Annotated in this window: 100 protein-coding genes and 1 pseudogene (2 of these 101 running past the window's edge); 77 read left to right on the top strand and 24 right to left on the bottom strand. The window is 42.1% G+C overall.

Features of this window, described 5'->3' with window-relative positions; genetic code table 11:
- The 3 genes in view from DXX92_RS05415 to DXX92_RS05425 are tightly spaced (each overlapping or abutting the next) and all read left to right on the top strand, a layout consistent with a single transcriptional unit that may run on beyond the window.
- A protein-coding gene (locus DXX92_RS05415; RefSeq protein WP_115999519.1) for a pseudaminic acid biosynthesis protein PseG crosses the window boundary here: on the top strand, positions 1-1,231 show its 3' portion. Its footprint begins 458 nt before the window's first position; only the last 1,231 of its 1,689 coding nucleotides appear in the window; its start codon lies off the left edge, out of view; the stop codon is at positions 1,229-1,231.
- Positions 1,228-2,754 (top strand): class I adenylate-forming enzyme family protein, encoded by a 1,527-nt coding sequence (locus DXX92_RS05420; protein ID WP_115999520.1) that lies wholly within the window; start codon positions 1,228-1,230, stop codon positions 2,752-2,754. The genes DXX92_RS05415 and DXX92_RS05420 overlap by 4 nt, the downstream gene beginning before the upstream one ends.
- Positions 2,755-3,876, top strand: coding sequence for an FkbM family methyltransferase (locus tag DXX92_RS05425; RefSeq protein ID WP_115999521.1), 1,122 nt, complete (start codon positions 2,755-2,757; stop codon positions 3,874-3,876).
- A 98-nt stretch (positions 3,877-3,974) separates the two neighbouring features.
- On the opposite strand, the gene DXX92_RS05430 is transcribed toward DXX92_RS05425, so the two are convergent.
- From DXX92_RS05430 to pseB, 3 genes are all read right to left on the bottom strand, one after another.
- Positions 3,975-5,132: a Gfo/Idh/MocA family protein gene (locus tag DXX92_RS05430; protein WP_115999522.1), complete on the bottom strand. Its 1,158-nt coding sequence runs from the start codon at positions 5,130-5,132 to the stop codon at positions 3,975-3,977.
- Between the two features lie 153 nt (positions 5,133-5,285).
- The gene (gene pseC, locus DXX92_RS05435; RefSeq protein ID WP_115999523.1) at positions 5,286-6,443 is read right to left on the bottom strand and encodes a UDP-4-amino-4,6-dideoxy-N-acetyl-beta-L-altrosamine transaminase; all 1,158 of its coding nucleotides are present in this window, start codon (positions 6,441-6,443) and stop codon (positions 5,286-5,288) included.
- On the bottom strand, positions 6,440-7,441 hold the full coding sequence (gene pseB / locus DXX92_RS05440) for a UDP-N-acetylglucosamine 4,6-dehydratase (inverting) (RefSeq protein ID WP_115999524.1): 1,002 nt from the start codon (positions 7,439-7,441) through the stop codon (positions 6,440-6,442). The genes pseC and pseB overlap by 4 nt, the downstream gene beginning before the upstream one ends.
- 246 nt (positions 7,442-7,687) lie before the next feature.
- Between pseB and DXX92_RS05445 the strand changes: the two genes are divergently transcribed.
- The gene (locus DXX92_RS05445; RefSeq protein ID WP_115999525.1) at positions 7,688-9,178 is read left to right on the top strand and encodes a sigma-54 dependent transcriptional regulator; all 1,491 of its coding nucleotides are present in this window, start codon (positions 7,688-7,690) and stop codon (positions 9,176-9,178) included.
- A gap of 116 nt (positions 9,179-9,294) precedes the next feature.
- Here DXX92_RS05445 and DXX92_RS05450 read toward each other — a convergent pair whose 3' ends face one another.
- Positions 9,295-9,585: a hypothetical protein gene (locus DXX92_RS05450; RefSeq protein WP_115999526.1), complete on the bottom strand. Its 291-nt coding sequence runs from the start codon at positions 9,583-9,585 to the stop codon at positions 9,295-9,297.
- Between the two features lie 474 nt (positions 9,586-10,059).
- On the opposite strand from DXX92_RS05450, the gene DXX92_RS05455 reads away from it, so the two are divergent.
- The 49 genes and pseudogenes from DXX92_RS05455 to DXX92_RS05695 all read left to right on the top strand — a co-directional run bounded on the left by DXX92_RS05455 (position 10,060) and on the right by DXX92_RS05695 (position 61,924).
- Positions 10,060-11,262 (top strand): sensor histidine kinase, encoded by a 1,203-nt coding sequence (locus tag DXX92_RS05455; protein WP_115999527.1) that lies wholly within the window; start codon positions 10,060-10,062, stop codon positions 11,260-11,262.
- Complete coding sequence (locus tag DXX92_RS05460; protein WP_115999528.1) at positions 11,255-12,595, top strand: sigma-54-dependent transcriptional regulator; 1,341 nt, start codon at positions 11,255-11,257, stop codon at positions 12,593-12,595. Before DXX92_RS05455 ends, DXX92_RS05460 begins: the two co-directional genes overlap by 8 nt.
- Positions 12,596-12,896: 301 nt before the next feature.
- Positions 12,897-13,229, top strand: coding sequence for a flagellar hook-basal body complex protein FliE (gene fliE / locus DXX92_RS05465; RefSeq protein ID WP_115999529.1), 333 nt, complete (start codon positions 12,897-12,899; stop codon positions 13,227-13,229).
- Between the two features lie 52 nt (positions 13,230-13,281).
- The gene (fliF, locus tag DXX92_RS05470) at positions 13,282-14,994 is read left to right on the top strand and encodes a flagellar basal-body MS-ring/collar protein FliF (RefSeq protein WP_374188828.1); all 1,713 of its coding nucleotides are present in this window, start codon (positions 13,282-13,284) and stop codon (positions 14,992-14,994) included.
- Positions 14,987-16,045: a flagellar motor switch protein FliG gene (gene fliG, locus DXX92_RS05475; protein WP_115999531.1), complete on the top strand. Its 1,059-nt coding sequence runs from the start codon at positions 14,987-14,989 to the stop codon at positions 16,043-16,045. The genes fliF and fliG overlap by 8 nt, the downstream gene beginning before the upstream one ends.
- Positions 16,046-16,095: 50 nt before the next feature.
- On the top strand, positions 16,096-16,893 hold the full coding sequence (gene fliH / locus DXX92_RS05480; protein ID WP_115999532.1) for a flagellar assembly protein FliH: 798 nt from the start codon (positions 16,096-16,098) through the stop codon (positions 16,891-16,893).
- Between the two features lie 20 nt (positions 16,894-16,913).
- Positions 16,914-18,293, top strand: coding sequence for a flagellar protein export ATPase FliI (fliI, locus tag DXX92_RS05485; RefSeq protein WP_115999533.1), 1,380 nt, complete (start codon positions 16,914-16,916; stop codon positions 18,291-18,293).
- A 73-nt stretch (positions 18,294-18,366) separates the two neighbouring features.
- A complete protein-coding gene (gene fliJ, locus DXX92_RS05490) occupies positions 18,367-18,807 on the top strand; it encodes a flagellar export protein FliJ (protein WP_115999534.1) in 441 nt (146 codons plus the stop codon).
- A gap of 396 nt (positions 18,808-19,203) precedes the next feature.
- The gene (locus DXX92_RS05495) at positions 19,204-21,225 is read left to right on the top strand and encodes a flagellar hook-length control protein FliK (RefSeq protein ID WP_115999535.1); all 2,022 of its coding nucleotides are present in this window, start codon (positions 19,204-19,206) and stop codon (positions 21,223-21,225) included.
- A gap of 82 nt (positions 21,226-21,307) precedes the next feature.
- Positions 21,308-21,850 (top strand): flagellar basal body-associated protein FliL, encoded by a 543-nt coding sequence (fliL, locus tag DXX92_RS05500; RefSeq protein ID WP_115999536.1) that lies wholly within the window; start codon positions 21,308-21,310, stop codon positions 21,848-21,850.
- 52 nt (positions 21,851-21,902) lie between these two features.
- Positions 21,903-22,970: a flagellar motor switch protein FliM gene (gene fliM / locus DXX92_RS05505; protein ID WP_115999537.1), complete on the top strand. Its 1,068-nt coding sequence runs from the start codon at positions 21,903-21,905 to the stop codon at positions 22,968-22,970.
- Positions 22,971-22,982: 12 nt separating this feature from the next.
- The gene (fliN, locus tag DXX92_RS05510; RefSeq protein WP_115999538.1) at positions 22,983-23,384 is read left to right on the top strand and encodes a flagellar motor switch protein FliN; all 402 of its coding nucleotides are present in this window, start codon (positions 22,983-22,985) and stop codon (positions 23,382-23,384) included.
- A 4-nt stretch (positions 23,385-23,388) separates the two neighbouring features.
- A complete protein-coding gene (gene fliO, locus DXX92_RS19185) occupies positions 23,389-24,075 on the top strand; it encodes a flagellar biosynthetic protein FliO (RefSeq protein ID WP_245961400.1) in 687 nt (228 codons plus the stop codon).
- Positions 24,076-24,193: 118 nt separating this feature from the next.
- Positions 24,194-24,928 (top strand): flagellar type III secretion system pore protein FliP, encoded by a 735-nt coding sequence (gene fliP / locus DXX92_RS05520; RefSeq protein WP_374188845.1) that lies wholly within the window; start codon positions 24,194-24,196, stop codon positions 24,926-24,928.
- Between the two features lie 2 nt (positions 24,929-24,930).
- The gene (gene fliQ / locus DXX92_RS05525) at positions 24,931-25,200 is read left to right on the top strand and encodes a flagellar biosynthesis protein FliQ (RefSeq protein WP_115999540.1); all 270 of its coding nucleotides are present in this window, start codon (positions 24,931-24,933) and stop codon (positions 25,198-25,200) included.
- On the top strand, positions 25,200-25,982 hold the full coding sequence (fliR, locus tag DXX92_RS05530) for a flagellar biosynthetic protein FliR (protein ID WP_115999541.1): 783 nt from the start codon (positions 25,200-25,202) through the stop codon (positions 25,980-25,982). The genes fliQ and fliR overlap by 1 nt, the downstream gene beginning before the upstream one ends.
- 40 nt (positions 25,983-26,022) lie before the next feature.
- Positions 26,023-26,337 carry an EscU/YscU/HrcU family type III secretion system export apparatus switch protein gene (locus DXX92_RS05535; RefSeq protein ID WP_115999542.1) on the top strand — a complete coding sequence of 105 codons (315 nt, stop codon included), beginning with the start codon at positions 26,023-26,025 and terminating at the stop codon, positions 26,335-26,337.
- A gap of 257 nt (positions 26,338-26,594) precedes the next feature.
- Positions 26,595-27,410, top strand: a pseudogene (flhB, locus tag DXX92_RS05540) (flagellar type III secretion system protein FlhB); the annotation flags it as partial.
- Positions 27,411-27,575: 165 nt separating this feature from the next.
- Positions 27,576-29,678, top strand: coding sequence for a flagellar biosynthesis protein FlhA (gene flhA / locus DXX92_RS05545; protein WP_115999544.1), 2,103 nt, complete (start codon positions 27,576-27,578; stop codon positions 29,676-29,678).
- Between the two features lie 56 nt (positions 29,679-29,734).
- The gene (flhF, locus tag DXX92_RS05550) at positions 29,735-31,330 is read left to right on the top strand and encodes a flagellar biosynthesis protein FlhF (RefSeq protein ID WP_115999545.1); all 1,596 of its coding nucleotides are present in this window, start codon (positions 29,735-29,737) and stop codon (positions 31,328-31,330) included.
- Between the two features lie 17 nt (positions 31,331-31,347).
- Positions 31,348-32,190 (top strand): MinD/ParA family protein, encoded by an 843-nt coding sequence (locus tag DXX92_RS05555; protein WP_115999546.1) that lies wholly within the window; start codon positions 31,348-31,350, stop codon positions 32,188-32,190.
- Between the two features lie 19 nt (positions 32,191-32,209).
- A complete protein-coding gene (locus DXX92_RS05560; protein WP_115999547.1) occupies positions 32,210-32,929 on the top strand; it encodes an RNA polymerase sigma factor FliA in 720 nt (239 codons plus the stop codon).
- A 45-nt stretch (positions 32,930-32,974) separates the two neighbouring features.
- Complete coding sequence (gene cheY / locus DXX92_RS05565; RefSeq protein ID WP_115999548.1) at positions 32,975-33,358, top strand: chemotaxis response regulator CheY; 384 nt, start codon at positions 32,975-32,977, stop codon at positions 33,356-33,358.
- A gap of 24 nt (positions 33,359-33,382) precedes the next feature.
- On the top strand, positions 33,383-34,126 hold the full coding sequence (locus DXX92_RS05570) for a protein phosphatase CheZ (protein ID WP_115999549.1): 744 nt from the start codon (positions 33,383-33,385) through the stop codon (positions 34,124-34,126).
- Positions 34,127-34,140: 14 nt separating this feature from the next.
- Positions 34,141-36,267 carry a chemotaxis protein CheA gene (locus DXX92_RS05575; protein ID WP_115999550.1) on the top strand — a complete coding sequence of 709 codons (2,127 nt, stop codon included), beginning with the start codon at positions 34,141-34,143 and terminating at the stop codon, positions 36,265-36,267.
- 41 nt (positions 36,268-36,308) lie between these two features.
- The gene (locus DXX92_RS05580; RefSeq protein ID WP_115999551.1) at positions 36,309-37,496 is read left to right on the top strand and encodes a protein-glutamate methylesterase/protein-glutamine glutaminase; all 1,188 of its coding nucleotides are present in this window, start codon (positions 36,309-36,311) and stop codon (positions 37,494-37,496) included.
- The gene (locus DXX92_RS05585; RefSeq protein ID WP_115999552.1) at positions 37,489-38,235 is read left to right on the top strand and encodes a flagellar motor protein; all 747 of its coding nucleotides are present in this window, start codon (positions 37,489-37,491) and stop codon (positions 38,233-38,235) included. Before DXX92_RS05580 ends, DXX92_RS05585 begins: the two co-directional genes overlap by 8 nt.
- Complete coding sequence (locus DXX92_RS05590) at positions 38,232-39,203, top strand: flagellar motor protein MotB (RefSeq protein ID WP_115999553.1); 972 nt, start codon at positions 38,232-38,234, stop codon at positions 39,201-39,203. The genes DXX92_RS05585 and DXX92_RS05590 overlap by 4 nt, the downstream gene beginning before the upstream one ends.
- An 8-nt stretch (positions 39,204-39,211) precedes the next feature.
- The gene (locus DXX92_RS05595; protein WP_115999554.1) at positions 39,212-39,988 is read left to right on the top strand and encodes a ParA family protein; all 777 of its coding nucleotides are present in this window, start codon (positions 39,212-39,214) and stop codon (positions 39,986-39,988) included.
- Positions 39,989-39,996: 8 nt separating this feature from the next.
- Positions 39,997-40,869, top strand: a complete 873-nt coding sequence (locus DXX92_RS05600) for a chemotaxis protein CheW (protein ID WP_245961401.1) — start codon at positions 39,997-39,999, stop codon at positions 40,867-40,869.
- 69 nt (positions 40,870-40,938) lie between these two features.
- Positions 40,939-41,433 (top strand): chemotaxis protein CheW, encoded by a 495-nt coding sequence (locus tag DXX92_RS05605; protein ID WP_115999555.1) that lies wholly within the window; start codon positions 40,939-40,941, stop codon positions 41,431-41,433.
- A 160-nt stretch (positions 41,434-41,593) separates the two neighbouring features.
- A complete protein-coding gene (locus DXX92_RS05610; protein WP_181901697.1) occupies positions 41,594-41,950 on the top strand; it encodes a DUF2802 domain-containing protein in 357 nt (118 codons plus the stop codon).
- A gap of 113 nt (positions 41,951-42,063) precedes the next feature.
- Complete coding sequence (locus tag DXX92_RS05615; RefSeq protein ID WP_245961402.1) at positions 42,064-42,855, top strand: MlaA family lipoprotein; 792 nt, start codon at positions 42,064-42,066, stop codon at positions 42,853-42,855.
- 118 nt (positions 42,856-42,973) lie between these two features.
- Complete coding sequence (locus DXX92_RS05620; protein WP_115999557.1) at positions 42,974-45,709, top strand: SLBB domain-containing protein; 2,736 nt, start codon at positions 42,974-42,976, stop codon at positions 45,707-45,709.
- A 145-nt stretch (positions 45,710-45,854) separates the two neighbouring features.
- Positions 45,855-46,895: a UDP-N-acetylglucosamine--undecaprenyl-phosphate N-acetylglucosaminephosphotransferase gene (gene wecA / locus DXX92_RS05625; protein ID WP_115999558.1), complete on the top strand. Its 1,041-nt coding sequence runs from the start codon at positions 45,855-45,857 to the stop codon at positions 46,893-46,895.
- Positions 46,896-47,001: 106 nt separating this feature from the next.
- Complete coding sequence (gene gspG / locus DXX92_RS05630) at positions 47,002-47,397, top strand: type II secretion system major pseudopilin GspG (RefSeq protein ID WP_115999559.1); 396 nt, start codon at positions 47,002-47,004, stop codon at positions 47,395-47,397.
- Entirely contained in the window at positions 47,397-49,055 is a 1,659-nt protein-coding gene (locus DXX92_RS05635) for a GspE/PulE family protein (protein WP_116002309.1), read from the top strand. Before gspG ends, DXX92_RS05635 begins: the two co-directional genes overlap by 1 nt.
- Positions 49,056-49,057: 2 nt before the next feature.
- Positions 49,058-50,260 carry a type II secretion system F family protein gene (locus DXX92_RS05640; RefSeq protein ID WP_115999560.1) on the top strand — a complete coding sequence of 401 codons (1,203 nt, stop codon included), beginning with the start codon at positions 49,058-49,060 and terminating at the stop codon, positions 50,258-50,260.
- Positions 50,250-50,684 carry a pilus assembly FimT family protein gene (locus tag DXX92_RS05645; RefSeq protein WP_147301934.1) on the top strand — a complete coding sequence of 145 codons (435 nt, stop codon included), beginning with the start codon at positions 50,250-50,252 and terminating at the stop codon, positions 50,682-50,684. Before DXX92_RS05640 ends, DXX92_RS05645 begins: the two co-directional genes overlap by 11 nt.
- A complete protein-coding gene (locus DXX92_RS05650) occupies positions 50,674-51,090 on the top strand; it encodes a type IV pilus modification PilV family protein (RefSeq protein WP_115999562.1) in 417 nt (138 codons plus the stop codon). The genes DXX92_RS05645 and DXX92_RS05650 overlap by 11 nt, the downstream gene beginning before the upstream one ends.
- Complete coding sequence (locus DXX92_RS05655; protein ID WP_115999563.1) at positions 51,075-51,773, top strand: PilW family protein; 699 nt, start codon at positions 51,075-51,077, stop codon at positions 51,771-51,773. Before DXX92_RS05650 ends, DXX92_RS05655 begins: the two co-directional genes overlap by 16 nt.
- A complete protein-coding gene (locus DXX92_RS05660; RefSeq protein ID WP_181901698.1) occupies positions 51,763-52,653 on the top strand; it encodes a type II secretion system protein GspK in 891 nt (296 codons plus the stop codon). The genes DXX92_RS05655 and DXX92_RS05660 overlap by 11 nt, the downstream gene beginning before the upstream one ends.
- A 105-nt stretch (positions 52,654-52,758) precedes the next feature.
- Entirely contained in the window at positions 52,759-53,811 is a 1,053-nt protein-coding gene (locus tag DXX92_RS05665; RefSeq protein ID WP_115999565.1) for a hypothetical protein, read from the top strand.
- Positions 53,804-54,355, top strand: coding sequence for a hypothetical protein (locus DXX92_RS05670; RefSeq protein ID WP_115999566.1), 552 nt, complete (start codon positions 53,804-53,806; stop codon positions 54,353-54,355). The genes DXX92_RS05665 and DXX92_RS05670 overlap by 8 nt, the downstream gene beginning before the upstream one ends.
- Positions 54,356-54,374: 19 nt before the next feature.
- On the top strand, positions 54,375-54,884 hold the full coding sequence (locus DXX92_RS05675) for a hypothetical protein (RefSeq protein WP_147301935.1): 510 nt from the start codon (positions 54,375-54,377) through the stop codon (positions 54,882-54,884).
- The gene (locus DXX92_RS05680) at positions 54,874-56,973 is read left to right on the top strand and encodes a secretin N-terminal domain-containing protein (protein WP_115999568.1); all 2,100 of its coding nucleotides are present in this window, start codon (positions 54,874-54,876) and stop codon (positions 56,971-56,973) included. The genes DXX92_RS05675 and DXX92_RS05680 overlap by 11 nt, the downstream gene beginning before the upstream one ends.
- A gap of 331 nt (positions 56,974-57,304) precedes the next feature.
- The gene (locus DXX92_RS05685) at positions 57,305-58,834 is read left to right on the top strand and encodes a hypothetical protein (RefSeq protein WP_115999569.1); all 1,530 of its coding nucleotides are present in this window, start codon (positions 57,305-57,307) and stop codon (positions 58,832-58,834) included.
- A 200-nt stretch (positions 58,835-59,034) separates the two neighbouring features.
- Positions 59,035-60,627 carry a hypothetical protein gene (locus tag DXX92_RS05690; protein WP_147301936.1) on the top strand — a complete coding sequence of 531 codons (1,593 nt, stop codon included), beginning with the start codon at positions 59,035-59,037 and terminating at the stop codon, positions 60,625-60,627.
- Between the two features lie 49 nt (positions 60,628-60,676).
- Entirely contained in the window at positions 60,677-61,924 is a 1,248-nt protein-coding gene (locus tag DXX92_RS05695; protein ID WP_115999571.1) for a hypothetical protein, read from the top strand.
- Positions 61,925-62,063: 139 nt separating this feature from the next.
- On the opposite strand, the gene DXX92_RS05700 is transcribed toward DXX92_RS05695, so the two are convergent.
- Positions 62,064-65,888 (bottom strand): FG-GAP-like repeat-containing protein, encoded by a 3,825-nt coding sequence (locus DXX92_RS05700; RefSeq protein WP_115999572.1) that lies wholly within the window; start codon positions 65,886-65,888, stop codon positions 62,064-62,066.
- Positions 65,889-66,250: 362 nt separating this feature from the next.
- Positions 66,251-67,456, bottom strand: a complete 1,206-nt coding sequence (locus tag DXX92_RS05705) for a glycoside hydrolase family 88 protein (protein WP_181901699.1) — start codon at positions 67,454-67,456, stop codon at positions 66,251-66,253.
- A gap of 80 nt (positions 67,457-67,536) precedes the next feature.
- On the opposite strand from DXX92_RS05705, the gene DXX92_RS05710 reads away from it, so the two are divergent.
- The 10 genes from DXX92_RS05710 to DXX92_RS05755 all read left to right on the top strand — a co-directional run bounded on the left by DXX92_RS05710 (position 67,537) and on the right by DXX92_RS05755 (position 77,814).
- Complete coding sequence (locus tag DXX92_RS05710; protein ID WP_115999574.1) at positions 67,537-68,865, top strand: flippase; 1,329 nt, start codon at positions 67,537-67,539, stop codon at positions 68,863-68,865.
- Positions 68,866-69,231: 366 nt separating this feature from the next.
- The gene (locus DXX92_RS05715) at positions 69,232-70,029 is read left to right on the top strand and encodes a nitroreductase family protein (RefSeq protein WP_245961403.1); all 798 of its coding nucleotides are present in this window, start codon (positions 69,232-69,234) and stop codon (positions 70,027-70,029) included.
- Positions 70,029-71,177: a polysaccharide pyruvyl transferase family protein gene (locus tag DXX92_RS05720; protein WP_115999576.1), complete on the top strand. Its 1,149-nt coding sequence runs from the start codon at positions 70,029-70,031 to the stop codon at positions 71,175-71,177. Before DXX92_RS05715 ends, DXX92_RS05720 begins: the two co-directional genes overlap by 1 nt.
- A 27-nt stretch (positions 71,178-71,204) precedes the next feature.
- Positions 71,205-72,119, top strand: coding sequence for a Wzz/FepE/Etk N-terminal domain-containing protein (locus tag DXX92_RS05725; protein WP_181901700.1), 915 nt, complete (start codon positions 71,205-71,207; stop codon positions 72,117-72,119).
- A 6-nt stretch (positions 72,120-72,125) separates the two neighbouring features.
- Positions 72,126-73,238, top strand: a complete 1,113-nt coding sequence (locus DXX92_RS05730) for a glycosyltransferase (protein ID WP_115999578.1) — start codon at positions 72,126-72,128, stop codon at positions 73,236-73,238.
- On the top strand, positions 73,222-74,457 hold the full coding sequence (locus DXX92_RS05735) for a hypothetical protein (protein ID WP_181901701.1): 1,236 nt from the start codon (positions 73,222-73,224) through the stop codon (positions 74,455-74,457). The genes DXX92_RS05730 and DXX92_RS05735 overlap by 17 nt, the downstream gene beginning before the upstream one ends.
- Positions 74,447-75,334, top strand: coding sequence for a glycosyltransferase (locus DXX92_RS05740; RefSeq protein WP_181901702.1), 888 nt, complete (start codon positions 74,447-74,449; stop codon positions 75,332-75,334). Before DXX92_RS05735 ends, DXX92_RS05740 begins: the two co-directional genes overlap by 11 nt.
- Entirely contained in the window at positions 75,334-76,296 is a 963-nt protein-coding gene (locus DXX92_RS05745; protein ID WP_115999581.1) for a glycosyltransferase family 4 protein, read from the top strand. Before DXX92_RS05740 ends, DXX92_RS05745 begins: the two co-directional genes overlap by 1 nt.
- 44 nt (positions 76,297-76,340) lie before the next feature.
- A protein-coding gene (locus tag DXX92_RS05750; RefSeq protein ID WP_115999378.1) for an IS3 family transposase occupies positions 76,341-77,518 on the top strand; the annotation gives its coding sequence in 2 pieces (ribosomal slippage) (positions 76,341-76,608 and positions 76,608-77,518; 1,179 coding nt in all).
- Positions 77,515-77,814 (top strand): hypothetical protein, encoded by a 300-nt coding sequence (locus DXX92_RS05755; protein WP_115999582.1) that lies wholly within the window; start codon positions 77,515-77,517, stop codon positions 77,812-77,814. The genes DXX92_RS05750 and DXX92_RS05755 overlap by 4 nt, the downstream gene beginning before the upstream one ends.
- Positions 77,815-78,147: 333 nt before the next feature.
- Here the strand turns inward: DXX92_RS05755 and DXX92_RS05765 are convergent, their stop codons facing one another.
- Both DXX92_RS05765 and DXX92_RS19400 read right to left on the bottom strand, forming a co-directional pair.
- Positions 78,148-79,044 (bottom strand): hypothetical protein, encoded by an 897-nt coding sequence (locus DXX92_RS05765; protein WP_115999584.1) that lies wholly within the window; start codon positions 79,042-79,044, stop codon positions 78,148-78,150.
- A gap of 285 nt (positions 79,045-79,329) precedes the next feature.
- On the bottom strand, positions 79,330-79,602 hold the full coding sequence (locus DXX92_RS19400) for a DUF6170 family protein (RefSeq protein WP_115999585.1): 273 nt from the start codon (positions 79,600-79,602) through the stop codon (positions 79,330-79,332).
- 159 nt (positions 79,603-79,761) lie between these two features.
- Here DXX92_RS19400 and ribH point away from each other — a divergent pair, with 159 nt between their 5' ends.
- The 4 genes from ribH to DXX92_RS05790 all read left to right on the top strand — a co-directional run bounded on the left by ribH (position 79,762) and on the right by DXX92_RS05790 (position 82,246).
- Positions 79,762-80,226 (top strand): 6,7-dimethyl-8-ribityllumazine synthase, encoded by a 465-nt coding sequence (ribH, locus tag DXX92_RS05775; protein WP_115999586.1) that lies wholly within the window; start codon positions 79,762-79,764, stop codon positions 80,224-80,226.
- 66 nt (positions 80,227-80,292) lie between these two features.
- Positions 80,293-80,709, top strand: coding sequence for a transcription antitermination factor NusB (nusB, locus tag DXX92_RS05780; protein ID WP_115999587.1), 417 nt, complete (start codon positions 80,293-80,295; stop codon positions 80,707-80,709).
- 17 nt (positions 80,710-80,726) lie between these two features.
- The gene (gene thiL, locus DXX92_RS05785; protein ID WP_115999588.1) at positions 80,727-81,692 is read left to right on the top strand and encodes a thiamine-phosphate kinase; all 966 of its coding nucleotides are present in this window, start codon (positions 80,727-80,729) and stop codon (positions 81,690-81,692) included.
- 68 nt (positions 81,693-81,760) lie between these two features.
- A complete protein-coding gene (locus DXX92_RS05790) occupies positions 81,761-82,246 on the top strand; it encodes a phosphatidylglycerophosphatase A family protein (RefSeq protein ID WP_115999589.1) in 486 nt (161 codons plus the stop codon).
- A gap of 98 nt (positions 82,247-82,344) precedes the next feature.
- On the opposite strand, the gene serA is transcribed toward DXX92_RS05790, so the two are convergent.
- The 4 genes from serA to DXX92_RS05810 form a co-directional block, all read right to left on the bottom strand.
- Complete coding sequence (serA, locus tag DXX92_RS05795) at positions 82,345-83,574, bottom strand: phosphoglycerate dehydrogenase (protein ID WP_115999590.1); 1,230 nt, start codon at positions 83,572-83,574, stop codon at positions 82,345-82,347.
- A 95-nt stretch (positions 83,575-83,669) separates the two neighbouring features.
- The gene (gene rpiA / locus DXX92_RS05800; RefSeq protein ID WP_115999591.1) at positions 83,670-84,332 is read right to left on the bottom strand and encodes a ribose-5-phosphate isomerase RpiA; all 663 of its coding nucleotides are present in this window, start codon (positions 84,330-84,332) and stop codon (positions 83,670-83,672) included.
- 56 nt (positions 84,333-84,388) lie between these two features.
- Positions 84,389-85,132, bottom strand: coding sequence for a 5-formyltetrahydrofolate cyclo-ligase (locus DXX92_RS19190; protein WP_245961404.1), 744 nt, complete (start codon positions 85,130-85,132; stop codon positions 84,389-84,391).
- A 200-nt stretch (positions 85,133-85,332) separates the two neighbouring features.
- Positions 85,333-86,859 carry a peptide MFS transporter gene (locus DXX92_RS05810; RefSeq protein ID WP_115999592.1) on the bottom strand — a complete coding sequence of 509 codons (1,527 nt, stop codon included), beginning with the start codon at positions 86,857-86,859 and terminating at the stop codon, positions 85,333-85,335.
- A gap of 348 nt (positions 86,860-87,207) precedes the next feature.
- Here DXX92_RS05810 and DXX92_RS05815 point away from each other — a divergent pair, with 348 nt between their 5' ends.
- From DXX92_RS05815 to galE, 8 genes are all read left to right on the top strand, one after another.
- A complete protein-coding gene (locus DXX92_RS05815) occupies positions 87,208-88,551 on the top strand; it encodes a UDP-glucose dehydrogenase family protein (protein WP_115999593.1) in 1,344 nt (447 codons plus the stop codon).
- A gap of 134 nt (positions 88,552-88,685) precedes the next feature.
- Entirely contained in the window at positions 88,686-89,579 is an 894-nt protein-coding gene (galU, locus tag DXX92_RS05820) for a UTP--glucose-1-phosphate uridylyltransferase GalU (protein WP_115999594.1), read from the top strand.
- 372 nt (positions 89,580-89,951) lie between these two features.
- Positions 89,952-90,851 (top strand): sulfate adenylyltransferase subunit CysD, encoded by a 900-nt coding sequence (cysD, locus tag DXX92_RS05825; RefSeq protein ID WP_115999595.1) that lies wholly within the window; start codon positions 89,952-89,954, stop codon positions 90,849-90,851.
- Between the two features lie 71 nt (positions 90,852-90,922).
- The gene (gene cysN, locus DXX92_RS05830; protein WP_115999596.1) at positions 90,923-92,335 is read left to right on the top strand and encodes a sulfate adenylyltransferase subunit CysN; all 1,413 of its coding nucleotides are present in this window, start codon (positions 90,923-90,925) and stop codon (positions 92,333-92,335) included.
- 100 nt (positions 92,336-92,435) lie between these two features.
- Positions 92,436-94,166 (top strand): SLC13 family permease, encoded by a 1,731-nt coding sequence (locus DXX92_RS05835; RefSeq protein ID WP_115999597.1) that lies wholly within the window; start codon positions 92,436-92,438, stop codon positions 94,164-94,166.
- Between the two features lie 17 nt (positions 94,167-94,183).
- Positions 94,184-94,783 (top strand): adenylyl-sulfate kinase, encoded by a 600-nt coding sequence (gene cysC, locus DXX92_RS05840; RefSeq protein WP_115999598.1) that lies wholly within the window; start codon positions 94,184-94,186, stop codon positions 94,781-94,783.
- Positions 94,784-94,822: 39 nt separating this feature from the next.
- Complete coding sequence (locus DXX92_RS05845; protein WP_115999599.1) at positions 94,823-95,779, top strand: DHH family phosphoesterase; 957 nt, start codon at positions 94,823-94,825, stop codon at positions 95,777-95,779.
- Positions 95,780-95,813: 34 nt separating this feature from the next.
- On the top strand, positions 95,814-96,824 hold the full coding sequence (gene galE / locus DXX92_RS05850; protein ID WP_115999600.1) for a UDP-glucose 4-epimerase GalE: 1,011 nt from the start codon (positions 95,814-95,816) through the stop codon (positions 96,822-96,824).
- Positions 96,825-96,995: 171 nt separating this feature from the next.
- Here the strand turns inward: galE and DXX92_RS05855 are convergent, their stop codons facing one another.
- The 10 genes from DXX92_RS05855 to DXX92_RS05900 all read right to left on the bottom strand — a co-directional run bounded on the left by DXX92_RS05855 (position 96,996) and on the right by DXX92_RS05900 (position 108,758).
- A complete protein-coding gene (locus tag DXX92_RS05855) occupies positions 96,996-98,216 on the bottom strand; it encodes an EAL and HDOD domain-containing protein (protein WP_115999601.1) in 1,221 nt (406 codons plus the stop codon).
- Positions 98,217-98,619: 403 nt separating this feature from the next.
- Complete coding sequence (gene putP / locus DXX92_RS05860; protein WP_115999602.1) at positions 98,620-100,092, bottom strand: sodium/proline symporter PutP; 1,473 nt, start codon at positions 100,090-100,092, stop codon at positions 98,620-98,622.
- 131 nt (positions 100,093-100,223) lie between these two features.
- Positions 100,224-100,937: a DUF3379 family protein gene (locus DXX92_RS05865; RefSeq protein ID WP_115999603.1), complete on the bottom strand. Its 714-nt coding sequence runs from the start codon at positions 100,935-100,937 to the stop codon at positions 100,224-100,226.
- Complete coding sequence (locus tag DXX92_RS05870; protein WP_115999604.1) at positions 100,930-101,496, bottom strand: sigma-70 family RNA polymerase sigma factor; 567 nt, start codon at positions 101,494-101,496, stop codon at positions 100,930-100,932. Before DXX92_RS05870 ends, DXX92_RS05865 begins: the two co-directional genes overlap by 8 nt.
- A gap of 105 nt (positions 101,497-101,601) precedes the next feature.
- Positions 101,602-103,305 carry a BatD family protein gene (locus DXX92_RS05875; RefSeq protein WP_115999605.1) on the bottom strand — a complete coding sequence of 568 codons (1,704 nt, stop codon included), beginning with the start codon at positions 103,303-103,305 and terminating at the stop codon, positions 101,602-101,604.
- Between the two features lie 2 nt (positions 103,306-103,307).
- The gene (locus DXX92_RS05880) at positions 103,308-105,230 is read right to left on the bottom strand and encodes a vWA domain-containing protein (protein ID WP_115999606.1); all 1,923 of its coding nucleotides are present in this window, start codon (positions 105,228-105,230) and stop codon (positions 103,308-103,310) included.
- 2 nt (positions 105,231-105,232) lie between these two features.
- Positions 105,233-106,234, bottom strand: coding sequence for a vWA domain-containing protein (locus DXX92_RS05885; protein ID WP_115999607.1), 1,002 nt, complete (start codon positions 106,232-106,234; stop codon positions 105,233-105,235).
- A complete protein-coding gene (locus DXX92_RS05890; protein ID WP_115999608.1) occupies positions 106,227-106,796 on the bottom strand; it encodes a DUF4381 domain-containing protein in 570 nt (189 codons plus the stop codon). The genes DXX92_RS05885 and DXX92_RS05890 overlap by 8 nt, the downstream gene beginning before the upstream one ends.
- Positions 106,784-107,791 carry a DUF58 domain-containing protein gene (locus DXX92_RS05895; RefSeq protein ID WP_115999609.1) on the bottom strand — a complete coding sequence of 336 codons (1,008 nt, stop codon included), beginning with the start codon at positions 107,789-107,791 and terminating at the stop codon, positions 106,784-106,786. Before DXX92_RS05895 ends, DXX92_RS05890 begins: the two co-directional genes overlap by 13 nt.
- Before the next feature lie 10 nt (positions 107,792-107,801).
- Positions 107,802-108,758, bottom strand: coding sequence for an AAA family ATPase (locus DXX92_RS05900; RefSeq protein ID WP_115999610.1), 957 nt, complete (start codon positions 108,756-108,758; stop codon positions 107,802-107,804).
- Positions 108,759-109,020: 262 nt separating this feature from the next.
- Between DXX92_RS05900 and fadI the strand changes: the two genes are divergently transcribed.
- Both fadI and fadJ read left to right on the top strand, forming a co-directional pair.
- Positions 109,021-110,325, top strand: a complete 1,305-nt coding sequence (fadI, locus tag DXX92_RS05905; RefSeq protein WP_115999611.1) for an acetyl-CoA C-acyltransferase FadI — start codon at positions 109,021-109,023, stop codon at positions 110,323-110,325.
- Complete coding sequence (fadJ, locus tag DXX92_RS05910) at positions 110,325-112,475, top strand: fatty acid oxidation complex subunit alpha FadJ (protein ID WP_115999612.1); 2,151 nt, start codon at positions 110,325-110,327, stop codon at positions 112,473-112,475. The genes fadI and fadJ overlap by 1 nt, the downstream gene beginning before the upstream one ends.
- A 919-nt stretch (positions 112,476-113,394) precedes the next feature.
- On the opposite strand, the gene DXX92_RS05920 is transcribed toward fadJ, so the two are convergent.
- Together DXX92_RS05920 and DXX92_RS05925 are read right to left on the bottom strand one after the other, a co-directional pair.
- Positions 113,395-113,700: a hypothetical protein gene (locus tag DXX92_RS05920; protein ID WP_115999614.1), complete on the bottom strand. Its 306-nt coding sequence runs from the start codon at positions 113,698-113,700 to the stop codon at positions 113,395-113,397.
- 220 nt (positions 113,701-113,920) lie between these two features.
- Positions 113,921-115,343: the 3' portion of an EAL domain-containing protein gene (locus DXX92_RS05925; protein WP_181901703.1), read on the bottom strand. 3,074 nt of this gene lie beyond the right edge of the window; the window shows 1,423 of its 4,497 coding nt (coding positions 3,075-4,497); its start codon lies off the right edge, out of view — the gene reads right to left on this strand; its stop codon occupies positions 113,921-113,923.

The raw sequence follows: 115,343 nt of genomic DNA on the forward strand, positions 1-115,343 counted from the left end.
TGCTTTATTAGCGCCAGATTATCGCTCACATAACCTCATCTCTAAAAGTCGCGGTGTTAGCAGTGAGCAAACTTTCGACCAGACATTCAAGCAAAATGCTAGCAAAAGTCATTGCCTGTTGATTTCACTGGGTGGTGGTGGCGATTTATCGCTGGTAGAGCCATTTATTTGTCATTTGTTAAAGCGACAATCTGCGTTAAAAATTAATTTGGTTGTTGGCCCTCAAGTCATTAATCTGCAGTCTGTTGAGCGTATTGCTGCTGAACATACGAATCTAACGTTAATCAATCAACCCAAGTCGCTACTTCCCTATTACGAAGAGGCTGATCTGTTCGTTGGGGCGCTCGGTACGTCTTTGTATGAACTGGCTGCTTGTCAGTTACCTGCGATAACTTTTAGCATCGCTAAAAATCAAGAAAATGATATTTTGGCGCTTGAAGATCTCGGCCACTATTTTCATTTAGATAGCTATAACGCTGCGCAAGGTGAAAAGCTGGCCGCTCTTACTCAGTTGGTGTTAGAGCAATTACCCAGAGTGAAAACACTTCGAAAATCGGCAAAATTGACCTTAGATGGCTGCGGAGCTGAAAGATTAGCTGATATCTTGCTAGCGCCAAAGTCCGCACAACAAGAGTTGGCGCGCGATCATGCCAAGCAATTGCAAGCTCAAGTAGAAAATACTAATGAACAAGCAGCTACAGATTGTGGTAAGGAGTATTTGACTGAAAAAATTGCGATCAGGCAGGTTGAAGATCAAGATATTAATCGATACTTGAATGCCCGAAACCTACCTGTTAATGCCCAGCGTATGACAATTAATGAGGAAATACCGCGACTGTCTCATTATCATTGGTGGTTTACCACTGAGCGCGTTTCCTATTTATTGTCTGAAAACGGCCAAGACAGGCTGTATATTTGGGATAGTAAACAACAAATTAATGGGCAGGAATACTTATACGGTGGCTGGTTTACCGTGGCTGGAGAAGTGCCGTTTAATTTGGCAATGCTGGCATTAAAGTGGCAGTTATCTCGCAGCAGGGCTGAGAGCACGGCAACTTGGTTGGCCGTTATTCATAAACAGAACAAGTTTGTGAACCTACTTAATCAGTATATGGGATTTGAAGAGACCACCTGCGAGCGAGCGATAGCGGCAACAAAAGTACTATTTCCTTGCGCAACAACAACACAATTTAACTATGTTAGCCTTGCCTGTAAGGATATTCGTCTTTGAATACTATTTATCAGTTAGTTAATCAACATCGACTAAACACCCCGCAGAAAACCGCAATCACGTACCAAGACCAAACCAGAAGTTATCAATCCTTGCTAGAGGACGTCGATGCTTTTGCTAATGGTTTGCTTTCAATTGGGGTAAGGAGAGGTAGCAAGCTTGCATTGTTTTGTGGCAACAATAATGAGTTTGTCATTACACTGTTAGCAGTTGCTAAATTGGGGGCCGCGATAGCGCCACTGCCACTGACATTGAAGGGGAAAGCTTTAGCGACAGCACTAACAACAATTGACTGCGACTACGTTATTGCTTGGCAACATATTAGCAAGCTATTGCTTTCTCAGTCGCTAATCTCAAGCAAGCATTTAGTGACGATTGGCAGTAAAGCGGCAAACGAGCATAGCTTTACTGAACTAATGGAAAGCGACATAAAGCCTCTTTTGGGTAATGATGAGGTATCTGCTGATGACGATTTTATTTATACGTTGACTTCTGGTTCGACAGGTGCACCAAAACCTATCGTATTTAGTCAACAAACGAAGATAAATCGTGCGTTTAGAGCGACGGTTGATTATTACCAGCTAAGCGCTGAGGATGTCGTTCTAGTGGCTACGCCGATGTATCACTCTTTAGCCCAGCGCTCAGTGTTAATGCCGCTTATGCTTGGCGCAAGCGCAGTGCTTCTGCCAAAATTTTCTGTGCCTGCTTGGTTATTAGCTGTAGAGCAACAACAAGTATCCTTTCTTTTTGCTGTTGCCAGTCAGTTAACGGCTTTATTACCTGAGTTGGACAAAGCAAAGCTAAGCTCTTTGCGAGTGATTGTTTCATCGTCAGCAACGCTATCAGCCGAAGACAAACGATTGCTGCTTGATAAGTTAGATTGCCAATTTCATGAGTGTTACGGTGCGTCGGAGCTTGGTGTTGTCACTGATTTTGATGTTACAGGAGAAAATCAACCACTTACCAGTGTTGGTAAAGCGCTGCCTTTCGTTGAGCTTAAAGTGATTGATGAGCAGCGAAAAGAGTTGCCTGCGGGTCAGGTAGGGGAAATTGTGTGCCGCTCTTCAACTTGTTTCAAAGGGTATTACAATCTTCCTCAGCAAACTGCAGAAAGTTTGGACGAGCAAGGTTACTTTTATACTGGTGATTTAGGTTATCTTGATGAGGCTGGGTACTTATACTATATGGGCAGGAAAAAAGAAGTTATCTCTTCTGGCGGTATAAACGTTTATCCAAGCGACATAGAATCAGTTATCAAAACTCACCCTTTGGTTAGTGAGTGTGTAGCGTTCGGTGTTCCCGATAAAAAGTTCGGGGAGATGATTAAAGTGGTTTTTGAAACGCTAGATGAAACGATGTGCATTGACGAGATGGAACTTCGCAAGCTTTGTTTTGAGCAACTAACCGACTATCAGCAACCTAAGTATATTCTTCAGGTTGAACGCTTAGAGCGAAATAAATTAGGTAAGTTATTGAGAAATAATATTAAATTAGCGTACCAAACACCAGGAATTGAGCTTTAAATGATTCATGAGCTAATAGATCGTTTTTTACATAATGATGAACAAAAGTATATCTTCGGTACGACCTCTGAAGCAAAAGCCTTAGTTCAGCTTTGTCGTCAATGTAACATCAAACTTACTGGCATTATCGATAACTTTTATCCTCATTCAGACTTTGCTGGGTTGCCTTGTCAAAAATTAGCAGATGTTTCGCCCAACTCTCTTGTGCTATCCGCGGTAACCAATAGCAGGCCTATTGAGGTTGCAAAGTTACTTACTGACAACGATTTTGAACACATTGATTATTATAGCTTTTTCCGTTTTTCTGGGTTGTCATGCCCTAAGATTGAGTTTTGGCATGGGGCAAAAGCACATTGGCAAGCTAATCTAACTCGCTACCAAACAGTAAAAAACCTCCTTGAAGATGAGCAGTCAAAAGAAACTTTTGATGCCGTCGTCGCGTTCAGAAACTCCTATGATTTGGCTAACATGAAAGGCTTTACATTTGATATTAGTAATATGTATATGGAGTCTTTTATTTTACCATTTCGTGAGCATGGTGTGTTCTTTGATTTAGGAGCATTTGATGGCACGGATACGCGTAGGTTTTTACAACGATGTCAAACGGGCGAAAGCTACTTATTTGAGCCAATTCCTGAACAAGTAAGCAAGCTTGATAAGTTTGCCGGTGACAATGAACGAATACATCTCGTACCTGTTGCTGTAGGAGAGAATACTCAAACGGTTAGGTTTTGTGTAGGCGGCACGTCTTCAAAGGTACTTGATTTGGATAAACAAACGGCAAGTGAGGAATCTAGAGAAGCACAAGAGGAGCTTAAGGGAATAGATGCCTTGAATGGCACGGTTGAAGTTAATCAAATCAGTCTTGATGATTTTTACCGTAAGCACAGTATTATCCCAGAGTACGTCAAAATGGATGTAGAGGGTGCTGAACAATCCGTTATTCGAGGGATGAATAAATTACTTGTTGAGCATAAGCCTAAGTTGGCGGTAAGTGTTTATCACAGGGTTGAAGATATTATTGATATCCCGCTAATGATCAAACGTGCGAATCCTGATTATAAGTTTTATTTACGCCATTACACACAAGGCTACAGTGAAACCGTGCTATTTGCTGTCTAAATTCTTATTTTCCTGAGTTTACTTCATGGCAATCGGCGAGTAATGTACTTTGCTTATTCTAACTTCTTAGCTGCCAGCCTAGTTTATTAGCTGCCAGCCTAGTTTACTTGATGCTTAGCGATATGCTCCCACTCACCTGAAGTATCTGATGCTTGTGCAGCAGCAAATAGTGCTAGGCCGTGAGTTGCATGGTCTAAGCCATAGACGTAGGGAGAGTCATATGGTTCATGCCGTTTGAATGCTAACAAACTATCGGCAATATCGGCATAAAGGTTGGCAAATGCTTCTACAAAACCTGTTGGGTGTCCTGGTTTCATGCGATTGTAACGGAGCTCACTCACAACTAAGCACTTACTCGCACGATCAATGATTTTTCGGGTACCATCGTTATAGCTAATGTCTAATTCATCTGGGTTAAGCTGATACCAGCTTGCACTGCCGAGTTCACCATATACTCTGACCTGTAGACCATTTCTGTGACCTATCGCGGTTTTCGACATCCACATGCTGCCCTTAATGTCTTTTGGATATTTAAGTAACATGTTTACGTCATCAACGAGCTTGTCGTATTGCGAGTGGTTGGCGAACTGAGCAACAGTGGCGATTGGTTCGTGGCCGATAAGTAGGCTGGAAAGGTGGTGTAAATGAACGCCAAGGTCTAAACAGATCGTCGGAACTTCTTCATCATGTAAGCGCCAAGCTTGAGGTTGTGCTACTTTACCTGCAATATCCGGAGGTCTGCGAAACCCCTCTTGTGGCATTTCTAAGTGAATTTTCTGTATTTTACCCAACTCGCCTTTTGCAATACGTTGCCGTAACTCGCGAACCATGGGGTAACCACTGTAATTATAGGTCACAGCTAGAAACTGCTTCGAAGAATCGTAAAATTTACGCAGCTTTGCTGCCTCTTTCGGGCCACAAACGAGTGATTTCTCACAAATCACATTGGCGCCAGCTTTAAGCAATACTTCGAGCATTGCCAAATGATCGGGTGTTGGTGTTAGTAAAACAAATGCATCAACTCTGTCTTGTTCGTTTTCAATTAATACTTGCCAATCGTTATAGGTACGCTCAGAGCTCACTCCCCATTGTATTGCTGTTGCTTGATTGCGGTCAGCATCTCGACAAAAAGCACCAGCCACCACTTGAAAACGGTTATCCATTTGGCTGGCACAAAAATGCACATAACCAACAGCGGAAGTTTCACCACCGCCGATAAAAGCAAGCTGAAGTGGTGTAGTTGGAGAGCTTGTCATCCTATTTTAATTCCTGTTTTAATTCTTTTTATATCTCAACAAAAGTGAGTCGTGATAGTTGAAATTGCAATTTACAAGATTTAGTAAGCGCAAGGGATTTTGTATAAAATGCTTAGTATAAAGCGCTCAATCTAAAGTAGTCAGCCAACACAATTAGCTCAATAGTTTTGTTATAGTTTCGATAATTTGAGTCTGACTTTTTTTGTCAAGGCCAGGAAATAGAGGAAGCGAGATACAAGTTTTATAGTATTGCTCGGCAACAGGGAAGTCTCCTTGGCAATAACCAAGCTGCTGAAAATATGGCTGTAGATGAATCGGGATATAGTGAATTTGGCAGCCAATGCCTTTTGCTCGTAAAGTATTAAACAGTGTGTCTCTGTCTAATTTTGAATCTGATTCAACTTGGCACAACATCAAGTGATAGGCACTCAGTGTAGAGTCGCTTTGCTGTTGAAACCCTATAGGGATGCCTTCAAAGGCGTTACGATAGTTTTTCGCCAATGCATTTCGCTGTGCAACAAAGTCATCAAGTTTATTTAGTTGGCTCAAGCCTAATGCCGCATGTAAATCACTCATGCGGTAATTAAACCCGAGTAGTTGCTGCTCATAGCTCCAAGGTTCGTTTGACGAGAACTGCTGGAATTGAGTGGTATCTTTAGTGATGCCGTGTGAACGGTACATCTCCATTTTCTTTGCTAACTGCTCACAATTAGTCAGCGCCATGCCACCTTCTGCACTGGTAATGACTTTAACGGGGTGAAAACTAAAGACGCAAATATCACTGAACTGGCAATGGCCTACAGGCTCGCTTTGATATGCGCCGCCAATTGCGTGACTGGCATCTTCAATTATTTTTACTTGATACTGACGAGCAAGCTCGCCAATTTTCACCATATCACAGCTTAGACCAGCCATATGAACAACAATAATGGCTTTTGGAAGCTTATCCTGTCGCTTCGCGAGCGCCAACTTCTCTGCTAAGGCGCGAGTAGACATGTTGGCTGTGTTGCGATCGATATCAACAAAATCAATGCTTGCGCCGCAATAAAGAGCACAGTTTGCCGATGCAACAAAAGAGATGGGACTCGTCCAAACGATATCACCTTGACCAATATCTAAGGCTAAGCAGGCAATATGCAAAGCAGAAGTTGCGCTATTGGTTGCTAAGGCGAACTTAGCTTGGCATTTTTCTGCAACAGCTTGCTCGAAACGATTTACGATTGGCCCTTGCGTGAGAAAGTCAGATCTTAAAACATCAACTACGGCGTCAATATCTTGCTCGGTAATTTGCTGTTTACCGTAAGGGATCATAGACAGGCCTGTGAATTGAATGCTTGTATCTGTTCAATACTCATGAAATCTGGGTTGTCTTTTGAGCTGTACTCGAAGCCATGCTCAACAGGCTTACCATGTTCGCCAATAGCATTAACCGTAAAGTCGTTACTACGACTAGAAAATATAATCGTCGGTGCAATAACAAAATGATCGCTGTATTCGTATGTGTGGTAAGAATCATCAGCAGGGCACATGATTTCATGTAGCTTCTCACCGGGGCGAATACCAATTTCTTTTTGTGGTATTGAAGGATCTAGTGCCGTCGCTAAATCGGGGATTCTGATCGATGGAATTTTAGGAACAAAAATTTCACCGCCTAGCATACGTTCGAAATTCTTTAAAACAAAGTCGACACCTTGTTGCAAGCTGATCCAAAAGCGGGTCATCTCATTATGAGTAATAGGTAAATGATCTGTACCTTCTGCTATTAATTTTTGAAAGAAAGGTAAGACAGAGCCGCGCGAGCCAACCACGTTACCATAGCGAACAACTGAGAATAGTGTTTTTTGATCGCCTGAAATATTATTGGCTGCAACAAATAACTTGTCTGAGGCAAGTTTAGTAGCACCGTATAAATTGATCGGGTTTGCCGCTTTATCGGTTGATAGCGCAATCACTCTCTCTACTTCGTTGTCTAGTGCTGCTTCTATGACATTTTCGGCGCCATCAATATTCGTTTTGATACACTCCATTGGGTTGTACTCAGCTGCAGGTACTTGTTTAAGTGCTGCTGCATGAATCACATAATCAACGCCACGCATTGCGCGTCTTAATCGATTTTGATCTCTTACATCACCAATAAAATAACGCATGCAGTCATCGTTGAAAACTTGCTGCATTTCGAACTGTTTGAGCTCGTCACGCGAGTAAATAATGATCTTTTTTGGTTTATAGCGAGACAGTAGAGTTTGAACATATTTTTTACCAAACGAGCCTGTGCCACCAGTAATTAAAATACTCTTGTTGTCAAACATTCGAACGCCCTTTAACACTGATTCTCAAAGAGAAAGCAAATAATATTCCCAAAATACCAAATTCACTCAGAGAAGAGAATAACTATATGAATCAACAGCACTGATTGTTCAAATAAGCCGCTAAGCATCATGTTTTTGAACGAGGTGACGTATTTTTGACTGCCTAAGCGTCAATTTTCTGTTGCTTATTTCAATGACACCGTTAGAATCGGATCATCATTATTATAAGTGGCAGTACAAATACTTATGCATGGTCAAAAGCAAATCCTTGTAGTGGATAATGACGCAGCAAGGCGTCAGCAAATTGAAACGGTATTAGCGTTTGTTGGTGAGCACTTTTTGTCTTGTGCAGAAGACGAGCTGATCAATGTTTTTAAACAAACCGCGAATGTGCTAACAGTGATTTTTGCTGGCAATGTGTCGCATTCAGCAGTGCAGCTAATAGCTAATAATCCGCGTTGTCCATTTGTATTGCATGATGTGCTTGATCAAAACGCAGTGGCTAATTACGCCAATGTCATTGGCGAGCTGTCAGTACCACTCAATTATGCTCAGTTAACAGAGCAGATTCACCACTGCCACCAGTACCATAATAAGCTACCCACGAAAGGCCAAGGCAAACCGGGTAGCACTAAACTATTTCGTTCACTCATTGGTGTTAGTAAGCCAATGCAACAAGTACGTTTTTTGATTGAACAAGTGGCGCCAACTGCGGCTAACGTTTTAGTGCTAGGTGAATCGGGCACAGGTAAAGAAGTTGTCGCGCGCAACATTCACAATCTATCTGATCGTTCAAATGCACCGTTTGTGCCTGTGAACTGCGGTGCTATACCTGCTGAGTTACTGGAAAGTGAGCTGTTTGGCCATGAGAAGGGCGCGTTTACCGGGGCAATTTCTAGCCGTAAAGGACGTTTTGAGTTAGCCGAAGGTGGCACACTATTTCTCGATGAAATCGGCGATATGCCACAGCCAATGCAAGTTAAACTGCTGCGCGTACTGCAAGAACGCACGTTTGAACGCGTCGGCGGTAGCAAAAGTATTAAAGCGAATGTGCGTGTTATCGCAGCGACTCATCAAAACCTTGAAAATATGATCAAAACGGGTGACTTCCGTGAAGATTTATTTTATCGCCTGAATGTATTCCCGATTGAAACACCAGCGCTTCGAGAGCGAAAGGAAGACGTACCGCTGCTTTTACAAGAGCTGGTATCGCGTTTTGAGGCGGAACAAAATAGCAGTGTGCGCTTTACTGAAAAAGCAATTGAATCTCTGATGGAACACCCATGGGCAGGTAATGTTCGTGAACTTTCAAACCTTATTGAACGCATGATCATTATGTATGGTGATCAAGTGGTTAATGTCAGTGAGCTACCTGCCAAGTATCAGCATATTGATGTTGATGAATACGAGCCAGAATACCCTGAAGAGCTGCAAGAGCGCGAAGCAATTAACGAGCTGTTTGCTGGCTTTGACTATGACGACGATGATTTGTCAGAGACAGAAGAAGTAGTTGATAATTCACAACCGGAGGAACAGCCTGCACCAGCTTCGGTAGGGGTATTGCCAAGTGAAGGTATTAACCTTAAAGAATACCTAGCCGATCTTGAAGTATCGTTAATCAACCAAGCCTTAGAGCAGCACCAAGGTGTTGTGGCTAGAGCGGCTGAACTGCTCGGCATGCGCCGAACAACGCTGGTTGAAAAAATGAAAAAATACGACTTACAAAAAGATAAGTAATCTAAGTAAGTTAGTTGTTTAAGTTAGTTAGTAGTTAAACGACATAAGAACATAAAAGGGCGAGCTGATTAAAACCAGCTCGCCCTTTTGAGTATTTGGTGTAAACCAGTACGTGTCTAAGATAGTGGTACGTGGTGAACAATACCTGCCATACCGTCATTTTTTGCTGCTAAAATTGCTTCAGCAACCACTTCGTGATTCACCTCGTCGGCTTCGTTAAGTAAGCTTTGCTCTTCTATAACGATATTGTCCCAGCCTTTGTTCATCATATACTGTTCAATTGATGCTAATTGGTCGTCAAGGCTTTCATTTTGAGTGAACAGGCTAAAGCTGTATCGTTTGCCTTTGACGAAGCTGCTGCTGTTTGCTGCATGATTTGATTCTGCACTTCCACCAAGTACTAACATATAAACACCTTATTCATTGTCTGCTAAAAATTGTTTGCTAAAAACTGTTTTCTAAAAATTTACTAGAATTCGCTCGATAACTAATCCCAAGAAAAATACTCAACTGAACACTTCTCTATTCCGAATCAATTATCCTTGTGTACATTCTTCTTTAAATACCATGCAGAGATAGTGCCAACAATAAAGTTTTCCTTATCCAACTGTTTTGAAAGAGTTTTTGTTTTTATCTAGCTAGTTTAATAGGTAAATTTTTAATTTTTGACGCTTGTTATTTATACGCGTTTTAAATGACTGACAGAAAATTGGCATCAACAAAATAACCTTGTAAGTCTATGTAAATAAAGAAATAAATATTTTGGCACTATAAATGCTAAATCCTAAGTACTTAGCTCATTTTAGAGCACTTTTATCGTTCATTGCTTTAGGTCAATCAAAACCTAGTAAGCAATTTACAGCAAACTTCGGGGAAGCATTATGGCTATCGCTTTAAACACTCATCATCTTGACGCTAGCAGTACTAGTGCCATTTTTGGTCAAGGCTGTTTTGCATTTGAAGAGCACAAAGATAACTTAAGCAAGGAAGCTTATGTCGGTGAGTTAGCCTTTTTACGCCAGCAGAGCAGTCAGTTAAGTCAGCTTATTGATGTTATGCCAACAGGTGTCATCATACTCGATGGCAATGGCATTGTTGTGCGTGTTAACGAATTTGCTAAGCAATTACTAGACGAGCCCATTTTAGGGCAAGCATGGTTTGATGTGATCAAGCGCTCGTTCAAGCCACGCGCTGATGACTGGCATGAAGTTTCGCTAAAAGATGGCCGCCGCGTGAAACTTGAGATTAGCGCATTAGGTCACCAGCCAGGTCAGCTAATTATGATCACTGACCTTACTGAAACTCGGTTATTGCAAGATAAACTAGGCCAACTGCAGCGCTTGTCTTCATTAGGGCGCATGGTTTCTAAACTGGCGCATCAAATTCGTACGCCGTTATCTGCTGCCATGTTGTACGGTGCCAACTTAGCGAATGAAAATTTACCTGAATCCTCAAAAACAGGGTTTCAAGAAAAACTCATGTCGCGCCTTACCGATTTAGAACAGCAAGTTAACGATATGTTGTTGTTTGCCAAAAGTGGTAATCAACAAGTGGTCACTACGCTCAATGTTAACGAGCTTGTAGAAAAGTCAGTACACGCGATGGAAGCCCTAGTTAATAAATCAGAAAGTGAGGTTAAGCTGCATTTAACTAACACCCATTGCCAAGTACTGGGTAACGAAAGTGCGCTTTCAGGCGCCCTGCAAAACCTTATTCACAACAGTTTAGAGGTTATTAAGCAGAAAGCTTTCATTGATATTACCGTCGAGGCTCACGAACAGTTCGTTTATATCAGCGTTAAAGACAACGGCGACGGGATTGACGCATCAATGGCTGACAAAATCTTTGAACCATTTTTTACCTCGCGTGCAAAAGGCACAGGTCTTGGCTTAGCCGTCGTGAAGTCGGTCGCCAATGCCCATCAAGGGGATGTGAAACTGATTAGTGGCCCAAATGAAGGGGCCAATATATGTATTAAGCTGCCTTTGCTCGTGGCAGGTAATCATACTGCAGCTGCAGACAATTCGATTAACCATAACTCAACAGAGTTGACACAACATTTTCAGGAGGTTGCCCATGGGTAGTAGCAAAATTCTCGTTGTTGAAGATGATGCGGGCTTACGTGAAGCACTCATCGACACGCTACTGTTAGCTGGCTATGAATGTGTTGAGGCAGATTCTGGCGAACAAGCCTTGATGATGCTTAAGCAACAAAGTGTTGATTTAGTAGTGAGCGATGTACAAATGGGTGGCATGTCGGGTTTATCGTTACTGAAAAGTGTTAAAGCGACCTACCCGAATTTACCTATGTTGCTGATGACGGCGTATGGCACTATCGATGATGCCGTACAGGCGATGAAAGATGGTGCTAGTAACTATATGGCTAAGCCATTTGCACCCGAAGTACTATTGAATATGGTCAGTCAATATGTGCCGATTTCTGCGGTTAACAAGCAAGAGCCAATTGCCAAAGACAGTAAAAGTATTGAGCTATTAACGCTTGCTCGTAAAGTTGCGACAACCGACGCTTCAGTGATGGTACTAGGGCCAAGTGGCTCAGGTAAAGAAGTGTTAGCGCAATATGTGCACAATAATTCTGCGCGCAAAGAGGCGCCTTTTATTGCCATTAACTGCGCGGCAATTCCAGAGAATATGTTAGAAGCTACGCTATTTGGGTACGAGAAAGGCGCGTTTACGGGGGCTATTTCTGCTTGCCCTGGCAAGTTCGAGCAAGCCCAAGGCGGCACTATTTTACTCGATGAAATCACAGAAATGGATTTAAGCTTACAAGCTAAAATTTTACGTGTGCTGCAAGAGCGCGAAGTTGAACGCTTAGGTGGCCGTAAAACAATTTCACTTGATGTACGTGTTATTGCAACCAGTAACCGCGATCTAAAAGATGCCGTTCGTGAAGGCGTTTTCCGAGAAGACTTATACTACCGACTCAATGTATTCCCATTAACTTGGTTGCCACTGGCAGAGCGCCGAGATGATATTTTACCGTTAGCCAAACATTTGGCGCATATTCATAGCCAGCGCAACGGCCAGACAATGCCAGAGTTTAGCGCATGTGCGCGCAGCAAAATGCTGGCTTATCAATGGCCGGGCAACGTGCGCGAGCTGGATAATGTGATGCAACGGGCGCTAATCCTGCATTCTGATCAGCTTATCAATGCGGGTGACATATTAATTGAAAACTTCGATACGCAAATTCAAGTCACTACTGACATTGAGCATGAAAAAGAAGAAAAACTCGGTAATGAGCTTAAACAGCAAGAGCATCAAATTATTTTAGATACTTTGCAAGCATGCCAAGGCAGTCGAAAGGCCGTGGCTGAGCGGTTAGGGATCAGCCCAAGAACCTTGCGTTACAAAATTGCCAAAATGCGTGACTCAGGTATCGAAATACCGGCTTAGTACTTGCGTAGAACTTGCTTTGTACTTAATTAGAACTTGCTTAGCACTTTGACGGTTAGTTTCAACATCATTCCACCAGCCACATCAGGTTAATTCCATCGCCTGATGTAGCACCTCTTTTTGACGCCAGTTTTTGATATTTAGTCGTTCTAATTCCTCTAAACCTCATTATTAACTGATTAAATTACAAGTGGTTAGCCCTAATAAACTCTGTTCTGTTTGATTGGCACTATGCTTGCTTTACAAGGTAAGTAATGAGTTGGTGAATTAAACAACAGTTTTTTGACAGAGGTGAACCGTCATGGATATCAAAGCAAATTCTTTACTTGCACAAATGCAAGCCATGTCTGTACAAGCAACAGGCAATCGCGCGATGCCGATGGAGTCAATGCAGCAAGTAAACGCTTCATCTTCTGATTTTGGCAATGTTTTTAAACAAGCTATTGATACTGTGAACGGTTTGCAGCAAGATGCAGGGCAGAAACGCACAGCCTTTGAAATGGGTGACGATCGCGTTACCTTGGCTGAAACTATGATAGCTGCACAAAAATCCAGCGTTGCTTTCGAAGCAACCGTGCAGGTAAGAAATAAGTTTGTCGAAGCCTATAAAGAAATCATGAGTATGCCAGTATAATGCGCGCTGAAATTTAGTGTGCATTCAAGTAGTCAATTAGCGGAGATGTAAAGTGGCTGACAATAATTCCACAGCAATGGCAACCACAGATGGCTCAGATCTTGTCGCCCAAGACAATGATATGGTCGAAGAGCAGAAGTCAGGTTTTGCTGCTTCGTTAGGTAATGTTGATGTATTAAGACAGTTAACCTTAATTATGGCATTGGCCATTTGTTTAGCGATTGCGGTCTTTGTGATCATGTGGGCCAATCAGCCAGAGTACCGCATTCTTTCCAAGCTACCTACCCAGCAGCTTATTGAAACAATGGACTTCTTGGATGCCAACCAAGTTGACTACAAACAGGCGAATAACACCATATCCGTTCGCGCAGATGAATACCAAGACATTAAATTACTGCTTGCCCGTCAAGGCCTAACTGACGAGCCGTCTGAAGGGACAGATATTATCATGCAAGACATGGGCTTTGGTGTTAGCCAACGGTTGGAAAGTGAGCGTTTAAAGCATAGCCGTGAAAAACAGTTGGCATTTACGATTGAGCAGTTACAGTCTATTCAACGCGCTAAAGTATTATTAGCGATCCCACGTGAAAATGTTTTTGCCCGCAAACAAAAGTCGCCTTCTGCAACCGTTGTACTAACCCTAGCTCGCGGCCGAGTACTTTCTGAAGAAGAAGTAGACTCAGTCGTTGATATTATTGCCTCTGCGGTGCAAGGCATGTCACCAAATCGCGTTACAGTAACTGACCAAAACGGCCGCCTATTAAATTCTGGTAGCCAAGACTCAGTATCATCGCGCTCACGCAAAGAATTTGAAATTGAGCAAAAACGTGAAACCGAGTACATGGAAAAAATTGACTCAATTTTAATTCCTGTCGTTGGTTTAGGTAACTATACGGCGCAAGTTGACGTAGTTATGGACTTTACCAATACAGAAGAAACGTCACGCCGCTACAATCCAGATTTACCGGCATTGCGCAGTGAAATGAACAGTGAAGACACCTCAATTGGCGGTTCACTAGGTGGTATTCCTGGTGCACTGACGAATCAGCCGCCGCTCGCTTCCGATATTCCTGAAAACGCGACAGGTAATGGCGACCAGCCAGTATTACCATCACGTAAACACTCAGAATCGACTAAAAATTACGAGCTTGACGAGTCAATTAGCTATACCAAGCAGCAAACCGGGGTGATTCGCCGTATCAGTGTGTCGGTAGCATTAGATTATATTTCAACACCGGGCGCAGAAGGGGAAACCACATCGGCACCGCGCTCGGTCGCCGAGCTTGCTAATATTCGTCGTTTACTGCAAGGCAGTATTGGTTTTGATATGCAGCGCGGTGACACTTTAGAAGTGGTTACCTTGCCATTCTCACGTATTGATTTAGGTGAAGAAGAAGAGGTACCAATTTACGAGCAGCCTTGGTTTATGCAGGCGCTGAAATTGGTAATGGGTGCATTAGTGATTATTGTCTTGATTGTGGCTGTAGTTCGCCCAATGCTGAAACGCTTAATCTACCCAGATCAAACACCTGCAGATTACGGCGACAAATCACTGGATAGCCATGTTGACCTAGGTGATGAAACCATGGATATGTTAACATCTGATTTTGATGCGGATGCCGTAGGTTTTGCGCCAGATGGTAGTTTGCAGTTACCTGATCTGCATCGTGATGAAGATATACTAAAAGCAGTTCGTGCGCTTGTTGCTAACGAGCCAGAGCTGTCATCTCAAGTTGTGAAAAGTTGGTTGAGCGAAGATGAGTGATGAAGGCCAAGAATTAGCCCCTGTTGGCGGCGGCGCGGGTGGCTTTGATGTTGAAAAGCTAGACGGTGCCGAAAAAGCATCTATTTTACTGCTGAGTTTGTCAGAAGAAGACGCTGCGCAAATTCTAAAGCACTTAGAGCCTAAACAAGTGCAGCAAGTGGGTATGATCATGGCGGGTATGGAAGACTTTACCCAAGAAAAGATCACTGCAGTGCACAAACTGTTTATCAACGAAATTCAAAACTTCTCGACGATTGGCTTCCAGAGTGAGGAGTTCGTGCGTAAAGCATTAACCGCAGCACTTGGTGAAGATAAAGCGGGTAACTTAATTGACCAGATCGTGATGGGCGGTGGGGCTAAAGGTTTAGATTCATTAAAATGGATGGACTCGAAGCAAGTGGCCAATATTATTCGCAACGAGCATCCGCAGATCCAAACCATTGTTTTATCTTACCTAGAGCCAGAGCAGTCGGCCGAAATTTTAGGCCAATTCTCCGAAAAAGTGCGCTTAGACCTGATGATGCGTATTGCCAACCTAGAAGAAGTTCAACCGGCAGCATTGCAAGAGTTGAACGAAATTATGGAGAAACAGTTCGCCGGTCAAGCGGGTGCACAAGCTGCGAAAATGGGCGGCTTGAAAGCGGCTGCCGATATCATGAACTACCTAGACACTAATGTTGAAGGTATGTTGATGGATTCAATTCGCGAGCACGATGAAGAGATGAGTCAGCAGATTCAAGACCTTATGTTCGTCTTTGAAAACCTTGCAGATGTTGATGACCGTGGTATTCAAGCCATCTTGAAAGAAGTGCAACAAGACGCACTAATGAAAGCAATCAAAGGTGCTGACGAAGCACTGAAAGAGAAAATTTTGGGCAACATGTCAAAACGTGCTGCTGAAATGCTGGCAGATGATCTTGAAGCTATGGGCCCTGTACGTATTAGTGAAGTGGAAGCTGCGCAGAAAGAAATTCTCTCGGTTGCCCGTCGATTATCTGACGCAGGTGAAATTATGCTGGGCGGCGGCGGTGGCGGCGATGAATTCTTATAATCGCCTCAACCAAATCGCCACAACCAATATTTGCCTAATCACTCCTTGTTATGAATAAATTCACAAAGTCGTCTGTTGGACAGCAAGTGCTTAAAGAGGGTGAACAAGAAAGTTCACTCTGGCACTTACCGGACGTTGAAAAGCAAGTATCGGCAAAAGAACTTGAGCAAACCAATGCGCTAGGTAAACCGCGCAATTGGCGCTATGAACCACCACCAGAGCCAGAGCCGGAGCCTGTACCTTTAACTGCCGAAGAAATTGAAGAGATTCGTCAGGCCGCCTATGAAGAGGGCTTCAACCAAGGCAAGGAGGAAGGTTTTGCTAAAGGCTATGACGAAGGTAAGGCGCAAGGCCATCAAGACGGTGAGCAAGCCGGCCGCGAGCAAGGCCATGCCGAAGGTTTAGCATCTGGCGAACAAGCCATTACCGAGTTGGCGAACCAATGGCAACAGCAAGTTGAACAGTTGCATCAGCCGCTTGCTGTCGTAGAAAAAAACATTGAACATCAATTGTTAGTTTTGGTTGCACAGCTCACTGAAGCGGTCATACTGACTGAGGCTAAAACCAACCCCGATATTCTGATGGCAGCAATTAGTGAGGGCATTAAAGCGCTACCTAGCCAAGACTCGCAAGTTCAAATACTATTGCACCCAAGCGATATTGAACGCGTTACTGAGCAATTTGGTGACAGCTATATTCAAGAGCAAGGGTGGCGATTGTTACCAGCACCGCAATTCGAGCCAGGTAGCTGTCAAATCGAAAATAGTACATCAAGTATCGACTTAACTATCAAATCACGTATCAAACAAGTTGTGGAATCATTTTTGCAAGAAGCACTGCATAAGTAGTTTGTTGTCAAAATTCCAACATGATTGAAAGTTCTCACTTGGCGGAGCGTTTAGCGCAATGCCAACCTATTATTAAGCCTTTTAGCCAAGCAGTAGCGGGTCGCTTGATCCGTGTAGTCGGCTTAACACTTGAGGCTGTTGGAGTTAAAGCACATGTCGGCAGCCAATGTTTAGTTGAAACTGCCCACGGTGACCTAATTGCTGAAGTAGTGGGTTTTGCAGAAGATAAAACTTATCTGATGCCAGAGCAAAGCCTGACTGGCGTATTACCCGGTGCTCGTGTATTGCCACTTTCCGCTAAAGTCCGCCTACCGATGTCGATGGATCTGTTAGGGCGCGTTATTGATGGTGTTGGTAACCCGCTTGATGGCAAAGGGCCAATCGAAGCGGACGAGCATTACCGCCATGACAACACACCACTTAACCCGCTTGCTCGTCGAGCAATTTCAGAACCGCTTGATGTCGGCGTGCGCTCTATCAATGGCTTTATTACGGTTGGCCAAGGGCAGCGTATGGGGCTATTTGCCGGCTCTGGTGTGGGTAAATCTGTGCTATTGGGGATGATGACCCGAGGCACTAGTGCTGATGTTATCGTCGTTGGCCTAGTGGGCGAGCGTGGCCGTGAGGTAAAAGAGTTTATTGAAGAAATTTTGGGCGAAGAAGGGCGGCGGCGTTCAGTTGTTGTCGCAGCTCCTGCAGACTGCTCGCCGCTTATGCGCTTAAAAGGCTGCGAAACCGCTGTACAAATTTCTGAATACTTCCGCGATCAAGGGCTTAACGTACTTTTACTTTTAGACTCGCTGACTCGTTATGCCCAAGCACAACGTGAAATCGCCTTAGCCGTCGGCGAGCCACCTGCGACCAAGGGCTACCCACCTTCTGTATTTTCTAAGCTGCCACAATTGGTTGAACGCGCAGGCAATGGCGGTGAGGGCCAAGGCTCAGTCACTGCGTTTTATACGGTACTAACCGAAGGTGATGATTTACAAGACCCTATTGCTGATGCTGCAAGGGCGATCCTTGACGGCCATATCGTATTGTCACGCTCATTGGCAGATAGTGGCCATTACCCTGCAATTGATGTTGAAGCGTCAATTTCACGTGTTATGCCCATGGTGACCAGCCCAGAGCATCAACAACTAGCGCGAAGCCTGAAACAAACTTATTCACTATATCAACAAAATAAAGATTTAATTGCCATTGGCGCGTACACCAAAGGCAGTGATCCACGTATTGATCAGGCAATTAACTTGTTGCCAGTTATCGAATTCTATCTGCAACAGCAAATGAAGGAAGTGATCCCTTACGATCAGAGCTTAACGCAACTCAATGAAATTGTTGCAGCAGCACAAGCACAGCAAGGGCAACCAGCCCAACAAAACATGGCAGTAGCACGCTAGTAATGTTAGGGGTGAGAAATGGCAAAGTTGACGAATGATTTAATGAACGCAACGGATAGCATAGGGTAAAGCGATGTCTTCGAAGCAGCTCGATATTTTGTATCGATTCGAAAAAGAAAAAGAAACCAAAGCCGCACAGCAATTGCAAGCGGCAGAGCTTGACTACCAGCAAAACTTGCAGCGTATGCAAGGAGTCAGTGATTATCGCTTGGAGTATATGCGCAGGCTAAGTGAGCGCTCTAGAGCGGGTATCGACAGTGCGACCTTTAACCACTTTCACGCTTTTGTAAAAAAACTCGATCAAGCGGCAGAGCAAGTTTCAATTGCTATTAACCAAGCTAAAGCGTTAATGGAGCAACGCAAGCGGCAATGGTTAGCACAACGCCAGAAAGTGCAAGCGGTAGAGCACCTCAGAGAGCTAAAACTGAAAGAGTTAGCTAAACAAGAGGCGCGTAAAGAACAAAAAATGTTTGATGAAATCGCCACTCAACAATTTGTCAGAAGGGCACGCTAATGTTTGTTTTTTATACTGTGGCGTAATTTTTGCTTTTATTTTTGTGATACCTTGCATAGGTCTTCACTTAGATCGTTGTATAAGCCTTACGAGCCATAGAATTAGGGCGTAAGCAAACATAAGTTAGCGGAAAATTGAAAAACCAAATTGCAATAATTGCCGCTCAGGATTCATTAGTAGCGCAAGATTTTCCGTCTAAAACCTGTGTGAAGGTTTGTGAACGACACTGACAATTGAAAAGTGCTAAGTGATGTAACTTGGCGATGTACAAAATGAGATAAGTGGTTGCTTAGTCACCATGAATAGTTTGCCTTGAGCTTAATACCGATTGGAGATGTTGGTTGATTAACGCAATAGGCGGGCATTAAGAATGGATTTAGTTGTATTGGAACTGTTATGACACGAGTAAATGTATTGTCGATAGACACACTACAAAGTAATGACCTAGTTGCTGGTGTAGCACCTAGTGGTGACAAAGCTAGTAATAGTGGTGAGTTTTCTAAACTTGTTGATAGCCAACTGCAAACTCAGCAAAAAGAGCAAACTAATTATACAAGTCGTGCCAATGATAAAGGTACTAATGTAGATAACAATCAAGACGCTAGTGTAGATAGTGAACATGCATTGGACAGCAAGAATACCGATGCTCAGCCAAATGACGCTAAAACAACTGAGGGTGAGGAATCATCTAGCCAGCAAAAAGATGCGCAAGCATCCGACACTCCTAAGCAAGTGGCAGGCGAAGAGCAGGTTTTAGAGGAACAAACCGCTAGTCAGTCGCTAACAAAGCAGGCTGAACAAGAAACCAAACCTGATGATTTTATGACCTTACTCGCAAAATCTGAAAAATGGCTAAGTGACGACACTGCCAAAGGTGATAAAAACACTAGCGTGCATTTTGCTCAAGCTAACGGGGATAATAAACTTGTTGCTGATTCGACTAGCTCGAACGAATCTAAGACTAACGGCGCTGAAGTTTCTGGGGAAGATAAGCCTGCAAGTGAAAGTGAAGCACAAAATGGCACTTTATCCGATAAGTCGTCTACGAGTAAATTAGATGAGTTGTTGACTGCACATTCTTCAAAAGGTAGCGAACAAAAAATTGACGCTAGCAAGTTGGGCAACGATAGCCAGACTAGCAAAGATGAGATTACTAATGACTTATCAGTTGGTTCTCAACCTGCTGCTAATTTGGCAGGCAAAGGCAACGGGTTGGCACAATCTACTGATCTTAATACCAAGATTGAGCCTAAGATAGCTAGCGCAGGTGTTGAAGAGTTAACCGAGGAACAATCGGCAGTCCAGCTTACTAATGCTTTAGACACGGGGACATCAGAGGCTGATGCGGCAGGTAATGGTGCATCTAGTGAGAACTCTAAGCAATTAAGCGGTGATTTATCGGCGAGTCAAGGCGCTAATCAAGGTTCTTCTCAGAATACCTTGTCAGCAGCTTCGCAGGGTAGTAACGCTGCTAATGACAAATCTCAGGCTAATGAGCAATCATCCGTTCAACTGGTTAACGGTCAGGCAGCAAATGCAAGTAATGCAATTGACTCAGCTAATGATCAAGGGCTTGATGCAGAGCAAAACGCTGTAGCCGCGAATGATGTACAACTTACTTCAAACCAGCAACGAAATACTAACAGCGCTGCAACGCAGCGAACAAGTGGTGAACCGTCTGCCCATGTTCAACAGTTAAATGCCGTGGCGGATGCGGCGCAAGCAGAGCAGCAAGAGCAAAATTTGAATCAAGGTGAGCACCAGCAAGCTGAAACTCTGCAACAACAAATTGAAACTAACAGCCAGCAAGCTCAAGTTACTGCTCCAAACTCGCGCATGAGTTTTGCCGAGAGCTTAGCAGCAGCGAATGCTAGCCAGACTCATACAACGAGTTCGATCACGAATACTGAAAATTTAACCCCTGAGCAAGTCGAGCAATTAGAGGCGGCTGCTAGCCGAGTAATTGACAGCAACTTAGATATTAAGAAAACCCAGCAACTACAAACGGAAACCATCAATATTTATCGCCGAGACTTTGCTAACGCGCTGAAAGATAAAGTGATGGTGATGGTCAATCAAAAGCTGCAACAAGTCGATATTCAGCTAGATCCACCTGAGCTGGGTAATGTGCATGTGCGTGTTAATTTGCAAGGGGATCAAGCAGCGGTGAATTTCACCGTACAAAACCTGCAAGCCAAAGATGCGCTGGAACAGCACATGGATAAATTGCGAGATATGCTACAGGAAAGTGGGGTAGACGTTGGTGATGCCAATGTCGCGCAACAGCAGCAGGGCAATGGTCAAGAGCAGGGTCGATTCGGACGCGGAACTAGCGGTAATGAAGAGCTATCTACTGCACCCGAAAATATCGCTCAGTTGGTTAAAGGTTCGGCAACTGGTATTGATTTCTACGCTTAAAACATTAAAAGCATTGGCGTAAACAGCTAACGACGATATAGTTTAGCAAAGCAACTCAACTGCTGGTTAATTAGGGTGTTTTATGGCAGACGAAAAAGAATTGGAAGTCGATAACGGCGGCGGTGGCAAGAAAAAAATGATGATCATCATCATTGCCGTAGTCGTGTTATTAGCGGCAGGTGGTGGTGTATTCTTCTTTATGGGCGGCGAGCCGTCAGAAGAGGAAGTAGCAGCGGCGTTAGAAAGTGGTGAAAGCGGTGAAGGTAGTGAAGAAATGCCAGCTGAGGCGGCAGGCGCTTCAACAGGAGACGCGCTCTATGTTCCTATGCCAAGACCATTTAGATTCAACGTACCTGGTGCAACACGCGACCGTTTCGTTGAAATACGCGTGCAGCTATTAGTGCGTGGTAGTGACAATGAAGAAGAAGCGAAAAAGCATGTGCCATTAATTGAGAGCACTTTGCTGTCAACGTTTTCATTGGCCAACGCAGATGACTTAGCAACCAGTGCCGGTAAAGCGTCGTTAAAACAGAAATCTTTAGCGGAAGTGCAAAAGATACTGAGCGAAATTTCTGGTAATAAAATTGTCGAAAAAGTGCTATTTACTGGCTTTGTGATGCAATAACTGGCAAGCCAGGCAAAGCGATATTTAAAATTGAGTATAAGAGTAATTTCAAGTGAGTGACTTACTTTCACAAGACGAGATTGATGCGCTACTGCATGGTGTCGATGAAGTCGAAGAAGATGAAATAGTCGAGGAGCAGGAGCCCCAAGAAGGGACATCTGACTATGACTTTTCTTCGCAGGATCGTATCGTTCGTGGCCGCATGCCAACACTTGAAATGGTTAACGAGCGGTTTGCGCGCCACATGCGCATCAGTTTATTTAACATGATGCGCCGCACCGCAGAAGTCTCGATAAACGGTATTCAAATGATCAAGTTTGGTGAGTACGTACATACCTTGTTCGTACCAACCAGCTTGAATATGGTAAGGTTTAGACCGCTAAAAGGTACCGCCTTAATTACCATGGAAGCACGTTTAGTGTTTATTTTGGTAGACAACTTTTTTGGTGGTGACGGTCGTTACCATGCGAAAATCGAAGGTCGTGAATTTACACCCACTGAACGCCGTATCATCCAAATGTTACTTAAGCTGATTTTTGAAGATTACAAAGAAGCTTGGTCGCCTGTTATGGATGTGTCGTTCGAGTACCTAGATTCAGAAGTTAACCCATCAATGGCAAACATTGTTAGCCCTACTGAAGTGGTGGTGATTAGCTCATTCCACATTGAGCTTGATGGTGGTGGTGGTGATTTCCACGTTGCCTTGCCTTATTCGATGCTAGAGCCAATTCGCGAATTACTTGACGCTGGTGTGCAAAGTGACAAAGAAGACACTGACATGCGCTGGTCAAAAGCGCTGCGCGATGAAATTCTTGATGTGCCAGTAGAGTTGACCACCAAGTTTATTGAGGTTGATTTACCGCTGCAGAAAATCATGGAGCTTGAAGCAGGCGATATTATACCTGTGGAAATTCCAGATCATGTCACAGTGCTGATAGAAGACTTACCAACCTTTAGAGCTAAATTAGGGCGAAGTCGTGACAATGTTGCTTTGCAAATTCAAGAGAAGATTAAACGTCCAGAGTCTGTGAAGTCTGAATTAACCATATTAACCAAAGGCGGTAAACGCCTAGATAGTGATGCTGAACTGCATATGCTAGAAGACGATTTAGAGTATTAATTAGAGGCAGTTATGAGTACTGAAAATGATGACCTAAGTATGTGGGATGAGGCCTTGAATGAACAGGCCGAAGCTCGCGAGGCTGCTGAAGGCGCTGAGAAAGTCGAGTTAGAAGAACTTGAAGAAAACGATACACCTATCTCAGGTGAAGAACAGCGTAAACTTGATGCAATTTTAGATATTCCGGTAACAATTTCCATGGAAGTTGGTCGCTCTAATATTTCTATCCGTAACCTGCTGCAATTAAACCAAGGTTCTGTTGTCGAACTAGATCGCGTTGCCGGTGAAGCGCTTGACGTGCTGGTCAATGGTACTTTGATTGCCCATGGTGAAGTAGTTGTCGTTAACGACAAGTTTGGTATTCGACTTACCGATGTTATCAGTCAGGTTGAACGTATTAAAAAGCTCAAGTAATTCCATGAGATTGACCACAGCAAGTATTATCAAAGCCTGTACCTTGGTACTGGCTTTGTTTTGTGGGCTGCAGGTAAATGCTCAGCAATCAGAAGATAAAGATCAAACACCAGCAACAGAGCAAATAAATTCGCACACTGCACCCGAATCAGAGCTCGCGTTAGGCTCCACTCATACAGAGCAAACAACTAAACCGATTGAACCAACAACAGAGCAGAGTCTTCAATCAGTATCAGTGGCTAACCCTGAAAATGCTGAATCTACTGCCTCTGAATCCTCAATGGCCAGTTTGCAGCGTCCAACACCTCAACGAACTTCTCAACCAATGCCTCAACTGGCACCCCAACAAACAGCGCCAGAAGTAGGGCGTCATGTTGCCAGTAATAATCTTGAGCTATCGAGCATGTTATTATCGCTTTTAGCAGTGTTGGCGTTAATATTGCTGGCTGCTTCACTATTAAAGAAATTTAAATTAGGTGGGCAGTTGCACAGTGATTTAAAAGTGATCACGTCAATGCACATTGGTACAAAAGAGCGATTAGTGGTTGTTGAAGTGGCGGGTAAGCAGTTATTGCTTGGTGTCACTGCCAATAATATTTCAATACTACAAGAGTTGGCTGAACCAATAACAAGTCAGCAGAACTTGCCTGTTGATATTGCGGCTAGCCTCAGTAAGCTCTTGAAAAAGTAAACCGTCAGGGTTTAAGTATTTAACGTTAAATTGACTGTAGTAAAAGTTAGTAAGAAAGCGAATGCTGTTAACACATCATCTAGATAAGAGAATAATGAAAAAAGCACTAATTGTCGTCATGTCATTACTCGTGTTGCTGACGTCTAGCCAGTTAATGGCGGCTGACGACCTTTCGATGTCAGCGCTGAAATTAACAACCAATCCAGACGGCTCACAAGAATACTCAGTAACCTTACAAATTCTGATTTTTATGACCGCGCTCGGGTTTATCCCCGCTGCGGTAATTATGATGACCTCATTTACCCGCATTGTGGTGGTGATGGCAATTCTCAGACAGGCATTTGGCTTGCAGCAAACGCCGTCAAATCAGGTGATCATTGGGTTAACCTTGTTTATGACAATTTTTATCATGACGCCGGTTTACAACCAAATTGATGAAGTGGCAATTCAGCCTTACTTAGCAGAGCAAATGACGTCTGTTGATGCCATCAACGAAGCCAAAGTACCGCTCAGAGCCTTTATGCTTGAACAAACGCGCTTAAAAGATTTATCAACCCTTGCCGAAATGGCAGGTATTACTGAGGTTGACCAGCCAACTGACTTACCGATGACCGTCATTATTCCAGCTTTTGTGATCAGTGAGCTTAAAACCGCTTTCCAAATTGGTTTTATGCTGTTTATTCCTTTTTTGATCATCGACTTAGTGGTTGCCAGTGTGCTTATGGCAATGGGTATGATGATGCTATCACCTATGATAGTGTCCTTGCCGTTTAAACTAATGTTGTTTGTGTTAGTAGATGGCTGGAATTTAGTGATTGGCACCATTGCCGCTAGTTATGGTTTAGGAACTTAGCGATGTCACCAGAGGTCTTTGTTGATGTACTAAGAGACTCAATGTTTCTCGTTATCTTGCTCGTTTCGGCGATTGTTGTTCCGAGCCTGATTGTCGGTTTAATTGTCGCGATTTTCCAAGCGGCGACGTCTATCAATGAGCAAACCTTGAGTTTTTTACCTCGTTTGATCGTGACTTTATTAGCCCTAATTTTCGGTGGTCATTGGCTAGTCGAAAAATTGATGGATTACACCATCAGGCTAGTCAATAGTATCCCGAGTGTGGTGAGCTAATGGAGTTTACTGAGTCAGTCATTAATCAATTTATGGCTGATTTATTACTGCCTTTGACACGCGTTTCAGCGTTAGTCATGTCGATGATTGGCTTGGGTGCGCAAACCATACCAACCCGAATCAAACTACTGTTTTCGATCGCAATAACACTGGCGATAATGCCAGCCATTCCCCCTGTTGGCGTGGAAAACTTATTTGCCTTTGAAACCTTTTTACTGGTCGTTGAACAAATATTGATAGGGGTATTAATTGGTTTTGTGACTGTGCTGGTGGTTAATACCTTTACCTTGGCCGGACAAATTATTGCAATGCAGACGGGTTTGGGCTTTGCTTCATTGGTTGACCCTGCCAGTGGTACCAACGTGCCTGCGGTTGGCCAGTTCTTTTTGATTTTGTCCACCTTACTGTTTTGGGGACTTGATGGTCATTTAACCTTTCTTCAGTTTATTGTGGTTAGTTTTGAAACCATACCTATTCCAAGTGAAGGGCTAGAAACCGTTAAATACAAAGAAACCGTCGAATGGGCTGGCTGGATGTTTACCACGGCGTTGTCGTTGGCGTTGGCGCCTTTAACGGCCATGTTACTGATTAACTTTTCATTTGGTATTATGACCCGTGCCGCGCCACAACTTAACATTTTCTCGGTTGGCTTTCCGATTACCATGACCGGCGGCCTTATTATCATGTGGCTTACGTTAGGTAACTTCTTACTGCATTTTGAGCAGCAGTGGGCGCGTGCCATTGATTTTACTTGCTACCTTGTTGATTGCGGTGCACGTTAATTTTCTAAATGTATAAATTTCTGATGGGTAACTGGTAACCATGGCAGATTCAGATTCAGGCGAACGCACTGAAGAGCCGACGGCGAAAAAACTGTCGGAGGCTCGACAGAAAGGCCAAATTCCTCGCTCGAAAGACTTAGGCACTATGTTCGTGTTGATCAGCAGTGCGGTTGCGCTATTGATGGTCGGTGACTATTTAGTACTTAGCCTTTCGCAAATGATGAAGCGCATGTTTACCTTCACTCGCGAAGAGGTAATGGACACCCAGAATATTTTTAATATCGTTGGTGAGGTGTTCGCCGGCGTGATGTATCCCATGCTTTGGATTTTCGGCATTATCACGCTTGCAGCCTGATCTTGCCCCGATAAAGTGGACACGCTCCATGTTTAATTTACTGCTGACTCAAATTCAGCAGGTGTTTGATATCCTAAACTCGAATGTAATCGCTGTCTATTGTAGAAGTTATTTAGGTAACTCTGCTTAGTTCGACGGCTTTGATTTTGAAATCAACTGGGTAAAACCATGTTTTTCTGGGGTTGGTATATCTGGGCATAATGGCCTCCTCATTGAGATAAGGAGGTGTCCACTAAAATGGGGGAACTACAGCCTTTGTCGGCAACACCTTGTTAGGCGGTATGAACTTTTCCTGGGAGGCAATGGCGCCCAAGGCCAGTAAACTGTCACCGCTGCAAGGCTTCAAGCGAATGCTAGGCGTACAAGCCGGGGTTGAGCTGATTAAATCACTGCTTAAATTCTTTGTTGTCTTTTTTGTCGCGATAACCTTACTCACCGTTCTCTTTGAAGAAATTATCAGTCTAAGTTTAGAGTCAGCGCCGAGTAACTTTGGTCATGCGGTTGAGATGCTCTTGTGGATGTTCTTAGCACTGGCGTGCTCTTTGGGCATCATTGCCGCCATTGATGCGCCATATCAAGTGTGGAATCACACCCGCCAGCTCAAAATGACCAAGCAAGAAGTTAAAGACGAAATGAAAAATACTGAGGGTAGCCCAGAAATTAAAGGGCGTATCCGCAGGGCGCAGTATGAGATGTCGCAGCGCCGTATGATGCAAGATGTGCCACAAGCTGACGTGGTGATTACTAACCCAACCCATTATTCGGTCGCTTTAAAGTATGATACTGAGCAGGGCGGCGCCCCGATGATGATTGCCAAAGGTGCAGACCAAATGGCGATACATATACGCACTATAGCAAAAGAGCATGGCGTTGAAATTCTGCAGTCGCCTGCGTTAGCGCGTTCTTTGTATTACACAGCAGAAGTTAACGAAGAAATACCTGAGGCACTATTTGCGGCGGTAGCACAAGTGCTCGCTTTTATTTTTCAGTTAAGAGCACACCGCTCTGGCAAAGGTCGCCGCCCAGTGCCATTAGCCAAAAACCTTCCAATCCCAGACGATTATCGATATTGATATCGCGAGCATAGTGTAAGTAGCAATTTTAGTTATTGTTTTAGTAATAGCTTTAGTTATCGCCTTAAGTTATGGAATAGTTTAGTTAGAGCCTGAGCTAGCTGGCTTACTTATTGCTTAAACGGTACTATCCCGTAATCGTCAAAACTTTATCACTAATTAGAAATGCAGTTATTAGCGAAATTCCCTCAATTTGACAAAAGTAAAGTAAACCACCTTTCTGGCTTAGGTACGCCTTTCTTAGTAATGGCCGCACTCGGCATGATAGTACTGCCAATGCCTGCCATGCTATTGGATGTACTGTTTTCCTTTAACATTGCTTTATCACTCGTGGTGTTACTGATTACGGTTTATACCTTAAAGCCTTTAGACTTTGGCGCATTCCCATCGGTTTTGTTGATTGCGACCATCCTCCGGTTGTCATTAAACGTGGCAAGTACTCGTGTGGTGCTGCTGGAAGGTCATGAGGGGCCTGATGCTGCTGGGGCTGTTATTGAAGCGTTTGGCTCGGTTGTTATTGGTGGTAACTACGCCGTCGGTTTAGTGGTCTTCCTAATTTTGATCATCATTAACTTTGTTGTAGTTACCAAAGGTGCGGGCCGTATTTCTGAAGTAACGGCGCGTTTTACCCTAGATGCCATGCCAGGTAAACAAATGGCGATAGACGCCGATCTTAATGCTGGCTTTATCACGCAAGATCAAGCGCGTGAGCGTCGCCAAGAAATCACCAGTGAAGCAGATTTCTACGGTTCGATGGATGGTGCCAGTAAATTCGTAAAAGGTGATGCGATAGCGGGCATTTTAATTCTTTTCATTAACATTATTGGTGGCCTAGTCATTGGTATGGTGCAGCATGACTTAAGCTTTGATGCTGCCGTTGAGATCTACACCTTACTAACCATTGGTGACGGCTTAGTTGCACAGATTCCGGGCTTATTGCTTTCAGTGGGCACTGCAATTGTGGTTACCCGTCAAAACACCTCTGAAGAAATGGGCAAGCAGGTCAGTAGTCAGTTAGGTCAAGCCCGTTCACTGTATATTGCGGCTAGCGTCATGTTCGTTATGGGTATTGTCCCTGGTATGCCGCATTTTGCGTTTTTAACGTTTGCAGCATTAATTGCCGGTATTGCTTACTTCGGTGAAAAACTGAAAGCGAAAAAAGCGGATGAGGCTCAACAAAAGGCCCAAGAAGAGCAAGTACAAACTCAGCAAAAAGAAGAAGAAACGAAAGATTTAAGTTGGGATGATGTAAATCATGTTGATGTAATTGGACTAGAAATTGGTTATCGCTTAATTCCATTGGTAGACAAAGCACAAGGTGGGGAGTTACTCAATCGCATTAAAGGGGTGAGAAAGAAGCTTTCGCAAGAGTTTGGTTTCCTTGTACCAGCAGTGCATATTCGCGATAACTTGGACTTAGAGCCAAACACTTATCAAATTTCATTAATGGGAGTTGCAGTAGGTGAAGCGGAAATTCGCCACGATCATGACTTGGCAATTAACCCAGGCCAAGTATTTGGACAACTTGACGGAATTCCGACGAAAGATCCTGCGTTTGGCTTAGACGCTGTATGGATCAAGCAAAACCAACGCGAGCAAGCGCAATCGCTTGGCTACACAGTAGTTGATGCAGCTACGGTACTGGCTACACACTTGAGCCAAATCTTAAGTAACAATGCGTCACAGCTTATTGGTCACGAAGAAGTGCAAAACTTACTCGACCGTCTAGGCCAGAATTATCCGAAACTTGTTGAAGGACTAATTCCTGACGTTCTGCCACTTGGCACGGTTGTTAAAGTACTGCAAAACTTAATGAATGAAGGTGTCGCAGTACGTGATATGCGCAGCATTATTCAAACCTTAGTAGAGTATGGTCCGAAGAGCCAAGACCCAGAAGTATTAACGGCTGCAGTGCGAATCACGCTACGTAAATTTATCATTCAAGACATGGTTGGTTCCGCAAATGAAGTACCTGTCATAACATTGGCGCCAGAGTTGGAACAGATGTTGCATCAGTCTATGCAAATGGCTGGTGATGATGGCGCAGGTATAGAACCTGGTCTTGCAGAAAGACTGCAAAAATCATTAACCGATGGCGCACAACAACAAGAATTAAGCGGTGAAACACCTATCTTGTTAACGTCAGGCATACTAAGAACGGTATTAGCGAAGTTTGTTAAATACACGATTCCAGGCCTGAGAGTGATTTCTTATCAAGAAGTTCCAGATGATAAGCAAATCAAGATTGTCAGCGCAATCGGTAACTAAACCACCAGCACAAACGTAAGAATTAGAATGCTATCTGCTGAATTAAGGGGTTATCAGTGAAGATTAAACGTTATGTTGCTAAAGATATGAGAACTGCGTTGGCACAAATCAAAGAAGAGTTGGGTGCTGACGCTGTCATTATGTCAAACAAGAAGATTCCTGAAGGTGTCGAATTAATGGCGGCTCAAGACAACAACGCACGTGTTGAGCCAAGAATGAGCCAGTCTCAAGAGACAGCTCAAACTAAACGTGATCTTGCTGACGACGTAGTTAATTTATCGGCACCAGATCCTGCAGCGTCGTCTGGTGCGCACCAGCAAGCTGATCAACAGCAGCGTATTGAACCGCATTTGTCGGGTTTAGACATGTCTGGTTTAGACAGTGCTGAGCAAGCGCAATCTCCAGCTGATAGCTTAAGTGCATTGTTGGCTAGAAACGTTCAGCAACAGCCTGTTTCGCAGCCGCAAAGCAGTCAAGCTAGCCAAGCAGCTGCTGTTTCAAAAAACAGTCACGATAGCGCGACGCCAGATTTGGAACTGCAATTAAAACAGTTTACTGACAAGCTTCAGCAGCAACATGCAGGCACTGAAACTGCTCAAAACGAACAACCTTTCTCGACTGAAGATGATGGTTTTGGTGTACCTGCCAACTCTGCTATTCCTGCTCAAGCTGCTAATACCCCAACAGCAGCATATGGCAACGATTCAAGCGTAGTTAGCATGGACGCATTTAATCAAATGAAAGCTGAAATGGCTTCTATTCGTCAATTATTGGAACACCAAGTATCAGGCTTAATGTGGCAAGATATGGCGCAAAAAGACCCCAACCGCGCTATGTTAATTGACCGCTTAACCGCACTTGGCTTGAACGAGCAGTTAGCTGATCAAATTGCGGGCTTTGTTCCTACGCATTTAGACGAAGAACAAAGCTGGCAAAGTGCGCTGCAATTATTGAGTAGCCAAGTAAATACCACTAACAACGACATTATTCACCGTGGTGGTGTGGTATCACTAGTAGGCCCAACAGGTGTTGGTAAAACAACAACTTTGGCTAAACTGGCTGCACGTTTTGCACAAGTTCATGGCGCAGATAGCATTTTGCTAATCTCTACAGATACTTACCGTATCGGCGGTTTCGAGCAACTTGAAACTTACGGCAAAATTATCGGCTGTCCTGTGAAGCTGGCGAAAGACAGTGATGCACTTGAACAGTTAATTCAGCAGTACAGCAGCAAGAAGTTAATTTTGATCGATACTGCAGGTATGGGACAACGTGACATGCGCTTAGCTGAGAACTTATCTGGCTTAGTAGCTAACTCGCGTATTCGCATCAGAAACTACTTAGTATTGGCGGCTAATACGCAACAAGCCGTAATGCAAGAAAACGTTGAACGCTTTAAGAAAATTCCACTATGTGGCTGCATTTTCACTAAGCTAGATGAAAGCCTAAGTATGGGTGAAATCTTATCAACTGCGATTCAAAACGGTTTACCAATTGGTTATCTAACAGACGGTCAGCGTGTTCCAGAAGATATTAAAGTTGCAAATGCTGAAAAATTAGTTAGTCTTGCAGAGAAATTAGCAAACAAATCAGCGGTAAGATTCAATTTTAGCGCTAATAGACAACCAATGGCCTCAGCTGCCTTTGGTTAACCTTTGAGACGTAGTAGATGATTGACCAAGCAAGCGGCTTACGAAAAATGCAAGATTTAAGACAAATCAAAGTTATCGCAGTTTCCGGAGGCAAGGGAGGTGTAGGTAAAACTAACGTTTCACTCAATACCGCTATATCACTGGCTAAACAAGGTAAAAAGGTACTGGTACTCGATGCTGACTTAGGCTTGGCAAACGTCGATGTGATGCTTGGCCTGCGCGTTCAGAAAAACATTGCTCATGTACTCAGTGGTGACTGCGAACTTGATGACATCATTATTGAAGGTCCTGCTGGCATTAAGATCATTCCAGCGACATCTGGCACGCAATCCATGGTGGACTTAACACCGTCAGAGCATGCCGGCCTGATTCGCGCCTTCAGCGATATGCAAACTGAATTTGATGTTCTAATTGTTGATACCGCAGCGGGTATCTCAGACATGGTGTTAAGCTTTGCCCGCGCTGCTCAAGATGTGATGTTAGTGGTAACAGATGAACCTACTTCAATCACTGATTGTTATGCGTTGATGAAATTATTAAGCCGCGACCACGGTGTATTTAAATTTAAAGTGGTTGCTAACATGGTACGTAGCCCAAAAGAAGGGCAGCAGTTATTTGCTAAACTGACTAAAGTAACGGATCGTTTTCTGGATGTAGCGATTGAGTTGGTTGCTGTAGTGCCATTTGATGAAAATATTCGAAAATCGGTGCGCAAGCAAAAAGCTATCGTTGATGCTTTTCCAGATTCGGCAGCGTCAAAAGCGTTTAGCGAATTGGCAAGTAAAATCAACAGTTGGCCTATTCCCAATCGACCTTCAGGTCATTTAGAGTTCTTTATCGAACAATTGCTTGAGCAATAACGCCTCATAGGGAGTTATAGTGGTTAAAGCTAATGCTTACACTAGCTATCTTGATAAATCGGCACTAATCGAACAGCACACGGTATTAGTTAAACGTATTGCGTATCATTTGTTGGCCAGATTACCAGCAAGTGTTATTGCTGACGATCTAATTCAATCTGGCATGATTGGGCTATTGGAAGCTGCGAGCAACTTTGACGGTAGCAAAGGCGCTAGTTTTGAAACCTTTGCTGGCATTCGAATTCGCGGCGCTATGCTCGATGAAATTCGCAAAGGGGATTGGACTCCTCGTTCTGTTCACAAGAATAGCCGAATGATCAGCGATGCTATCAAAGCATTGGAAGGTGAACTTGGTCGCGATGTAACAGACTCGGAAGTTGCTGATAAGCTTGATATCTCCCTGAATGAATACCATCATATTCTTAATGAAGTAAGCACTGGAAAAATCATTGGCATCGAAGATTTAGGGGTGACTGATGATGTGCTTAGTTTTGATGAAGAATTTCAAGAAGATGATCCATATCATACAATTGAACATGTAACCTTTAAAAAAACGTTAACAGAATGTATTTCGACTTTACCTGAGCGTGAAGCTTTAGTACTGTCGCTCTATTACGACGAAGAGCTCAATTTAAAAGAAATTGGACAAGTTCTTGACGTTAGTGAGTCAAGAGTGAGCCAAATTCATAGTCAAGCAATGCATCGATTAAAAGCACGTATGCAATCTTGGCAAAGTTAAGTAGAATATATAGAAATTTATTGATTTATTTCACCGGAGGGTGCCTTGGATAAAAATATGAAAGTACTTGTTGTTGATGATTTCTCGACAATGAGAAGAATTGTTAAGAACTTATTACGCGATTTAGGCTTTACTAATATTCAAGAAGCGGATGATGGCAGCACAGCGTTGCCGATGTTACAAGGCGGTGACTTTGACTTTGTAGTGACCGACTGGAACATGCCGGGTATGCAAGGTATCGATCTTTTGAAAGCAATTCGCGCTGATGAGAAGTTAGCACACATTCCGGTGCTTCTGATCACTGCAGAAGCGAAGAAAGAGCAAATTGTGATGGCGGCGCAAGCGGGTGTAAACGGTTACATTGTTAAACCTTTCACTGCTGCAACCCTTAAGGAAAAACTAGACAAGATTTTTGAACGTTTAGGATAAACGCGCTAAACGCGAGGAAATTTCATGAGTAAATTGTCTAGTGCAAAGATTACTTTAGAACAAGCCAAGTCATTAGTTGAATTTATCGAGAATGGTCAGCAAGAAAAAGCTGACCAATTACTTGCTGATATTCAAAACCCAATTAATTCAGAGTTATTTGCAGAGATAGGTAAGTTGACCCGTCAATTGCATGACTCAATGATGAATTTCCAATTGGACTCACGACTAAACGACTTAGCCAATGCTGATATTCCTGATGCAAAAGAGCGTTTAAATTATGTTATTAGCCGTACAGAAGATGCGGCTAATAAGACCATGGACGCGGTAGAATCCATTTTCCCAGTTGTTGATACCATTCAAGAACAAGTCAAAGCTGTTAATCCGCTTTGGCAAAAGCTGATGCACAATGATCTGAATTTGGGTGAGTTTAAAGCACTTTGTAAAGATATCGACAAATTGCTGAAAACAACATCATCAGAAACCGAACACATGCACGCGCTAATGACAGACGTATTAATGGCGCAAGATTTCCAAGACTTAACAGGTCAAGTGATTAGAAAAGTCATCGACCTTGTACGAGAAGTTGAAGAAAGCTTGATTAATATGTTGACAGCTTTTGGTGTGACGGAAGATGAGCAAAGAGAAAAAGCAACCCTGAAAACAGGTGAAAACTTAGTTGAAGGGCCGATTGTTAATACAGACGAGAGAGACGACGTTGTATCAGATCAAGATGACGTTGATGATCTCTTATCTAGCCTAGGATTTTAGCGGGAGTTTGGTGCATGTCCTTTGAAGCGGATGAAGAAATTCTACAGGATTTTTTAATAGAAGCAGGCGAAATTTTAGAAGCATTGTCTGAGCAACTTGTTGAGTTGGAAAATGACCCTGACAATGCTGATTTACTGAACGCTATTTTTAGAGGCTTTCATACCGTCAAAGGTGGTGCCGGATTTTTATCATTAACTGAACTTGTTGATGCCTGTCACGGTGCGGAAAATGTGTTTGACATTCTGCGTAATGGTCAACGTTCTGTAACCCCTGAATTGATGGATGTTATCTTGCAAGCGCTTGATACCATTAATGAAATGTTTGCGTTGGTGCAAAATCGTGAACAACCCGAACCTGCAGATCCTGCTTTGCTTGCCGAGCTTCACCGTTTGAGTGAGCCAGAAGGTAGCGAAAGCGCTGCGCCAGCTCCTGCTGTTGAAGAGCACGAACCAGAGATCTTCCAAGAAACTGAAGTTGCAGCAGAATCTGCTGGCGGCGATGAAGAAATGACGGAAGACGAGTTCGAAGCACTGCTTGACGAGCTTCATGGTCCGGGAAATAGTGCAGCTTCTGCTAGTACCCCTGCTGCACAACCAGCACCCTCCAATAGCGATGAAATTACTGACGATGAATTCGAATCATTGCTAGATGAACTTCATGGCCAAGGTGCATTCAAAACAGCAGCAAAAGAGACTACGACAAGTCAAAGCAGTTCTTCTGACGAAATTGACGATAGCGAATTTGAAGCGTTATTGGATGAGTTGCATGGTAAAGGCAAAGCCCCAAGTGCTGCGCCAGCGACTCCGGCACCTAAACCTGCGGCTAAGCCTGAAGCGGCTAAGCCACAAGCCGCCAAACCAGCAGCGCAACCTGCGGCCAAGCCCGCAGCAAAAGCGCCAGCTAAGTCTGCGGCTAAAGATAAGAAGCCGGCTGCTCCTGCGGCTCCGCAAGCGGAAACTACCGTTCGTGTTGATACTAAACGTTTAGACCAAATTATGAACATGGTTGGCGAGCTCGTATTGGTGCGTAACCGACTAACGAGTTTAGGTCTGACAAAAGAAGACGAAGAGCTAACAAAAGCGGTTTCTAATCTAGATGCAGTAACAACTGATCTTCAAGGCGCGGTGATGAAAACGCGTATGCAGCCAATCAAGAAAGTATTTGGCCGCTTCCCTCGTGTTGTCCGTGATTTGGCGCGTAGCTTAAATAAAGAAATTAAGCTGATTCTTGAAGGTGAAGAAACTGATTTAGATAAGAACTTAGTTGAAGCGCTAGCTGATCCGCTAGTTCACTTAGTTCGAAACTCAGTTGACCACGGTATTGAAGAGCCAAGCGTACGTGAGGCTAATGGTAAACCGCGTGAAGGTACGGTTATTTTATCTGCTTCACAAGAAGGTGATCATATCTTACTAACCATCCGTGATGATGGTGCGGGTATGAATGCAGAAAAGCTTAAGCAAATTGCAATTGACCGCGGTGTCCTAGACGCAGAAGCTGCGGCACGTATGCCAGAAAAAGAAGCGTTCAACCTAATTTTTGCACCTGGCTTCTCAACGAAAACAGAGATTTCTGAAGTGTCTGGCCGCGGCGTTGGCATGGACGTTGTGAAGACCAAAATCACTCAGCTAAATGGTACTGTTAATATTGATTCTGAAATGGGCGTTGGCACCGTTTTAGAAATTAAAGTGCCGCTAACGTTAGCAATCTTGCCGACGCTAATGGTTGTTGTTGGCGAACAGATTTTTGCTTTACCGCTAGCTGGTGTTAACGAAATCTTCCACTTAGATTTAACTAACACTAATGTGGTAGATGGTCAGCTAACAATTATTGTTCGTGAGAAAGCTATTCCGTTGTTCTACCTTGATCAATGGTTAGTAAAAGGTAGCGAGAATAAACCACGCGAAAATGGTCATGTTGTTATCGTGCAACTAGGCACACAGCAAGTTGGCTTCGTGGTTGACAGCTTAATTGGTCAAGAAGAGGTGGTGATTAAACCATTAGACCGATTGCTACACGGTACGCCAGGTATGGCAGGCGCGACAATCACCAGTGATGGCGGTATCGCGTTAATTCTTGATGTACCAAGTATGTTAAAGCACTACGCAAAAAAATCCCTCGTTCATAAAAAGCTGCGCGGTTAACGCGCAGTTCTCAGGTTGCTGACCTGCATTAGAGAATTTACATGGCATATAAAGTATTGGTGGTTGATGACTCGAGTTTTTTTAGACGTCGAGTCAGCGATATACTAAGCCAAGACTCAAACATCGAAGTGATTGATGTGGCAGTAAATGGACAAGAAGCAGTTGAAAAGGCTGCTTCATTAAAGCCAGATGTCATTACCATGGATATCGAGATGCCAGTGTTAAATGGCATCGATGCGGTAAAAGCCATCATGGCTAATTCTCCAACCGCCATTTTAATGTTCTCGTCACTTACGCATGAAGGTGCAAAAGCAACATTTGAAGCACTAGATGCAGGCGCGTTGGACTTCTTGCCGAAAAAATTTAATGAAATAGCCAAAAACAGTGAAGACGCTGGTAGTTTACTACGTCAGCGAGTGCTAGAACTCGCAAGAAAAAGTGGCTCGGTGAAGCGTGGATTTATTCGACGCCCCGTTAGCCATGCAACGCCGAGTGTACGAACAACTTCACCTACAGCAGCTCCAGCTATAAAGCCTCGCTTTGAACGTAAAACGCCTGCAGCAACTCCAGTTTCAGCAAAGGTGATGAATACTGCTGAAAAACCTGCAAATACTGTCGCGCCGACTAAGCTGCGTAAAAGCTCAGGCAAAAAATACAAATTACTCGCGATAGGTACTTCAACAGGCGGCCCTGTAGCACTTCAACAAATACTAACTCAACTTCCCGCGAATTTTCCTCTGCCGATAGTCATGGTTCAACATATGCCGGCTGCGTTTACGGAAGCATTTGCGAATCGTCTGAATTCTTTGTGTCAAATTTCCGTCAAAGAAGCGAAAGACGGCGATCGGCTAGAAGCTGGTAAAGCTTACCTAGCACCGGGTGGCATGCAAATGCTGATCGATGGTACGGAAAATGCAGCAAAACTTAAGGTGATGGAAGACAACTCTGCCAGAGTTGCTTACAAACCTAGTGTAGATATAAGTTTTGGCTCTGCTGCGAAAATATATGCGGGTGAAGTATTAGGTATCATATTGACCGGTATGGGCGCTGATGGAAGGGAAGGCTCTCGTATGTTGAAGAATAAAGGTGCTACTATTTGGGCTCAAGATGAAGCCAGTTGTGTCGTTTATGGTATGCCACAGGCCGTGGCAAAAGCTGGCATATCTGAATTGTCGTTGCCGCTTGCCGAAGTCGCAGGCTCTATCCTCAAGGAGTTAGGCCATGGATAAGCTCAGTATTGCTGGGCTTATTGTTGCGCTACTTGCGATATATTTGGGATTTAGCATTGAAGGTGGTGCCATCGGCACCTTGTTTGAGCTCCCCGCGTTTATTATCGTCGTTGGTGGCACTATGGGCGCAGTGCTGCTCCAGTCATCCAAAGCACAATTTAGCCACGCAATGTCCTTATTGCCTTGGATTTTTACACCTCCAAAATTTGATATCGATAAAGGCATTGACGACATTGTTGAGTGGGCACAGCAAGCCAGAGAGTCTGGTTATTTAGTGTTGGAAAATGTCGCGATGGATGTTGAAGACCGCTTTGTCAACAAAGGCTTAAACTTCCTCGCCGATGGCATTGAAACTGAACAGCTTATTACTTCAGTGGAGCTAGACTTAGAGCTTTATCGCGAACATAGCCTGCGCTCGGCAAGAATCTTTGAATCTATGGGAGGATATAGCCCAACCATTGGTATTCTAGGGGCCGTATTAGGCCTTATCCAAGCGATGAGTAACTTGTCTGACCCAGATATGTTGGGCCAAGGTATCGCAACGGCTTTTGTTGCGACAATTTACGGCGTTGGTTTTGCTAATTTAATATACATTCCTGTCGCCAACAAAATCCGTGCTATTGTTCACCAGCAAACTATGTATCGTGAGATGATGGCTCAAGGTCTAATCGCAATTTCACAAGGGGAAAACCCACACGCTATTGAAAATCGTTTGTCAGCGTTTAGGTTGCAAGAATGAGTAGGCTCAGAATAAAGCGCCATGATGTTGAACATGATGATGTTCACCGTTGGCTGGTGTCTTATGCCGACTACATGACGTTGCTGTTTGCGCTGTTCGTGGTTTTGTACGCCATGGCGATGATCAATGAAGAGCCATTTGAAACAATGACAGACTCAATAGGGCGAGTGTTCCAAGCAAATGACGAATTGCCTAAAAACCGCGGTCACGGTGACGACATTTTGCCCGTGAATTCGAGTAAAACGAATAAGCGTTTATATGGCGACGGTTTAAAAGATGATGCTGGTCCCGAGTTAACCGATGGTCAGCCAATACTGTCTAACATTGCAGATAGCGACGTTGGCACTAACCTGACCTCGTTAGAAGAAAAACTGCATACCGCTTTATACGACATCATTGAATCTGGTTATGCCCAGTTAAAAATAGATGGTGACTGGCTGGAAATAGAGCTCAACAGTGGCTTGCTATTTCCTAGTGGCTCTTCTTCTCCAACGCGTTCAGCAGACGCGATACTAACTGTTATCAACCAAGTACTTGCTGATGTGACTAATTTTGTGCGCGTACGAGGCTATACTGATAACCAACCCATTAATAACGAAATATTCTCTTCTAACTGGGAACTTTCAGTATCCAGAGCAACTGCGATTTTACGCTTGCTTGAAGAGCTTGGGGTAACTCCAGCAAGAATGGCAATAGAAGGCTATGGAGAGTATTATCCCAGCGCAGATAACAGCACGTCACAGGGACGAGCGCAAAATCGAAAAGTTGTTATCGCTATTTCAAAATATGGGCTAGATCAAGAAAGCTTACTCGATACCCCAACTATCAGTGTAAAAGACGTAGAAGCGATTAAGGAAGTGGTTGATTCTACAGGTGAAGATAATAAAATTAACATCATTCGTTTAGAAAATGGTGCAATCCGCATCACGACGCGTAATGAAGACGAAACTAACAACTCAAGTGAATAGGTGCTCTATTGGTCGTTTGGACAATCGCTAATCAAAAAGGCGGGGTGGGTAAAACCACCTCAACAATAACCTTAGGGGGCTTGTTGGCCGAACGCGGACATAAAGTGCTATTGGTAGACACTGATCCTCATGCGTCGCTGAGTTATTATTTTGGTATCGAATCTGAAGATTTAGAGCTGAGCGTATACGATCTTTTTGTCAAAGTATCGACTAAAGAGCAGATAGAACAAACACTTTGCCCAACCGAATATAAGAATATTGATATCTTGCCTGCGACCATGGGGCTAGCAACACTAGACCGTTCGCTTGGTAGTAAAGGTGGCATGGGCTTAGTGCTGAAAAAAGCAATACAAAAGCTTGAAGGGCAATACGATTATGTACTGATGGACTGTCCGCCTGTACTCGGTGTTTTGATGGTGAATGCACTGGCTGCTTCTGATAGAATTATTGTCCCAGTGCAAACCGAGTTTTTGGCGCTTAAGGGCCTAGACCGCATGATGAAGACAATGGAGATCATGCAAGGTGAGCAGCAAGAGCCATTTACCTATACCATAGTTCCGACTATGTTTGATAAACGCACTAAAGCCTCTTTACTTGCCTATCAAAAGTTACAAGAACTTTATGGTGATAAAGTTTGGCCTGGGGTTGTGCCAGTTGATACTAACTTTAGAAATGCGAGTGTCTCGCAGAAAGTACCTTCGGATTACGCAGGTAACTCTCGTGGTGTCTACGCTTATAAAAGCTTGTTGAAACATTTAATTAAACTTACCGCAGTAAATAAATAGGTTAATCAATGTCAAGATCGCTAGCTGCTAGCCAAAAAGTGATGAGGTCTTATTTATCAGAGCTACTGACGGATGAGGCTGAACAGCCTGTTGAACGTCAACCATCAGCACAAACAAGCTCACAACCTGATAAAAGCCAGAGCGCGCTTCAACATAAAGAGCCAGACAGCGAGAAGCTTGAAAAGTTACTTGAGAATGTTGCCAAACCAAGCTTACCTGTTACGGATAAAGTTACCTCGACACGAGCAGAGGCCAGAGCAAAGGTAGTAGCACCACAGGTCGCTAAGCAACAAACGGCGCCTAAGGTTGCAAAACCTAAAGTTGCAGCACCTGCGTCAGATAAGTTAGCTAACGAGACAGCGTCTGACAGCACAGCCATTGCGACAGCAAAGAGCCAGCAGCAAGTACCAGTAAAAGCGAAAAAAGATTATCGTGAAGGTAGTTTTCAGGCGATGTTTTTTGATGTAGCAGGGCTTACTATTGCCGTACCATTAATTGAGTTAGGTGGTATTCACAATGTTGAGAGCATTAATAGCTTGATGGGCAAACCTGACTGGTTCAAAGGGGTTATGTTACATCGCGAAGAAAAAATTAATGTCGTTGATACCGCATTGTGGGTAATGCCTGAAAAATGCGATCAACAATTAATGGATTCATTAGCTTATCAATATATTATAATGTTGAGTAATAGCCAGTGGGGCTTGATGGCTGAGCACCTTGTAGATACAGTTACACTAGAGCAAAGTGACGTGAAGTGGATGGATAGCAACCCTAAACGCCCTTGGCTAGCTGGTCTGGTTAAAGAACGTATGTGTGCGCTATTAGATATTGACGCCTTGATTAAAATGCTAGATCAAGGGTTGAGCGTCTATCCAAATTAGTCGTATATCCAAATAAACAGTGTTGCTGCAAACGAGCGGCAATAGTTAACAACTTTGAGGACAAGAAGTATGTCTGATGAAAGACGTAGTGCAAATGAGTCAGTAGACACTAATGATGAAGTGTTACAATGGGTAACTTTCAAGTTAGAGCAAGAAACTTACGGTATCAATGTAATGCAGGTACAAGAAGTATTGCGTTACACTGAAATTGCACCAGTACCAGGTGCGCCAGATTATGTGTTAGGTATTATTAACCTGCGTGGTAATGTGGTAACCGTTATAGATACGCGCTCACGTTTTGGTTTACAAGCGGCAGAAATTACCGATAACACGCGTATCGTTATTATTGAAGCTGAAAAGCAAGTTATTGGTATTTTAGTTGATAGCGTTGCGGAAGTAGTTTACTTAAAAGTTTCTGAAATCGATGTGGCACCAAATGTTGGTAACGAAGAAAGTGCTAAGTTTATCCAAGGTGTATCTAACCGCGAAGGTGAATTGTTGATTCTTGTTGATCTGAATAAATTATTATCAGACGACGAGTGGGATGAATTGAAACAATTCTAAATGGATTTTTTAGACTAAAAGCCTGTGTATCAGGCTTTTTTTGTGGGCGCTAAATGTGAATATCAACTTGGTTTTGATAATAGCTCTTGTCTTAGCTATGTTGTGTTGCCTGGCTTGGCTACTAATAAAGGTTTCGCACCTTAAAGCACAAAGCAAGCTATTGAGTAGCCAGGTAAATGCGCTCGAAATGCTAACAGCTGATTTACAAGCCAATATTCATAACATCGCGCAAAAAAACGCGGAACTTAATGACCTTATCAGTACTCAAAACACGGAAAATGAGCAAGTGTCTAGGCAACTTGAGCACCGAATCAAAGGTCAGCAGCAAGCAATTGCAAACATAACCCAACAGCTTACCTTAATTGATGAGCAGCAACCCCAAGATAAATTCTATCATCGCGCTTCAAAGCTCGCAGCTAAAGGCGCTAGTGCTGAGGAAATTATGGCGGAGTGTGAGTTACCGCGTGCTGAGGTTGAAATGTTGCTAGCCATATACAAACAGAACAACAATGAATAGCCCAAGCGCGTCTGTCTTATTGCGGATGTTATGACTTGTTGGACAAGTGTCCGATTTTCACTAGCGTGTTAGACTGGGCAATAATACCAAGAATTTATCATTAGGAAGTCACAGTGAATAAACCTATCCATCGAGCATTGCGTGCCGCTTTTTCATTACGTGCGGTAAAAGTGGTTGCTTTGTTATCTGTCTTAGCAGTATCAGGCTGCTCTTCAACGTCACAAGTAGAAGGTGACCCTAAAGACCCATTAGAGACTGTTAACAGAGCTTCGTGGACATTTACATGGGACTACGCTGATAAATATGTGTTAAAGCCAGCAGCAACAGCCTACACAGAGTATACGCCAACGTTTTTACGTTCAGGCCTGCACAACATGGCTCTCAACCTTAATGAACCATCTTCTTTTATTAATAACCTGCTACAAGGTAAGTTTTCCAATGCAGGTAAAAGTGCAGGGCGATTTGTACTTAACTCTACGGTAGGTCTACTTGGCTTTTTTGACCCTGCGAGTGATTTTGGTTGGACGGGCACGCAAGAAGAGTTTGGCGAAGTAATGGCGGTATACGGCGTAGGTGATGGTCCTTATATCGTCATCCCAGCACTTGGGCCGAGCTCGGTGCGAGACGAAGTAGGTGATTTTGTCGATCGTTATTACTGGCCTTTAGCTGTTATCGACTTTTGGCCCAACCTAGTGCGTAGTGCCATCATAGGTTTAGAAGCAAGAGCATCTTTAACGCAGCAAGAACAGCTTATCAATAATGCAATTGACCCTTACGAGTTTGTTAAACAAGCTTATTTCCAGAACATGGAATATCGCGTCTATGATGGCAAACCGCCGATAAAGGTAGACGAAGAGGAAGAAGCTGAGCTTGATGCCTATTTAGACGAACTAGATGAAGAGTAAAGCTCATAGATTGACTTGTTATTAAACTAATATCGACCTTAACAAAACTGGCGCATGTGATAAAATTTGCACCAGCTTTACAAAATAAAAGATTAGTACTCAGGGAATTCGCTGTTCAATGAAATATATTTCTACCCGTTTGATGTCAGCCGCACTTGGCTTGGCCTTATCGATGAGTGCATTTGCTGCACAAGTACCTAGCTCTATTACCCCTCAGCAGCTTGAGCAATTCAAGCGTTTACCTGCATCTCAGCAGCGTGCGCTGGCACAAAGTATGGGTATTGATTACAACACAATTAAAAAACAGTTGCAGGGTGGCAGTACGTCAAGCGAAGAAGATGGTTTAGTCGAACAGCAAACGGTTTACCCGAGAGGAACTCAATTTGATGAATTTGGTAATCCAATTCTGCCTGAGGATGAGTTGCTAGAGGAAGAAGAGGAGGATACTGAGCCACAACCGTTTGGCTATGATGTATTTGCTAATGCACCTTTTACTTTTGCGCCTAATATGGATATTGCCGTACCAGCTGACTACATTATTGGCGCTGGTGACACCATCAAAATTCAAATGTTTGGCAAAGAAAGCAATGAATTTGAGCTAGAGGTAAATCGACAAGGTGATGTTGTTATACCGGATCTTGGCCCATTTAGTGTTGCTGGTTTAACTTATACGGAAGTTAAACAATATTTCGCCTCGCAAATTAAGAAGAAAGTGCTTGGTGTCGATGTCGTAGTGACATTGTCAGATTTGCGCTCTATGAGGATATTTGTCGCCGGCGATGCATTCAAGCCAGGCCCTTACGTGATGAGTGCTCTGTCTAGCGTAACACACGCGATTTTTGCGGCAGGTGGTATCAATGATATTGGTTCGTTGCGAAACATTCAGGTAAAGCGAGCTGGAAAGCTTGTCACCACTTTAGATCTGTATGACCTATTAATCTACGGCGATTCTTCAAATGATATTCTGCTTAAATCCGGTGATGTTGTATTTATTGCTCCGGTAGGCGAGCGCGTCACTGTTGCTGGAGAAGTTAGACGCCCAGCGATCTATGAGCTAGCGGTAAATGATGATTTTGATGCAGTGGTTAAAATGGCGGGAGGGCTGTTACCTTCGGCTTACCCTACAGCGAGTGTAGTTGAACGATTTAATCAGCGAAATATTCGTACAATTGTCAATGTTGATCTAACACAGCAATCTCAACTTGTTAGAGCGGTTAAAGGCGGTGATGTTCTTAAGGTACTAAAAACTTCTGAGCAATACGATGACTCTGTCACTGTTATTGGAGCGGTAACACGCCCTGGTAAATATCAATGGAAGCAGGGCCATAAAGTGAGTGATCTTTTGCCAAGTATTCATGCTTACATGCTTGACGATGCTGATTTAAATTACAGCCTAATTGTCCGCGAGAAAGACATTGGCCGTAATATCGAAGTGTTACAGTTTAGCTTGTTTAAGGCGCTCAGTGATGTTAACTCAGAAGATAACCTTACTCTTCAACCTCATGATCGTATATTAGTCTTTTCTATCAATGATCGTAATGCGACAGCTGATGACTCGTTAGACCTGCTTGCAATGACACAAGAAGAGCTACGCAAACGCGAAAAAGAGCGAGCAGAAGAACAGTATAAAGAAAGAATGTTTTGGCTACAGTATGGCGAAGAAGAGCCACTGGAAGAATTTGATGATCTTGATGAGTCATTGAAACTTGCTGAAAAGTCTTTGGAAGAACTAACAGGAGGGACCTATCAAGAAGAGGTCGACCCCAAAGATATCGCTATTTTCTCGCGTCAAAAGTTACTTGCTCCTGTTATTAAAAAACTTCAACACCAAGCGGCGTCAGGTGAGTCGTTGAAACTTATTGAAGTTGTGGGGGCCGTTAAATACCCAGGGATTTATCCTTTAGCAATCAATAGTCAAGTCAATGACTTAGTTGCAGCTTCTGGTGGTCTACTTGAATCTGCCTATTTAGAGCGAGCGGATATCACTCGAAACGAGATAATTGATAATAAAGCTAGAAAAAGCACGATTAATATTAACTTACATGGTGCGCTAGCTGGTAAAACTGGGCATAACATTGATATCAAAAGTAAAGATCGCTTAAACATTCATGTAATTCCTGCTTGGCAGGAGAATCATATCGTTGAATTGCGCGGTGAATTTTTATTCCCAGGTAAATACACAATACAACGCGGTGAAACACTTGGACAACTTGTAGAAAGGGCAGGTGGTTTTACTGAGTTTGCCTACCAAGAAGGTTCAGTTTTTACACGAGAAAAACTGAAGCAGCTTGAACTACAAAATATATTAAAGGTTACTGAAAGCTTGAGGTCTGAGATAGCTTCTAAAAGTTTATCTCAAAAAGATTCGCAATCAATCGATTATGAACAAGCAAGGCTGTTGTTGGCAGACTTAACTAAAGTACAACCAGTAGGCCGACTTGTCGTTGATATTCCACAAATTCAACAAGATAAAAGTGCCGATATTTTATTGGAAAATGGTGATATTTTATTTGTTCCTACCAAGCAAAACTCTATAAATGTCGTGGGGCAAGTACAAGTGGCAACTTCGCATATTTTCAAGCAAGGTTTGGATGCATTTGACTATGTAGAGCTGAGTGGTGGTACAAAGCAGCAAGCAGATCAAAAGCGGATTTATGTGATTAAAGCAAATGGTCAGGTAATGATCCCAGAAAAGTCTAACTGGTTTGCGTCAAATGCCGGTTCACTCAATCCAGGTGACACAGTAGTTGTGCCACTGGATTCGTATTTTGTTGACAACTTGAGCTTATGGGCGTTAGGTACCCAAATTGTTTATCAAGCGTCAGTAGCAATAGCAGCAATCGCTGGGCTATAAGTTTTGTAAAAAAATGTTACTCATTAAGTATTATTTTTTTAATTGCTAGATAAGTTAGCAGCGTGCATTTATAATGCACGCTGCTTATAATGGATAATTAGAAATTAGACATAATCACGGCTAATTTCGATACTTTTCACAAGATATGTTTGATATTCTCGCTTTAGTAGTGGCATTTTGTTGCTCTGTATTGACCATTAAGGTCTTGCTTCCCTTGGCTCCTCACATTGGCCTAATTGATTTACCTAATGAACGTAAAAAACACGACGGTGCTATTCCTTTAATCGGTGGAATATCGATATTTACTGGCGTGCTTATCGCATCTAGTCTGTTTATCGAAAATAGTAATATTATAAATCTCTACCTAATCTCTTCAGCGTTAATTGTATTTATTGGCACTTTGGACGATATCTATGACTTAAGCGTGGGCTCTCGCATGTTGTTCCAAGGCATTGTCGCTTGCATTCTCGTTTTTGGTGCAGGTCGCTTTATTAGTGATTTTGGTGCGATATTAGGTGGCGACTCTCTAGTCATTGGTGAATACGGCATGATATTCACTATTTTAGCTGTGATTGCTGCAATCAATGCGTTTAACATGGTTGATGGTATTGACGGTCTAGCTGGCTCTATGAGCATTATTACAATGGGAGCAATAGCAGCTTTAATGGCCCAAAAGGCAAGCAGTGTGAGTATTTTATTACCAATGCTCATTGTTGTTTCAACTATACCTTATCTGTTCTATAACGTAAGTACCCGTAACCCAAGAGGCAAAAAAATCTTCATGGGAGATGCGGGTAGTATGTACATGGGGTTGACTGTTATCTGGCTACTTACAATAGGAACTCAAAACACAGACGAAGTTGAAGCGGCATTTAGGCCTGTCACTGCATTGTGGTTAATAGCGATACCGCTAATGGATATGCTAGCTATTATGGTTCGAAGAGTTCGTAGAGGTGACTCCCCCTTTAAAGCGGACAATGGCCATATACACCACATTCTATTAGCAAATGGTTTCTCTCCTAGAAAGGCTCTTTGGTCTATTAGCGGGATATCAATTGTTTTTGCTGTTATTGGCTGTTTGGGCGAGGTGTTTTTAATAAATGAGGCTGTAATGCTCGTTGTGTTCATTTGTGCATTTATTTCTTATGCTGCGATATTGCAAAAATTTTGCAATTTAGGTAAATAGTCAAGTAGAGCATTTCTAGCAATATATAAGTTGATTCCCTTCTAATGAAAATCATATTTCAATGGATGGGTATTTGTAGTATTTCAAATAAAGGTAGATAACCGTTATGAACAGAAATAAAGGCTTCACTATGATGGAGTTATTAATAGTTATAGTAATCCTAGGGCTTCTAGCCTCTTTAGTCGCTCCAAAGATGTTTAGTAAGCAATCCTCCTCTATGCGTAAAATCGCGAAAGCACAGATGCAAATGTTCGAAACATCGTTAGATACTTATCGCCTTGATATTGGCGATTACCCTAGCTCGATTAGCGAATTGAGAAAAAGTGATAGACCCAATTGGGATGGACCATATCTGCCGAAAGCGGTTCCATTAGATCCATGGGGAAATGATTATGTTTACAAAACTCCAGGAAAAGATGGCTTTCCTTACTATTTAGCTTCTCTTGGCAAGGATGGACAAGAAGGCGGTGAAGGTGACAATGAGGATATCATTCACCAATGATGTCATTAGAGGATTTATTAGAACAACGCTATCAAGTATCAAGTTCGGATATAGACAAGGCCCTAAATTATCAAAAAAGATTCAATGGTAGATTGGAGCAGATACTAGTAAATATGGGGAGCTTGTCTGACGACAGGCTTCTTTCTTTATATAGTGACTATTTAAATCTAGAGATATTGAATCTACTTGATTGGGAAAATAAAGAAAAAGTAGATATTGATGACACTGCTATTAGCTATCTATTGTCAAAACAATGGGTACCTCTGAAAGCGTCTTCAGAAGACTGGATGTTGGCAGCGAAATATCCACTTGATTTAGAGGTCAATCAGTTCTTAACAAGAAAAAACATAAAATTCAAAGTACTGCTATGTTCTGATTCTGATATCGAGGTGCTTGGTGCGAAGTACCAATTGAAAGCTAATGTTCTAGAGGAAGCGGATACCGCACTTTCAGGTGATGAAGAAGAACGTCTTAAAGAGCTTGCTACAGAAGCCCCAACGGTAAATTTGCTCAACTCCTTAATTTCAAGAGCGCTAAGGCAAGGTGCATCGGATATGCATTTGGAGCCATATGAAGGACGTTATAGAGCTAGGTTCAGGGTAGATGGTGTTCTTCATGAAGAAGAAACGATTGCTCCTAGAATGCAGTTACCTATTGTGACTAGGCTAAAAATACTATCTGGGATGGATATTGCTGAAAAGCGTCGACCTCAGGATGGTAAAATTGAAATGCGCATTGCTAATCAAGACCTCGATATTCGTGTTTCAGCTTTGCCTCTTAACGAGGGAGAGTCAATCGTGATGCGTTTTTTACGTAAAGACAACGTTAAATACGATATGAGCGTGCTGGGTTTATCGCAAGATATAGAGACATTGATACGTCGCGATATCAAGGTAACCTCAGGGGTTGTGTTAATGACTGGCCCTACTGGCTCAGGTAAAACAACAACGCTATATACTTTTTTAAATGCGTTGAATAACAATGATGTCAAAATTATCACATTAGAGGATCCTGTCGAGTATCAACTTGAAGGGATCAATCAGGTGCAAGTTAATAGTGATATAGGATTTAATTTTGCATCTGGGCTTCGTAGTGTTGTTCGCCAAGATCCTGATATCATTATGTTGGGGGAAATTAGGGATAAAGAAACAGCGCAAATTGCTTTGCAATCGGCCTTAACTGGGCACTTAGTATTTAGTACCGTACATACCAATGATGCTGCCAGTGCATATACTAGGCTCTTGGATCTTGGTGTTGAAGAGTTCTTGTTAAACGCTGCGTTGGTTTCTATTGTTGCTCAACGCTTAGTAAGAAAGGTTTGCCCTGATTGTGCCGAGGTGCACCCCGAAGCAACGCAAATTATAGAAAAATACAACTTATCTGAGATTGCTAGGAAAAATGATATTTTAAACTTTTCTTTGATGCAGGGTAGGGGGTGTGAATCATGCTCGCATACTGGCTACAAAGGACGAGCAGCAATAATAGAGTACTTAGAGTGCGATCATGAGATAAAGTCTATGCCTAAGAATGCCGATTTTATTAGCAAAGCAAAGCAACACAATTTTGAACTAAACAGAAGAACTCTATTCGAAGATGGTTTGTTTAAAGTTATTCAGGGCATTACGACAATTGAAGAAGTTATGCGCGTTGCAGGTTAATAATGGCTATTTTTATTTATAAAGCGTTTGATGCCAGTGGTGCTAAAGTTAATGGCCATATAGAGGCCTCAAGTAAAGATAAGGCCTTAAACTCATTAAAAAATGAAGGCCTCCTTCCGCTTCAAATCAACGAACAAAAACTAAATAACCGCTCTTTAGTAGGTTTCAAAAAAAAAGTTAGTTTAGCTGATTTAGAGTTTTTTACGGCTGAGCTAAGTCTTTTGTTAGATTCCGGTGTCAGAATAGATAAAGGACTTGATATAATTAGAAAAACAAAGGCCGATCCTGCATTAGCAAGTTTAATTTCCGAAATGAGCTCATCTCTTAAAAAAGGGATGAGTCTATCTGATGCTGTGAGTCAACACAGCACTGTCTTTGATCCCCTGTATGTCAATCTTATTCAGCTTGGCGAAGCATCAGGGCAACTACCTAAAATATTTAACGGATTATCGACAGATTTAAAGTTTCGTAGAGATTTACAACGAAAAATAATTCAGTCTTTGACTTATCCGGCAGTCATTTTTTCTGTTTGCACTCTTTGTGTGTTATTTATTTTTAACTTCATCGTACCTCAAATGTCCTCTTTATTTGCAGATGCTGATAACCTTCCGTGGTACACCGAATTGATGTTGAATATAAGTGACTGGTTCCAAAACTATCAAACTTTTTTACTTGCTGGCATGTTTGCTGTTGGGATTGGCCTTGCTACTTTATGGAAAAGGGATGAATTTCAAAGTAGGTGGCAAAAGCTTTTACTAAAACTGCCTATTGTGAAAAATACTGTCCTCACAGCGGAACGTATTCGATTTAATTCTGGGTTATATCTAATGCTCTCTGCAGGTGTCGCCATTGACAAGGGATTAGAATTGTCTACTGGCAATATTAAGAATCAATACCTAAGAGATGAAATGGATATTGTTCGTGGAAAGGTCAAGAGAGGGGGAAACCTTGCTAATTCATTACAACAAACCTCGCTATTTCCTGATTTTTACGTGTCCCTTTTGGAAGTAGGTGAAGAAAGCGGTAATTTAGCAAAAATCTTCGATGAAATTGCATCTAGAAGTCGTCGCGATTTTGAGGAATGGACTCAGAAATTAACAACGTTACTAGAGCCGCTACTAATTCTCCTCATGGGGGGAATCGTGGGTGGCGTTGTCGTGGTGATGTTATTAAGTATGGTTTCAGTTAACGATATTGGAATTTAGTTCTATAGATATGACTAATTACAACTCATGTCAGCTAAGGAGTCGGGGTTATACTCTTATTGAACTGCTGGTAGTTATCGCTATAGTCGCTTCTTTAATAGGTTTAGTGGGTCCGCTAACTATCGATAGTGTAGCGAAATACCAGTCAAGAGTTCAGGTAACTGAAGTAAAGTCTCTCTTCTCGAAATACAGTACTTTAGCTTTCTTACGTGGTGAACAAGTTCGATTAGTTATCAATGGAAATTCTATTTCTAGAGTTTATGCGAACGAAGAGCAGGATGTGTTTACCTTCGAGCATATTCAATTTTCTCCCATCGAAATTTATTTTTCTCCATCTGGCATTCCAAATGTTAACGAACTTGATCTGCAAGTGAGAGAGAACATAATAAGTATCAATCTGTTAGAAGTGCTTTATGAATCGTAGTAAAGGGTTTACATTGCTTGAGGTGCTTGTAGCAGGAGTTATTTTGTTTTCTGTGGTTGCTACTGTTGCATTGATATATAAGAACGCTATGCATTCTCTGCAGTTATCCGAAAAGCATTTAGCTATATCAACGGCTGTCCCGTTCCTGTTGGATGAAATCAAAGATGAAATAAGAAATCAATCGCAAGGCAGTGACTCGCTTGCTGGTGAGGGAAGTAATATTAAAGCAAAGTTTTACTGGGAAGCTAGTGTTGTTAAGTCGGGAAGGCCGAACCGAAGCGCATTAAATGAAAATGGCGATAACGTAAAACAAAAATTTAAATTATGGCAAGTGTCGTTGACAATGTCTTATAACACGTACGTTAAAAAATATCAGTTTCAGGAGCTTTCATGGGAAAGCGACTAGCCCAAGGTTTTACCTTAATAGAGTTGATGGTGGCAATGTCGTTACTATCATTTATTATTTTTGTCGGTTCGTTAAGTTACTCAACGTACATTTCTGGCTGGACAAAAATAAAAGGGAAAATTGACAGTAATATTTCCCAAGCAAAGCACTTAATTTTACTTCGCCAAGCAGTTGCTTCAACTACTAGTTACATTGTTAAGAATGCTGAAAGTGATATAGCGATATTTTTCAAGGGAAAAGCCGTCGGTTTCGAGTCAATGACATCATCGCCAATATTTGATTATGGCTACCCCGCTTTTTATCAAATTGTTTATGAGCAAGATGAAAGTGGAAATAATCGCCTAGTTTATAAAGAGAGATCTTCTCGGATAAACCACAGTAGTTCGGACTTCGGTAAACATAGCTATGAAAATTCACTCAATATCATAAGTGGTATATCAGATTTTAAAGTGAGTTATTTTGGTTGGTCAGAGAATAAATATAAGTATCAGGAGTTTGATAGTGATAAAGTGCGTCGACAGTGGTTTGATGAATACGACGCTATGTCTTCGAAAATAATGCCTGAAGCCATCTCTATGCAGTTTAAAGATGCTAAAGGAGAGTCATACACTTTATTTTTTGGCTTGTTAGAAGGAAGTGATAAGCTTATTTCGAGAGCGCAAGGCAATGCTATTGACGTTTAACTATAAGAGAAATTCCGGAGTTGCTTTAATTCAGGTATTGCTGATCAGCGCTGTGTTATCTCTATTAGCGATTCAGCTGAATAAAAGTGCCAAAATAAATACTCACTTAACACAAGGCTTTAATGATAAAACAAGTGCGCTAATTCATTTAAAAACTGTAGAGACGCAATTGTTATATGAAATGCTATTGGCAAATGATCGCAAAGTCGATAAAACAGGAGCCAATTTTTTTGGGCAACCTTTTCATTTTGACGATAGTACAGTAGTTTCAATTCAGGATACATCGGGTTTACATAACGTACACTTTCCGAGTAAGGCAATTATTGAACGTTGGCTATCTTCTATTGGGCAAGATGAAGCGAGGGCAGACTATATTGTAAGGCGACTAAAAGACTTTCAAGACAGTGATAATGAGGTTTTCGGTGGGGGTAAAGAACAAGACTACTATCAAGTAGTTGAGGAACAAATACAAAATATTGAACTTTCAACTGAAAAACACTTATCGGCCTTGCTTAAGGGTGTTGGGTATACTGAAGCGCAAGTTGAAGAGTTAGTTTCAATTTCGACAGCACACTCATTTACGGCATCAAATCCATACCATGCACCAAACAAATTGATTGATATGATGTATGATGCAAATATAAGTCAACAGATTAAAGAACTAAGAGATAGTGGATCTTATACTCGTCAAAGCTTTATTAATTTAACAGGAATAGATGAGGGTGAAGGCATTAGTTTTAGCACTAGTCCTTATTTAGATATTAATATTACGGTTTCGTACGGCTCTGCAAAGATGCGTAAAAGATTAGTTGTAGAATTAATACCTTTTTTTAAAGAAGAGCAAGGAGCTTTATCTTTCTTATTTGTAAAGCTCAGCTAACTAGTTCATAAATTTTTTTATTAGAATGTAACTATTTTTTAATTCTTATATAGAAATTCTTTAAAAATAGTTAGAATCCCTTTTTCGCTTCGCGTTATTTGCAGTATGAATATATTCAATAAATTGAAATCATCAGTGGTAGACTTCTTTATCAGCTACTTGGCTGATAAGAAAAACATCAAGCTATTTACATCTAGCTCTCAAAAAAGAAGATCGTTTATAACTATTCTAAGTAGAGAGTACTATGATGAGGCACAGCAATTCTTTCCCGTTGACGATGAACGCGAACTAAGTAAAGTAATTGCGCTTGGAAACTACGGCGCTGAACTCTATAGCGTGGAAAAAAGTGATGTCCAAAAAGGTACAAATGTTTACTTCTGGACGTTAAAAAAAGATCATAATGTACAGGGGATGTTTGCTGTACCAGAAACCTTGCTGTTGTCATATACCTTAGATAAAAACGTGGTTTATGAAATTTCAGTGGCCTCCAACTCTTACTATTACATCGTAACTACAAACGGCTTTTTCTCGTCTTTAAAATCGCCAATAGTTAATACTCCTGAGCTGTTTGCTAATGCGGCAGGCGTTCAATTTAACAAGTTCGTTAAGCTTGAACATCATCAACTAATAGCCCAACTAAAGGCTAGTTTATTTACTTTTCCTTATAAAAAACTGGTTTCTTTGAGGCTTAAAAGAAAAGCAAAGTCATTAGCTCAGCTGAGTTACAAATTTTTTATACCTTCAGTAGTCTTGGTTGCGAGTTATTTCTGCTTAACAAGTTTCTACTTGTACATAGAGAATGATACGGTTACTCAGAAAATAGAAACAACTAAAGGCCAAGTCGCAGAAATCCTTACTCAAAAGTCAAAATTAGAAGGTGATATAAAATTACTCGAAGATATTGAAGGTGTTCAAAGCTCGGGCTTTAAGTCATCTGTTCTTTGGGAAACTCTATACCCATTATACGACTTGAAAGTTAAGTTCACTGCAATTCGTTTAGATGGAAATAAGGTGTTTTTATCAGGGGTAGCACCAAGTGCATTAGCCGTATTAGAAGAGCTACATAAAATCGATAAAGTGAAAGATCCCAAGTTTAGAGGCTCTCAACGCGCGACAAGAGGTGGAGAACGGTTCGTTTTGGAGTTTATACATGAATAAGCAGATACCTGTTAATCAGCAATATCTAATTATGCTATTAGCTCTTTTATTAGTAGCAAAATTTATACTTGTACCAATCATTGAATGGCAAGACGAGCTTATTGCTGATACCTCTGTTAAAAAGAGACAAGCGCTAAAAGCGGAAAGATTGCTATCGATAGAGACGGAATTAAAACAGACAATTGAAAATTTGGATGAGCAAGTAGCTAAGCTTAATACTCATGTACCTAAAGTAGATGAAGACAATTTTAAAATTAACACTCAGAAGAGCTTAGTCGGCATCTTTAATTCGCATAAGATCAAAATAGAAAGAGCGGCTTGGCTGGTTCCACCAGATCGCGGAAATATGTACCCCGTAACAATCCAGCTTAGTTTATCTGGCAGAATGAGTGACTTTCTTGCTAGCCACTACGACATAGAGGCTAATTTCCCAGCAGCAAAAATTGAAGAACTGAGAATTAACATCAATCGGCATTTAGAGAAAAGCATGGGGACATTTAAAGGAAGAATTAGCCTTAAGTTTTTTATTCAAAGTAATGCCTAGAGAAGTGTAGAGAAATATTGTGAATGTTAATAAATGGCAAGTGATATTAATGCTATGTTTCTTAGTGTTTTTATCTGCTGATATGGTAAATAGGATAATCGTTAGAGATAACACTAATGTAAAAGATTATGCTCTGCCTGAGCTATCAAAACACATCAAGGAAGATGATATTGCTAGCGCTAATATGCTTGAAAAATATCTAAAATTTGATGTTCGTTGGCAGCAGGCAGTTCAGCAGGAAAAAAGTCAGGGCGAGAAAGAACAACAAGAAAGCGTTGAAGTGCTAAGCATAGTCGCGATATTTAATGATAAACGTCCATGGGCGATAGCTTCAATCAAAGATGGCAGTGACAACTTTTTGGAGTCTAGAATATTAAACCTAGAAGACTCTGTGGGCGAATACCGGGTTAAAGGTATATCCACAAGCTCATTATCACTCTCTAATAATGATGAAACAGTAGAGCTGACACTATTTAAAGAAAGTAACCGAATTCAATTAAGTACAAAGATAAACACTAATGAAAATTAAATTAAACAAGCTATCAGTATGTTTACCTTCAGTATTGTTTTTAGCTAGTTGCCAATTAACCGGTGCTAACCAAGAAATAGAAAATACGAAAGTAATCAGTGATTCTTTTTTACGTGCCAAAGACGATGGCAGATTGGCTGAAGCTCAAGTGCAAAATGAAACGCCAGTTGGAGATAGCCGCGTATCGAGCTTCACAAAACTTGAAAGTATTGATGTAAAACGTTCTGAACTTGGCGTGGCAGAAGACTTTAAAGCTAAATTAGACAATACAAGCAAGAATATCAAGATAGCGGCAGACGGCCTAAATTTAAGTGCCTTTATTCATCACTTATTTGGCGAGCTACTGTCAATTGATTATGTATTAGATGATAAAGCGGCTGCGGATAGCTACACGGTATCATTAAACTTAAAAGAAGGTATGACGGCATTGGCTGCATTTGAGTTGGCTGAAGACTTACTCGAGCAACGCGAATATACGCTGGTTAACAAAAATAACGTGCTTTATGTTATCGCCAAGGATACAGCTGGCCAGTCAAAGAGTTTTTCATATGGTATAGGTAAAGAAGCTGGTGATTTACCTAGCTCTGGCCAAGATGTTTTTCAAGTAGTACCACTGTTGTACTCATCGGCATCAAGTTACTCGCTAATACTGCGAAGTATTTCAAATGCCCAGTTTTCTCAATCGAGAACCGGTAACCTACTCTTTTTAAGTGGTAAGCGAGAAGATGTTGCAAAAGCGTTAGAGTTTGTTCGATTAATTGACCAACCTAATGCATTAGCTCAGCATATAGGTGTGATCAATCTTGTGTTTAATGACGCAGAAGATTTTGCAACCCAATTAAAAACCGTAATGGAAGGCGAGGGCATCAGCGTTGGTATCAATGACCAGCAAAATAGCTCGGTTGTATTAGTACCTTTGGTCAGTAAAGGGATGATCATCGCGTTTGCAAAGTCAGACGTTATTGCTAAGCGAGTGGATTTCTGGACAAAACAATTAGATGTTGCCAGTAATAAAGGCGAAGTTGGATATTTTATTTATCATCCACGTTACGCTAGAGCGGCCGACTTAGGTGAGAGTTTATCTGCGATTGTCGATGTTTCTGGTGGTAGCTCAAACAGAGAGTCAAATAATTCAGCGGCAAATCCAAATAAAGCGTCACAGCCAACCAGCAAACGAAGAACTTCGGTTAATTCGAACTCTAACATAACAGTAGCAGTTGATGAACGCAGTAATACGCTGATTATTAATGGTACTGGCGTCGAGTATCAAAAGTTATTACCAATAATTAAATCACTTGATATTTTACCAAAGCAGGTTTTTCTGGAAATGACCTTAGCAGAAGTTACCTTGCGTGATGACTTTAAAAAGGGCGTTGAGTTTGCATACGGTGAAACCAGCGGCAACAATACCTTTTCACTGGGGACTGATGGAGCACTTGGTTTAGATGCGGTAGGCGGTTTTTCTTATTCGTTTGTCGGTCAAAATGGTAATATCCGCACCGCGCTATCTCAAGACAATAGTTTAGTAAATATCTTATCTCGTCCGTCACTCGTGGTAAGAGATGGGGTGACTGCTAGTATCACTGTGGGTACAGATATTCCTGTTGTAGGCTCTACGACAACCGACCCTATCGGTGGTGAGCGTGAAACTACCTCAATTGATTATCGTAAAACGGGTATTGAACTGGAAGTCACACCGACGGTGAACGCGCAAGGTGTAGTGATCATGAATATCAATCAAAAAATCAGCAATACGGTAGATGGGGGCGCTGTGGTAAATGGTTCGCCGTCCATTTTTGAACGCTCGGTAACCACAGAAGTTGTTGCTAACAGCGGCCAAACAATTGTGCTCGGTGGCCTAATTAGTGAGAACAATACGGTATCTGAATCTAAGGTTCCGTTTTTTGGTGATATTCCATTGATAGGGCACTTATTTAGAGTGGACACCGATTTAACGGATAAAACAGAGCTGGTGATATTGGTAACGCCACAAATTATTCAACGTGAAGAAGAATGGGGGCATCTGAAAAGCAAGTTTTTCAATGCGCTTGACAGTCTTAAATTTGAAAGCGATACTTCACGCCAATAAAGTACTAATATAAACGTGTGGACAACTTGAACGAATTTTTAAATCAAATTTTCGTGCATCAGAAGAGTCCATTTGTTTATGAATAAATTATCAGCAAATTCAAAAGAAAAGTTACATTTTTTTAGATATTTGCTTGACAGTCTTGTGGCAGGATGAATATTCTACACTACGACTGTTTATTTAGTGTGGCTAGGTAAAATGAATCTGCCTAGACACTAACAAGTTTTGAGGTTGTTCCTCAGAAAATTCTGAATGGCGATATTATCAGTGGAAATTACGGGTAGTATTTCGTTTTCAGTTTCATGAAACTAGGAAATAAAGGAAAACAATTATGTTTAAAAAAACACTTCTAGCAATGTCTCTTGCTGGTTTGTCTACTGCTGCTTTGGCTGCGCCTGCATCTTTAACAGCAAACGGTACTGGTGTACTTGTTAACGGTGTAAATAACGCTGCAGTACTTGTATCTGCTGAAGGTGCAGTTGGTGCAACTACATTCAACATTTCTTCTAACACACTAACTTACACGTTAAGTGATGTTGCTGATTCAAGCTCTGTAGAAGCTCACGACTCATTGGCAGTTGTTCGCTTAACGCTAACTGGTGCTTCATTCAACCCTGCTACAGCACTAGATGCACGTGTAGAAGCTGCCACTAACACAGCTGATGACGATTTAGAAGCTAATACTGGTGTTACTTACACAGCTGCTAACGTTTTAGAAATGCCATATGACGCTACTGCTACTGGCTTAAACGATGGTGATACAATTACTATTACTGGCTTAGTAATCACTCCTGAATCAGTTGCAGCAGGCGCTAAAGTTACAGCTAAACTAGAATTAGTTTCTAGTGTTGGTGGTGCGATCATCGATTCTGCAAATGCTGACTTAACAAACGTTGTTTCTCAGTTCTCAACTAAAGTGACAACTGCGTTTGACGCAACTATCGACGTAACAGAAGATCGTGAACTATTCACTGATGGTACATCAAACGATACGATCGCTGTTGAAGTTCGCAGTGCTAAGGTAGACATTTTACCTGCTACTACTGCAGCTGCTGTAAAAACTGTAACAGTTAACGGTGATTTCTCATACTTAGATGCTGATGGTGATGAGAAATTAGACTCAGACGTAACTGTAACTGGTGCTACATTCGCGAAAGATTTCCAATCTTTCACTATGGTTACTGCAGCAACTGCTTTCTCAGGTACAGCTGCTCAAGCATTACCTGCAACGGTAACAATTAACGGTTCTGATGACCGTGTAATGACTGCACAGTCTTACAACGTTGATATCGATTTTGCATACGCTACAGCAGCTTCTGTTGCAGCAGCGTACGACGAAAACGGTAAAGCGGCTGGTTCTTGGGGCTTAAACGGTACAAACGTTAACGTTCCTTACTTCCCAGTAGGTTTCGGTAACCTTTCTTCTAACGTTGAAGTTGCTAACGCTTCTAAAGTAGCTGGTGAAATCACTATCGACGCTATCGATAACAACGGTGTTGTATACGCGCCAGTTCAGTTATCTCAACTAGCTGAAGGCCAAACTGTTACTAAGATCTCTGAAAACGACATCGTAACAGCATTCGGTTTAACTGAAGGTACTAAGCTAAGCCTTAACATTACTGTTAATGCACCAAGTGGCGTAACTGTTTACCCGTTCTACCGTGAAAATGACGTACGTACTAGCTTACCTACTTCACAATACCGTTCAGTACAGTGTAAAGCTACTGGTTCAGTATCTTCTACTGCATACCAAGCAGACGGTACTGTAGTTGCTAATACAGCACTAACAAGTGCACACACAGCAGTAGTTAACGCAACTACTGGTAGTGTTAACACTTCTTGTACTAAAGACTTCAACTAATTTGTCTTAGTTAAAAATCTTATGTAAAAGGCTCCTTAGGGAGCCTTTTTACTTTTTAGCGTCTGTAAAGGGCTGTTTCAATAGTAGTTGTCCATAGCAAATGTGGAGGTAAATCTTTAGGGGGCAGTGTTAAATATTTTCACCTGACATTAACTATAGTAATCTAACGCTTATAAATTACGTTTCACGTTTATACTTAAATGCCTGCATCTCAAATACTCCTTGCGCTATGTTGTCTGCTTGTTTCACTGAAAACATTTGCTGAGCCGACAGCTTCTAGTCAACTCATAGATCTCGAACGAAAGGTAGTTAATACATCACCAAATACGAGTGTTTCATATAGTTTATCTTTGACTGGTGAAAACCAATTTATTAGAGAACAAACCAGAATCTCTCCAAATGCGCTAAACGAAAGTTTAGACATAGATAATAATCAACTTGTTTGGCAAGGTGAATTAACCGCTCCAAGGTTATTTGCCACGCCGTTTATAGAAAGCTTTTTTGGTTATTTGCCATTGCAATCGTCTTTTAATATTGGCGCGTTTAGCTGTGCGGTAACTTGTGATAATGATGTTTGGCAAGTCAATACTGATATTTATTTTCAAGGTGTTAACTATAAAACGCTATATGTTGCACTTGATGGCCGAGTATACATTTCCGACCCTGTAACAGGAGAAGAGCAGCCAATAATCATAGTGCTAGGCCAAGCACCAGAAACTAATACGGCTATGTTAGACAATATACCAGCGATAACCTCTGAAGTTCGTTTTGCGGAGCTTTTCAATCAACAGACAGTGTATTCGATTATTGAATGGACTCATTTTTCAGGTGCTAGCCAAGTTCAAAAGTATCAGCTAATTATCGAGGAAGGCACAAACAAGCTATGGTTTAACTTTTTGGATCAGCAAGAAGTTTCTGAGACTAGTATTAGCGTGCTGCAAAATCAAACACAAGAAGTGAGCTATAACTTACTTGCTAGTGCTAATGCCTCTCCTGTATTAGATCTTAAGGATGGTGAAAATTTTACTTATTTAATTGTAAATGAGCCGGGAGGAACATTTGATTTAAGTACCGCAATAAAGCCAAGGTCAGTCGAAGTGGCAGACTTTGAAGCTTTAGAAGTTAAAGAAGATAGCCTTGGTCTACTAGAGTTTGATAAGCGTGACTTAGTTGGTTTCCTTAATGTTATCGAGGTGCTTGGAAGTACTAACAACAAACTGATATTTGAACTTGCTTTGGATAGCTCATCTGCAGAGGTTTTGTTAAAACAAGAGCCCTTTAATGGCAATGTTTTAATCGAAGCAGAAAAGATTAGCTATCAACCAGTCTTAAACTTTAATGGTGCAGATAAGTATACTATTCAAGTTATTGATGATTTTGTGTCATCTAATCTTGTCGAGGTCGATGTTATTGTTACTCCCGAAAACGATCTGCCGAGTATCAGTTATTCAGTAAGTAACGATACTCCTTCTGAGTTAGAGGTTGTAGAGATAAATGTTGAAGTAAATGATGTAGATGGCGATGAATTAACAATAAATTGGGAGCAGGTTGCCGGCCCTAGCGCCTCAATTCTGCATTCTTCTGACTCTTCATTGGTCTTTCTTACCCCCTCAATTTCAGGGCAGCAGTCGACTAGCGTTAAGTTTTTACTTCAAGTGAATGATGGCGTTGCATTAGCGCAACAGGAAATTACTTTTAGTGTTAAGCAAAAAAGTGGTGGTGGGTCGTTGAACTATTATTTACTATTTTTGCTTTTGCTAGCTTGTTTATTTAGAGCGAAAACTTCTAGTTAATGGTCGGTTTTTCAAAGCCAATTGGGGAAATTTAGCGGTGTGTTCAAAAATGCGATTGTTTTATGTATTGGGTTTAACTTGGTTTTTGGCTTCTTGTAATAGCAGTGGCGAGGCAGAAAATTCTGAAGCTATCTGTAATGTCAAAGACTCACTAATTAGCTGTGACGGTGGCTATTCATATTGGATTGGCGATTTGTTCGCAACATCACAGGAAACGATAGCTGTAACTGGTGTTAAACGTGAGCGAGGTCAAAGCCGACAATGGGTCGCTTTTGTTGACTCTAAGCTTAGTCAGGTACTCGCGGAGCATAGCTTCCCCCGAAAGTTTAAATCAGATGAACACAATGCCCCTGCCGTTATTAAGCTATCTAATGGTTGGTTAGTGGCAAGAACTGGCCATAATGACGAATTCTCTGATGGCCAAGGTTTAATACAACTTGCTTATTTTGACGAAGCATTCAACTTGACGTTTGAGCAAGAATTATTCTTGGCCAACGGCGCTACCTATGTTCAACTCTTAGATATTGCTAGTGATATTTATTTACTGACCAGGGATAAAGAATTGGGGTGGGGTATATTTGTTAAAAGTGAAGGTAATCAAGACTGGTCACCTTGGTCTCGCCTCAAGCTTTCATCCGGCAGAAATTACGTACTAATGGACAAAGCCCCAATTGATGCATCGGAAAATATTTTACTCACCTTAGCTAAACATCCTTTAGATTTAGATCAGAAAATTATTCACACTTTAATATTCGCAGCTGAATTACAAGCAAGAGGCGAATTGTTAGATTTGAATAAGGCTAGTAAACCAATAACTGAATTTTCTATAAAAAATGTAAATGCCACTAACATTCGATTGCTGGATGTAAAAGTGCGAGATCAGTCAACCTGCCACTTACGCTCTATGAGAGTGGGCAGCAATTGGCGTTTAACACTGCAAGTTATAGAATCTTCAGAGCCTAATATACAGCCACGGCATCTTGAATTGGGAACTTTTTCCGGCATGCTGGGTGATAACGTGTATATAACTGGCGCATCTATCAAGCAATGTGCTTCAGCTGACGGAGAACTGGTTAAAGTATTGGTGACGCACAAGCGTGACGACAATCGCTACCAATTAACAGAGCTTGTCTTAGATACACAAACGAGCGAAATTATCGACGAGGTGTCTCTTTACCAATCGACTAAACAACTATACCGACCAGTATATATTCCGGCGTTTGATAAAGTCATGGTCAACGAAGCTGAGTATTGGAATACATACGAAAACTGGCGTGCAAATCAAATTATATTTTAGCGTCAAGCAACAATGTTAATTCGATTGCTTGTGCTTGCACATTCGTGAAATCTTTTACCTGACATACTCAAACAAAAAAGCCGAGCATTAATACAGCTCGGCTTTTGTTCTTATACAAATCTCAGACAGAGCCCTCTGACTAGTCAAGCATTGTCATTTTAATTGTAACAGGAGCTGCTAAAGGAATGTCTGTTGTCTTTAACCCAAACTGTCGGCGGGTAATACCGTCATGCTTACTTGTTAGGGAGTCTTTTCCTGTTGAATTTAGTATGTACCATGTCATAGTCGATGGGCGGCGTACTGCAATATCAGCACGGCTGTCGCCATCGTAGTCTGCAACCACTGGAATATCGGCTTCTTGGTTACCAAATCGACGGCGTGTAATTCCGTCACTATTGCCTGTGAGTAAGTCAACTCCAGATGAGTTAAGTACATACCAGAATTGATTAGATGGACGTCGCACGGCTAAATCCGCTTTACCATCTCCATCAAAATCTGCAGGAACAGCGATATCAGCCGAATGCTTACCGAATATTTTGCGAGATATGCCGTCGCTATTACCGGTTAACAAATCGGCACCCGCGCTGTTAATAATAGTCCAGGTAAAAGCCTCTGGGTTTCTGACAGCCATATCAGCTTTTCCATCACCGTCATAGTCGGCGGGCACCGGAATATTAGAACTATGTGTGCCTAACTTTCGTCGTGTGATACCGTCTGCAAAGCCCGTAGCTAAATCTTTGCCGGACGAGTTTTTCACATAGAAATATTGATTTGTAGGTCGCCACACAGCAATGTCTGTGATGCCGTCGCCGTCATAATCTGCTGGCACTGGAATATCTGCACTGTCACGACCAAACAACACACGGGTTATTCCATCTCTGTGCTTGGTTGTGCGATCCACGCCAGATGAGTTTTGAATATACCAGGCATAGGTTGAAGGGCGTCTTACCGCTATATCGGTTATACCGTCACCGTCAAAATCCCCTGATACAGGAATATCTGTTTGTTGGCGGCCAAAGACATGACGACCGATATCAGTCTGTTTGCTATTAAGCACATAGTTATAGAATGTAGCGGAACGGCGCACGGCAATATCCGCCTTACCATCGCCATCAAAATCCATGTGGGTAGTGCCACAATAGCTAGTGTCCATCTTGTCCCGCGGTGAGCAATCTAAATGGTTAGCAATGCCGTCACCATCTATATCTTGGTCGCTGTTATCGCCAGTACCATCGCCATCGGTATCCAAACTTTCGGTGGCATCGAGCGGGAAGGCATCCTGACTATTATCAACGCCGTCACCATCGCGGTCATCGTCTTTATTATCACCAATCCCGTCACCATCGGTGTCTAAATACTCTGAGGCATCCAATGGGAAAACATCACTATTATCGCCCACACCGTCGCCATCAGAGTCTTTTGACTCTTCAGGGTTATTAGGAAAGGCATCGTTTTTATCGAGCACGCCATCGCCGTCTGAGTCGGCTTCGCCAGGCGGTAAAGTGACTGATACGTTAAACTGGCCAATGGGGTAGCCTAAGTTTCCCTCAAAACTATACACTTTAAATGCATAATCACCGGCTTTACTAAATTCCATATCATAGGTGACTTGGGGAGTTCCATTATTTAGCCGCTTGAGTGAAGAACCAGACCGCGCTACAAATTCACTTTGCTCAAAGTTTGCGGTTGAGTATTCAACGTTGTAACCAGAGAATTCACCTGCCTGCACGTCTTTATTGTATACCCTCGTACTAATCGCAATCGGTTTACCTACAGTGGTGGTGTAGTTAGCTTCAGTCATCTCAGCATAAGGCCAGTCAGCGGTATAAAAGTTAACGGATTGCTGAACACCGGTCTGGCCAATAGCAATAGTTGCTGTATGAGGGATATCATTATTGTTAGGCTTAGGTGCCGTTAGGGTAACTTTATATTGGTTAACGCCTAGAGGTTTGATGACCGAAGATTCTAGTTCCCAGCTGCTATCATCGCTAACGGAATTAATGTTGATATCCTTTGCATTAACAATGTTGTCGAGTATCGCCGTTACTGAACCAGTTGTATCAGCATGAGTATATAAAGCAGATGAGCTATTTAAAGTTATGGCTGGAAATTTGCTAAACAATGTTGCCAAATTAACCCAAAAATAACTGCTAGCCCCGTTTGCGCGATTGTATAATCGCATTGGCACAGTACTCATGTTAAAAAAGCCATAGTCAAGGTGAGTGAGCAGTGAGGCATAATCATTGATATCATTGCTCAGTGATAGGGTTATTTCTGACTGCTGCCCATTGTTTGATATTGTCGCCGAGAGCCAGGAACTAAAAGAGGCAGTACTCAATTCCTTATACTCGTCGACTCCTCTTAGTTCTCGATTAAAGTTATCTTTTACCTGAACTTCCAGGCTACTTGCCAAAGATTGGTCTGATAGTGTGGCCGTTATTGATTTGGCTTGGCCAAAATCAGTAAATTCAATGTCATGTTGATTAACCGTGACAAACAACTTGTTATTAAAGCTGCTATTAAGCTCACTCATGGCAATAGGGCGATATAACTCGGTACCGTTAAAACTGTATTTGCCAACAAGGATTGCACAAGATTCACTTGACGGGTGTTTCAGCGTGAAAGAGGTTTTCCCTTTAGCTAACTGTGTTTCAGAATATTTATTATCCACTTCGTAATACAGTGGGCTGGTATCTAGTGGGCTTGGCAGGTTAGGGCACCTATCTGATGATATATAAAGGGTTTGCGATAGTAGGCCTGATTCATTTTGCCAAGACAGCGTTAATTCGCCATTTGCTACTTGTTGTGTGAATGGCTGTAACTCAAATTGAGTATACGTGGTCATTGGCCAAGTTTTTTTGATAAAGCCAGCGTTATCTGCAGCATCAACAAAATCATTCGATTTACCAACCGCTCGGTCATTGATCTTTACGTCAGGGTTGCTAAACACATCTGGGCGATGACGGCAGTATTCTTGACAATCTATGCCATAGCTCATTACTGTCGCTAAACTACCTTCAATATCGGTAAAGCCATAAGGGGTTGCATAGTCATATTCTTCACCATTATTTCTGCGCTCATGGCCAAGCCCTAAGGTATGGCCAAGCTCATGGGCAATTACATCCGTCGGTAAGGTTTTTGAGCTGACTCTTAAAGTTCTGTCATAAAATTGACCATATACCTGGCCCTGGTTTTCATTATGTTCAGTAAACTGCCATTGGGGGGCAAGTCCTAAAAAGAAACCACCCATAATGGCATCCGACGCTAAAAACACAACTCTGTCGGCCTTACCTTTAGCTAATGCCAAGGCAATATTGTTATCAGTAGCGTTGTAATCTCCTTGTACGAAATTGCTAAAAACATTGTTATCTTGCCATTGCTTCAGTTGAATGATATCGCCCAGTTGATATGTGAACTCTGTAATGCCAGAGTTCAAGAGAATTAGGTTCGCCCTGTCAATGCCTGCCTGTATTTGTTGGTAGGGAGTCAGGCCAAAGTTACCTTGTGCTATCCAGGCTTCTTTTATTGAGTCAAAGTCAACGACAAAGCTTACAGTTACTTCATTATCGGTGATGCTTAACTGTTCTTGTTTTTCTTGTTTTAAGCGCTTGCTTTTTTCGGGTGGGCTTACTTGTTTGGTAACCGTATGAAAAATAGTTTGCTTACGTGCTTCTGGTGTTAATGTCATCAGCTTTTTATGCTGGGGTAAAGCATTTGAAATCGCTGAGCCAAACTCTCCAGAAATATAGCTGACAGGATTACCTGTTCGGTCAATTCGAATAAACCCTGAACTTAACCCATCGTTTGATTTGTAAAAACCGAGCTGACCATTGTTATCTTCGATAGTTTTATACAAGGTGAACGTCTTGTCGTGACTATCAAATGACTGGGAAAGTTCCGCTGTACTGGCATATGAAGTTGACAATGCGGCTAATAAGACGACTGAAACTATAGACTTCCTCATAAATACTACGTCCTTTTTATGGAAGATATGGATAAATAGTTGCTTATGCGACGAGTATCGAAAACAACTAATAAATAGGTAAAACAAAAAGCTCGTGATAATACCAAGTTTTATTAATGTTTTGTATTTAATGAAAAAATTTGTTTAGGTTTATACGAAGAAGCTACGATAAATAGTAGTTAATTCCGATAGAGGGCCTTAAACTTTCCATTTAACTATATATAGGCAATTTAAAAGCATAAAGTTTGAGAAGAAATGGGGGGAAATATACTCTATAGGTTGTCCAACAGTTTAGGTCTTAACTTCAATACAATTGGTGTGCATACTAGCTCCTTAATTGGTTTAATTGGTTTATTTGTTCACTAGCTTGGAAGAGTTATTTTATTTATTTGCAACATCAAAACTTCGATGAAGTAATAGTCTGCATAAATAAGTGATGTTTCAACTTCTTTATTGGCGGGAACATTGCCCGATGCTTTCTTTAACAAGGCAGGGCTATTCGGATTGATATCTAAATAGTTATCGTTCAATAAGTTATTGATTAGAGCTTTTGAGGCTTGTTGATAGCGAATACTTTCCTCACTGCTAACAGCTTGACTTAGCTGCCAAATTGCTGATGCTGCAATAACAGCAGCTGAGCTGTCCTTAATGTTTTGATCTGCTCTTAGGTCAAAGTCCCAAGCGGGAACACCGTCCGTTGGTAGAGTGCTAATAAAGTAATCAGCCAACTTTTGTGCGCTGGCTAAAAAATTCTTATTATTAGTTTCAACATAAGCCAGTGTGAAGCCATAAATTCCCCAAGCTTGACCTCTAGCCCAAGTTGAACTATTCGCAAATCCTTGTACGGTTTGTTTGTTGACTACTTCTCCAGAGCTAGGTGAGAAGTCTACTAGATGGAAGCTAGTGCCATTATCTCTAAGGTGATTTTGTTGAGTTGTGAGCGCATGTTGCTCAGCTATTTGGTAGTGATTGGCTAAGTTGTATTGCTTTGCAGAATACCAAAGCAAATCTAAATTCATCATATTGTCGATAATTACCGGATAAGCGAAGTTACCGAAATCCCATGAACGTATCGCCATTACTTGTGGACTGTAACGTCTACTTAAGTGGTTTGCTGCAAACTCTAATGGCGGGCTGTATTTATCATCATTTGTTAACCTTAGAGCCTTCCCGTAGCTGTTGTTAAAGATAAAGCCAAGATCATGGTTATCAAAATCCTTGTGTCCTTCTAAGGGAGTCGTCCATTTGTCGGCAAGTGGAATTAGTGATTCATCAAGTAATGCTAATTGCCATAAGACGCCGGGAAAAAAACCGTCTGTCCAATCTTTCCAGTTTTGCTGGTGCCATTGGCCATTTGTAGCTTCGCGGATATAGCCTTCGTCTGGTGATAGCCTAGTGGCTTGTAGCTTATATTTGGCAATAGCAAGGTCAAGCACTTGTGATTTGGTTATGGGGAAGCTGAAATTTTCAGGGGGGATAGTTTCCACTTCATTATTTGTAGACGTGCTTGAGTTACACCCAACTAACAAAGCTAAAATTGTGGGTAACAGTAAATATATTGATTTCAAAGTAACGCCTACAAAGTTTTTATTTTTCCGTATAATACCTAAGTTTTCACTTCAACATAGTAAAGTTCGGGAAAAATTGCTTGTCACATAATCAATTATTGAAAAAATTTCACTCACCAGCAATTCGAAATACCTTATGGTTGACCTCTGAGAAATTGTTTTCTATGGCGTTGGTATTACTGGTTAATATTTTTGTTGCGCGTCATTTAGGGCCTGAGCTATTTGGTACTTTGAGCTTTTTCCTAGCAAGTGTTGCCTTGATGGTGCCGTTAACCTCACTAGGTATGAATGCGATTATTACCCGAGAGGTAGTAAATACCCCCGAGCGTCAATCATTAATTGTGAGTACCGCACTTGCCTTCCGACTGATTGGTGGAGGGCTGGCATTTGTGTTATTGGTCGCAATAGTTTCGTTAGAAGTGCTAACCATCAAAGTAGAGCTAGAATCTTTATTTTTTATACTGGCTTTTGCTAACTTATTTGTTGCTTTCCATGTTGTCGATTTTTGGTTTCAAGCAAAAGTGCTTTCCCGATATATTGTGAAAGTAAGATTTATCGTGCTCTTGTTTATTTCATTAACTAAGCTTGTTGCCGTCTACTTTAATGCTGATATAGCTTCTTTTGTATGGTTGGCCGCAATTGAATCGCTTTTGATTTCGTTGGGCTTTTTATTTATTTATCTATATAAGTCGAAAGCTCGCTTGTTCTCAGGAGTCGATTTTTCTTATGGTTCCAATGTTCTTAAGCAATCAAAGTGGTTGATACTTTCTAGTGTTGCTTCGATTATTTACTTAAAAATAGATCAGTTGATGCTAGCTGAGATGGTCTCAACTCGTGAAGTTGGTGTGTATGCTGTGGCTAGCCGAATATCAGAAGTCTGGTATTTTTTTCCCGTTGCTATAGTTGCTTCGTTTTTTCCATCATTACTTAAACTCAAGCAGTCCTCGGAGGCTAGCTATAAGAAAAAGTTACAGCAATTGTGTGATGCATTGTTTGCTTTTGCGTTGATCATTGCTGTCGTGATTTATTTTACAAGCGATTGGCTTATTTTGTTGTTATTTGGCGAAGAGTTTCAAGCGTCTGGTGTTATTTTAGCTATTCATATTTGGGCCGGGCTATTTGTATTCATGCGGGCGTTGCTAAGTAAGTGGATCTTAGCTGAAAATCTAGTGAAATTTTCGTTAATTACCCATGGCGTCGGCGCAGTGGTAAATGTCGCATTAAATTATTATCTAATTCCTCAATACCAAGGAATTGGAGCAGCCATTTCTACTGTAATTGCATACGCTTTTGCATCTTACGTGGTGCTGCTATTTCATCCTGCTACTTGGCCAATGGCTAAAATAATGACGAAGTCTATGTTTTTCCCTAGCCGTTTATTTGCCCGTAAGGTAAACTCTCCTGCTTGATTTTTTATTCGCTAGATTATTAGCTGTATGTTGGTTAATTGGTGAGCAAATTTCTTGCCTGTAATATCATTAAACTCTACTAACTAAAAATTTGTCATGAAGTCTTTATTAAGAAAAGTGTTATCGCCGTCAACACTCGTAAAATTAAAAAATATTGTCAGTGATTTAGACAGCAAAATCTATCCGACTTTTAGCAAACACCCTTTTTTAAGTTCAATTTATTATTGTTTTTTTAGTACCCAATTTCGGCGAGAGCACCATGCCGTGCTGCAAGGCAGACTTAGGTATACCAAATCACTTAAAACGATTGAACAATCAAGTATTTTATTGCGCCGCAATACTCATCGATTGGAAAAGGGGTTGATTATGCAACCCAGACGAGAAGTGTTCGCTGAGGCATATATCGGAGAAACGATCGATTGTTTCCAAAACTGTTTGCAGAGCACAGAGATGTGTAAAGACGAGTTGAAATGGGCGCAAGACGTGCTGGTGAAATACTTTGAAGTGGTTGGCTCTTCTTCTGTGTTAGACCGAGCAAGGTCTCAATTTGAACAGTTGACTCTAATGAGCTTTGACCTTGACGCTGATTCATTGCCTTATCAACACAATCAAAGAGTCAAGTCACCTATAACGCAGCAGCAATTAGAGAGTTTATTTAAACAACGCCGCTCTGTTCGTTGGTACGAAAACAAACCGGTTGAACTTGATAAATTACAGCAAGCGATTGAAATGGCTTCTCAAGCCCCTAGCGCTTGCAATCGTCAGCCATTTCAATTTTATACTACAGTTGACCAGTCAAAAGCTGCGGAGTTGTCATCAATTGCGATGGGCACAACTGGTTTTGCTGACAATATTCCGGCCTTAATTGTTGTTGTCGGGGACTTATCTTCATACCCTGCTGAGCGAGATCGTCATGTGATATACATTGACGGCGGTTTAGCGTCGATGCAACTGATGCTAGCACTTGAGACTATAGGTCTTTCTTCATGCCCAATTAACTGGCCTGATATCGAGGTTTGCGAAGTAAAATTAGCTAAAAAGTTAAACCTTCCGGCTCACTTGAGGCCAATTATGATGATTGCCATTGGCTATGCTCAGTCAGAAGGCCAGATTCCATATTCTCAAAAGAAAAGCGCTCAGTTGTTGCTTAAGGAAATTCATTAATGTTTATCGAAATTAAAGGGGTTCAGTTTGTCAATAAAGGTGCTGAACTAATGTTGGCATCTGTAGTTGAGAGAGTAAAACAGTACTGGCCTGATGCTGAAATTGTGCTTGAAGGTAACCCTTTCTCGCCTTATAAGTCGCGAGCTTTACTCGGCGCTTATCAAAAGTTATCGCTACGTAAGAATGTGTTGGATTTAAACTCTTTTGCATATTATCTCCCTAAGTCTGTACGAAACTATCTTAAAAAGTGGGGCATAGTGACAGAGGCAGATATAGACGTTGTGCTAGATGCTGCTGGTTTTGCCTATGGAGATCAATGGGGCGCATTGAAAGTTACGCATTTAGGGGGAGAGCTGAATCGTTATAAAAAACACGGGTGTAAATATATATTCTTACCGCAGGCGCTAGGGCCATTTACTCGTGAAAAAGACATTAAGACACTTAAGGCATCCCTGCCCAACGCCTCATTAATTTGTGCTCGTGAAGAAGACTCTTATAACAATATTCGTGGCATTATTGGCGATGCAAGTAATTTAATACAGATGCCTGATTTTACTAATGCTGTAAAGGGAATTGTGCCGGATTATTGGCAAGGCGGCGACAAGAAAGTTTGCTTTGTGCCGAATTCGAATATGATTGGTGTTAAGAATCGAAATCTAGATTGGAAGAAAAATTATATCAGTATCATGCAAATGCTGATAGAGCGCGTTAAACAGCAAGGCTTTATTCCTGTTCTTCTTAATCATGAAGGTGAAGGTGATCGGGATATTTGTGATCAGCTCAACGCACTTTTTGATAATAGTATTGAAGTTATTGAAGAGTCTCACCCGTTGAAAGTAAAAGGCATTATTGGCGCATCAAAAGCAATTGTGTGTTCACGCTTTCATGGATGTGTTAGTGCGCTTTCTCAAGGTGTTCCTAACCTTGGTACTAGTTGGAGTCACAAATATGAGCAGCTATACCGTGAGTATGAAGTATCAGAGTTGTTAATTGATCCTCTTGCTAGTGAAGACGCGCTTGTTGAGTCAATGGATAATGTCTTGAACGATAATCAAGAATTCGTTAATTGTATCAATAAAAACGCAGATAAATATAAAGCGATAACTGAAGAAATGTGGTCTAGGGTTGTTGCGGTTGTTAATGGCTAAGAAAATTAGTTGAAGGGAGAATCTAGGTTGACTGAGCAGTTGAATAGGCAAGAAATTTCTTTAAGCGAGTTATTTTCTGCCTTATGGCAGGGGAAGTTAACAATTGTTATTGGCGCATTGTTTTTTGCGCTACTTTCGGTAGCAATTGCTTTATATTTACCGAATCAATACAAGTCTAAAACAACACTTATTATTAACACTGAGTCAACCAGTAAGTTAGCTTCCTTAGCTGGAGGTTTAGGTGGTTTGGCCGGAATTGCAGGGATCAATTTAGGCTCAGGACAAGATGGAGCGAACCCGTTAATAGCTAAAGAGTTGGTGACATCTCAAGCGTTTATTTTGGAGTTTGTCAATAAACACAATATTCTGGTTCCTTTGATGGCTGCACAAGAGTGGGACATAGCAAGTGGTGAATTAATCCTTGACAACTCGCTGTATGACAGTGAACGAAAGTTGTGGCTGTACGGAGATAACCCTACCCAAGAAACACGCCCTAAGAAAGAAGATATAGTTAAAGAGTTCAAAGATGTTATTCGTTTAAGCGAGGATACTAAGACTGGTGTATTAACGATGACTGCTGAGTTTTATTCGCCCGTGCTCGCTCAGCAATGGCTGACTATGTTCATCAATGATATTAATGAAACTATCCGTCAACATGACGTTGAGCAGTCCTCTAAAAGTATTGAGTACTTAAAAGGGCTCATTGATGAAACGAGTAATCGTCATTTCCAAGAGACGTTCAATACGTTAATTGAGGAGCAAACTAAAAAGCTGATGCTCAGTAAAGTACGTGATGATTACGTTTTTAAGCCTATCGATCCACCTAATATTCCAGAAAAAAAATCTAAGCCACTTAGAGCGATAATTTGCGTTGTTGGGACTTTTTTAGGTGGTATCTTGATGTCATTATTTGTGCTGATCCGCTATTTCACTCGCAAATAAATCAAGATGATGAAAAGTAGTAGGTTAAAGGTAGCATTTATCGCCCCCGGTTCCATTAATCATACAGTTAAGTGGGTTAATGGCTTAGTTGATCTCGATTTAGATGTTACTTTAGTTACTCAGCATAAAGTTGAGGTTGAGTTAGACCCTCGAGTCGAAGTAATTAATTTACCTATTACTGGTGGGCTAGGCTATTTACTTAATGCTTATGCTCTTAATCGCGCCATACATAAGATACAACCTGATATTATCAATGTTCACTATGCCAGCGGTTATGGCACACTAGCGCTGCTTTCTTGCATAAAGCCCTATATTTTGTCTGTATGGGGGAGCGATGTGTATGAATTCCCTTATCAATCAAATTTTAAAATGTGGTTGATCAATCGCACACTTTGTAATGCTGAGCATATAGCGTCAACTAGTCATGCAATGGCTTCTCAAGTGTGTAATTTGCTAGAAGACAAATCGCTAGATATTTCTATTACACCTTTTGGTGTTGATTTGACTCGCTTTAAACCAATGCGTCCAATATTTAGCAACAACTCTATCACTGTTGGTATCGTTAAGCGTTTAGAGCACAAGTATGGTGTAGATTTACTGATCGCTGCTTTTAAGTTGGTACAAGAGCATTTCTCTAATCAAGCTAATGATATTCCCAGGTTGATATTAAAAATTGTTGGTGATGGCAGCAAAGAAGAAGATTTAAAGGCACAAGCTGAGGCATTATCGATAGCATCAAGTATCGATTTTGTTGGTTCGATTGATAACTCACAAGTCTGTGAAGTTATCAATGATATGGATATATTTGTTGTACCTAGTCGAATTGAGAGTTTCGGTGTGTCAGCCATAGAGGCTATGGCTTGTGAGCGGCCGTGCATTGTAGCTAATACTGGTGGGCTGCCTGAAGTCGTGTCTTATGGAAAGGTTGGGCTTATAGCCAAGTATGAATCGGTGCAGGATATTGCTGCAAAGATTATTTATTTGGTTGAACATAAAGTAGAAGCCCAACAGTTAGCCATTAAAGCTCGCGAGCATGTTTTAGCGCATTATGGTAATAAGGCCGCGCTAGAAACTATGCATGACCTTTATCAAAGGTTTTATAATGAACCTAGACTATAAGGTTTATCAACCTAGCGCATTTCCTTTGCGCTATGCAGTTTTTCTTTTGTTAATGTTGATAGGGCCATCTTTTGCGTTAATGCAATTGAAAGGGTTTCATCTATCAGTTGTTTTTCTTACCGTCGTTGGGGTTCTGTATTGGCTTAGAGCTCGAGCAGTCGACAGCAAGCAGGCTCAACTTATCGTTTTACTTGCTGTTTTTATGTCGCTTTGGCTGCCTATGCATCTGCTATCTGGCGCGATTTCCGCACGTTATTTTGCCTACTGTTTTTATTTTATTTTTACGTTGGCTATCTTTTATTTCTCTTTTCGTGCATTGATAACGCTTAACAAAAAAACTCTGTTTAGAATAATACAGACTTTCATATATATAGACTTACTCGTTGTTCTAGCAGAAGTGTTTCTTAATATTGCTTTTTTTAATTACTATCCTTTGGCTGGCAGCGAGTATCAGGTTGGCTCTGCATTTTGGTCTAATATGAACACTAATGCGGCAGTCTTGGTATTGCTGAATAGTAGCTTATATTTTTTAAATTTTAATCGAGCCTTCTATATTAATTCCTTGCCCATCATGATGCTATCATTGGTGGTTGACGCCAAATTATGCTTCTTAGCAGCAGCAGGGCAACTAGTCTTAGCCCAGTTATTAGCTAGTGGTGTTGCTCGGGTCGTGTTTTCCATTGTTATGATAGTGGTCGCTCCTATTCTAGCCTTTGTGTTTCAAAAGCAGCTTGGTTATGTGTTGTATACCTTTAATCAAGCATTAGAGTTTCTAGCAAATACAGAAGCTCTTGAAGCAATTGTTTCTTCTGGCAACATGTTTTCGGTTGCTATCCGCGCCTATGCATTGTCTGAAATGTTTGAAGTAGTTAGTAAGTTTTCGTTTCTGAACTGGTTGTTTGGTATCGGCTTTGGCAATATCAATATTTCCTTTGTAAACAATGAGTGGGGGGGCTTAATAGAGTACTTTGCTCCTCATTTGTTTTACCTTGAAATGCTAATCTATGCAGGATTTAGTTATTACGTATTCTATTTTTACGTGATGACGATTTTAGCTGGCCGAATACCATGGCGCAGTACTCTGATAGCTTTGCCGTCGCTAGGAGCTATTGTTGCTATTAGTTCGGCAGTTTACTTTTTACCCTTGTATTTCTTCTTCGCCGTTTTAACTTTTTGGGAATATGAGCAGTTACAAAAAGGTGATAGAAATGAGGCATAACTCAACACTTGTAACCGTATACATAGCAACACACAATAGGGTCGATTTGTTGCTTAGGGCAGTTCATTCAGTTCTATCACAATCCTACTCTAATATTGAGTTAATAGTTGCTGATGACGGATCAAGCGATAATACTTATGAGCAGTTGAAGCCACTGATTGATAACAATCAAGTGGTTTATGTTAAAAATGATACACCACAAGGAGCGTGTGTTGCGCGTAATCTTGCCATTGATATAGCGAAAGGCGAGTATATTACAGGGATGGATGATGACGATACAATGGAGCCAAATCGCATTGAGCATTTGGTTACTGAGTATCGTTCAGGTAATTATTCATGTATTGCTAGCTCTATTAAAGAGCGTACCCCCCAGGGAGATATTGTTCGAAAAATGGATGTCGGTGATGTGACGCTAAACAGTTTACTGCATTACAATATCTTAGGTAACCAGGTGTTAACTAAGACCTCAAATTTGAGAGGGATAGGCGGCTTTGATCCTAAAATGCCAGCTTTTCAAGATTACGATACTTGGGTTCGACTGGTTGCTAAGTATGGCACAGCGAGAAAGTCTTCGGTAGCCAGCTACGTTTGGTATACAGATCATGCTTATGGTCGTATCAGTGAAAGTTCAGATAGAAGAAAAAAAGCATTTGATCTATTTTATGCCAAACATGAACATTTGATGTCCAGCGCTCATAAAAGCTCCTTTGTTATCCTCAAGCGTAAGCTCGTAAACGATTCCTACGGTACTCTCGACTTTATCAGGCATACAAATAAGGGTAACTGGAAGGCTTCTTTGTCTTTATTCATTAATCAAAACTTTAAATTTGTTAAATACCTTCTCGATCTGACTCGTACAAAATTAAATTCTAAGTAATGCATATTCTATTTTTAACTGATAACTTCCCTCCTGAGGGAAATGCACCTGCAACACGCACTTATGAGCACGCCAGAGAGTGGGTAAAACATGGTCACAAGGTCACTGTGATTACTTGTGCACCTAACTTCCCCGAAGGGAAAGTCTTTGAAGGGTATAAAAATTCATTTTATTCACGCTCCGAAATGGATGGCATTAATGTCGTTCGCGTGAAAACTTTTATCTCTTCAAATGAAGGTTTTGTTTTGAGAATTCTAGATTTTTTGTCATTTATGGGGGCATCGTTTTTAGCAGGGTTATTTCAACGAAAAGTTGATGTAGTCGTAGCGACATCTCCACAGTTTTTTACTGCCGTTTCTGGTTGGGCATTATCGGTTGTTAAGCGAAAAAAATTTGTTTTTGAATTGCGCGATATCTGGCCCGCATCAATTACAGCTGTTGGAGCCATGAAGGATTCCTTGGCTATTAAGCTGCTAGAAAAGCTTGAAATGTTTTTATACCACCGTGCCGATAAAATCATCTCAGTAACTGAGTCTTTTAAAACAGAACTTACTGAAAGAGGAGTTGAGTCGAGTAAAATTGATGTGGTGTTAAATGGTGTCGATCTCACTAAGTATCAGCCTACGAAAGAAAAGGCTCATACGCTTGCTAGCGAATACCAATTAGAAGGCAAATTTGTAGTGGGTTATATTGGCACCCATGGTATGGCGCATGCACTAGAGCATGTTATTGAGGCAGCCGAAGCTTTGCGTTCAAATGACCGAATCCGTTTTGTCTTTGCTGGTGGTGGCGCAGCTAAAGAAAGCCTTATATCACTGGCTCGCGAAAAACAGCTTGATAATGTGATATTTATACCTCGTCAGCCAAAAGAAAACATGCCGGCAGTTTGGAGCTTATGTGATGTTTCTTTGATTAGCCTTAGAGATACACCATGTAGTGGTATAACAAATTTGGCCACCTAGTTAGAGGTGGTATCATCACCTCATAAAATTGATTAGGTGACAAAATGACAAGAACAGGCAAACGTAATTTCACACCAGAATTTCGATTAGAAGCTGCTCAATTAGTTGTTGATCAAGGTTATTCCGTTCGAGAAGCAGCAGAAGCGATGAGCGTTGGTAAGTCGACAATGGATAAGTGGGTGCGTCAGCTTCGTAATGAACGCAAAGGCATCACCAGCAAAGCCAGCCCAATGACACCAGAGCAGTGTAAGATTAAAGAGCTTGAGAAAAAGATAAAACGCATTGAATTAGAAAAGGAAATTCTAAAAAAGGCTACCGCTCTCTTGATGTCGGACTCGATGAACAATTTAAACTAATTAAACGACTCAAAGAGAGCTATGCGGAATTCACCATTTGCCAAACATTTAATGTTCATCGCAGTAGCTTTAAGTATTGGAATAAGCGCTCTAAGAAGCCGAATAGCAAGCAATTAAAAGAAATCGCTGTCGTTAAGCAAATCCACCGTGAAAGTAATGGCTCAGCGGGTTCTCGTACAATATCCACGATAGCGATAGACCGTGGCTATGATATTTCACGTTTCAGGGCGACAGGCTATATGAAACGTTTAGGCTTGGTGAGTTGCCAGTTACCGAAGCACCGTTATAGAAAAGCAAATCAAGAGCATGTGGCGACACCTAACCATCTCAATCAGCAGTTTGATGTGGTTAAGCCGAATCAGGTTTGGTGCGGTGATGTTACGTATATCTGGGTTGGCAATCGCTGGGCTTATTTAGCAGTTGTTATTGATTTATTTGCGAGAAAACCGATTGGTTGGGCAATGTCACTATCGCCTGATACAGCATTGACGAGCAAAGCACTGATGATGGCTTATGAGATGCGTGGTAAGCCTAAAGGTGTGATGTTCCATAGCGACCAAGGGACGCATTACACCAGCCGAAGCTACCGTCAATTGCTATGGCGTTGTCAGATAAAGCAAAGCATGAGTCGCCGTGGTAATTGTTGGGATAATAGCCCGATGGAGCGATTCTTTAGAAGTTTAAAAACAGAATGGATACCCACAACGGGTTACCGTTCCTTTACTGAAGCTAGAGCTGAAATAACACATTATATTGTTGGTTATTACAGCTCAGTTAGGCCGCATCACTACAATGCTGGTTTAACCCCAAATGAGTCAGAGAAAAGATACTGGCTTGAATACAAAACCGTGGCCAATTTAAGTTGACCACTACACCATTATTTAAAACGGTTATTCCTTCCAAAATTTTTGAATCAATGGGAATGGGCTTACCTATGTTGGCTGCAATTCCAAAAGGGGAGGCAAGCCATATTATTGAGCGAGCCAATGCTGGTATAGTTTGTAAGCCTGAAAACTCAGAGTTATTAGTAGAGCATATTCTATCGCTCTCAAAGTCGTCTGACTTGATGAAAGACTTGCAACTTAATAGTTTTAAAAGTGCAAGTAATTACGATAGAAAAACATTAGCGATGTCAATGCTAAATAAACTCAGTCTTTTGTAAGCTAGTATCTGGCTTTTTGAAATTAGTCTATCTCTGTTCTAATTTTTTTATTCTAGTTTGATGATCGTTTGTGATGCCTGCCAATCAAAGTAGTTTATCCAATAAGCAGCCTCGTTAAACATTAGTAGAGTTCTATCGTGACTTTCGAAAATGATAGGTCTGTATAATTCAAGGGGGGAATCCAGAATGTTAGTATTGGAACTAATAATTAAGCTATTTAAATCAATGTTCACTTTATCTATATAAAAATGATTTTCCCGTTTGTAGGCAAATACTGCTTCCAAATTATCTTCATTTTTGTAATTTAGCGAACCGCCATACACATAGTAGTCATTAGCATATGCAGAGTTTCTCTCCCCCAATGCTCCTGATATGTTTTGCCACTACAATGCGGGCATCATGCTCAATAGGAGCTGTGTAGACGTTAGTGTAAGAGCTTCCCTTTAACACCCCCTGTTCGTTCGCGTCTTCAATGTGGAAAGGTAAAATTTGATCACCATTGAAATAAGCTCTTGCTACTTTAATAGAGCTTTTCGGGTTGTTGGGGTGAACTCCAATGAAGAAATATAGCTCTTGGCTTGTAGGATCAACTTTAACATCTGCATAATAGCCTCGACCGAGTACACTCCTGAATTTACTCCAGCTTTTACCAAAGTCTGATGACACAGAATACGATAACCCTTTTTGTTCTATTCTTGAAAACAAGAGGATATCGTCGCCTATCGCCACTAATGATACGTAGGTCGAGGGGGCGTCAGTATCCAAAACAGTGGTCTCCATAGAGTCAATTTTTTTACCTGAATATACGATAACTTTATTTGCTACTTCAGGATCAAAGTCGTCGCCATGACCTGTCAGTGCTACTAGTATATAGTCCTCTATTGTTAGCACGCTTGGAGAGTTGTGTTCGTCTGCTTTAAATTTACTGAGTAGGTCGACTTTGTTGACTAAATTGAACCCTTTTTCATTTAGTGTGAATTTGGTTAGCCATTGCTGACTGCTATTATTGTTGACGCCGACACCTGTAACATAGAAGTTATCGGAATCAATTTTTGACTGTTGTAGGTATTCACCTGACCACCAAGAATAACCACCGCTATTAATTTTTAAAGAAGTTTGTGATTCAGGTAAAGGGGTAGGTTCTTCTTTTATGACATCCTTTTGTTCTCCACTTTTGCATGAAGTAATGAAAATAGTTAAAAGTAAAAGGTAAGTATTGAAAACTTTCATCTATATGAATCCATTCTTTTTTTCTTGCTATTTTTCGTGATGGAAAATGATATGTAAAGTTCTTTCTATACTCCCTCCACCATTTTGTGTAATGGGCAATAGGTATTAGTTAGTGGGCGGTGTTGGAATACTATTCGTGATTCGTTCAGGGCTTCAGTTTTTTAGACAAGCGTGCTCGTAAGGCTCTTAAATATACTTAGCGATTCTAACAGCCGCTTTCAATTAATGAAGAGCTAACTCATTTAAAGAGCGCCTGAATGGGCATGAAATGTTACAATCGTGGAGTTAAAGGTGTTTTCTCATAAAGGTAAATGAAATAGGCCGAAACACCGATACATAACATAAACTTGAAATTACTACTACCCCAAGTAACGTGCCCCATTCTTGCCTTGCCAAGTAAATAAATGGCGGAACTAGTAATACCAACTTGATTAAGTTCAAGATGAGTTTTTGTGGCACCGTCAGCTTGAGGCTAGCCTTGTAAATGCTCTCATTGCGCTCTTGTATATTTTTGTCCGCCAGTTCAGGTATATCTTTACTTGAGAAAAATAACTTCATTATTTTAAGCGTTTATCAATTTTTGCTTATTTTAACCAAGAGCTTTTATAATTGCGAAAAGATATTCTGATATTTATTTTTCGCGATACCACAAACCAGTACCTAAAATCGCGATTTTTTGTTAGAATCGCGACAATTTTTTATCCAAGGTAAATTTCAATGAACGTAATTGAAGGTAATTTTGAAGCGAAAGGCAAAAAGTTTGCTATCGTGGTTTCTCGTTTTAACGACTTCGTTGTTAACTCGTTATTAGAAGGTGCAGTCGATGCGTTAAAAAGACACGGTAGTGTTAATGATGAAGACATTACGGTTGTTAAAGTACCTGGTGCTTACGAGTTACCGTTAACTGCACAGAAAGTTGCTGAAAAGCAAGAATTCGACGCTATTATCGCGTTAGGTGCGGTTATTCGTGGTGGTACGCCTCATTTTGATTTTGTTGCAGGTGAGTGTAACAAAGGTCTAGCTCAGGTAGCGTTAGCGGCTTCTGTACCGGTTTCTTTCGGTGTGATCACGACTGATTCAATTGAACAAGCAATTGAACGTGCTGGTACTAAAATGGGTAACAAGGGTGCGGAAGCAGCACTTGGCGCGCTTGAAATGGTTAACGTATTAGCCAAACTGTAATTGTCTCAACGATAAGAGCATTTATAGCAAATAAAGCTTATTAAAGATTTTATATAGGATAATACAGTGAAACCTTCTCCTCGAAGAAAAGCCCGTGAGTTAGCGGTACAAGCCGTATACTCATGGCAATTAAGTGGCAACGATATTAACGTTGTTGAGGCGCATTTCTTAACTGAAAACGCTAAACGCCGTTTTGATATTGAGTACTTTCAGCAGTTGTTTCGTGGCGTAACAGCCCGTATCACACAGTTAGATAGTTCAATCGCACCACTGGTTGATCGCCCGCTTGATGAAATTGATCATGTCGAAAAGGCGATTTTACGCACAGCAATTTATGAGCTAAGTGACTGCCAAGATGTGCCATACCGTGTCATCATCAACGAAGCTATTGAATTAGCGAAAGCCTTTGCAGCTGATGATAGCCACAAGTTCGTCAATGGCGTGCTTGACAAGCTGGTTAAACAGTTTCGTCCGAACGAATAACCTCAATCAAAACCTCCATGAAAGAGTTTGATCTGATCAAACGTTTTTTCGCTGAGCAGCCTGTTCAGCGAAAAGATGTTCATTTGGGCATTGGTGATGATTGTGCGCTTGTATCATCTGGTGAACATCATCATATTGCGATTACTACAGATACGTTAGTTGCTGGCGTCCATTTTTTTGCGAATGCTGAGCCTCGCGCTATCGGGCATAAGTCTTTGGCTGTAAGTCTGTCTGACTTGGCTGCGATGGGCGCGGAACCAAGCTGGATCTCGCTGGCGATAACCTTGCCTAGTGTTGATGAAAACTGGGTTAGCGAATTCTGTGCAGGTGTGTTTGAGCTGGCAGAATATTTTAATGTTCAACTGATCGGTGGTGATACGACTTCAGGGCCATTAAGCATTACAGTGACTGCGCAAGGCCTGTTACCTGCAAATAAAGGCCTGTCTCGAGGTGGTGCTGCTGTTGGTGACTGGTTATATGTGACCGGTGAACTAGGCGATGCCGCATTGGCGCTGAAAATGTTGCAGCAAGAAGTTAAAGTTGCACCAGAGTATCAAGAAGTGTTGCTGGCGAAACTTCATTACCCCAAACCAAGAGTACTGGCTGGGCAGATTTTAAAAGAGTATGCATCGGCTGCTATCGACTTGTCTGACGGTTTGATGGGCGATTTAGCGCACCTATGCCAAGCATCTCAGGTTGGAGCAAATATCGTACTTGATGACTTACCACTTTCTGCTGAGCTGTTGGCAAATGTCGATGCTGATAAAGCCAGAGAATTAGCGTTGGCGGGTGGTGATGACTACGAGTTACTTTATACTGTTTCGGAAGATAATAAAGTTGGCATGGAGACAGCTCTTAGAAATGCAGGGGTGAAATTCACCTGCATAGGGCAGCTAAACAAAAGTATGAAGCTGACCACTACGCTTGATAGCAATGTTGTGCATGTTAATGCCAAAGGTTTTGAACACTTCAGCGGTGACTAATTTCACCGCTATGTAACTCACTATACTTTCTTCAACAATTAACTGCGGCCAAGAGAACAACAATTACAATGACTAAATCTGTGACGCAATTTAAGCTTAGCGATCCCGTTCAATTTCTAGCCTTGGGTTTTGGCTCTGGTTTAGCACCTAAAGCCCCAGGTACTTTTGGCACGCTAGCCGCTATTCCTTTGTATCTAGTGATGGCATTAACGCTTTCAATACCAAGTTACCTCGTCCTAACTTTGTTTATAAGCGTTGTCGGTATTGCGATTTGTGGAAGTACGGCCAAAAAGGTCGGTGTTCATGATCACCCAGCAATAGTGTGGGATGAAATTGCAGGCTTTCTGATCACTATGGCCTTTGTGCCATTGACCTTGGTTAATATTGTACTTGGCTTTGCATTATTTCGTTTGTTTGATATTGCCAAGCCTTGGCCGATATCTATTGCCGATAAACGTGTACATGGTGGTTTAGGGATTATGCTTGATGACGTTTTAGCTGGCATCTTGGCTTGTGTTTGTTTGCACTTGCTTCTGGCTTTTATACCATTCTAGAAAGCTTCTTAACTAACTTCGTTAGATTAGCTAAATAGAAGCGTTCAATAAAAAAGCCGAGCTTATTGCTCGGCTTTTTAATCAATGTTAACACCAGATTAATGCAAAATACGTGTACGAATAGTTCCGTCGATTTGCTTCAACTCAGCGAGTGCTGCTTCGCTACTTTCTGTTTCCACTTCAATCACAACGTAACCAATTTTGTCATCCGTTTGCAGGTACTGAGCTGCAATGTTAATGCCTAAACCAGCGAACGCATTGTTGATCGCGGTTAATACGCCTGGTTGGTTATGGTGAATGTGAAGCAGACGAGATGTGCCAGTGTGCTCTGGCAGTGATACTTCAGGGAAGTTAACTGCTGATAGCGTAGAGCCGTTGTCTGAGTATTTAGCAAGCTTACTCGCGACCTCTAAGCCAATGTTTTCTTGTGCTTCTTGGGTACTACCACCAATGTGTGGTGTAAGAATAACATTGTCGAATGCGCGAAGCGGCGAGACAAATTCTTCGTCGTTGCCTTTAGGCTCAACAGGGAATACATCAATGGCAGCGCCACCAATCTTCTCACTTTCTAGCGCTTGGGCAAGTGCATCGATATCGACAACCGTACCGCGTGATGCATTAATTAAAATACTACCTTGCTTGATCACTTCTAACTCGGCTTCGCCAATCATATTCTGTGTTTGTGGCGTTTCTGGCACATGCAAACTAATCACATCTGACTCTTTTAGTAGTGCTGTTAGTGAAGGTGCTTGGCTGGCATTGCCAAGAGGCAGCTTAGTTTCTATGTCGTAGAAGCGTACGCGCATACCTATAGTTTCTGCAAGAATACCAAGCTGAGTACCAATGTGACCATAGCCAATAATACCTAGCGTTTTACCACGGGCTTCAACTGAACCTGCAGCAGACTTAAACCATTCACCGCGATGTGCTTTGGCGTTTTTCTCTGGAATGCCGCGTAGCAGCAGTAAAATTTCACCAAGCACTAATTCCGCAACTGAGCGAGTATTAGAGAATGGTGCATTAAATACAGGAATGCCTCGTGCTTGCGCCGCCGCTAAATTAACTTGGTTAGTGCCAATACAAAAACAACCGATGGCGACTAGTTTATTAGCATTGCTTAGTACTTTTTCAGTAAGCTGAGTACGTGAACGAATACCAATAAAATGGACATCTTTAATTTTCTCGATGAGTTCGTTCTCTGCTAATGAGGTTTTCAAGTATTCAATATTGCTATAGCCTTTGGCTTTTAGCTCTTCAAGGGCACTTGAGTGAACCCCTTCCAATAATAGAATTTTAATTTTTTCTTTAGCTAGAGATGTTTTATTCATGATGTCCATACTTCGTAATAAAAGTTAGTTTTAGATGGCTAGATATCTAAACTAGCATATAGTGCTGTAACTCTAAAGCACTAATTTAGTCCAAACTAGCCTAAATTATGCTCGGTTACACCGGCTTTAGTACCCAGTAATAAGCGGTCTGCACCACGACAGGCAAAAAGGCCATTAGTCACCACACCAACAATGGCATTGATAGCGACTTCCATCGCTTTCGGGTTAACAATTTTGAGGTTGTAAACGTCAAGAATAACATTGCCATTGTCGGTTAATACACCTTGGCGATAGACAGGGTCACCACCGAGTTTTACTAGCTCACGCGCAACATAACTGCGCGCCATTGGAATAACTTCTACAGGTAAAGGGAATTCACCTAAAACGCCAACTTGCTTACTTTCATCAGCGATACAAATAAACTCTTTTGCAACTGCGGCAACAATTTTCTCACGTGTTAACGCGGCACCACCGCCCTTAATCATATGCATGTGTTCGTTGATTTCGTCAGCACCATCGATATAAACGTCAAGCTCATTAACTTCGTTAAGATCAAATACCTCAATACCGTACGCTTTGAGTTTTTCAGTTGACTGCTGTGAGCTTGAAACCGCGCCTTTGATCTGATCTTTTATTTCCGCTAGTGCATCAATAAAGTGGTTTACGGTAGAGCCTGTGCCAACACCAACGATGGTATCTGGTTTGATAAACTTAACGGCGGCTTGGCCTACGGCTTTTTTTAATTCGTCTTGAGTCATTTGTTTACCTGAATGTTGATAACTAAATAATTGCCGCCAGATTATAGCTCACCTATCTAACACTTAGCTCGAATAATTTGGCTTGGTGTAACAATCATTGGCAGCGGAATATCCCACGGTTCAATTGGTATTTGGGGTACTTGCTGGCAGTCATGCGCTAAACCAATAAGTTTATTTTCTTTACGAGTTTTACTTTCAATTGCCAATTGGGCGTTAGCAGGTACCGCTTTAGTTTGCGTTATTGTCGTTTGCGGTGCAGCGGATTGAATTGGTTGTTTTGAGGGGCATCTATCTAGGCAGGCTAGTGTTCGATCGTAAAACCCGCCACCCATGCCTAAACGATGACCATCTTTGTCAAAGGCGACCAAGGGCGTGAATATAATATCAATGGATGAAACGGGTACGACTTTTGTCACATCAAGCCTAGGCTCAGGAATACCAAAACGGTTAGAAAGCATCAAAGTACTAGGTGTGTATTGCAAAAATAACAAATGCCCTGGCGTAAAAGGATGTAATACGGGTAATACAACACGCTTTCCCTGTTGCCAGCACCATTTTATAAATTGGCTAGGGTCTAACTCGCCATCGTTCGCTAAATAGAGTGCGATAGTGTTTGCTGTTCTCACATTTACTAGGTTTGTGAGCTGTGAAACTAGCTCAATAGCGGCCTTGTGCTGGCTTTTATTGCTAAGCAACGAGCGCTGTTTTCTGATCTCAGTTCTGATCTGAACTTTGTCATGAGCCAGTTTGATATGGTCAAGGCTTGCGAGGTTAGATAAATGAGGGTTAATTGTGCTCAAAGTGATGATCAATACTCAAATTGTGAGTGGCATAACCCCTAATGTAAACACATTCAATTAGCTGAAGCAAAAAACGTGCTTGCAAAAATCAACGATTGAAAATAACCATGTAAAGTTAGATGAAAAAAAAGCACTGCGGTATTAGCGCAGTGCTTTTTATATTGAACTAAAAATACTTTAGTTATTAGCTTAGTTATTTACTATGCAGTTACTTTATCAGCGCTTTTGCCATTTTCATCGGGTTTCATATCTTCTTCAGAGTTTTCCCAACGAGCCGCCCACTTGTTTGCAACAGCAAACAATACACCAGCACCGACAATGAACACGCTAATTTGTAAGTATAAGTTCGGCATTTCTTCAACATTGTTTGGATCGAAGTTACCTGCAAATAAACCTGCAACAATATTACCCATTGAATAGGTCAGTACGAATACCCCCATCATTTGTCCTGCAAAGCGTTTAGGTGCTAAGCGACTAACGGCAGCAAGAGCCGCAGGGCTAAACGTTAACTCACCTACTGTATGAAGGAAGTAGGTTGCGACTAGGAAGTATGGAGCTACTTTTAAACCACTCGCTGCAGCTTGTGCTGCGAAGAACATAACAACGAAGCCTGAACCCATAATCATTAAACCAATCGCTGATTTAAGCGTATAAGATGGGGTTAGCATTTTTTTGCCAAGATTGATCCATAAAACGGCAAAAAATGGTGAAAGAACGATAATGAAAAATGGGTTAACGTTTTGGAACCAAGTTGTAGGAATCTCAAAGTCACCAAGCATACGGTCAGTGTAGTCGCGACCAAACAGGTTTAATGATGAACCTGCTTGCTCAAATCCAGACCAGAAACACATTGACGCAAGACACACCAAAAACAGTGCCCACATACGTTTCTTTTCTACGCCACTTAAGCCGCCACCGAAGTACACTTTGCCAAAATAAACTAAGAATAATATCGCAATTGCATATGCGGTAAATTCTGCCAACGCTACTGGGTTAATGGTCAACGAGCCGTTCATCACCATAACAGTTGTTGCAGCTAATGCGATAACAAAAGCGCCAATAATATTCCAAGCAAGCTTTTTCTGCTTAGGCTCTAATGGTTGAATAGGTTCACTTGCTACACCATTTAAATTGCCTATCGTTTTTTGATATTGGATAAGGCCAATAGCCATACCCACAGCAGCTGCACCAAATGCCCAGTGCCAACCTTGGTTGACTTGAAGATAGCCCGTTACAGTGTAACCTATAAGTGAACCGATGTTGATGCCCATGTAGTATAGAGAGAAGCCAGCGTCACGACGTGCGTCGCCATCTTCGTATAATTGTCCTACTAGTGCAGTAATATTAGGTTTAAGTAAGCCAGTACCAAGTACTACTAGAATTAAGCCAACAAAGAAACTGTAAGTTGTAGGTATAGCCAAAACTATGTGGCCACACATGATAATTATGCCGCCATACCAAACCGCTTTTTGACCACCAATTAGGCGATCAGCGATCCAGCCGCCAGGTAAACCCATAAAATATACAGAAGCGGTATATAACCCGTAAATTGCCGTTGCTGTCGCTACGGTGTATTCAAGCCCACCGGTCTGAAGTGATGTGGTCATGAAAAGAACAAGAAGTGCACGCATACCATAGTAGCTCATGCGCTCCCACATTTCTGTAAAGAAAAGGGTTTGCAAGCCTTTTGGATGACCGAAGAACTTCCCTGGAGTAGGGGGATTCATATAATTATCCTTTCTAATATTCAAAATCAGCCCGTGTTATACCTTTGCTGGCATGGAAAGGCAAGGCTAGATAGATAAAGGCTTTGAAATATAAGCTGAAATATTTTATCGAGTATTTAATCTAGTTTTCATACTGACTAACTATGCTGATTTGCTGTTTTATTAGTTAATTAGAGGCCTTTCTAGGCTTAAGTCTATTGATTGGCTATCGCTAGTGAATAAACTTGGTTATCATAATTGCAAGTAAGCTACTGCAGTGTATTCAGTTGAAAACTGAAAGAGTAGTAATGAAATGTTATACAAATATGCTTTGCGATAGAGCAATGATTATCTTCGAATAGGGATTCCATGAAAGTAACGGTTTTTGGTATTGGATATGTAGGCCTTGTGCAAGCGGCTATTTTAGCGTCTGTAGGTCATGATGTAGTTTGTGTTGATGTTGACGAAGAGAAGGTCGCTAACCTCCAAAAAGGCATTATTCCAATTTATGAACCTGGTTTAACCCCGATAGTTGAACAAACTTATAAAGACGGTTTGTTAAATTTTACTACAGATGCCAAGGCTGGCGTTGAGCATGGTGAAGTTCAATTTATTGCCGTTGGTACCCCTCCAGATGAAGACGGCTCTGCTGATTTAAAATATGTACTAGCAGTCGCTAAAACCATAGCGACTTATATGACTTCACCTAAAATTGTTGTCGATAAATCAACAGTACCTGTTGGTACCGCCGATAAGGTAAGTGCACAAATAGCTGACGTATTGGCATCAAGAACTGTCGAGCTTGAGTTTGATGTGGTCTCTAACCCTGAGTTTCTAAAAGAAGGTGCAGCAGTTAGCGATTGTTCAAAACCTGATCGAATTGTTATCGGTACTGAGAATGAAGCGTCGAAAGCGGTTATGCGTGAACTGTATGCACCATTTAACCGAAATCACGAACGTATGATTTTTATGGATGTGCGTTCAGCTGAGCTTACCAAGTATGCAGCCAACTGTATGCTAGCGACAAAAATTTCATTTATGAATGAGATTGCTAATTTAGCGGAGCGTCTTGGTGCTGATATTGAGTCTGTTCGTCAAGGTATAGGTTCAGATTCTCGTATCGGTTATCAATTTATCTATGCTGGCTGTGGCTATGGGGGCTCTTGCTTCCCGAAAGACGTTCAAGCGCTGGTGAAAACAGCAAATGCTGTAGATTATAAACCATCTCTTCTCGAAGCTGTGGAGAGTATCAATTACTCTCAGAAGCAAAAACTTTTTGGCCATCTTAATACTCACTTTGCTCAAAATTTAGCTGGCAAGCGCATAGCGCTTTGGGGTCTTTCATTTAAACCTAAAACTGATGATATGAGAGAAGCTCCTGCAAGAGAGCTAATGGAAGGCCTATGGCAAGCTGGCGCAACAGTGCAGGCATATGACCCTAAAGCAATGGAAGAGTGTCAGCGAATCTATGGTGAACGAGATGACCTAATATTGTGCGGTACTAAAGAACAAGCACTAAAGTCAGCCGACGCATTAGTCGTATGTACGGAGTGGCCTCAGTTCAAGGCGCCTGATTTAGCTATGCTTAAAAGCTCATTAACACACCCTGTTGTCGTCGATGGTCGTAATTTGTATGAACCAAGTATGATGAAAGAAAAGGGCTTTAGCTATTATGCTATTGGCCGTGGGGATAGTGTCAAAGTTGTAGGTTAATAGCCGTAACACTTTATGTTATCAGCTTAGTATTGATACTCGGGTCTTATATGGTGATAGGTAAATACAATAAGACCCCTCAATTATAAATTCATTTAGTTACACATTATTGAAGCGGTATAAGAAGGATACTCATGTCAAATAAAATTAAAAAAGCGGTCATTCCTGTTGCAGGGTTGGGCACAAGAATGCTCCCAGCAACCAAGGCTATCCCTAAAGAGATGTTACCTATCGTTGACAAGCCATTGATTCAATATATTGTTGATGAGTGTGTAAGTGCTGGTTTAAAAGAAATTATCTTAGTTACGCATTCTTCTAAAAATGCAATTGAAAACCATTTTGATAAATCATTTGAGTTGGAAACTACGTTAGAAAACCGTGTGAAACGTCAACTACTTGATGAAGTTCAGTCAATTTGTCCTAAAGACGTTACCATCATGCACGTTCGTCAAGGTGAAGCGAAGGGTTTAGGACATGCTGTACTTAAGGCAAGGCCATTGGTAGGAAATGAGCCATTTGTAGTGGTATTACCTGACGTTATTTTAGATGATGCAAGCGCAGATCTAAATACTGAGAATTTGGCAGCGATGCTTGAGCGTTTTGCTAATTCCGGTAATAGTCAAATTATGGTTGAACCAGTTCCTATGGAGAAAGTTAGCAGCTACGGTGTTGTCGACTGTGGCGGTGCTAAATTAAATGCTGGCGAAGTAGCACCAATGACAGCTGTAGTTGAAAAACCGCCAGTGAAAGAGGCGCCATCAAATTTGGCGGTCGTCGGCCGTTATGTACTTTCAGAGCAGATTTGGGATTTACTTGAATTTACCCCGCCTGGTGCAGGCGATGAGATTCAACTAACGGACGCAATTGCAAGCCTAATGAAGGTTGAAACGGTAGAAGCGTTTCACATGACAGGAAAGTCGCACGATTGTGGCTCAAAGTTTGGCTATATGAAAGCCAATGTCGAATATGCGCTTCGCCACCCTGAACTAAAAGCGCAATTTAGCGAGTTTCTTGCTTCACTGAGCTAATAGCAACAAAGCATTATCAACGAATGCACATCTAGCATTCAACAAGTCATACACCATATTCTATTGGTTTTATCTGCTTTCAAATAACCAGATGTTATATGAAAGCAGATTGTTATATGGTTTACAGTAATCTTCTGTGCCAGAATAATGACCATATCAAAATAAGCTAGTTTTCCTTTTTCATTGCTAAGCATTACTTAAAATGTGTTTTTTGCAGCTTAGGAATCAGAAAACCTCAACTTGAACTCTGGCTAGTAAAATACGTAAAACAATAGCAATAAAGTAGCGCAATTCATTGCTTTAACATGCAACGAGGTTGCGACTTTGATAGTCAAATATTCGAATTAATAAACTTAACTTAATGACTTGCCCATGAACTTAACACACCTACAGAAGCTCGAAGCTGAATCTATTCATATCATTCGTGAAGTCGCAGCAGAGTTTGACAAACCCGTCATGCTTTACTCCGTTGGTAAAGATTCTGCTGTACTACTACATTTAGCCCGTAAAGCGTTTGCACCGGGTAAAATTCCATTCCCACTACTACACGTAGATACCGATTGGAAATTTAAAGAAATGATCGCTTTCCGCGATCAAATGGCTGAAAAATACGGGTTTGAGCTACTTGTTCATAAAAACCCTGAGGGTCTAGCCATGGGCATGAATCCATTTGAGTTTGGTAGTGCTAAACATACTGATGTGATGAAAACACAGGGTTTAAAACAGGCGCTAGACAAGTATCAATTCGATGCAGCGTTTGGTGGTGCTCGTCGTGATGAAGAAAAATCTCGAGCAAAAGAGCGTGTTTATTCATTCCGCGATAAAAACCATCGTTGGGACCCTAAAAATCAGCGTCCTGAGCTTTGGAATGTGTATAACGGCAAAGTAAATAAGGGTGAGAGTATTCGAGTCTTCCCGTTGTCAAATTGGACTGAGTTGGATATTTGGCAATACATCTACCTTGAGAATATTGATATCGTGCCACTGTATTTGTCAGCTGAACGCCCAGTTGTTGAGCGCGATGGTACCTTAATCATGGTTGATGATGAACGTATGCCACTGGCAGAAAATGAAAAGCCAATGATGAAAAAAGTGCGCTTTAGAACACTAGGTTGTTACCCATTAACAGGTGCCGTTGAATCTGAAGCGGCGACCTTGCCTGATATTATTCAGGAAATGTTATTAACTAAAACTTCTGAGCGCCAAGGTCGAGTGATTGATCATGACTCTTCTGGCTCGATGGAGAAAAAGAAAATGGAAGGTTACTTCTAACGGCTTCACAGGCCAATAACCAATATTTTTAATTACACATTTTCTGAAATAAACGTTTAGGATTTACCAAGATGAGTCACCAATCAGACTTAATTGAACAAGACATTGAAGCTTACTTAAAACAACACGAAAACAAAGAGCTCGTTCGCTTTCTAACTTGCGGTAGCGTAGATGATGGCAAAAGCACACTAATCGGCCGCTTACTGCATGATTCAAAAATGATCTTTGAAGATCAGCTGGCAGCCATTGAAAAAGATAGTAAAAAATCAGGTACAACAGGTGAAGCGGTTGACTTAGCACTACTTGTTGATGGTTTGCAATCAGAGCGAGAGCAGGGTATTACCATTGACGTTGCTTATCGTTACTTCTCAACGGAAAAGCGCAAATTCATTATTGCCGACACACCGGGTCATGAGCAGTACACACGTAATATGGCAACAGGTGCGTCAACTTGTGATCTAGCGATTATCTTGATTGACGCTCGCCGTGGTGTGCAAGTACAAACACGTCGTCATTCATTTATCTGCTCATTACTTGGCATTAAGCACGTGTTGGTAGCTGTTAATAAAATGGATTTGGTTGAGTACGATCAAGATCGTTACCAACAGATCAAGAAAGACTACCGAGAATTTGCCGAAGAGCTTAATTTTGATGACATCCGCTTTGTGCCAATTTCAGCACTAAATGGCGACAATGTTGTTGAAGAAAGTGAAAATATGCCGTGGTACCCAGGTGCAACTATGATGAAGTTACTTAACACCATCAAAGTTGAACCTGCCAATAAACTTAGCGAGTTCCGTTTTCCAGTTCAATACGTTAATCGTCCTCACTTAAACTTCCGTGGATTTGCCGGTACTGTAGCTGCTGGTCAAGTGCGCGTAGGCGATACTGTGGTTGCACTGCCTTCAGGTAAAGAGAGTGAAGTTAAGTCTATTGTGACATTTGACGGCGAGCTAGAACGTGCTGAGCAAGGTCAAGCCGTTACTTTAACGTTAACCGATGAGATTGATATCAGTCGCGGTGAAATGATCGTACGCAAAGGTAGCAGTGTTGTTTCATCGAGCGAATTCAATGCCTCTGTTGTTTGGATGCATGATGATGCGCTAGAAACTGGTCGTGAATATTACATTAAGCACGGTAGCAAATTAACTACAGGTCATGTTTCAAGCATTGTTAGTCGCACTGATGTCAATACGCTTGAACAAAGTGAAGCGAGCAATTTAGCGCTTAACGAAATTGGTTCAGTTAATTTTGAAGTCGCTGAAGTGCTACATTTTGACCCCTACCAAACCAATGCTGAAACGGGTGCATTTATTATCATCGATCGCCTAACTAACATTACTGTTGGTGCGGGTATGATCAATCATGAAACGCAAAAAGACGAAGCTCAGACTTTCTCAGCGTTTGAGATTGAATTTAACGCGCTAGTACGCAAGCATTTCCCACACTGGGGCGCTCGCGACATTTCTAAATTATTCAATTAAGTGCGCTAATTAACCTTAATCGCTTGCTAGTATCTAAATCATAGGTAATAGTAAGTGGTTAAGGGCAACGCAACTGCAACTATTTGAAGAGACTGCTTTTATGACAGCAATGCAATGGTTTGTGCTGGCTGTTTTTGTCGCTACCTTTTTAGGCTTGATTAAATTTCAAAAAGTACCTGAACGGGTATTTTTTGCATCTACGTTAACTTGCTTACTTGCTTCTATTGTATCCACTCAAGATATTCTCTATAACGCGGTAAACCCTGGCTTAGTGACCTTGCTTTTGTTGGTACTGTGCTCTTTTACTTTCGAGCGCACCAGCGTTTTACGCAAGCTGTCGAACATTTTGATCAGTGGCTCTAAAGTAAAATCAACACTACGTACCTTATTAAGCGCGGCCTTTGCCTCAGCGCTGATGAACAACACGGCAGTTGTCGCAAGTCTAATTAATACCATTAAAAACAATACCCTGATAAACCCTGGTAAGCTTTTATTACCCTTGTCTTTTGTTGCCATATTAGGGGGTACATTAACGTTAGTTGGCACTTCGACGAATTTATTAGTCAACAGTTTATACATTGAGCAAAGCGGACAACCACTGCAATTCTTTGACTTCACGTTAGTGGGGGGCACAGCACTATTAGTTTGTTTTTTCGTTATTGTGCTACGCGCAGGTTCACTGCCCAATATTGCCGAAGAAGCCTTGCAAACGAAAGAATACCTACTTGAAGCGGAAATCGCTGAGAACTCAGCGCTTATTGGTAAAACCGTTGAAGAAAATGGGCTACGTAATCTTGATTCTATTTTCTTAGTAGAAGTGGTACGCAAAGGGCGGCTAATCTCACCAGTAACGCCTGAAGAAGTTTTGCAGCCAAAAGATAAGTTAATCTTTACTGGTGATATCACTAAGGTATTAACCTTACAGCAGTTTGATGGTTTAACCTTGTTTGCTGAACAAGACGGTTTGCTCAGGGATAACTTAACCGAAGTTGTAATTAAACCGGATTCTTCGGTTATCGGAAAAAGCTTAAAAAGTGCTGGCTTCCGGGCTCGTTTTGATGCCGCTGTTGTGGCAATTCGTCGAGAGGGCGAAACTCTGTCGGGGAAACTTGGAGAAATTGTTATCCAGTCAGGTGACTTTTTAGTGCTTGCCGTCGGCAGTGATTTTAGCTCTCGTACTAACTTATCAAAAAACTTTTATATTCTTTCTGGTCACAAGCCTGACAATATGCTGTCGGGTTGGCGTGACAAATTGACGGTTGCCGGCTTTTTTATCACCATAGGTGTGTCGGTCTTTACCTCAATATCCTTGCTGAAATGTTTAATGTTTTATGTGGCCTTGTTAGTGTTTTCTGGCTGCTTAACTATTAATGAAATTAAACGTCGATTTCCGTTAGAGATTTGGATGATTGTACTGAGCGCATTGACACTCGCGAAGGCCATGGAAAATAGCGGTTTAGCAACCGTTATGGCGGAAAACGTAGAGCAGCTTTTAGATGGCAAAAGCATCTATGTCGCGTTTGTGATGATTTTTGTGCTGTCACTGCTAGTGACTGAACTTGTCACCAACAACGCTGCAGCAGCACTAATTTTCCCGGTTGCATACAATATTGCTTTAGGGCTCGACGCTAGCCCGTTACCGTTTGTCATGGCGGTAGCATTTGCCGCTAGCGGCAGCTTTATAAGCCCGTACGGTTATCAAACCAATGTGATGGTATACAACGCCGGTAATTATCGTTTAACAGATTTTGTTAAGTTCGGCATTCCCGTCTCTTTCACTTATTCTCTGGTGGTATTGGTTATGATCCCACTTGTCTTCCCATTTTATTAATAGAGCAACGCGCACCGATGAAAACAGAAAATACGGTATGGCACCAACAACAAGTGATAAAAACACAACGTGCCGAGCAGAAAAAACAGCGCCCATGTCTACTTTGGTATACGGGTCTTAGCGGCTCTGGCAAATCAACCGTTGCGAATGCGGTTGACGCCATACTATTTGAACGCGGCCACCACACTTATTTACTTGATGGTGATAATGTTCGCCACGGACTTAATGGAGACTTGGGCTTTAGTGATGAAGATAGAATCGAAAATATACGTCGTATTAGTGAAGTTAGTAAGCTGTTTATTGATGCGGGGTTAATTGTCTCAACCGCGTTTATTTCGCCATTTAAAGAAGATCGTGCGCAAGCACGAGCCTTGTTAGCTGCAGGCGAGTTTATCGAAGTGTTTATCGATACACCGATTGAAGTTTGTGAGCAACGCGATCCTAAAGGTCTGTATAAAAAAGCGCGGGCAGGTGAAATTAAAGACTTTACTGGCATCGACTCGGCCTATGACGTGCCTCAGGCGCCAGAGCTGCATGTTAAAACAGCAGAGCAAGAGATAGAACAATGCGCCCTGCAAATTGTTAATTACTTGGCTGAGCAAGGCTATTTGGCTTAATCAGGCGAAACTCAATTAAGTCTAACAAGAGGAAGTAACATGCATTTTGATGTCTTTAATGGTGATGCAGATGGCATTCTAGCCTTAGTTCAGTTGCGCCTTGCTGAACCAAAAGAGAGTGTTTTGGTGACTGGCGTTAAGCGTGATATTGCGCTGCTCGCAAAACTTGATATTGAGCAAGTGACCTCGGTGACAACTCTAGATATTTCAATGGAAAAAAATGCCGATGGTTTAGCGAGTTTGTTGGCAGCAAAAAAGCCAGTTTTTTACGTTGATCACCACCGCTCAGGCAATATTCCTGATAGCTCATATTTGCAATCGATCATCGATTTAGATGCCAATACTTGTACGAGCTTGCTAGTCAATGAACACCTTAATCACGCTCACTATTTATGGGCGATTGCCGCAGCGTTTGGCGATAACATGAATAAGTCTGCAATAGCCTTGGCAGCGCAACATCAAGTAAGTGAACACGACCAAACGTTCTTAAAGGCGCTTGGCATTTATGTTAACTATAACGGCTATGGTCGCACGATTGATGATTTACATATACCACCTGCAGAGCTTTTTAAAACGTTAGTTGGCTATGCCAATCCATTGGAGTTAAGAGATGACAAAGACTCGGTGTTTTATCAATTAGAAAGCGCTTATCAGCAAGACATGGCAAATGCTGCTCAGGCGATATGTCATCACGATGATAATATCGCTAAAGTCATTGAACTACCCGATGAAGCTTGGGCCAGAAGGGTTAGTGGGGGGCTGGGCAATGATCTTGCTAATCAATCGCCTGACAAAGCGCACGCGGTTTTAACGCAAAATAGTGATGATAGCTATACCGTGAGTTTACGCGCACCGCTGACAAATCGCCAAGGAGCCGACAACGTTTGTACCCAGTTTGCAACTGGTGGCGGTAGAGCCGCTGCTGCGGGTATTAATCAGTTGCCACGCGAGCAATTAGCGACGTTTATTGATACGCTAACGGCTTATTACGGCTAAGCGAATTGTATTAAAGCAGGAAAGCGAGAATAACATGAGTTTATTGTTAACGGGCGGTATGGGCTATATTGGCAGCCATACTGTTGTAGAGTTGTTGCAGCTAAACCAAGAAGTAGTGATTTTTGACAATTTAGCCAATGCGTCAGAAGCGGTATTAGCTCGAATTGAAAAAATAACCGGCAAACAGGCAAAGTTTTTCAAAGGAGATATTTGTAGTCGTGAAGACCTTGAACAAGTTTTTACGGAATACGACATTGACGCCGTAATCCACTTTGCCGGCTTAAAAGCGGTGGGAGAATCAACACAAATTCCACTTAGCTATTACCACAACAATGTCACAGGCTCTGTGAACTTGTTTGAAGTAATGGCAAAGCACAACTGTAAACGCTTGGTTTTCAGCTCGTCAGCAACTGTTTACGGCGAGCATAATCAGTCTCCCCTAATCGAAATTATGCCAACATCAGCAACTAACCCATATGGCCAAACTAAGCTGATGATAGAACTGATTTTACAGGACTTAGCGAAAAGTGACCCTGAGTGGTCAATTGTTAACTTGCGCTACTTCAACCCAATTGGTGCTCATGAGTCAGGTTTAATTGGCGAAAACCCTAAGGGCATCCCAAATAATTTATTACCTTATGTAGCTCAAGTCGCTGTTGGGCGCTTAGGGCAATTAAGTGTATTTGGTGATGACTACGATACGCCAGATGGCACAGGAGTGCGTGATTACATCCATGTGGTTGATTTAGCTCAAGGTCATGTAAAAGCCCTAAATAAGCTTAGTGAACTATCAGGTTGTCATGCAATTAACTTGGGTACTGGCAATGGTACATCGGTATTAGAAATCGTTGAAACCTTTAAAGCTATTAGCGGTAAAGATATACCGTATCAAATTGTGCCGCGCAGGGCTGGCGACATTGCTACCGTTTTTGCCGATGCGACTAAAGCGCAAGAACTGCTTGGTTGGCAAACGCAACTGAACCTTAATGCCATGATTAAAGATACATGGCGCTGGCAATCAAATAATCCTAACGGTTATGAGTAGTCATAAAGCTATAGCCATGCTGCTATAGATATAGCTATTCAACAAGCTTAAACTTTAACCTAAATAAAAAGAGCGCCATCGGCGCTCTTTTTGTTCGTTTCTGATTTAAACTATTGGGTTCGATTTAAACTATATGATTACAGCTGCATATACCGCGAGCTTCATTCTGCTTTAGCTCACCTGTTGCGCTTGCTCGTCCGCCCAAGCAAGAGCTTGGTTATAAAACTCAACCGTTTGCTCTTTATCTAATTGCAACTTGTCCATGACTAAGCTGGTTTTGTCCCACTGCGCGCGCTCTATCAGCTCTAGTAGCTTAATCAGTGCTGCCATGACACCTTTTTTCGTTAATAGGGTATCTTTAATCTCTTGTGACAGTGGTAGCTTCTCTAGCACGGTTTCAATATCTTCATCCAATATAGCGTCAATCAAAGATAATAAACCCGTTAAGAAAGCGATTGAGCTATCTAGCCTTGGATTCATAATATCAGCGATTTGTTCACAGAATTTAGCGCGTGCCATGGACAAATTGATCAGCTCTGACGGCTTATCTGGGTTAACATTGGCAGCGAACATTAAGCCAATGAAACGCTTAAGCTCTGCTGAGCCTAAAATCACCAAAGCTTGTTTGATGGTGGCAATCTCACTACGGCGTCTGAAAATTGGTGAGTTAGCATAGCGTAATAGCTTGTATGAAAGCGTCACATCACGCTCAAATACTGAAGTAATGCTGGCAAGATCTAGCTCTGGCTTGCTTGTTTCATATAAAAGCTCTGCCATGGCTATTTGTGAAGGTGATAAGTTCTTTGTTTTCACCATTTCAGGCTTCGAGAAGAAATAGCCTTGGAAGTATTCAAATCCCAATTCAAGTGCTTGGTTGTATTCTTCGTAGGTTTCCACTTTCTCCGCTAATAATTGGATATGTGGATACTTAGCAATGGCTTGTTTTATCTCTTGAATTTGCTCAAGCGAAGTGTCTTGAATATCAATTTTGATGATTTTGATAAATGGGTAAAAATGCGCCCAAACATTTTGATGAATATAATCATCTAGCGCTAATGTGTAGCCTTGCTTGTGAAGATCTTGGCACAAAGAGAGCAACTTTTTACCAGGCTTGATGGTTTCTAAAATCTCAACAACCACTTCTTCTTTTGTTAGCATTGTTGGGTAACCTTTGCTCAAGGTGTCCAATGTGAAGTTGATGAAAGCAGGTTTGTTACCTGTAAACTCATGAATTCCTAAGCTAAATTGACTAGCTTCAACCATTTTGCTGGTTGCTTCATCACCATCTATTTCAGGGAAAACATTGTCGATACTATCCCTAAATAATAATTCGTAGGCGAAGAGATTTTTGTTTTTATCTAGTATTGGTTGACGCGCTGCATAAAAATACATCGAGTAAAAATCCTTTCCGAAATTCTTTATTGCTGTTCAATCTGTGTTAAGAGCAATCACTACATAAGGTAAGCATTGCCCACAAAACCAATTTGTACCACAAATGCTATCAATTGAGGTTTAATAACAGCCAACTCTCGTTGTTGAATGCCTGCAAAAGTAGACTAAAAACAACGGATAGAGCCAAATTTAATTTTGTACGCACTATAAGTGAAAGCTTATTAGATAGCCAATGTTTTGTCTTATTTTATCTTCTATTTAACGCAAGCAAATCAATCTAGCACCGTGCAATATTTAGCTGCTTACGCTATGCAAAACCACTTACAACTTTCAATAGCCCTAGGCTGCACTAGGGCGTTACTCACTTTAACACACAAGGCTTTGGTTAAGGCTTTGGTTAAGGCTAGCCAAGCTCGTCGGTTTGTTGTAAACGATTAAAAATTTGCTCTGGCTCGGTATTGCTAGCATCTACAAATCGGCTGACTAAATAGCCAGCGACAAAAGCGATAATAAAGCCAGGGACAATTTCATATAAGTCAAAAATGCCGCCGCTAGCTTGTTTCCAAGCAACAACGGTTATCGCACCTGAAACAATCGCTGCGATGGCACCAAACTTATTAAATTTTGGCCAAAATAGCGCTAAAATTACCGTTGGCCCAAATGCTGCGCCAAAGCCCGCCCATGCATAACTCACTAAATCAAGCACGCTGCTTTCTGGATTTGTCGCAATTAAGGTTGAGACGATGGCGATTGCGGCTAATGACAGACGTGATAACCATACCAATTCACGCTCGCTCGCATTGCGTTTACCAATGTGTTTATAAAAATCTTCAACGATCACGCTGGAACATACGAGCAGCTGTGAATCGATTGTGCTCATAATCGCCGATAAAATTGCCGCGATGAGTAAGCCTGCAACCCAAGGGTTTAGAATAGCTGATGCTAATTGTAAGAATACCGTTTCAGGGTTCGTTAATGGTTGTTCGGCAAAATATGCTAGGCCAACTAGACCAACGGCTAAGGCGCCGATAAGCGAGATCACCATCCAGATCATAGCGATATTACGTGAGGTGGGAATGTCGCGAGTAGAGCGAATCGCCATAAAGCGGCTTAATATGTGTGGCTGACCAAAATAGCCCAGTCCCCAGGCCATTAAGGAAATAAATCCTAGCCAGGTAAAGTTTTTAAACAGGTTATCGTAATCTGGGTTAATAGCTTCAAGGCTGGTGGCTGTTTGCTCTAGCCCGCCTAAGGTGCTGATCGCGGCGATGGGCAAAAATATAAGTGCAATTAGCATCAAGCAACCTTGAAAAAAGTCGGTCCAACTGACCGCTAAGAAGCCGCCTAAAAAGGTGTAAGTAACAATCACTAGTGCGCCAATAATTAACGCATGGGTGTACTCAAGTCCAAACACTTTCTCAAATAAAATTGCGCCACCAACTAAGCCTGAGGATACGTAGAAAGTGAAAAATAACAGAATAGTGATTGCTGAAATAAAGCGCAGTATGTGGGATTTGTCGTTAAAGCGGTTTTCAAAAAATTCGGGGAGCGTTAGCGAGTCATTGGCGTTCGCCGTAAATTGGCGCAGACGCGGCGCGACTATCAGCCAGTTTAGAAAAGCGCCGATAACCAAACCAACACCAATCCAGACTTCACTGGCACCAGATAGGTAAATAGCGCCAGGTAAGCCAAGTAGCAGCCAGCCACTCATGTCTGATGCGCCAACGCTAAGTGCAGTTACGGCTGGACCAAGTTGTCTGCCGCCTAAGATATAGTCGCTTAACGTATCAGTAGCGCGGTAGGCGATAAAGCCAATAGTTAGTGTTGCGAGTAAATAGCCAACAAAAGTGACTAACGTTGGAAGGGCAATGGTCATAATATTATTCTTGCTAGATGACGGATAATCCAGCCATGCTAACAAGAATCATATTTGGGTGCTACTTCAACCAGCTTTTGCGGGTAACATCTCAATAATGCTGGTTGAAGCTAGGTAGGAAAAAGCAGTTTTTAGGTAGACCACTGAATGTTCTTGCTAAGATTCTTTTTCCATTGTTGCAGTGGCTCGGCTTTGTCACCCACGATAACCACTTGGTTTTTACCGTGCTTAAACGATTTACCATTGAGCTTTTTATCACTAAAAGCTTCCGCAAAAGCGACTTCACTGCGCTCAGGTACAATGAAAACGTTTACTGGCTCTGATTCACCTTGAAACACTAAGTGTAAACTTTTAATGCCATCAAAGCGGCAGTAGTCAGCAGCAATTAACTGACCTAGCATTTCTGTGAAATTGCCATCGAACGTTGACATTTTAGAGTTTAACGAGGCCAAAGTTATATCGGCAGACATATCATTGCTAAAATGATCTTGCTCGTAGTAAACATGCGCCATGGCATAGTCGCCTAAGTTGTCGTAAGCGCTAGAAAACTGCAGCATGTTCACCGTTAACCCAACAGCAAATGCAACTGAGGCCGCAAGAGCTAAGTGAATACGGTTTTTACGTTTTTGCTGCTGGTGGCTTGCCATAGCTTGACGCAATATCAGCTTATTGCATAAATCTTCAGGCACAGGCACTTTTAATGCGCTGGCAATTTTACTGTCTAATTCTTCAATCTCTTGAGCAAACTGCGCGCGTGATTCATCCGCTTGCTTAGCTGCTAAAAATTCGGGATCTTGGCTATTGGGTGCAGCATACAAATGTCGCCTAAACTGCAAATCATCCACTGTAGTTACCTCTTTTCAATGGTTCTTTATCTAAAGCATCTTTAAGTTGATTACGCGCTCGAAACAACCGTGTCATGACGGTGTTTTTGTTAAGACCAAGCATTTCAGCGATATCTTCGCCACTAAAACCACCAATTACCTGAAGCACTAGTGGCTCGCGGTATTCTTCAGGCATTTTTGCGATGCGCTCGCGCAGCCAATGGTTTTCAATTTCTTGCTCAGTACTCGTTGAGAGATGATCGGTAATCGATGCTTCTTCATATTCGCCCATGTCGAAACGTTTACGCTCAAAACGACGCGCATTCTCACGACGTAGAATAGTGATCAACCACGACTTAGCGGCTTTTTCGTCTTTCAACGAGTCTAGGGCACGCCAAGCTCTTAAAAAGGTTTCTTGCACTAAATCTTCCGCTACTTGTTTGTCATGAGTTAACCAATACGCATAACGGAATAAATCTGTGTGTAACGCTTTAACTAAGGCTTCGTATCTAACTTGTTTTGTACTCATGCTGGATGAGACCTTAGCATCGGTTAAATTATTTCGAATTTTTTTTATCATTGAGGATCCGGACAGCTAGCGCCACTGCATATAGTGCTAGCTTAACCGGAACGCGGTTGATAAGACAGAAAAAAGTGCTCCTATCAGCCGCAAATTGGTGTCAATTTAAGGATTTAGCGAGGGGAGGGGGCTAGCTGATTTACTCTGTTGCTGATTACTGATTCGATTGACGGCAGCAACGAGCGCTTTACTCGACCAATTTAATTGGCCTGCTGGCGTATTTGCAGCAAAACAATAACGTTGTAATTCATCAATCGCCATCTGCAGTTCAGTGTCTTGGCTAATCTGTTTTAACTCTGCGATGGTTTCAATCTTGGTAGCTTGGTTGTCGCTTTTGTTTACTTGATTGAACCATGGCACCAACAAACTAATTGCCTTGTGGCCATCTTGCTGCTTACAAGCCGCAATCAAGGCAAGCTGTGCATTGCTAACGGTGCTTGGTGTCGCCTGAGGTGACTTGTCTTGACGGTTACTTCGACTGCGGCGCACTAATTCTGTGATAAGCCAAGCTAGGCTCGTCGCCACCCATAAACCTAAAAATAACCATTGCAACCAATGCGTTTGATAAACCGTTACGCTTTTACCTGAAGCAGGTGAAAAATTATTGCTAGCGATAGGGCTTGTTGAGGCAACAGCGGGGCTAATAGTTTGTTCACCTGCGACTACTTGAATCGTTTTAGCTGGCAATGTCGCCGTTTCGACGCGATTAGTGATGGTGTTAAACCAAGGCACTTCCACCTCTGGCAAGGTGTATTCACCAGGCTGACTAACGACAATGGCAAAATTGCTCACCGCTTGGCTAACATGGCGGCCATTGGTGGCATTTGCATGTGTCGTTTGTTGATCTGGATAGATTTTAATACCGCTTGACGCAGTTAGCTCAATATCTGGTAGCTGTTCTTCGCTAACACCCACTGCGGTTAATGTAATGGTGCGGGTGATAGGTTCACCCACTGTATAGTTTGTACCAGTCCCTTCTGATTGCCATTCTTCGTGCAAAGTTAGTAATTCACTCGGTAACCAATGGCCAATAAAGCTTGCCGGCATAGGTTTTACTTTGATTGGCAACTCATCACCTAACACGCTGATGGCCTTGCTTTCGCCAAAGCTTAGGAAGTTAGAGCGGCGACTAGATTGCATCATAATTTCGCCACTAAACATTGGCGAGCGCAGCACAAAATCACCACTTTGCTGTGGCGTGACTGAAAAAGTACGGGTAATTACGCGATAACGTTTACCATTAACGCGGGTATCTGATTCCTTGTCTTTGCCCACTTGAACAATGGTTGCCCCTTCAAGCTCTGGCTCGGTTAAACTGCCGCGTTTAAGTTCAGCGCCAATATGAATATTGACGGTCAGCGTCAGCATTTGTTGCACATAAACTTCGGTATTTGAAACTTGTGCGGTAATAAATACGTCTCGCTGCTGGCTCGCTGCAGGGTCATTGGCATCAAGCACTGTCAGTGTGATTGGAGTCGTGTATTGGTCTTCTATCGATAGGGTAGGAATGGTGATATTTCCCATCCGACGAGGGATAAGCACGGTTTGCCAAGTGGTCGTACGTGTGGTGTTAAAATTCACCATGCTAGTTTGTGAGCTAACCGATGTGCGACCAACGATAAAATCGGCAAGTAGTGGCGAAGTATCAAGTGCATTAGCGTCAACATCATCATCAGCGACAACGGTCAGTACCACAGACTCCTTAACCGTGACTGGGTTTTTATCGACACTGGCGGTGACTTTCGTTAGCGCTTGGCTTGCTGGTGAAAAACTTAGCCCTAGCATTAGCAAGGCTGCTAGCCATAACATTCTTACCACTTTTTCTTAACTCCGTTGTTTGAACCTTCTTGGCGTCTTTTTTGGTATTCCAGCTGCATTTTATTACGCAGTAGTAAATAAGGATCGTCGGTCACTTTTTTCAGTAATTGCTGATGCTTTTGTGCTTGCTCTTGATCAATCGGCTGTTCACCTGCTGTTGCGGCTTGAGCCTGCTGCTGCGCATTATCTGTTGACTCTTCCTGTTGCTGATCACTTACAGCGCTATCTTGCGGCTGTTCATTTTGTGCAGCGTCTTGCCCTTGCTGCTCTGGTGGCTGAGAGCTGCTATCTGAGCTGTTTTGCTGGTCATTTTGGCTATTTTGCTGACTCGAATTTTGTTGGTCATTGCCCTGTTGCTCATCATTTTGGCTCGCATCATTTTGCTGCTCTTGCTGACTTTGCGATTCGTCACCTTGTGAGCCTTGGCCTTGCTGATCGTTTTGTTGCTGATTTTCTTGCTGATTTTTTTGCGGATCGCTTTGTTGGTTGTCCTGATTCTGATCTGAGTTTTGTTGATTTTGCTGCTGGTTTTCTTGCTGACTCTTCAGCTGCTCAATTAAGGCTTTATTAGCCTGAGCATCGCTATGCTCCGGTGATAGTGCTAACGCTTGCTCATAAGCGTTAATGGCTTCGTCAAACTGTTGCATTTTGGCTAACGCATTACCTTGATTGTAGTACCCTTGCGCGGATTCCAATTTACCAAATGCCTCAGCAGCAGCCTGATAATTGCCCGCTTTATACAGTGAAGAACCTTTCCACATTGGGTCGTTAAAAGTGTTAGCAGCCTGCTCAAATTCCTGCTGGTTGAACGCTTTTTGTCCTTGTTGATCTTTAGTTTGCCATAAGCTTTGCCAGTCAATCGCCATTGCTTGCTCGCTTGGCGTTAATAATAGTAATGCGGGTAACACGCCCAAGAGTAAGCCACGGCGAAAATAAGGCAGCAGTAAAAGAAGTACAACAACCAGTAAGTAAGGACCTGCTTCTTGCCACTGATCGCCTAAGTTTTGCTCGCTTTCGACCAGTTCATCGCTATCAGTACTGTCTTTATCCTGCACTCGTTTAGCATTGCTAATTAAAGCGTCAATATCATAGCTGTCGCTGCGAATCGTTTGGTACTCGCCGCTACTTTTACCGGCAACGCCATATAAGAATTGATCTGATAATTTCGGCACGACAATAGCACCGCGATCATCTTTCATCAGTTCACCGTTTGGTAATTTGATGGGGGCACCTGCTCGTGTGCCAATGCCAAGTATATTAACCGTATGCGGGTATTGAGCTGACCAATCATTTAAATCTTTAACGTCTTCTTGGTCGATACCGTCGGTAAACCAATAAATATCCCCTTCAACATGCCCCGCATTGGCTAGCATCTGCTGGGCAAGATCAAGTGCAGCTAACGGATTGCTACCTAGTGCTGGCATTAACTCTGGGCTTAACGATGGCAATAATAGTTTAATGTTATTGATATCTTGAGTTAGCGGGCTAATAACAAATGCATCACCAGCATAAGCTACTAAACCTATGTCTCCTTCGTTCAGGTTGTCGAGTAAATCAACGGCCTTAAAACGGGCTCTGGTTAAGCGGTTAGGCGCTAAGTCAGTGGCATACATGGAATAGGACATATCCATGACAATCACTGAGCCACGTTCAACTTGATAAACTGGCTGGGGCAACTTTTGCCATGTTGGACCAGCCAAAGCGACTGTCGCTAATATAAAAATCAGGCTGGCGGGAACAACGGATAAACCTTTGGTTGGGCCACCTTGCTCCATCATGCGTACTGCCAAATGTGGCGGTAAAATGTTAGACCAGCCGCTGTGACTCACTTGCAAGCGTTTGACTAACCAAATAATTAGCGGTAGTGCGAGTAGGGCGATTAACCACAGTGGTCGAATAAAATGAAATTCTGACATAACTAGGCTCCCGAATCTCTAGATAAGCGGCCAGTAGGCAGGTTAAGCCACACTAAATGCAGTAACGCGATAATCAGAGCTAACGCAAGTGGCCAGAAAAACAGGGCGGTCAGCGGGCGCATTTGTTGTTGATCTTGCTCAACAGGCTCTAGCTGATCGAGCAATTGATATATCTGCGCCATTGATTCGCTGTCACGAGCACGAAAATAACGACCACCCGTTTGCTCAGCAAGTTCAGTTAAGGTTTTCTCGTCTAGCTCACTGGACGGGTTAACTTGGCGCATGCCAAAAAGCGAGCGTTGCAGCATAACATCTGCGCCAATACCGATAGTGTAAATGGTAATGCCTTTGGCAACGGCTAGTTCCAATGCTTGCTCTGGGGTAATTCTTCCTGCGGTATTTTGACCATCGGTGAGTAAAAGCAACACACGGTTTGACTCTTCTTTTTGCTCAAAGCGTTTTACCGCAAGGCCAATCGCGTCGCCTATCGCGGTTTTTTGGCCAACTAAACCAAGTACTGTTTCATCGAGCATTTGCCCAACGGTTTCGCGATCAAAGGTCATCGGAGTTTGCATATAAGCGTCGTCACCAAACAAAATTAGCCCAAGGCGATCGCCAACGCGGCGCTCAATAAAATCGCCAAGTAGTACTTTAAGCATTTGTAGGCGGTTCACGGTACTGCCGCCTAGCTCCATATCTTCAACGCGCATACTGCCGGATAAATCAACGGCAATCATCATTTCACGGCCTTCGGTTGGAATATCAATGGGCTCACCTAACCATTGGGGGCGGCTGGCGGCAAGAACTAATAACAGCCAAACCAAAGACAATACGAATATCGGAAGTTTTTTATTGGTATCCGCTCGTGCACCCGCATCTAACCCTGTGACAAGTGCTGGGACTTTTAAGGCTGCAACTTGTGCTTGGCGCTTTGCCGGTAAAAAATACACCAACAGTGGCAGTGGCAGCGCCAATAATAAGTAAGGCCAAGCAAAACTAATCATCTTGACCTCGAGTAGTTGTTTTCATCGTTTGTTTCACGTTGCTTTCGTTAGCTGTGTTTTTGTTATCTCTGTTTTTGTCATCTCTATTTTTGTTAGGGGCGGCAGCTAAAGCATGTTTTTTTGCAGGTAGTGCATGAGTTAACCAAAAGCGTATTGCTTGGTTAAATTTAACTAGGCTTAACTGCGTATTGGCTTGATAAATATCGCTAAGGTCTTGTGGCATCAGTTGTTCAAAGCTTGCTTGTTTTTTCAACGGCAGCGCGGCAACTAAGAAGGCTCTTAACTCACGGCCAAATAAGCTGGCTGTTTCTTGCCGTGGAAAGTAACTAATCAGCGCTAATTTTAGCAATTGATTGCTGCTTTCTAATGTTGTTGAGCTTGATAGCGCCGTTAGGATTTGTCGCTTTGTTTTACGCTCTTTACGATAGCGAATAAACGCTAGCACGGCCCACACAATGCAGCCAATAATAAGCACCAATAGCAGCCACCAACCGGGCGCAATCGGCAAGTTAGTCACTTGCTCAGGCAGGTGAATATCTTTAAGTTGCGCTAACGGATCCATTGGTGTGCTCCGTCTATCAGTTGTTGTTCGAGTGACTCCCCCGCAGATAAGGTCAGCAACCTTGCACCTGCTTGGCGAAACAGCTGTTTACGCGCTGCCATTAAGCTGTCAACTTTGGTTTGATAAGTTTGCGCGGCGTGCAGATCGCCCAAGGTTACCTGTTGACGTTGCTCACCGTCTGTCATTGCCACGTTGAGGCGCTGAGCAGAACTTGGCAGCGCCACTTCTAATGGATCAGTGATCAAGCAAACAATCAGCTCGCAGTGGCGACTTAATTGCGATAAATGGCGAACACTTTCGCTGCCAATCGCATGCCCGTCGGTAATTAAATACACTAAGCTTCCGGGCTTAGCTAGTTGTCTTAGGCGCTGACAGTTATCGGCAAATGCGCTAACAAAATCTTGAGCCGCTAGGGCTTGCTGATTAGCAAAACTGGCGGCATGCATCGTTTCTAAGTGATGCAAATAATGTAATACCCCTTGCTTGCGCGAGCGAGGTTTGCATTCTTGGTGGGTGGTTTCGTTAAATACCATGCCACCTAATCGGTCGCCTCGTGCTTTTGCGTGCCATGCAACAAGGGCGGCAATATGGGCCGCTTGTACTGACTTACACAACAACTGGCTACCAAATAACATGCTGGTGCTCAAATCGGTTGCAACCAGCACAGGGCGCTCAATTTCTTCACGATAAAGCTTGGTATGCGTTTTTCCGGTACGTGCGGTTACACGCCAGTCAATCGCCCGAATATCATCACCGTGCTGGTAATGACGCACTTCGTCAAATTCCATACCACGGCCTTTACTGCGCGATAAGTAATTGCCAGACATACGTGATTGCTGATTGCGCGATGCTTTTATATCAATCAAGCGGGTTTTACTTTGATAGCGCAAGAGCTCTTCAATACTGAGCGTCAGGCCATCGCTTTGTAACTCGTTTAAGGTTTGCGTTATTGCGGCAAACTTGCTTGTGTCGGCGGCGCGACTAAACCACTTCATCACAAACCCACTAAGCGATTGCCACCAAAGATAATAAGTGGCTGATCACTTGGTTCGTGGTCACGCCTTCGGCTTCGGCTTGGTAAGTTAGCAGTAATCTGTGTCTTAGTACGTTATGAACAACGGCCTGAACATCTTCTGGGCTGACAAAGTCGCGATTATGTAACCAGGCACGGGCACGGGCACAGCGATCTAGGGCAATCGTGGCACGTGGGCTGGCGCCAAAGGCTAACCATTGTTTTAACTTGTCGTCATATTTTTCCGGCTGGCGAGTGGCAATAATCAAATCGACAATATATTGCTCAACCGCAGGTGCCATATGAATTTTTAAGACTTCTTCACGGGCGGCAAAAATTTCTTCTTGCGATAATGTACGCAGTGGCTTGCTTTCAGTTTTTAATGCTTCGCCACGATTGAGCTTTAAGATTTCTAGCTCACTGGCAGCGTCTGGGTAGCTGACATCAAGGTGCATTAAAAAGCGATCAAGCTGGGCTTCGGGCAGTGGGTAAGTACCTTCTTGCTCTAGCGGGTTTTGGGTTGCCATCACCAAAAACAGCTCGGGTAATTGATAAGTTTTACGACCGACGGTAATTTGCCCTTCAGCCATGGCTTCAAGCAGTGCTGATTGCACTTTCGCTGGGGCACGGTTGATTTCGTCGGCTAAAACTAGGTTTCTAAATAATGGACCAGACTGGAACACAAAGGTGCCATCTTCTGGGCGGTAAATATCGGTACCAGTTAAATCAGCAGGCAAGAGATCAGGGGTAAACTGAACGCGATGAAAATCTGCCTCTAAGCCATCCGCTAACGCATTTACGGCGCGAGTTTTGGCAAGTCCTGGTGGGCCTTCAACAATTAAATGACCGTTAGCGAGTAGGGCGATTAACAGGTTTTCGACCATATCTTGCTGGCCAATAATTTGTTGAGATAAGTGCTCTTTAAGAGTTGAAAAATGCTCGATAGTCATAAGAATTGTTTACTATTTATCTTCTATTTTTATGTATTTACGACAACACTAAGGGAAAAGTTAGTGACTGCCGAGAATATGACGCTGTTTGTTATATAAGGTTCAAACTATTTATTACAAGCACAAACTTGTAAGAAAATTAGTGCGTGTCGTTGTCATGACCAACATGCCCTAAACAGGGGAAAGTTGAAAAAAATATCTTAAGCGTTAAAATTGAAGAAAACCCAAAGAGGTCAGACCTCTTAAATAAGAGAGATAAACAATGTCCCATACCATAGCGACCCCAAAAGGAGAGCGTATTGCCGTTGTCGCAGGCTTACGTACGCCTTTTGCTAAACAGGCAACAGCCTTTCATGGCGTACCTGCCGTAGACCTAGGAAAAATGGTGGTTAATGAGCTCATGCAAAAGCATGACATTGATCCGAAAATTGTAGACCAACTCGTGTTTGGTCAAGTGGTGCAAATGCCCGAAGCACCTAATATCGCCCGAGAAATTGTCTTAGGGACCGGAATGAACGTGCATACCGATGCTTATAGTGTCTCACGCGCTTGTGCTACTAGCTTCCAATCTACTGTCAATGTTGCCGAGTCGATTATGGCTGGCGTGGTTGATGTCGGTATTGCTGGTGGCGCTGATTCTTCATCAGTGGCACCAATTGGGGTGACGAAAAAGCTGGCGAAAACGCTATTGGATTTATCAAAAGCGAAAACCATGGGGCAAAAGTTTGCGCTAGTTAGACAACTTGGCTTGAAAGACCTATTGCCTGTACCACCTGCTGTTGCTGAATACTCGACCGGCCTTTCAATGGGACAAACGGCAGAGCAAATGGCGAAAACGCATGGCATTACTCGCCAAGCTCAAGATGAGTTAGCGCATCGCTCACACGTGTTAGCAACTGAAAGCTGGGCGGCTGGCAAGCTTGATAACGAAGTGATGGCGGCGCACCCTCAGCCTCATAAATCATTTATTGAAAAAGATAACTGTATTCGCGAAAACTCAGAGTTAGCGGGTTACGCCAAGCTTCGTCCGGTGTTCGATCGCAAACATGGCTCAGTAACGGCGGCGAACAGTACAGCGTTAACCGATGGTGCGGCTGCGGTATTGTTGATGCGGGAAGGGCGTGCCAAAGAGCTAGGTTACAAGCCGCTTGGTTATATTAAAAGCTATGGTTTTGCTGCTATCGATGTTTGGGAAGACATGCTGATGGGGCCAAGCTACGCAACGCCAATCGCCTTAAAGCGCGCGGGTATGGAATTAAGTGATTTAACATTAATTGAAATGCATGAAGCGTTTGCAGCGCAAGCGTTAGCAAATATGAAGATGTTTGGCTCGACTAAGTTTGCTAAAGAGCATTTAGGTCGCGACAAGGCGATTGGTGAAATCGACATGGACAAGTTCAATGTGATGGGCGGTTCACTAGCGTATGGTCACCCATTTGCGGCAACAGGTGCTCGCTTAATTACCCAAACACTTAATGAATTAAATCGTCGTGGCGGCGGTGTTGGCTTAACCACGGCGTGTGCTGCAGGTGGTTTAGGTGCTGCCATGATTGTGGAGACAGACTAATGACTGAAACAACGACTCAAGCTGGCGAAAACAGCGTATTTTCGCTAGTGCGTCAAGAAAACGGTATCGCCCATTTGATTATGGATGTACCGGGCGAAACCATGAACACGCTTAAGGCAGAATTTAGTGAGCAAGTCACTGAAATGCTAAAAGAGATCAAAGACGATAGCAGTATTACTGGTGTTGTGATTGTTAGTGGTAAAGCCGATTCATTTGTCGCGGGTGCTGATATTAACATGTTAGCTAGCTGCACCACGGCAGAAGAGGCAACTACCTTGTCTCGTCAGGGGCAGATGGTTTTCGATCAAATGGAGAAGTTTCCTAAGCCAATTATTGCCGCCATTAATGGCCCGTGTCTTGGTGGCGGCTTAGAGCTAGCTATGGCGTGTCATGCACGTATTTGTAGCGATAGCCCGAAAACGGCATTAGGTGTACCTGAAGTGCAACTTGGCTTATTGCCAGGTGGCGGCGGCACCCAGCGTTTACCTAAGCTTGTTGGTATTCAAAAGTCATTAGATATGATGCTGACGGGCAAACAGCTGCGTGCTAAACAAGCACTAAAAGCTGGGTTAGTGGATGATGTTGTACCGAATACTATTTTGGTTGCAACCGCTGAAAAACTGGCGTTAGCAGGCAAAGTTAAAGCTAAGCAGCTGAAACGCTCGTTAATGGATAAGTTACTTGAAGGTAACTCATTTGGTCGCAAAATTGTTTTTGATCAAGCGAGTAAATCAGTGTTGGCGAAAACTAAGGGCAATTACCCTGCACCATTAAAAATTATTGATTGTGTGCGCACTGGTGCAGAAAACTCACCGGCGATGGGTTACCAAGTGGAAGCCGATCATTTTGGCCACTTGGTGATGACGCCAGAGTCTGAGCAGCTGCGTAACTTATTCTTTGCTACCACAGAAATGAAAAAAGAAGATGGTGTTGAAGGTGTAGCTCCTGAAAAGGTGGCTAAAGCTGGCGTGCTAGGTGGCGGTTTGATGGGCGGTGGTATTGCTTTTGTTACCGCAACCAAAGCGAAAGTGCCAGTGCGTGTAAAAGATATCGCACACAATGGCATTAATGCCGCGCTTAAATACAGTTTTGATTTACTGAATAAGAAAGTTAAGCGCCGTTTTATGCGTCACAGTGAAATGCAAAAGCAAATGTCAGCTATTACAGGCACGTTAGATTACTCTGGCTTTAATGACACTGATATTGTCGTTGAAGCGGTATTTGAAGACTTGTCATTAAAGCAAAAAATGGTTGCTGATGTTGAGCAACACTGTAAGCCTGAAACGATTTTTGCCAGTAACACCTCAAGCCTGCCAATTGGCCAAATCGCTGAAAAAGCGGAGCGTCCTGAGAATGTGATTGGTCTGCATTACTTTTCTCCTGTCGATAAAATGCCATTGGCAGAAATTATTGCTCACGAGAAAACCTCAGATCAAACTATCTCAACGACAGTGGCGTTTGCCAAAAAGCAAGGTAAAACCCCAATTGTGGTGAAAGACAAGGCGGGCTTCTTTGTTAACCGTATATTAGCGCCATACATGAACGAAGCAGCGCGTATGTTACTTGCTGGTGAGCCAATTGAGAAACTCGACAAAGCACTGGTTAAATTTGGTTTCCCTGTTGGGCCAATGCAGTTACTTGATGAAGTTGGTATTGATATTGGTGCTAAAATCTCGCCAATTTTAACCGCTGAATTAGGCGAGCGTTTCACTGCGCCTGAGGCCTTTGATCGATTAATCAATGACGGTCGATTAGGCAAAAAGTCAAACAAGGGTTTTTACCTGTATGGCAAAGCTGCCAAAAAAGGTAAAAAACAAGTGGATGAAACCATATACGGCTTACTTGGCATTACCCCAAGTGGCAGCCTAACAGAGCAGGAAATTGCCAAGCGTAGTGTTTACATGATGTTAAACGAAGCTATGCGCTGTTTAGATGAAGGTGTTGTGCGTAATGCACGCGATGGTGACATTGGCGCAATCTTTGGTATTGGTTTTCCACCATTCTTAGGCGGTCCATTCCGTTATATCGATAAAGTTGGCGCGGTTAACATTGTTAACCAACTGAATCAGTGGGCACAGCAGCACGGTGAGCGTTATAAGCCATGCCAAGCACTCGTTGATATGGCAGAGCAGGGCACTACTTGCTACTAGCTATCAGCACTTTGCAGACCTGCCTTTAAATTGGCACCTTTAATTTAACACGCTAAAAAGAGCTCATGTTTTATCGAACACGAGCTCTTTTTTTGTAGAATAATTACTCAATTTGCTTTTCATCCCCATCGAGTTTTGTTATATTTCTGCTCGTTTTTTCGTCAGCAGGTTTCGCTTGTTTTTAGCTTAGTACTTATCAAGTTAAGTACTTTTCAAGTTTAGCACTTAGCTAAAGCACTAAGTGGCTTGCGATCTTAGCCTCGTTCTCTTTTCGACTTAGTATGTGATGGGTGTTGTATTATGTTGTTGCTAGTGGTTGTCTGCTCTTTAGTTTCTTCATTATTTTTTTACTGCCAAGCACTATCAAATGGTTTAGGGCGCAGACGTTGGGCGTTGGGTGGCTTAGTTTTTGGGCCAGCGTTATGGCCAATGTTTTGTATGAAAAAACGTATGAAAGTGAATAAAGCGTTTGGGTTTAATTACTTAATATTTAAAGCCTAACGGCTATTGTCTTACGATTTTCTAGGTCGCTATACTCATTTTTTTTTGAGCTGGATTTGAGCTTATTTTAAGCGGACAGTTGCTTGGATTATGCTAAGTATCTACTTAGCTTCTTATATGGCTCTCTAAATAGATTTCCGCTGGGTTGCAGTAGCTATTATGAATTTCCTTTCTTGTCTTTGAGCATATGCTAATAACTGATAAGCGAACTTCCTTGTCGCATATTATTTGATTAACTGTATAGCTATTAACGACTACTTAACTGTTTTCAAGTAATGGCCGACGTCAATGCGACGATTAATTGACTAGCTTTTTTATTTCCACCACGTCGAAGCAGGTGCTTCTTTAAATTCAATCTTAGCCGCAATTGAATTTTCGTGATGTTTTTTATGAAAAAGCGATTTAATAAAGTTAATCATTAAATACGGCTCTCACGACGCTTTTGACTGATACGAGACTCACGGCGTTTTTGGCTAACTAATTCTAGCTCTTCACTAATGCGAGATTCGCGACGTTTTTGACTAATACGCGATTCACGACGCTTTTGGCTTGCTAACTCAAGCTCTTCACTAATGCGAGACTCACGACGTTTTTGGCTAATACGTGATTCACGACGCTTCTGGCTAACTAAAGTGGCTGAATCGCCATCAACAACTTGTTCTGTATCTACAATAGCAGGTTGTGTTAGTGACATTGAGATTGACATTAGAATAGAAGTTAACATTTTGTTTTTCCTTATGGTTATTGATTTAATCCGTATAAGGTTTAGCCAAATGTATGCCAATTTGATTTACTATGTTTTTGTTTTTCTATGTTGTTGTTTGTTAAGCTTTTATTGTGTTTTGTGTTGGTTTTATGAAGTGCCTAATACAAAGATGTCAAAATCCTGCCAAACAAGCGGCAAAGCTTAGCGCATCGAGGCAAAATTTTGACGTACAAGTGATTTAGCTGTTGATGAAGCTCGTTGATTTATCAGTAATTTGATAGCTTAGTAGGTACTTTTGGAAGTCATTTTCAGGTAATGGCTTACTATATAAATAACCTTGTAATTGCTCGCAGCCAAGGCCTGCTAAGAAGCTCAACTGATTATTATTCTCTACGCCCTCTGCAACAACTTGCATACCTAAGTTGTGAGCAATGGTTACTATGGTTGCCACCATGTTTCGACCTTGATCTGAGCTTTCAATATCGTCAACGAAAGCCTTGTCTATTTTTAACGTATTGAGTGGGAATTTCTTCAAATAAGCAAGAGAGGAGTAACCGGTACCAAAGTCATCCAAGGCTAAATGAATACCCATAGAGCGGATTTGCAGCATGGTATCAATAGCTTGCTGCGGCGAATCCATTACAGTGCCTTCGGTAATCTCAAGCTCTAAGTGCTTAGCCGGTAGCTGGCTTTCTTCTAAAATATTGGCAATCATCTGCGGCAAGTTAGGTTGTGTAAATTGTACCGCCGATAGGTTAACCGCGACACGACCATCAAATAACCCCGCATCTATCCAGCGCTTAGTCGCAAAACATGATTTTCTTAAAACAATTTCACCAATATCAATAATTTGCCCTGTTTCTTCTGAAATAGGAATAAACGCGAGTGGGCTGATAATGCCTTTGGTTGGCGTTTCGAAGCGCACCAAGGCTTCCATACCAGAGACTTTACCACTGGCAATGTCTATTTTCGGCTGATAGAAAACCGAGAAATAGTCTTCTTTTAAACCATGGCGAATAAGCGTTTCAATTTGAATACGCTTCACCGCTTGTTTATTCATTGAATCACTGAAGAATTGATATCGATTACCGCCATTGCCTTTCGCGTGATACATCGCGGTATCGGCATTCTTGAGAAGTTCTGCTGGCGTCGCGCCATCTTCTGGATACAGCACAATACCAATACTGCTAAACAAGACGATTTCTTGGTTTTTAAGTTTTAATGGCTGAGCAATACAGTTAAGAATTTCTTTGGCGAGCGTTGTTACCGTATGAATATCATTGGTATTTTCAATAATTATACTAAACTCGTCACCACCAAGGCGATATACGCTAATACGTTTGCCGCCAACGCGAGCAATTCGTTTAGCTACCTCAACTAAGATAAGGTCGCCGACTTGATGCCCCATAGAGTCATTAATTTTTTTGAAATTATCAAGATCGAAAACTAACAAGGCATGAGGAGTTTTGCTTTTCACCAAACGCTGTTGGTTCGCTTGGAAATATGAACGGTTGGGCAAGCCTGTTAGCGTGTCGGAATTCGCTAGGCGGCGCAGTTCAGCGTCTGATGCTTTTCGCGATGTAATGTCTGAAAATACGCCAACAAAATGCGAAATATTGTCGCCTTCGTCACGAATCACATCTAAGGTTAATTCACAGTAA

The sequence above is a fragment of the Thalassotalea euphylliae genome (genome assembly GCF_003390395.1).
Classification (GTDB): domain Bacteria; phylum Pseudomonadota; class Gammaproteobacteria; order Enterobacterales; family Alteromonadaceae; genus Thalassotalea_F; species Thalassotalea_F euphylliae_C.

Coding starts and splice junctions, on each gene's coding strand:
- galE (WP_115999600.1), top strand. CDS start 95,814: ATGAGTTTATTGTTAACGGGCGGTATGGGCTATATTGGCAGCCATACT.
- wecA (WP_115999558.1), top strand. CDS start 45,855: ATGTTTGATATTCTCGCTTTAGTAGTGGCATTTTGTTGCTCTGTATTG.
- DXX92_RS05640 (WP_115999560.1), top strand. CDS start 49,058: ATGGCTATTTTTATTTATAAAGCGTTTGATGCCAGTGGTGCTAAAGTT.
- DXX92_RS05875 (WP_115999605.1), bottom strand. CDS start 103,305: ATGTTATGGCTAGCAGCCTTGCTAATGCTAGGGCTAAGTTTTTCACCA.
- fadI (WP_115999611.1), top strand. CDS start 109,021: ATGTCCCATACCATAGCGACCCCAAAAGGAGAGCGTATTGCCGTTGTC.
- DXX92_RS05845 (WP_115999599.1), top strand. CDS start 94,823: ATGCATTTTGATGTCTTTAATGGTGATGCAGATGGCATTCTAGCCTTA.
- DXX92_RS19400 (WP_115999585.1), bottom strand. CDS start 79,602: ATGAAGTTATTTTTCTCAAGTAAAGATATACCTGAACTGGCGGACAAA.
- DXX92_RS05460 (WP_115999528.1), top strand. CDS start 11,255: ATGGGTAGTAGCAAAATTCTCGTTGTTGAAGATGATGCGGGCTTACGT.
- fliE (WP_115999529.1), top strand. CDS start 12,897: ATGGATATCAAAGCAAATTCTTTACTTGCACAAATGCAAGCCATGTCT.
- DXX92_RS05835 (WP_115999597.1), top strand. CDS start 92,436: ATGACAGCAATGCAATGGTTTGTGCTGGCTGTTTTTGTCGCTACCTTT.
- DXX92_RS05665 (WP_115999565.1), top strand. CDS start 52,759: ATGAATATATTCAATAAATTGAAATCATCAGTGGTAGACTTCTTTATC.
- DXX92_RS05730 (WP_115999578.1), top strand. CDS start 72,126: ATGATGAAAAGTAGTAGGTTAAAGGTAGCATTTATCGCCCCCGGTTCC.
- DXX92_RS05765 (WP_115999584.1), bottom strand. CDS start 79,044: ATGAAAGTTTTCAATACTTACCTTTTACTTTTAACTATTTTCATTACT.
- serA (WP_115999590.1), bottom strand. CDS start 83,574: ATGAATAAAACATCTCTAGCTAAAGAAAAAATTAAAATTCTATTATTG.
- DXX92_RS05580 (WP_115999551.1), top strand. CDS start 36,309: ATGGCATATAAAGTATTGGTGGTTGATGACTCGAGTTTTTTTAGACGT.
- fliO (WP_245961400.1), top strand. CDS start 23,389: ATGAGATTGACCACAGCAAGTATTATCAAAGCCTGTACCTTGGTACTG.
- cysD (WP_115999595.1), top strand. CDS start 89,952: ATGAACTTAACACACCTACAGAAGCTCGAAGCTGAATCTATTCATATC.
- fliG (WP_115999531.1), top strand. CDS start 14,987: ATGAGTGATGAAGGCCAAGAATTAGCCCCTGTTGGCGGCGGCGCGGGT.
- fliJ (WP_115999534.1), top strand. CDS start 18,367: ATGTCTTCGAAGCAGCTCGATATTTTGTATCGATTCGAAAAAGAAAAA.
- fadJ (WP_115999612.1), top strand. CDS start 110,325: ATGACTGAAACAACGACTCAAGCTGGCGAAAACAGCGTATTTTCGCTA.
- DXX92_RS05450 (WP_115999526.1), bottom strand. CDS start 9,585: ATGTTAGTACTTGGTGGAAGTGCAGAATCAAATCATGCAGCAAACAGC.
- DXX92_RS05685 (WP_115999569.1), top strand. CDS start 57,305: ATGTTTAAAAAAACACTTCTAGCAATGTCTCTTGCTGGTTTGTCTACT.
- pseC (WP_115999523.1), bottom strand. CDS start 6,443: ATGATCCCTTACGGTAAACAGCAAATTACCGAGCAAGATATTGACGCC.
- DXX92_RS05870 (WP_115999604.1), bottom strand. CDS start 101,496: ATGATAAAAAAAATTCGAAATAATTTAACCGATGCTAAGGTCTCATCC.
- DXX92_RS05790 (WP_115999589.1), top strand. CDS start 81,761: ATGACTAAATCTGTGACGCAATTTAAGCTTAGCGATCCCGTTCAATTT.
- DXX92_RS05605 (WP_115999555.1), top strand. CDS start 40,939: ATGTCTGATGAAAGACGTAGTGCAAATGAGTCAGTAGACACTAATGAT.
- DXX92_RS05720 (WP_115999576.1), top strand. CDS start 70,029: ATGTTTATCGAAATTAAAGGGGTTCAGTTTGTCAATAAAGGTGCTGAA.
- DXX92_RS05555 (WP_115999546.1), top strand. CDS start 31,348: ATGATTGACCAAGCAAGCGGCTTACGAAAAATGCAAGATTTAAGACAA.
- DXX92_RS05655 (WP_115999563.1), top strand. CDS start 51,075: ATGGGAAAGCGACTAGCCCAAGGTTTTACCTTAATAGAGTTGATGGTG.
- fliQ (WP_115999540.1), top strand. CDS start 24,931: ATGTCACCAGAGGTCTTTGTTGATGTACTAAGAGACTCAATGTTTCTC.
- DXX92_RS05745 (WP_115999581.1), top strand. CDS start 75,334: ATGCATATTCTATTTTTAACTGATAACTTCCCTCCTGAGGGAAATGCA.
- ribH (WP_115999586.1), top strand. CDS start 79,762: ATGAACGTAATTGAAGGTAATTTTGAAGCGAAAGGCAAAAAGTTTGCT.
- DXX92_RS05650 (WP_115999562.1), top strand. CDS start 50,674: ATGAATCGTAGTAAAGGGTTTACATTGCTTGAGGTGCTTGTAGCAGGA.
- gspG (WP_115999559.1), top strand. CDS start 47,002: ATGAACAGAAATAAAGGCTTCACTATGATGGAGTTATTAATAGTTATA.
- DXX92_RS05700 (WP_115999572.1), bottom strand. CDS start 65,888: ATGAGGAAGTCTATAGTTTCAGTCGTCTTATTAGCCGCATTGTCAACT.
- DXX92_RS05680 (WP_115999568.1), top strand. CDS start 54,874: ATGAAAATTAAATTAAACAAGCTATCAGTATGTTTACCTTCAGTATTG.
- DXX92_RS05600 (WP_245961401.1), top strand. CDS start 39,997: ATGTCAAGATCGCTAGCTGCTAGCCAAAAAGTGATGAGGTCTTATTTA.
- DXX92_RS05575 (WP_115999550.1), top strand. CDS start 34,141: ATGTCCTTTGAAGCGGATGAAGAAATTCTACAGGATTTTTTAATAGAA.
- DXX92_RS05635 (WP_116002309.1), top strand. CDS start 47,397: ATGTCATTAGAGGATTTATTAGAACAACGCTATCAAGTATCAAGTTCG.
- putP (WP_115999602.1), bottom strand. CDS start 100,092: ATGACCATTGCCCTTCCAACGTTAGTCACTTTTGTTGGCTATTTACTC.
- DXX92_RS05535 (WP_115999542.1), top strand. CDS start 26,023: ATGGCAGATTCAGATTCAGGCGAACGCACTGAAGAGCCGACGGCGAAA.
- fliL (WP_115999536.1), top strand. CDS start 21,308: ATGGCAGACGAAAAAGAATTGGAAGTCGATAACGGCGGCGGTGGCAAG.
- DXX92_RS05900 (WP_115999610.1), bottom strand. CDS start 108,758: ATGACTATCGAGCATTTTTCAACTCTTAAAGAGCACTTATCTCAACAA.
- DXX92_RS05735 (WP_181901701.1), top strand. CDS start 73,222: ATGAACCTAGACTATAAGGTTTATCAACCTAGCGCATTTCCTTTGCGC.
- DXX92_RS05425 (WP_115999521.1), top strand. CDS start 2,755: ATGATTCATGAGCTAATAGATCGTTTTTTACATAATGATGAACAAAAG.
- DXX92_RS05445 (WP_115999525.1), top strand. CDS start 7,688: ATGCATGGTCAAAAGCAAATCCTTGTAGTGGATAATGACGCAGCAAGG.
- DXX92_RS05695 (WP_115999571.1), top strand. CDS start 60,677: ATGCGATTGTTTTATGTATTGGGTTTAACTTGGTTTTTGGCTTCTTGT.
- fliR (WP_115999541.1), top strand. CDS start 25,200: ATGGAGTTTACTGAGTCAGTCATTAATCAATTTATGGCTGATTTATTA.
- fliH (WP_115999532.1), top strand. CDS start 16,096: ATGAATAAATTCACAAAGTCGTCTGTTGGACAGCAAGTGCTTAAAGAG.
- fliN (WP_115999538.1), top strand. CDS start 22,983: ATGAGTACTGAAAATGATGACCTAAGTATGTGGGATGAGGCCTTGAAT.
- rpiA (WP_115999591.1), bottom strand. CDS start 84,332: ATGACTCAAGACGAATTAAAAAAAGCCGTAGGCCAAGCCGCCGTTAAG.
- DXX92_RS05715 (WP_245961403.1), top strand. CDS start 69,232: ATGCAACCCAGACGAGAAGTGTTCGCTGAGGCATATATCGGAGAAACG.
- fliI (WP_115999533.1), top strand. CDS start 16,914: ATGATTGAAAGTTCTCACTTGGCGGAGCGTTTAGCGCAATGCCAACCT.
- DXX92_RS05620 (WP_115999557.1), top strand. CDS start 42,974: ATGAAATATATTTCTACCCGTTTGATGTCAGCCGCACTTGGCTTGGCC.
- flhA (WP_115999544.1), top strand. CDS start 27,576: ATGCAGTTATTAGCGAAATTCCCTCAATTTGACAAAAGTAAAGTAAAC.
- DXX92_RS05890 (WP_115999608.1), bottom strand. CDS start 106,796: ATGGATCCGTTAGCGCAACTTAAAGATATTCACCTGCCTGAGCAAGTG.
- DXX92_RS05895 (WP_115999609.1), bottom strand. CDS start 107,791: ATGAAGTGGTTTAGTCGCGCCGCCGACACAAGCAAGTTTGCCGCAATA.
- cysN (WP_115999596.1), top strand. CDS start 90,923: ATGAGTCACCAATCAGACTTAATTGAACAAGACATTGAAGCTTACTTA.
- DXX92_RS05590 (WP_115999553.1), top strand. CDS start 38,232: ATGAGTAGGCTCAGAATAAAGCGCCATGATGTTGAACATGATGATGTT.
- cysC (WP_115999598.1), top strand. CDS start 94,184: ATGAAAACAGAAAATACGGTATGGCACCAACAACAAGTGATAAAAACA.
- DXX92_RS05885 (WP_115999607.1), bottom strand. CDS start 106,234: ATGATTAGTTTTGCTTGGCCTTACTTATTATTGGCGCTGCCACTGCCA.
- DXX92_RS05455 (WP_115999527.1), top strand. CDS start 10,060: ATGGCTATCGCTTTAAACACTCATCATCTTGACGCTAGCAGTACTAGT.
- thiL (WP_115999588.1), top strand. CDS start 80,727: ATGAAAGAGTTTGATCTGATCAAACGTTTTTTCGCTGAGCAGCCTGTT.
- DXX92_RS05880 (WP_115999606.1), bottom strand. CDS start 105,230: ATGTCAGAATTTCATTTTATTCGACCACTGTGGTTAATCGCCCTACTC.
- DXX92_RS05815 (WP_115999593.1), top strand. CDS start 87,208: ATGAAAGTAACGGTTTTTGGTATTGGATATGTAGGCCTTGTGCAAGCG.
- DXX92_RS05920 (WP_115999614.1), bottom strand. CDS start 113,700: ATGTTAACTTCTATTCTAATGTCAATCTCAATGTCACTAACACAACCT.
- DXX92_RS05855 (WP_115999601.1), bottom strand. CDS start 98,216: ATGTATTTTTATGCAGCGCGTCAACCAATACTAGATAAAAACAAAAAT.
- galU (WP_115999594.1), top strand. CDS start 88,686: ATGTCAAATAAAATTAAAAAAGCGGTCATTCCTGTTGCAGGGTTGGGC.
- DXX92_RS05690 (WP_147301936.1), top strand. CDS start 59,035: ATGCCTGCATCTCAAATACTCCTTGCGCTATGTTGTCTGCTTGTTTCA.
- fliP (WP_374188845.1), top strand. CDS start 24,194: ATGTCATTACTCGTGTTGCTGACGTCTAGCCAGTTAATGGCGGCTGAC.
- pseB (WP_115999524.1), bottom strand. CDS start 7,441: ATGTTTGACAACAAGAGTATTTTAATTACTGGTGGCACAGGCTCGTTT.
- DXX92_RS05670 (WP_115999566.1), top strand. CDS start 53,804: ATGAATAAGCAGATACCTGTTAATCAGCAATATCTAATTATGCTATTA.
- DXX92_RS05810 (WP_115999592.1), bottom strand. CDS start 86,859: ATGAATCCCCCTACTCCAGGGAAGTTCTTCGGTCATCCAAAAGGCTTG.
- DXX92_RS05570 (WP_115999549.1), top strand. CDS start 33,383: ATGAGTAAATTGTCTAGTGCAAAGATTACTTTAGAACAAGCCAAGTCA.
- DXX92_RS05740 (WP_181901702.1), top strand. CDS start 74,447: ATGAGGCATAACTCAACACTTGTAACCGTATACATAGCAACACACAAT.
- DXX92_RS05585 (WP_115999552.1), top strand. CDS start 37,489: ATGGATAAGCTCAGTATTGCTGGGCTTATTGTTGCGCTACTTGCGATA.
- DXX92_RS05430 (WP_115999522.1), bottom strand. CDS start 5,132: ATGACAAGCTCTCCAACTACACCACTTCAGCTTGCTTTTATCGGCGGT.
- DXX92_RS05495 (WP_115999535.1), top strand. CDS start 19,204: ATGACACGAGTAAATGTATTGTCGATAGACACACTACAAAGTAATGAC.